We start from the raw sequence: 109096 nt of genomic DNA on the forward strand, positions 1-109096 counted from the left end.
AACCAGACCGAGCGCGAAGAACGCGACGCGCTGGAAGATGCACAGCGGGCACGGTTCGAGCCCGTCGTGCAACTGCGCGTAGAACGCATAGGCCAGCAGGCCGGCACAGGCGAGGAAACCGATCAGGAACTGGGTACGGAACGAACCGCGCAGGAGAGACGTCGTCATGGTGCGCAAGCTTAACGGGCTCGCGGCCAGCCTGCACGGCGTTGCGTCCACCGTTCTTCGCGATACGGCCACGCTTCGGCGCATCCGCATTCGGGTCGCCCGGTCCCGATAAAGCAAAACCCCGGCCGGAGCCGGGGTTTGACGTGTCGTTCGTCGACGCTGAAACGTCGTCGCGCGAGCGGATTACTCCGCAGCGGCTTCCGGACGGTCGACCAGTTCGACGTAGGCCATCGGCGCATTGTCGCCAGCGCGGAAACCGCACTTGAGGATGCGCACGTAGCCGCCCGGACGGGCCTGGTAACGCGGGCCGAGGGTGGTGAACAGCGTGCCCACGGCTTCCTTGTCGCGCAGACGCGAGAAGGCAAGGCGGCGGTTGGCAACGCCATCGACCTTGGCGAGGGTGATGAGCGGCTCGGCGACGCGACGCAGCTCCTTGGCCTTCGGCAGGGTGGTACGGATGAGACCGTGCTTGATCAGCGAAGCGGCCATGTTGGTGAACATGGCATCGCGATGGGCACTGGTACGGCTGAACTTGCGGCCGGCTTTCTGGTGGCGCATGGCGGTGATTCCTGTTGAATGTTGGGACGTTGGATTTCGCTGTCGCCATCCAGGCGCTGCAACTTGGACTGCGGATGGTCCGAACCGACCGCTCCCTGGCCGGATAACCGCGGGACTCGGGCCCCGTCGGCAGATGCGGCGCCCGTATGAGGAGCGCCGCATTTGAAACACTGCTGCTGCCATCCCTGGCGGTGTGTGGTGGGCTCCGGAGAGCCCGGCCCGATCATCCTGACCGGTCGTTCGCATCGGCGCGCGGCAGTGCCGCGCAATCTCCGATGCTTACCCCATCATGCCGTGGGAAGCGATTCCCGCCGGCGGCCAGTTCTCGAGCTTCATGCCAAGGGAAAGACCGCGCTGGGCGAGGACTTCCTTGATCTCGGTGAGCGACTTCTTGCCGAGGTTCGGGGTCTTGAGCAGCTCGACTTCGGTCTTCTGGATCAGATCGCCGACGTAGTAGATGCTCTCGGCCTTGAGGCAGTTGGCCGAACGAACGGTCAGTTCGAGGTCGTCGATCGGACGCAGCAGGATCGGATCGATGCCGCTGGTGGCCGGCTTCGACGCACCGCGGTCGCGGTGGGTGAAGTCGCCGAACACCGACAGCTGGTCGGTGAGGATGTCGGCCGCGGTGCGGACGGCTTCCTCGGCGTCGATCGTGCCGTTGGTCTCGATGTCGAGGACCAGCTTGTCGAGGTCGGTACGCTGCTCGACGCGGGCGGCTTCCACCGCATACGCGACGCGGCGGACCGGCGAGAAGCTGGCATCCAGCATCAGGCGACCGATGGCGCGGGTTTCCTCGTCCGGACGACGACGCGCGGCGGCCGGCTGGTAGCCGAAGCCACGCTCGATCTTCAGACGCATGTTGAGCGCGGTGTCCTTGGTCAGGTGCGCGATCACATGCTCGGTGTTGAGGATCTCGACGTTGTGGTCGGTCTTGATGTCGCCGGCGGTGACGATGCCGGGACCCTGCTTGGCCAGCGACAGCGTCGCCGACTCGCCGGTGTGCATGCGGATCGCGACGTCCTTGAGGTTCAGCAGAACCTCAAGCACGTCTTCCTGCAGGCCTTCGACCGTGGTGTACTCGTGCAGCACGCCATCGATCTCGACTTCCGTGATTGCGAAGCCCGGGATCGACGACAGCAGCACGCGGCGCAGCGCATTGCCGAGCGTATGGCCGTAGCCACGCTCCAGCGGCTCGATGACGACCTTGGCACGGTTGCCCGTAAGGCGCTCGATCTGGGGGCCGCGCGGGCGCAGCACCTGGTTTGCGGTAACCGTCATGTGTTGGCGTCTCCTGGATTACTTCGAGTACAGCTCGACGATCAGCGCTTCGTTGATGTCTGCCGGCAAGTCGGCACGATCCGGAACAGCCTTGAACACGCCAGCGAACTTCTTGCTGTCGACTTCAACCCACGACGGCGAGAGGTCCATCTGCTGCGCCACGGTCAGGGATTCCTGCACGCGGAGCTGCTTCTGGGCACGCTCGGCCAGCGCGATCGCGTCGCCAGCCTTGACCTGGTACGACGGCAGGTTCACGGACTTGCCGTTGACCGTGACGCCACGGTGCGACACCAGCTGGCGCGCGGCCGGACGGGTCACCGCAAAGCCCATGCGGTAGACGACGTTGTCCAGACGGGTCTCGAGGAGCTGCAGCAGGTTTTCACCCGTGTTGCCCTTCTTGTTCGAGGCCTTCTTGTAGTAGTTGCGGAACTGACGCTCCAGCAGACCGTAGATACGCTTGACCTTCTGCTTCTCGCGCAGCTGGGTGGCGTAGTCGGACAGCTTGCCCTTGCGGGCGGTCGGGCCGTGCTGGCCGGGCTTCTGCTCCAGCTTGCACTTGGAGTCGAGAGCACGGGCCGACGACTTCAGGCCGAGGTCGGCGCCTTCGCGACGGGCGAGCTTACAGGTGGGACCAATATAACGAGCCATGTTCTTTCAGCTCCTCAGACGCGACGCTTTTTCGGCGGACGGCACCCGTTGTGCGGGATCGGCGTCACGTCGATGATGTTGATGATCTTGTAGCCGACGTTGTTGAGCGAACGAACGGCAGACTCACGACCCGGACCCGGGCCCTTGATGCGGACTTCCAGCGACTTCACGCCGTAGTCCAGCGCAGCGCGGCCGGCCTTTTCGGCGGCGACCTGTGCGGCGAACGGGGTCGACTTGCGGGAACCGCGGAAACCCGCGCCGCCCGAGGTCGCCCACGACAGCGCATTGCCCTGGCGGTCGGTGATCGTGACGATGGTGTTGTTGAAAGAAGCGTGGACGTGGGCGATGCCGTCGGTGACGACACGCTTGATCTTCTTCTTGGTCTTGGCAGCAGCCGGCTTAGCCATGGTCTAAGTCCTTACTTCTTGATGGCCTTGCGCGGACCCTTCCGGGTACGTGCATTGGTACGGGTGCGCTGGCCACGCAGCGGCAGGCCGCGACGGTGACGCAGGCCACGATAGGAGCCCAGGTCCATCAGGCGCTTGATGGCGATGCCGACCTCACGACGCAGGTCGCCCTCGACCACGTACTTGCCGACTTCGGCGCGCAGGCGCTCGACTTCGGGCTCGGACAGGTCGCGGATCTTGGTGGTCGAGGTGACGCCAGCGGCATCACAGACCTTTTTCGAACGAGTACGGCCGATGCCGTAGATGCTTTGCAGCCCGACCCAGACATGCTTCTGGGCAGGCAGATTGACGCCCGCAATACGCGCCATAACGCGATCTCCAACTGGTTTGGCGGCCGGGACGGATTAATCCCGGCGGAGTGAACTGGAAATTGTAACTCGGTCTCGGGTTAATAGGAAGCCCTGCCGCATCCCGGGGGACGCGGCAGTGCCCGGCATGGGGAGTGTGCCCATGCTCCGGCGACGAAACCGGACTGGCCGAACAACGCGGAAACCCGCCCTGCCCGGCCCCGCGCGCTACTCTGGCGCGCGGAACGGTCCGGAATCACCCGCGCGCGAGACCGCCGCGCGAGCCGCCCTTCAAGTTCGCCTTCTTCAGCAGGCTCTCGTACTGATGCGACATCAGATGAGCCTGGATCTGGGCGATGAAATCCATGACAACCACGACCACGATCAGCAGCGAGGTGCCGCCGAAGTAGAACGAGGTGCCCATTTTAGTGCGCATGACCTCCGGAAGGAGGCACACCACCACCAGATAGACCGCGCCGGCCGCCGTCAGGCGGGTCAGCACGCCGTCGATATAGTCGGCCGTCGCCTTGCCCGGACGGATGCCCGGAATCAGCGCGCCCGACTTCTTGAGATTATCGGCGGTTTCCTGCGAGTTGAACACCAGCGCGGTGTAGAAGAACGCAAAACCGACGATCAATCCCGCGTACAGGATCATGTGGAGCGGCTCGCCCGGATTCAGCCACTGGCTGGCCCGATGCAGGAACGACCCGGTGTTGCCCTGGCTGAACCAGTTGGCCGCCGTCGCCGGGAACATCACGATGCTCGAGGCGAAGATGGCCGGGATCACACCCGCCATGTTGAGCTTGAGCGGCAGGAACGACGACTGGTTCATGTAGGCGCTACGACCACCCTGACGGCGGGCGTAGTTGACCGTAATTCGCCGTTGTCCGCGCTCGACGAACACCACCAGGTACGTGAAGATCAGGACGATCGCCACCACGCCGATGGCCGTCAGGGCGCCCATGTCGCCGTTGCGGATCTGCTCGAACATGCCGATGACGGCCGCCGGCAGACCGGCCACGATGCCGGCGAAGATGATCAGCGACACACCGTTGCCGATGCCGCGCTCGGTCACCTGCTCACCGAGCCACATCAGGAACATGGTGCCCGCCGTCAGGGCGATCACCGCGGTCAGGATGAAGCCCGGACCCGGGTTGTAGACCACCTGGATGCCCTGGCTCGCGCCACCGGCCTGCAGCGCCGTGGCGATGCCCCAAGCCTGGAACACGGCCAAGGGAATCGCACCCATGCGCGACCACTGGTTGATCTTGCGACGGCCCGACTCGCCTTCCTTCTGGATGGCCTTCAGGCTCGGCACGATCTGCACCAGCAACTGCACGATGATCGACGCCGAGATGTACGGCATCACGTTCAGCGCGAACAGACTGAAGCGATGGAGGGCGCCACCGGAGAACATGTTGAACATGTCCACGATGGTGCCCTTCTGGGTCTCCATCAGCTGGAGCATCGCCTGCGGATTGACGCCCGGCACCGGGATATAGCAACCGATGCGGTAGACGATCAGGGCACCGACGACGAACAGCAGGCGCTGGCGGAGCTCGGTGAACTTACCGAGTCCGCCGCCGATACCGGCAACCGCGTTGCTACCGCTGCGCGCCATTCGCCGATTACTCCTCGACCTTGCCGCCGGCCGCCTCAATGGCGGCCTTGGCACCGGCCGTAGCGGCCACGCCCTTCAGCACGAACTTCTTGGTCAGCTCGCCCTTCTTCACGATCTTGGCCTGCTTGGCGGTGCTCGGCACCAGCTTGGCGGCCTTCAGCGCTGCGAAGTCGACGTCGCCAGCTTCCAGCTTGTCCAGCTGGTACAGCAGCACTTCGGCGGTGTCCTTCGACAGCTTCGAACGGAAGCCGATCTTCGGCAGGCGGCGCTGCATGGGCATCTGGCCGCCTTCGAAGCCAGCCTTGATCTTGCCCTTGCCCGAGCGCGCGAACGAACCCTTGTGGCCGCGGCCGGCAGTCTTGCCCAGGCCCGAACCGATACCGCGACCGACGCGGGTGCGCTCCTTGCGGGCGCCGTCAGCGGGTTGCAGAGTGTTGAGACGCATCTTGATTACTCCTCGACTCGGACGAGGTAATGGAGCTGATTGATCAGGCCACGCACCTGCGGGCTGTCCTTCAGTTCACGCACGTCGTTGAGCTTGTTCAGGCCCAGCGCACGCACCGACAGGCGGTGACGCGACTGGGTGCCACGCAGACCCTTGACCAGGCGCACCTTCACGGTGCCGCCGTTGTTGGCTTGATTCTTAGCCATTGACCAGGTCCTCCACCTTCTTGCCGCGCTTGGCCGCGATCTTGGCCGGCGAGTGCATGTCGGACAGGCCCTTCAGGGTGGCGCGGACCAGGTTGATCGGGTTACGCGAACCGACGGCCTTGGCCAGCACGTTCTTCACGCCGACGGCTTCGAGGACAGCGCGCATCGCGCCACCGGCGATCACGCCGGTACCTTCGGAAGCGGGCTGCATGAACACGCGGGCGGCGCCGTGGCCGGCCTTGACCGAGTGCCACAGGGTGCCGTTGTTCAGGTCGACGTTGGCCATCGACTTGCGGGCGTACTCCATCGACTTCTGGATGGCGACCGGCACTTCGCGCGCCTTGCCGTAGCCGAAGCCGACCTTGCCGTTGCCGTCGCCCACCACCGTCAGCGCGGTGAAGGTGAACTGGCGACCGCCCTTGACGGTCTTGCTGACGCGGTTGACCGCGATCAGCTTCTCGATCATGCCGTCGTCGATCTCTTCGCGGTTACGGTCGCGATCACGACCCCGCGGTGCACGTTGTTCTTCTGCCATTTCGATTGCTCTGTAGTTGAGGGATTTGCGGCTTGGCCGCTTATCGTTGTGATGTGCAGCGGATGCATCGCGTTCACGGGAATCCGTGGACGCGCCCGGCGCACCCCGCGCCGGCAGGACGAAATCAAGGCGTGGGGCCGCAGCCCCACACCTTCAAGGCATCAGAACTGCAGACCACCCTCACGGGCAGCATCGGCGAGTGCCTTGATGCGGCCGTGGTAACGGTAGCCCGAGCGGTCGAACGCGACCTTCTCGACGCCGGCAGCCTTGGCCTTCTCGGCGATGATGCGACCGACCTTGGCGGCGGCTTCGGCGTTCTTGCCGCTCTTCAGGCCGTCCTTGACGTCGGACTGCACGGTCGAGGCGGCAGCCAGGACCTTGGAGCCGTCGGCAGTGAAGACCTGGGCGTACAGGTGCTGGCCGGTGCGCAGCACCGACAGGCGCGGCACGCCGAGTTCGCGGATGTGTGCACGGGTCGACTTGGCGCGACGCAGGCGAGCGATGTTCTTGTTCATGTTCTTGTCTCCGAAAGCTGAAAGCCCGGTTAGGCCTTCTTGGCTTCCTTGCGGATGATGACTTCGCCGGCGTACTTCACACCCTTGCCCTTGTAGGGCTCCGGCGGACGGACACCGCGGATCTTGGCGGCGAACTCACCGACCTGCTGCTTGTCGGCGCCGCTGACCACGATTTCGGTCTGCGTCGGCGTGGCGATGGTGATGCCAGCCGGGGCCTGCAGCAGCACGGGGTGCGAGAAACCCAGGGCCAGGTTCAGGTCCTTGCCGGCCATCGAGGCGCGGTAGCCGACGCCGACCAGCTCGAGCTTGCGCTCGAAGCCTTCGGAGACGCCCTTGACCATGTTGGCCAGGATCGCGCGCAGCGTGCCCGCCAGCGGGATCAGCTCGGGGTTGTCGGTCGAGAACGTGGCCTGGCCGTTATCGACGGCGACGTTGACGCCCGCCGGCTTGGCGATCGACAGCGTGCCCTTCGGGCCCTTGGCGCTGATCGACTCGGCCTGGATGTTGAGTTCGATGCCCTTCGGGAGGGCGATCGGCTTCTTGGCAACTCGGGACATGGTCTATTCCTCCCTTAGGCCACGAAGCACAGAACCTCACCGCCGACGCCCTGCTGGCGCGCCTGCGCATCGGTCATGATGCCCTTCGAGGTGGAGATGATGGCGATGCCCAGGCCGTTGAGGACCTTCGGCAGTGCGGCCTTGCCGCGGTACTGGCGCAGGCCCGAACGGGAATAGCGCTCGAGGCGCTCGATCACCGGCTTGCCTTCGTAGTACTTCAGCGAGATTTCGAGTTCGGACTTGCCCGCACCGACGTCGGTCACGCGGGAATCCAGGATGTAGCCCTCGTCCTTAAGGACCTTGGCGATGGCCACCTTGATCTTCGAAGACGGCATCTTCACCGTCTGCTTCCGGACAGCCGCCGCATTCTTGATGCGGACCAGCATGTCGGCAATGGGATCAGTCATGCTCATGTATATGCACCTATGAGTAGCACCGATATCCGCGGGATTGCGAATTCAGTTGTAGTGCCTGCCAGGAGGAAGAAAGTTCCTGGAGGCGGCCCCGCCCTGCCGGCCGGGGCCTGACGCGAGCGAGCCGGCAAGTCTAGCAGACTTGCCGGCGCACTGTTACCAGCTGGCCTTGCGCAGACCCGGGACGTCGCCGTTCATGGTCGCCTTGCGCAGCATGTTGCGGCCGAGGCCGAACTTGCGGTAGACGCCACGCGGACGGCCCGACAGCTCGCAGCGGTTGCGCTGGCGGCTCGGCGAGGAGTCGCGCGGCAGCTTCTGCAGCTTGGTCGCGGCCTCCAGCTTCTCCTCATACGAGGCGGTCACGCTGGAGATGATCTTCTTCAGCGCTTCGCGCTTGGCGCCGTGCTGCTTGGCCAGCTTCGCCCGCTTGATCTCGCGGTTGACCATGGAGGTCTTAGCCATTGTTCAATCCTCGAGTTAGTTGCGGAACGGGAAGCGGAAGGCTTCCAGCAGGGCCTTGGCTTCGGCGTCGGTCTTCGCGGTCGTGGTGATCGCGATGTCCATGCCGCGCAGGGCGTCGACCTGGTCGAAGTCGATTTCCGGGAAGATGATCTGTTCCTTCACGCCCATGTTGTAGTTGCCACGGCCGTCGAACGAACGACCCGACACGCCGCGGAAGTCACGCACGCGCGGCAGCGAGATGTTGATCAGGCGGTCCAGGAACTCGAACATGTGCGCGCGGCGCAGCGTGACCTTGCAACCGATCGGCCAGCCGTCGCGGATCTTGAACGAAGCCACCGACACGCGGGACTTGGTCACGATCGGCTTCTGGCCGGCGATCTTGGTCAGATCGGCAACGGCATTTTCCAGGATCTTCTTGTTCGTCGCGGCTTCACCCACGCCCATGTTGAGCGTGATCTTCACCAGACGCGGCACTTCCATCGGGTTCTTGTAACCGAACTTCTGGGTCAGGGCCGGGACGACTTCGTCCTTGTAGAACTTTTCAAGACGCGTGGTCATTTGAGCATTCCTCAGGCGTCAACCGCCTCACCGCTGGAGCGGAACACACGCAGTTTGCGTCCATCCTCCAGCACCTTGAAAGCAACGCGCTCACCCTTGCCACTGGCCGGGTTGAACAGCATCACGTTGGAAATGTGGATCGGCGCTTCGCGCTCGACCACGCCACCAGGCTGTCCAGCCTGCGGGTTCGGCTTGGTATGGCGCTTCACGACGTTGATGTTCGACACGACGACTTTCTCGCCGAGCACGCGCACCACTTCGCCCTTCTTGCCCTTGTCCTTGCCGGTGGTGACGATCACCTGATCGCCCTTGCGGATACGGTTCATATCAATTCCTCCGCTCAGAGCACTTCAGGAGCGAGCGAGACGATCTTCATGAACTTCTCGGTACGCAGCTCGCGGGTCACAGGCCCGAAGATGCGGGTACCGATCGGTTCCTGCTTGTTGTTCAGGAGCACGGCCGCGTTGCCGTCGAAGCGGATCAGCGAACCGTCCGGACGACGCACGCCCTTGCGGGTACGCACGACGACGGCGTCGTAGACGTCGCCCTTCTTGACCTTGCCACGCGGGATCGCGTCCTTGACGGTGACCTTGATGATGTCGCCGATGCCGGCGTAACGGCGCTTCGAGCCGCCCAGCACCTTAATGCACATCACTTCCTTGGCACCGGAGTTGTCGGCCACATCGAGGTAGCTCTGCATCTGGATCATGACTCAGCCTCCTCTTATTCGGCCGCGCGGCTGACGATCTCAACCACGCTCCAGTTCTTGGTCTTGGACATCGGAGCAATCTCCTTCACACGCACGATGTCGCCTTCCTTGCAGGCGTTCTCGGCGTCGTGGGCATGGAGCTTGGTCGAGCGACGGATGTACTTGCCGTACAGCGCGTGCTTGACCTGGCGCTCGATGAGCACGGTGACGGTCTTGTCCATCTTGTTGCTGACGACCCGGCCTTCAACCGTGCGGACAGCCTTCTCTGTATTGTTGTCGGTCATGGCTTGGTCCTTACTTCTTTTCGCCGAGCAGCATGTTCACGCGAGCAATCTCGCGGCGCACGCGGCGGGACTCATGGGTCTTGGCGAGCTGGCCGGTGGCCTTCTGCATGCGGAGAGCGAAGCTCTCCTTGTGCAGCTCGGCCAGGTGGGCCTGGAGCTCGGCAGCCGACTTCTCGCGCAGTTGCTTGAGTTCCATTAGCGCACCGTCCGGGTAACGAAAGTGGTGGTCACCGAGAGCTTCGCGGCGGCCAGGCGGAACGCTTCACGCGCCACGTCTTCAGCCACGCCTTCGATCTCGTAAATCATGCGACCGGGCTGGATCTGGGCGACCCAGTACTCAACGTTGCCCTTACCGGAGCCCATTCGGACTTCGATCGGCTTCTTGGTGATCGGCTTGTCGGGGAACACGCGGATCCACATCTTGCCGCCGCGCTTGACGTAGCGGCTGATGGAACGACGCGCTGCCTCGATCTGGCGCGCGGTCAGCTGACCGTGCGCCGTCGCCTTCAGGCCGTACTCGCCGAAGCTGACGGCATTGCCGTTCCAGCTCAGGCCCTCATTGCGGCCCTTGTGTACCTTGCGGTACTTGGTTCGCTTGGGTTGCAACATGGTCGATTACCTCTGTTCGCGGGCGCCACGGCCCGGACGGTCGCTGCGATCACCGCGGTCACCACGGTCACCGCGATCGCTACGCGGCGTGTCGTCCTGCTTTTCCTGGCCGACCTGGGAGAAGTCGAAGACCTCGCCCTTGTAGACCCACACCTTGATGCCGATGATGCCGTACGTCGTCTTGGCTTCAGCGAAGCCGTAGTCGATGTCGGCACGCAGCGTATGCAGCGGCACGCGACCTTCGCGGTACCACTCCGAACGTGCGATCTCGGCGCCGTTCAGTCGGCCGGCGACGTTGACCTTGATGCCCAGGGCACCCAGGCGCATCGCGTTGCCGACCGCACGCTTCATGGCGCGGCGGAACATGATGCGGCGCTCCAGCTGCTGCGCGATCGACTCGGCGACCAGCTGCGCGTCGAGTTCCGGCTTGCGGACCTCGGTGACGTTGATGTGCGCCGGAACGCCCATCACCGCACTGACTTCCTTGCGCAGCTTCTCGATGTCCTCGCCGCGCTTGCCGATCACCACGCCCGGACGGGCGGTGTGGATCGTCACGCGGGCGTTGTTCGCCGGACGCTCGATGAAGATCTTGGAGATGCCGGCCTGAGCCAGCTTCTTGCGCAGCAGGTCACGGACCTTGAGATCCGCCGCCAGGAAATTGGCGTACTGCTTCTTGTTGGCAAACCACTTGGAATTCCAGTCCTTGGCAATGCCCAGGCGGATGCCGGTGGGATGAACTTTATGACCCATTAGTCTGACTCCGCCTTACTTGCCCGCGCCCACAACCACAGTGATGTGGCTGGTGCGCTTGAGGATGCGGGTGCCGCGGCCCTTCGCACGCGCCATGAAGCGCTTCAGTGCGGGACCCTCGTCCACCATGATGGTCTTGACCTTGAGCTCGTCGATGTCGGCGCCCTGGTTGTTCTCGGCGTTGGCGATGGCGGACTCGACGACCTTGCGGATCATCTGGGCAGCCTTCTTGTCCGAGAACTTCAGCAGGTTGACGGCGCGCTCGGCCGACAGACCACGCACCTGGTCTGCGACCAGGCGGGCCTTCTGCGGGGAGATGCGCGCGGTGCGCAGGATGGCTTTCGCTTCCATGGTCATCTCCTTACTTGCCCGACTTCTTGTCGCCGCCGTGACCCTTGAACGTACGGGTCAGGGCGAACTCGCCAAGCTTGTGGCCAACCATGTTCTCGTTGACCAGCACCGGGATGTGGTTCTTGCCGTTGTGCACGGCGATGGTGAAACCCACCATCTCCGGCAGGATCATCGAGCGACGCGACCAGGTCTTGATCGGCTTCTTGTTGTTGCCCGCGCCTTCCACCTTCTTGATCAGGTGGTGGTCGACGAACGGGCCCTTCTTCAGTGAACGTGCCATGGCCGATTAGCTCCTGCGATCGCGCACGATGAACTTCTGGGTGCGCTTGTTCTTGCGGGTCTTGTAACCCTTGGTCGGCACACCCCACGGGGTGACCGGATGCGGGTTACCCTGGCCGGCCTTGGCCTCACCACCGCCGTGCGGGTGGTCGACCGGGTTCATGGCCGCACCGCGGACGGTCGGGCGAACACCGCGCCAACGCTTGGCGCCGGCCTTGCCGAGCTTCTCAAGGTTGTGCTCGTCGTTGCCGACTTCGCCGATGGTGGCGCGGCACTCGGCCGGCACCTTGCGCATTTCGCCGGAGCGAAGACGCAGCGTGGCGTAGCCCTGCTCGCGTGCGATCAGCTGCACGCCAGCGCCTGCGGCGCGGGCCAGCTGGGCGCCCTTGCCCGGCTTCATCTCGATGCAGTGCACCGTCGAACCGACCGGAATGTTGGTCAGCGGCAGCGTGTTGCCGACCTTGATCGGGGCGTCACGGCCCGCGATCACCTGGTCGCCGTCCTTCAGGCCCTTCGGGGCGATGATGTAACGGCGCTCACCGTCGACGTAGCACAGCAGCGCGATGTGCGCGGTGCGGTTCGGGTCGTACTCGATGCGCTCGACGCGCGCCGGAATGCCTTCCTTGTCGCGCTTGAAGTCGATGATGCGGTAGTGCTGCTTGTGACCACCGCCGACGTGGCGGGTGGTGATCCGGCCGTGGTGGTTACGACCGCCGGTCTTGCCCTGCTTCTCGACGAGCGCCGCGTGCGGCGCGCCCTTGTGCAGGCCCGGGGTCACCACGCGAACCGCGCTGCGGCGGCCGGCGGAGGTGGGCTTGAAAGTCATCAATGCCATGGGTCTATCCTCAGGCCTTGGCCATCACGTCGATCGACTGACCGGCGGCCAGCGTCACGTACGCCTTGCGCCAGTCGCCGCGGCTGCCAGAGCGGAACTTGAAGGACTTGTTCTTGCCCTTCACGTTGACCACGTTGACTGCCTCGACCTTGACTTCGAACAGCTTTTCCACGGCGACCTTGATGTCGGCCTTGGTAGCGTCCGTCGCGACTTCGAAGACGTATTGGTTGGAAACTTCCTGCAGACGTGCGGTCTTTTCGGACACGCGCGGCGCACGGATGATGTTGTAGAGCTTGGCCTCGTTCATGCCAGCCACTCCTCGATCTTCTTGACCGCGTCGGCGGTGACCACGACCGAATCGGCGCCGACGAGGGCAACCGGATCCAGACCCTGGACGTCACGCACTTCGACGTACGGCAGGTTGCGAGCCGAGAGGTACAGGTTCTCGGTGGCGTCTTCGGTGACGATCAGCGGACGACGACCGACTTCCAGGCCCTTCAGCTTGGCGATCAGGCCCGAGGTCTTCGGCGCGTCGACGTCGAACGACTCGACGACCATGATGCGGCCCTGGCGGTTCAGCTCGGACAGGATCGCGGCCATCGCGGCGCGGTACATCTTGCGGTTGACCTTCTGCGCGAAGCTGCGCGGCTTGGCCGCGAAGGTCACGCCGCCGCCGACGAAGATCGGAGCCGTCAGCGCGCCGTGACGCGCACCGCCGCCCTTCTGCTTCTTCGACTTCTTGGTCGTGCCGTTGACTTCCGAACGGGTCTTCTGTGCCTTGGTGCCGGCGCGACCGGCGTTGCGATACGCAACGACCACCTGGTGAACCAGGTCTTCGCTGAATTCGCGGCCGAAGATCGCGTCGGAAACCGACAGCGTCTTGCTGCTATTGGTGATGGCGAGTTCCATCGTCATCTCTCCTTATGCCTTGCTCGAGGGACGCACGATGACGTCGCCACCCGGCGCACCCGGAACGGCGCCCTTGATCGCGATCAGGCCGCGCTCGGCGTCGACCTTGACCACTTCCAGGCGCTGCGTCGTCTGGGTATCCGCGCCCATGTGGCCGGACATCTTCTTGCCCGGGAACACGCGGCCCGGCGTCTGGCGCTGACCGATGGAGCCCGGCGAACGGTGCGACAGCGAGTTACCGTGCGTCGCGTCGCCCATCGTGAAGTTCCAGCGCTTGATCGTGCCCTGGAAGCCCTTGCCCTTCGTGACGCCCTGGACGTCGACCAGCTGGCCGGCGCTGAAGATGTCGGCCTTGATCTCGCCGCCCACTTCGAAGCCGCCGATCTGGTCGTCTTCCACGCGCAGCTCCCACAGGCCACGACCGGCTTCTACCTTCGCCTTGGCGAGGTGGCCGGCGATCGGCTTGTTGATGAGCGCCGCGCGGCGCACGCCCACGGTCACCTGCACGGCGCTGTAGCCGTCGGATTCCTGGGTCTTGATCTGGGTGATGCGGTTCGGAGTCGCCTCGATCAGGGTCACCGGAACCGACTTGCCGTCTTCAGTGAAGAAACGGCTCATGCCGGCCTTGCGACCGACGATGCCCAACGAATACTTCTTCGCGGTCATGGTGGCAGCCTCAGGTCAGCTTGATCTGGACGTCAACGCCAGCCGCGAGCTCGAGCTTCATCAGCGCGTCCACGGTCTTGTCGTTGGGGTCGACGATGTCGAGCACGCGCTTGTGCGTGCGGGTCTCGTACTGGTCGCGCGCATCCTTGTCGGCGTGCGGCGAAACGAGAATGGTGTAACGCTCGATCTTGGTCGGCAGCGGGATCGGGCCCTTGACCTGGGCACCGGTACGCTTCGCCGTCTCGACGATCTCGCTGGCCGAGCGGTCGATCAGGCGATGATCGTACGCTTTCAGCCGGATTCGGATCTTTTGGTCCGCCATGACGGAATTCCTTGGTTAAAAGAGCGACGGGCCGGCCTCTGGGTGTGCCGAACCCCTGGAAAACGCGAATACCCCGGGGCTGCACCCTCGCTCCGGAGCTTCCTTGCCTGAAAAACTAAGGCGGGCCGGTTACCCGGTCCGCCCAGACGGAGTAGAACGCACGAAGAGCTCCGTTTAGCGTTCCTTGGAAGCCCGAAGGCCCGGAACGTACGGAGCGCGCCGTGCGACATGTCCCTGTCTGGCGAATACGAGGCGCATCCTGCACCTCATTTCGCTGGTTGCGGCCAACTCCACGAGGAAGTTGATCGCAGTGGTCGTGCATTCTAACCGGATATCCACAGCCTATGCAAGCGCGCGGGTAGCAGACGGCCAGTTGAGGCGACCTTGTTCAGCTTGCCATCGCCCCACCCTGTCGGATAAGGCTTTGGCCGACCCCGGATGCCGAAGCACCCGGGGCTGGCATCACTTACTTGACGATCTTCGCCACGACGCCGGCGCCGACGGTGCGACCGCCTTCGCGGATCGCGAAGCGCAGGCCTTCGTCCATCGCCACCGGGTTGATCAGCTGCACGACCATCTTGATGTTGTCGCCCGGCATGACCATCTCGACGCCTTCCGGCAGCTGCACCGCACCGGTGATGTCCGTGGTGCGGAAGTAGAACTGCGGACGGTAGCCCTTGAAGAACGGGGTGTGACGGCCGCCCTCGTCCTTCGACAGCACGTACACCTCGGCCTCGAACTCGGTGTGCGGGGTGATCGAACCCGGCTTCGCCAGCACCTGGCCGCGCTCCACGTCGTCACGCTTGGTGCCGCGCAGCAGCAGGCCCGCGTTGTCGCCCGCCTGGCCCTGGTCCAGCAGCTTGCGGAACATTTCGACGCCGGTCACCGTCGTCTTCTGGGTCGGACGGATACCGACGATTTCGATTTCGTCGCCGACCTTGATGATGCCGCGCTCGATACGGCCGGTCACCACGGTGCCGCGGCCCGAGATCGAGAACACGTCTTCCACCGGCATCAGGAACGGCTTGTCGATGTCACGCTCCGGCTCCGGAATGAACGTGTCCAGCGCTTCCACCAGCTTCAGGATCGCCGGCACGCCGATTTCCGACTGGTCGCCTTCCAGCGCCAGACGCGCCGAACCCTTGATGATCGGGGTGTCGTCGCCCGGGAACTCGTACTTCGTCAGCAGCTCGCGAACTTCCATCTCGACCAGCTCGAGCAGCTCGGCGTCGTCCACCATGTCGGCCTTGTTCAGGAACACGACGATGTACGGCACGCCCACCTGGCGCGACAGCAGGATGTGCTCGCGCGTCTGCGGCATCGGGCCGTCAGCGGCCGAGCACACCAGAATCGCGCCGTCCATCTGCGCCGCACCCGTGATCATGTTCTTCACGTAGTCGGCGTGGCCCGGGCAGTCCACGTGCGCGTAGTGACGGTTCGGGCTTTCGTACTCCACGTGCGCCGTCGAGATCGTGATGCCGCGAGCCTTCTCTTCCGGCGCCGCGTCGATCGCGTCGTACGCCTTGAACTCGCCGCCGAAACGCTCCGCGCCCACCTTCGTCAGTGCCGCCGTCAGCGTCGTCTTGCCGTGGTCGACGTGACCGATCGTGCCCACGTTCACGTGCGGCTTGGTGCGCTCAAACTTACCCTTGGCCATGGTTATCTCTCTTTAAAAATGAATTACTTGTTGATCTTGCTTGTCGCGAGGCCGGCAAGCCGGCCTCGCCAGAGGTGTCACTCTCAGCCGCCCTTCTTCATCACCGCGTCGGCGATGTTGGTGGGGGCTTCGGCGTAGTGATCGAACTCCATCGTGAACGTTGCGCGACCCTGCGACATCGAACGCAGCGAGGTCGCGTAGCCGAACATTTCGCCCAGCGGCACCATCGCGTTGATGACCTTGCCCGACGGGCTGTCGTCCTGGCCGGACAGCAGGCCACGACGGCGGCTCACGTCACCCATGACGTCGCCGACATAGTCTTCCGGCGTCACGATCTCGACCTTCATCATCGGCTCGAGCAGGACCGGATCCGCCTTGCGGAAGCCTTCCTTGAACGCCATCGACGAAGCGAGCTTGAACGCCATTTCGGACGAGTCGACGTCGTGGTACGAACCGAACACGAGCTTGACCTTGACGTTCACGACCGGGAAGCCAGCCAGCGGACCGCTGGTGATGGTTTCGCGCAGGCCCTTCTCGACCGCCGGGATGAATTCCTTCGGGATCACGCCGCCGGTGATGTCGTTGACGAACAGGAAATCGTTCTCGACGTCCGGGTTGGCGCGATCGGCTTCGTTCATCGGCGACAGCTCGATCACGACGTGACCGTACTGACCCTTACCGCCCGACTGCTTGGCGTGCTTGTAATCCGACTTCACGTCCGACTTGCGGATCGTTTCGCGGTAGGCCACCTGCGGCTTGCCGACGTTCGCTTCCACATTGAACTCGCGACGCATGCGGTCGACGATGATGTCCAGGTGCAGCTCGCCCATGCCGGCGATGATGGTCTGGCCCGATTCCTCGTCGGTACGCACGCGGAAGCTGGGATCTTCCTGAGCCAGACGGCTCAGGGCCATACCCATCTTTTCCTGGTCCGACTTGGTCTTCGGCTCGACCGCCATCGAGATGACGGGCTCCGGGAAGGTCATGCGCTCGAGCGTGATCACGTGGTCGGCCGCGCACAGCGTGTCGCCCGTGGTCACATCCTTCAGGCCCACGGCAGCAGCGATGTCGCCCGCGCGCACTTCCTTGATCTCGTCGCGCTGGTTGGCGTGCATCTGCAGGATGCGGCCGATGCGCTCCTTCTTCGACTTGACCGGGTTGAACACCTGGTCGCCGGAGTTGAGCACGCCCGAGTAGACGCGGAAGAACGTCAGTGCACCGACGAACGGGTCGGTCATGATCTTGAACGCCAGCGCCGAGAACGGCTCGGAGTCGGACGCCTTGCGGCTGTCTTCCTTCTCGTTCTCGTCGATGCCCTGCACCGGCGGACGGTCGGCCGGCGACGGCAGCAGGTTGATGACGCCGTCGAGCATGGCCTGCACGCCCTTGTTCTTGAACGCGGAGCCGCAGAACACCGGGACGATCTCGACCTTCAGCGTGCGCGTGCGCAGGCCTTCGACGATTTCCGCCTCGCTGAGCTCGCCTTCGTTCAGGTACTTCTCCATCAGCTCTTCCGAGGCCTCGGCGGCAGCTTCGATCATGAAGCTGCGCGCGGCTTCGGCCTTCGCCTGAAGGTCGGCCGGGATGTCGCGGTACTCGAACTTGGTGCCCTGCGATGCGACGTCCCAATGGATCGCCTTCATCTTGAGCAGGTCGACCACGCCCTCGAAGCCGTCTTCGGCGCCGATCGGCACCTGCATCGGAACAGCGTACGCGCCCAGGCGCGACTTCAGCTGCTCGACGACCTTGTCGAAGTTGGCACCGGTGCGGTCCATCTTGTTGACGAACGCCATGCGCGGCACGGAGTACTTGTTGGCCTGGCGCCACACGGTCTCCGACTGCGGCTGCACGCCGCCCACGGCGCACAGCACGAACACCGCGCCGTCGAGCACGCGCAGCGAACGCTCGACTTCGATGGTGAAGTCGACGTGCCCGGGGGTGTCGATGATGTTGAAGCGGTGCTCAGGCAGGGACTTGTCCATGCCCTTCCAGAACGCCGTCGTCGCCGCGGACGTGATGGTGATGCCGCGCTCCTGCTCCTGCTCCATCCAGTCCATCGTCGCAGCACCTTCGTGCACTTCGCCGATCTTGTGGCTGACGCCGGTGTAGAACAGGATGCGTTCCGACGTGGTGGTCTTGCCGGCATCGATGTGGGCCATGATGCCGAAGTTGCGGTAACGCTCGATGGGAGTGGTGCGAGCCACGGGACCCTCTCGTAAGTTTTCAAATTCCAGATGGCCAGATGCCGCCTCGGGGGCGGCGTCCGGTTCGCATGGCGGCTTTCTCGCCGCCACGGCAGCTCAGCGGGCTGCCGGGGCCAACGACCCCGATATGGGGTCGTCTCGCTCAGATCACCAGCGGTAGTGGGCGAACGCCTTGTTCGCTTCCGCCATGCGGTGGGTTTCTTCGCGCTTCTTGATGGCGCCGCCACGGTTTTCCGAGGCGTCCATCAGCTCGGCCGCGAGCTTGCGCGGCATCGTGTTCTCGCCGCGCTTGCGGGCGGACTCGATCAGCCAGCGCATCGCCAGCGCCATGCGACGCGAAGCGCGCACTTCGACCGGCACCTGGTAGGTGGCGCCGCCGACGCGACGCGACTTCACTTCGACCGCCGGGGAGACGTTGCCCAGTGCCTTCTCGACCAGCTCGAGGGCATTGGGGTTCTTCTCGCCGATGACATCCATCGCGCCGTAGACGATCTTCTCGGCGACCGACTTCTTGCCGCTCTGCATGACCATGTTGATGAAGCGGGCGATGGTCTCGCTGCCGTGCTTGGGGTCCGGCAGGACCGAACGCTGGGGGGTGGAACCTTTACGCGACATGGGGCGTACCTATTCTCGTGATTCTTGTACGGAGACCGGGTGAACGGCCGACCGGATTAGGACTTCGGACGCTTGGCGCCGTACTTGGAACGACCCTGGCGACGCTTGGCGACGCCAGCGGCGTCGAGCGAACCGCGCACGGTGTGGTAACGCACACCCGGAAGGTCCTTGACGCGGCCGCCGCGGATCAGCACCACGGAGTGCTCCTGCAGGTTGTGGCCTTCGCCGCCGATGTACGAGATGACCTCGTAGCCATTGGTCAGGCGCACCTTGGCAACCTTGCGAAGCGCCGAGTTCGGCTTCTTCGGGGTGGTGGTGTACACGCGGGTGCAAACGCCACGACGCTGCGGGCAGTTCGCGAGCGCCGGCGAGGCGCTCTTGTAGGTTTCAGGGCTGCGCGGCTTGCGCACCAGCTGATTGATCGTCGCCATCTGGAACTCTTCGAAGAAAGGCCGGATGGCCTTTGCGTGGAAAAAACGAACGGCACGCCGGGGGAACCCGGCATACCGAGACGAAAAAGTATAGCCCGCGTCAGACGTCACCGTCAACGCGGACTAAACCGGATGCCCCACCGCAAGCGCTCTTGGCGCCCCGGCGTGGGACTTCACTGCGATCCCGCCCATCCTGGGCCGAACACGAGGCGCTTCCTGCATCCTCATTTCGTGATCTGGGCGGCCCCACGAGGGGGCCGCCAAAGTGCCGGAATTGTACCGGCAAACCGCCTTGGATGAAACCGGCGATTACGAAGCGCTGGACTCTTCGCCCTCGACGTCCGCGGTGGCGGCTGTTTCCGGGGTCGCAACCGGGCCCGCGAGGGTCTCCAGCTCCGACTCGGTCAGGCCGGTCGCGCCGCGACGGCGCTGGGCGTGGTACGCCATGCCGGTACCGGCCGGAATCAGGCGACCCACGATCACGTTCTCCTTCAGGCCACGCAGGCTGTCGCGGGTACCGCGCACGGCGGCCTCGGTCAGCACGCGGGTGGTTTCCTGGAAGGAAGCCGCCGAGATGAACGACTCGGTCGCCAGCGAGGCCTTGGTGATGCCCAGCAGGACCGGATCGAACTTGGCGATGATCTCGTTGCGCGAACCCAGCTTGGCGTTCTCCTCGATCAGACGCTGACGCTCGACCTGCTCGCCGTTGAGGAACTTGCTGTCGCCCTGGTCGGTGATCTCGACCTTGCGCAGCATCTGGCGAACGATCACCTCGATGTGCTTGTCGTTGATCTTCACGCCCTGCAGGCGATAGACGTCCTGGATTTCCTTGGTCAGGTACACGGCCAGCGGCTCGACACCCAGCAGGCGCAGGATGTCCTGCGGGCTCGGCTCGCCGTCCACCACGGTCTCGCCCTTCTCCACGTGCTCGCCTTCGAACACGATGATCTGGCGGTACTTCGGGATGAGCTCTTCGTGCTCGTTTCCGTCGGTGTCCTTGATGATCAGGCGCTGCTTGCCCTTGGTGTCCTTACCGAACGAGACGATGCCCGAACGCTCCGCCAGGACCGCCGGGTCCTTCGGCTTGCGCGCTTCGAACAGGTCGGCCACGCGCGGCAGACCACCGGTGATGTCGCGGGTCTTCGACGCTTCCTGCGGGATCTTGGCGACCACGTCGCCCACGCCGACCGGCGCGCCGTCCTGCAGGTTCACGATCGAGCGCGGCGGCAGCAGGTACTGCGCCGGCAGGTCGGTACCCGGGATGGCCAGGTCCTTGCCGTTCTTGTCGACGATGCGGACGATCGGACGCAGGTCCTTGCCCTGCGAGCCGCGGCGCTTCGGATCGGTGATCTCGCGCGACGCCAGGCCGGTGAGCTCGTCGGTCTTCTCGATGACGGTGACGCCGTCGACGAAGTCGATGAAGCGCACGAAGCCGGCCACTTCCGAGACGATCGGGTGGTTATGCGGATCCCAGTTGGCGACGGTCTGGCCGGCCTTGATCTCCGCGCCGTCCTTGACCGTGACGGTCGCACCGTACGGCAGCTTGTAGCGCTCGCGCTCGCGGCCGTGGCCGTCGAGCACCGACAGTTCGCCCGAACGCGACACCGCGACCAGGTTGCCGCTGGCGTGTTCGACGTGCTTGAGGTTGTTGAACTTGATCGTACCGGTGGTCTTGACCGTCACGTTGTCGATGGCCGCCGCACGCGACGCCGCACCACCGATGTGGAACGTACGCATCGTCAGCTGCGTACCCGGCTCGCCAATCGACTGCGCGGCGACGACGCCGACCGCTTCGCCGAGGTTGACCAGGTGGCCGCGGCCGAGGTCGCGACCGTAGCAGTGCGAGCACACGCCGAACGAGCTTTGGCAGGTGATGGTCGAACGCACCTGGATCGATTGCACGCTGGCGTCGTCGAGCTTCTGCACCCAGCCTTCGTCCAGCAGCGTGTTGCGCGTGACGATCGGCTCCTCGTCGTTGCCCGGGAGGAAGACGTCCTCGGCCACGACGCGGCCCAGCACGCGGTCGCGCAGCGGCTCGACCACGTCGCCGCCTTCGACGATCGGGGTCATGGTGAGGCCTTCGTGCGTGCCGCAGTCGTACTCGGTGATCACCACGTCCTGGGCGACGTCCACCAGACGACGGGTCAGGTAACCCGAGTTCGCCGTCTTCAGCGCGGTGTCGGCCAGACCCTTACGTGCACCGTGGGTCGAGATGAAGTACTGGAGGACGTTCAGGCCTTCGCGGAAGTTCGCGGTGATCGGCGTCTCGATGATCGAGCCGTCCGGCTTGGCCATCAGGCCGCGCATACCGGCGAGCTGACGGATCTGCGCCTGCGAACCACGCGCGCCGGAGTCGGCCATGATGTAGATCGAGTTCATCGACTTCTGGTCGACCATCTCGCCCTTGGCGTTCTCCACCTTGTCGGTGCCGATCGCGTCCATCATCGCCTTGGCCACGCGCTCGTTGGTGCGCGACCAGATGTCGACGACCTTGTTGTAGCGCTCGCCCGCGGTCACCAGGCCCGACTGGTACTGCTCCTGGATTTCCAGAACCTCGGCTTCGGCCTCGGCCAGGATGCCCTTCTTCTCGACCGGGATCAGCATGTCGTCGATGCCGATGGAGACGCCGGCGCGCGTGGCGTACGCGAAGCCGGTGTACATCAGCTTGTCGGCGAACACGACCGTGTCCTTCAGGCCGAGCATGCGGTAGCACGAGTTGATCAGGCGGCTGATGTTCTTCTTGGTCAGCTCGACGTTGGCCAGCGCGAACGGCAGGCCTTCCGGCAGGATCTCGCGCAGCAGGGCGCGGCCGACCGTGGTCTCCACGATCGACGTCTTCTGCTCGGAGGTGCCATCCTCGTTCTTCACCGTCTCGGTGATGCGCACCTTGCACTTGGCGTGCAGCTGCACGACGCGGTTGTCGTAGGCGCGCTTCACTTCGGCGACGTTGGCGAACACCATGCCCTCGCCCGCCTTGTTCACCAGGCCGCGGGTCATGTAGTACAGGCCGAGCACGACGTCCTGCGACGGCACGATGATCGGCTCGCCGTTCGCCGGCGACAGGATGTTGTTCGACGCCATCATCAGCGCGCGCGCTTCCAGCTGGGCTTCCAGCGAGAGCGGCACGTGCACGGCCATCTGGTCACCGTCGAAGTCGGCGTTGAACGCGGTGCAGACCAGCGGATGCAGCTGGATCGCCTTGCCTTCGATCAGCACCGGCTCGAACGCCTGGATGCCGAGGCGGTGCAGCGTCGGTGCGCGGTTCAGCAGCACCGGATGCTCGCGGATCACCTCTTCCAGGATGTCCCACACCTCGGCCTCTTCGCGCTCGACGAGCTTCTTGGCGGCCTTGATGGTGGTGGCCAGGCCACGACGCTGCAGCTTGGCGAAGATGAAGGGCTTGAACAGCTCCAGCGCCATCTTCTTCGGCAGGCCGCACTCGTGCAGGCGCAGGGTCGGACCGACCACGATGACCGAACGGCCCGAGTAGTCCACGCGCTTGCCGAGCAGGTTCTGGCGGAAGCGACCCTGCTTACCCTTGATCATGTCGGCCAGCGACTTGAGCGGGCGCTTGTTGGTGCCGGTGATGGCACGGCCGCGACGGCCGTTATCCATCAGCGCGTCGACCGATTCCTGCAGCATGCGCTTCTCGTTGCGCACGATGATGTCGGGCGCGTTGAGTTCGAGCAGGCGACGCAGGCGGTTGTTGCGGTTGATGACGCGGCGGTACAGGTCGTTGAGGTCGGAGGTCGCGAAGCGGCCGCCGTCCAGCGGGACCAGCGGACGCAGGTCCGGCGGGAGCACCGGCAGCACGGTCATGACCATCCACTCCGGACGGTTGCCGGACTCGAGGAAGGCTTCGACCAGCTTGATGCGCTTGGTGAGGCGCTTGAGCTTGGTCTCGCTGCCGGTGGCGGCGATTTCCTCACGCAGCGTGACCATTTCCGACTGCAGGTCGATCGTGCGCAGCAGCTCGTAGACGGCCTCGGCGCCCATCGCGGCTTCGAAGTCGTCGCCGTGCTCCTGGCGGGCCTGCAGGAACTGCTCTTCAGTGAGCAGCGTGCCGCGCTCGAGCGCGGTCAGGCCCGGCTCCGTCACCACGTAGGCTTCGAAGTACAGGATGCGTTCGATGTCGCGCAGGGTCATGTCCAGCATCAGGCCGATGCGCGACGGCAGCGACTTGAGGAACCAGATGTGCGCGACCGGCGACGCCAGGTCGATGTGGCCCATGCGCTCGCGGCGCACCTTGGCCAGCGTCACTTCCGTGCCGCACTTCTCGCAGACCACGCCGCGGTGCTTCATGCGCTTGTACTTGCCGCACAGGCACTCGTAGTCCTTGATCGGACCGAAGATCGCGGCGCAGAACAGGCCGTCGCGTTCCGGCTTGAAGGTACGGTAGTTGATGGTTTCCGGCTTCTTCACTTCGCCGAACGACCACGAACGGATCAGGTCGGGCGAGGCCAGCGCGATCTTGATCGCATCGAAGTCGATCGTGGTGCGCTGCTGGTTGAAGAGGTTGAGCAGGTCTTTCATGGTGTTCTCCAATCGGAGTAATTCGTCGAGGGCTGTGGATCTCTGATTCGGTCAGCGGGAAGCGCGCGTTTCGCGGCGCTTCCCGCGTGCGGATCAGTTCTCTTCCAGCTCCATGTTGATCGCGAGCGAGCGGATTTCCTTCACCAGCACGTTGAAGGACTCCGGCATGCCGGCGACCATCTCGTACTCGCCGTCGACGATGTTCTTGTACATCTGGTTGCGGCCCTGCACGTCGTCGGACTTCACCGTCAGCATTTCCTGCAGGGTGTAGGCCGCGCCGTAGGCTTCCAGCGCCCAGACTTCCATCTCACCGAAGCGCTGGCCGCCGAACTGCGCCTTGCCGCCCAGCGGCTGCTGGGTGACGAGCGAGTACGGACCGGTCGAACGCGCGTGCATCTTGTCGTCGACCAGGTGGTTCAGCTTCAGCATGTGCATGTAGCCGACCGTCACCGGACGCTCGAAGCTCTCGCCCGTGCGGCCGTCGAACAACATGGTCTGGCCGCTGCTCGGCAGTTCGGCGAGTTCGAGCATGCGCTTGATCTCGGACTCGGCCGCGCCGTCGAACACCGGGGTCGCCATCGGCACGCCGTCGGTCAGGTTCTTCGCCAGACGGAGCAGCTCGGCATCGCTGAACTGCGTCAGGTCGACGCGCTCACCGACCACCTTGCTGTCGTGGTTGTAGATCTGGTCGAGGAACTTGCGCAGTTCGGACACGGCCTGCTGCGCCTCGAGCATGCGCTGGATCTTCTGGCCCAGGCCCTTCGCGGCCCAGCCCAGGTGCACTTCGAGGATCTGGCCGATGTTCATACGCGACGGCACGCCCAGCGGGTTCAGGACGATGTCGACGGTCTGGCCGTCGGCCGCGTACGGCATGTCCTGCACCGGCACGATGGTCGACACGACGCCCTTGTTGCCGTGGCGGCCGGCCATCTTGTCGCCCGGCTGGATGCGGCGCTTAACGGCGAGGAAGACCTTGACCATCTTCAGCACGCCCGGAGCGAGGTCGTCGCCCTGGGTGATCTTGCCGCGCTTGTCGGCGAAGCGCTTCTCGAACTCGGCCTTGTGGACCTCGATCTGCTTCTGCGCGCGCTCGATGGCCTCGACGGCCTCGTCGTCCTTCATGCGCAGGGTGAACCAGTCCTTCTTCGACAGGCCGTCGAGCACCAGCGAAGTAACCGTGTCGCCCTTCTTCAGCGTGGCGCCGCCGTTGGCGACGCGACCGACCAGCTGCGTGCGCAGGCGGTCGTAGATGGCCGCTTCGAGGATGCGGTACTGGTCGTCGAAGTCCTTCTTGACGCGACGGATCTCGTACTCCTCGATCTGGCGCGCGCGCTTGTCCTTCTCGATGCCGTCGCGGGTGAAGACCTGCACGTCGATGACGGTGCCGTCCATGCCCGGCGGAACGCGCAGCGAGCTGTCCTTAACGTCGGACGCCTTCTCGCCGAAGATCGCGCGCAGCAGCTTCTCTTCCGGCGTCAGCTGGCTCTCGCCCTTCGGCGTGACCTTGCCGACGAGGATGTCGCCCGCACGCACTTCCGCACCGATGTACACCACGCCCGACTCGTCGAGGCGGTTCAGCGCCTGCTCGGAGACGTTCGGGATGTCGGCGGAGATTTCCTCCGGACCCAGCTTGGTGTCACGCGCGACGCAGGTCAGCTCTTCGATGTGGATCGTGGTGTAACGATCCTGCTCGACCACGCGCTCGGAGAGCAGGATCGAGTCTTCGAAGTTGTAGCCGTTCCACGGCATGAACGCGACCAGCATGTTCTGGCCCAGCGCCAGCTCACCGATGTCGGTCGAGGGACCGTCGGCCAGCACGTCGCCGCGCGCGACCACGTCGCCCACGTTCACCAGCGGACGCTGGTTGATGCAGGTGTTCTGGTTCGAGCGCGTGTACTTGATCAGCGTGTAGATGTCGACGCCGGCATCGGTCTCGCCGACGATCTCGCTCTCGTTGACCTTGACCACGATGCGGCCCGCGTCGATCTGCTCGATCACGCCGCCGCGACGTGCGTTGACGGTCACGCCCGAGTCGCGCGCCACGGCGCGCTCGATGCCGGTACCGACCAGCGGCTTCTGCGCACGCAGCGTCGGCACGGCCTGGCGCTGCATGTTCGCGCCCATCAGCGCGCGGTTGGCGTCGTCGTGCTCGAGGAACGGAACCAGCGCGGCCGCGACCGACACGGTCTGCATCGGCGAGACGTCCATGAAGTGGATCTCGTTCGGCGGACGCAGCATCGACTCGCCCTGGTAACGGCAGGCGACGAACTGGGCGGTGATGTGGCCCTTGTCGTCCGCCGGCGCGTTGGCCTGGGCGATGACGTACTCGTTTTCCTCGATCGCCGACAGGTACTCGACCGCGTCGGTGATGCGGCCGTCCACGACCTTGCGGTACGGCGTCTCGAGGAAGCCGTACTTGTTGGTGCGTGCGAACACGGCCAGCGAGTTGATCAGGCCGATGTTCGGGCCTTCCGGCGTCTCGATGGTGCAGACGCGGCCGTAATGGGTCGGGTGCACGTCGCGCACTTCGAAGCCGGCGCGCTCACGGGTCAGGCCGCCCGGGCCGAGGGCCGACACGCGACGCTTGTGCGTGACTTCCGACAGCGGGTTGTTCTGGTCCATGAACTGCGACAGCTGCGAGGAGCCGAAGAACTCCTTGATCGCAGCGGCCACCGGCTTGGCGTTGATGAGTTCCTGCGGGGTCAGGCCTTCGGACTCGGCCATCGACAGGCGCTCCTTGACCGCGCGCTCGACGCGGACCAGGCCGACGCGGAACACGTTCTCGGCCATTTCGCCGACCGAACGCACGCGACGGTTGCCCAGGTGGTCGATGTCGTCCACGGTGCCGCGACCGTTGCGGATCTCGGTCAGCACCCGGATCACGTCGAGGATGTCGGACATGCCGCCGCACTCGCCGCGCAGGCGCACGGACTCTTCGTCCTTGCGCTCGGCGAAGTACTTGGCGTCGTACAGCACCGACGCGCCCTCGGTTTCCTTGCGGCCGAGGCGACGGTTGAACTTCATGCGACCCACGGCCGACAGGTCGTAGCGCTCGAAGGTGAAGAACAGGTTGTGGAACAGGTTCTGCGCGGCGTCCTTGGTCGGCGGCTCGCCCGGACGCATCATGCGGTAGATCTCGACCAGCGCTTCCAGCTGCGTCTTGGTCGCGTCGATGCGTAGGGTGTGCGACAGGTACGCGCCACGGTCGAGGTCGTTCACCCACAGCGTGCCGACCGAGTCGATACCGGCCTTGCGGAACGCAGCCAGATGGTCTTCGGTGACTTCGTCGTTGGCGGTCGCCAGCAGTTCGCCCGACTTCGTGTCGACGATGTCGTTCGCGAGGATGCGGCCCACGAGGTACTCGTCCGGCACGGCCAGGGCCGAAACGCCGGCCTGCTCGAGCTGCTTGACGTGGCGCGCGGTGATGCGGCGGCCGGCTTCGACGATGACCTTCTCGCCATCGGACAGATCGAAGTTCAGCGTTTCGCCACGCAGGCGCTCCGGCACGAGCTCAAGCTGCACGCCTTCGTTGGGATCGATGTGGAACGTGTTGATCTCGAAGAACTCGCGCAGCATTTCTTCGTTGTTGTAACCGAGCGCACGCAGCAGCACGGTCACCGGCAACTTGCGGCGACGGTCGATACGGGTGAACAGCGCGTCCTTCGGGTCGAACTCGAAGTCCAGCCACGAACCGCGGTAAGGAATGATGCGGGCGCTGTACAGCAGCTTGCCCGAGCTGTGCGTCTTGCCGCGGTCGTGGTCGAAGAACACGCCCGGGCTGCGGTGCAGCTGGGAAACGATGACGCGCTCGGTGCCGTTGACGATGAAGGTGCCGTTGTCGGTCATGAGCGGGATCTCGCCCATGTAGACCTCCTGCTCCTTCACGTACTTGATGGCCTTGGTCGACGACTCACGGTCGTAGATCACCAGGCGCACGGTCACGCGCAGCGGGGCGCCGTAGGACAGGCCACGGTTGCGGCACTCGCGCTCGTCGAACGGCGGCTCGCCCAGCTTGTAGCCGACGTACTCCAGCGCGGCGTTGCCGCTGTAGCTCACGATCGGGAAGACCGACTTGAGGGCAGCATGCAGACCGCGATCGGCGCGCTTGGCCGGATCGGTGTGTTCCTGCAGGAACTCACGGTAGGAATCGACCTGGATGGCCAGCAGGAACGGCACTTCGAGAATCGACTTGCGCTTGCCGAAGTCCTTGCGGATGCGCTTCTTTTCGGTGAACGAATAGTTCGTGGAAGCTGTGGTCATGGTGAGCTACCGCCTCATTGGAACGGGATCTGCGATTGACGTTGCGTGACTCGATACATCGCCGGGAACAGCCGGAGGAACCGTTTCCGATCGATCGCCAGTACGGGCCTCTGGTGCCGCCGTGGCGTTTTCGAACCTCGAATCTCCAATCACCAATCCCCAGGGGAAAAGTGAACTGTCAGTTGGAAGCCGCGGGTATTGCCGGCACCCGCACGCCCTCTAGTGCTGCTTCCAACTACCAACTCGGTTGGGTTTTGCGTTGAACGGTGGAGTCTTGCCGGTGCCCGAAGCGGGCTGACGGTTCGACTTCACGGCCGCGAGGCGGAAAAAAAACTCCGCCCTTCAACAACGGCCAAAGGCCGGGGCCTTCCGGCCCCAGCCTCGGGTGGTCGCCACTGCTGCGCTCTCGGTCAAGAGCCGGCGACGCGAGTACTGCTTACTTCAGCTCGACGGTCGCGCCAGCGGCCTCGAGTTCCTTCTTGAACTTCTCGGAGTCTTCCTTCGAGACGGCTTCCTTCACCGTCTGCGGGGCGCCTTCGACGAGGTCCTTCGCTTCCTTCAGGCCCAGGCCGGTGATGGCACGGACGGCCTTGATGACCTCGACCTTCTTCTCGCCGGCGGCCTTCAGGATGACGTTGAACTCGGTCTGCTCTTCGACCGGGGCGGCAGCGGCGGCCGGACCGGCGGCCATCATGACCGGGGCAGCGGCGGTGACGCCGAACTTGTCTTCGATCGCCTTGACCAGGTCCATCACCTGGCTGATGGTCATGCCGGCAACGGCGTCGACGATCTGTTCGTTGGAAAGGGACATGTTGTTAACCTCTGGAAATTTTTGAACGTACGAATGTGTTCAGTCGCGTAGACGAAGCGGCGGTTAAGCCGTCTCGGTCTCGGCTGCAGCTTCTGCGGTCGCTTCGCCGCCACCCTGCTTGTCGGCCACGGCCTTGACGGCGCGGGCAAACATGGTGACCGGCTCGGTCAGGACACGGGCCAGCATGGCCAGGGCCTGTTCGCGGGTCGGCAGCGAGGCCAACACTTCGACGTGCGAGCCCGGGAAGAGCTTGCCGTCGATCGAGACGACCTTCGCCTGCAGCTTGTCGTTGCTCTTGGCGAATTCCTTGATCAGACGCCCGGCGGCACCGGGGTCTTCCGACGAGAACGCGTACAGCAGCGGACCGACCAGTGCATCCTTCGTGCACTCGAAGTCCGTGCCTTCGACGGCGCGCGCGGCCAGGGTGTTCTTGACAACCTTCAAGAACACGCCGGTCTCGCGAGCCTTCTTGCGCATCGCGGTCATCTGACTGACCGTGGTGCCTGCGTACTCGGCAGCGACCAAGGAGTGCGCCTTCGAAGCGACTTCCGCCAGTTCGGCGACTACTTCTTGCTTCTGGGACAGATTGAGAGCCATTGCACTCCTCCAAATGAACTCCGCTCACGGCTCCTGCCGCTTGCGGTCCTGGGCAGCACCGATCCCTGGTGCCGGGGACGCCGAAGCATCCCGGTGGTGGCCACTCCAGAAAAAATTTCCAGAAGGCACCATCTACGCAGGCCGACCCGGACGGGTCCGGATTAAGCAGCCCCGCTTCCACCGACGGCGATTCCCTGCCATGTCGAGCAATCCCTGCCCGTCGCCGGTAGGCGCTGACCGCACCTGCGGTCTTTGACGGCTGCCGCCACGCATGCGCGGCGACGCCCTCAAAACTTGCGGCCGGCGGCGATGGACGCCGCCGGCCTGAAACGAATTACTTCAGCGTCAGCGAAGCCTGGTCCACGGTCACGCCGGGGCCCATCGTCGAGCTGATCGAAATCTTCTGCAGGTACTGACCCTTCGCGGTCGCCGGCTTGGCCTTGATCAGGTCGAGCAGCAGGGCGTGCAGGTTGTCCTTCAGCGAGGCGTCTTCGAACGAAGCCTTGCCGATGGTGCAGTGGATGATGCCGGCCTTGTCGGTGCGGTAACGCACCTGGCCGCCCTTGGCGTTCTTGACCGCCTCGGCCGGGTTCGGCGACACGGTGCCGACCTTCGGGTTCGGCATCAGGCCACGCGGGCCGAGGACCTGGCCCAGCTTACCGACAACGCGCATGGCGTCCGGCGTGGCGATGACGACGTCGTAGTTCAGGTCGCCGGCCATCATCTTCTCGGCCAGGTCGTCCATGCCGACGGCCTCGGCACCCGCGGCCACGGCCTCGTCGGCCTTGGCGCCGGCCGGGGCGAACACCGCCACGCGCACGGACTTGCCGGTACCGGCGGGCAGCACGGTCGAACCGCGCACCTGCTGGTCGGACTTCTTCGCATCCACGCCCAGACGGACGGCGACGTCGACGGACTCGACGAACTTCGCCTTGGTCGCGGTCTTGATGATCTTGATGGCTTCGTCGATGGCGTACGCCTTACCCGGGACGACAGCAGCCTTGATGGACTTCTCGCGCTTGCTCATTGCCATGACTTAACCCTCCACCACCAGACCCATGCTGCGGGCCGAACCCGCAATCGTCTTCACCGCCGCATCCAGGTCGGCCGCCGTCAGGTCGGCTTCCTTCTGCTTGGCGATGGCTTCCAGCTGGGCGCGGGTGACCTTGCCCACCTTCTCGGTGTTCGGGCGCTTGGAACCGGAGCTGATGCCCGCGGCCTTCTTCAGCAGCACCGAAGCCGGGGTCGACTTGGTGACGAAGGTGAACGTACGGTCGGAGTACGCGGTGATGATGACCGGGGTCGGCAGACCCGGCTCGAGCTTGGAGGTCGCGGCATTGAACGCCTTGCAGAACTCCATGATGTTGAGGCCGCGCTGACCGAGGGCCGGACCCACCGGCGGCGACGGATTGGCCTGACCGGCCTTGACCTGCAACTTGATGTAACCGACTACTTTCTTGGCCATTTCTTCTCTCCGGGTGCTAGCGCCTGGACCTCAGGCTCCCCATCGGATCGGGAAAAACACGTGTCCCGACATCACGTTGTGCGACAGCTGTGGCGTTGACACGCCAACGGCCGCCCTAGGGCGGCCGGAGCTTCCGGTCCGCGCCTGAGGCAGCGAGCCGGTAAGTATATCAGAGATTTAGGCCTTTTCGACCTGGCCGAACTCGAGCTCGACCGGGGTCGAGCGGCCGAAGATCAGCACCGCCACGCGCAGGCGGCTCTTCTCGTAGTTGATCTCTTCGACCACGCCGTTGAAGTCGTTGAACGGCCCGTCGATGACCCGGACCATCTCGCCCGGCTCGAACAGGACCTTCGGCTTCGGCTTCTCCACGCCTTCCTGAACACGCTGCAGGATAGCGTCGGCCTCGCGGTCGGCGATCGGCAACGGGCGGTCGGCGGTGCCGCCGATGAAGCCCATGACCTTGGGGGTCTCCTTGACCAGATGCCAGCTCTCGTTATCCATGCGCGGGATGCCCGCTTCGTCATGGGTGGCGATCTGGACCAGCACGTAGCCCGGGAAGAACTTGCGCTCGGAGCGGCGCTTCTGGCCGGAGCGCATTTCCACGACCTCTTCGGTCGGGACCAGCACTTCGCCGAACTTGTCCTGCATGCCGTCGCGAGCGATCCGGTCGCGCAGCGCCTGCGCCACGGACTTCTCGAAGCCCGAGTAGGCGTGGACGACGTACCAGCGTTTGTGCACTTCGGTCATGACTTACTGCCCCAGGATGAGCTTGACGAAGAACTGGATGATCAGGTCGAAGCCCGCCAGGATCAGGCTCAGCACGGCCACGGCGATCATCACCACCCAGGTGGTACGCATGGCTTCCTGGCGCGTCGGCCAGACCACCTTGCGCAGTTCAAAGCGCGACTCGGACAGGAACTCGCGGGTCTGCAGACCCTTGCCACTGGTCAGGAACACGCCTGCGCCCAGCACCAGACCCGCGACGACGGCCAGGACGCGGAGCGCGCCAGCCCACTGGTCGAAGTAGATGTAGGCGGCCACGCCTGCGGCCACCAGCAGCAGCGCCAGTGCGTACTTGACGATGTCGCCGGCGGCGCCGGATCCGGGTTGTTCGACCTTGCTGTTCATCCGATCCATCGCGCGACATTTCGGTCGCGTCTGTTGTGGGAAAGACCGACCACGGATGACCGGGCTTTTGCGGAGGACCCGCATGGTATATGGCACGCCAGGAGGGACTCGAACCCCCAACCTGCGGTTTTGGAGACCGCTGCTCTGCCAATTGAGCTACTGGCGTACGTTCTGTTGTCGGCGGCCCTTAGACGGCAACGGCGAGTCGTCACCGACTCGCCTGCCTGGATCGCCATCCCGGTATCGCGCAGACCTTCGACCGCTGCAATCCCGGAAAGTTGCCACGGCGGCGAGAACCGCCGTGGCGACAGGCTTACTTGACGATCTTCGCCACGACGCCGGCGCCGACGGTGCGACCGCCTTCGCGGATCGCGAAGCGCAGGCCTTCGTCCATCGCCACCGGGTTGATCAGCTGCACGACCATCTTGATGTTGTCGCCCGGCATGACCATCTCGACGCCTTCCGGCAGCTGCACCGCACCGGTGATGTCCGTGGTGCGGAAGTAGAACTGCGGACGGTAGCCCTTGAAGAACGGGGTGTGACGGCCGCCCTCGTCCTTCGACAGCACGTACACCTCGGCCTCGAACTCGGTGTGCGGGGTGATCGAACCCGGCTTCGCCAGCACCTGGCCGCGCTCCACGTCGTCACGCTTGGTGCCGCGCAGCAGCAGGCCCGCGTTGTCGCCCGCCTGGCCCTGGTCCAGCAGCTTGCGGAACATTTCGACGCCGGTCACCGTCGTCTTCTGGGTCGGACGGATACCGACGATTTCGATTTCGTCGCCGACCTTGATGATGCCGCGCTCGATACGGCCGGTCACCACGGTGCCGCGGCCCGAGATCGAGAACACGTCTTCCACCGGCATCAGGAACGGCTTGTCGATGTCACGCTCCGGCTCCGGAATGAACGTGTCCAGCGCTTCCACCAGCTTCAGGATCGCCGGCACGCCGATTTCCGACTGGTCGCCTTCCAGCGCCAGACGCGCCGAACCCTTGATGATCGGGGTGTCGTCGCCCGGGAACTCGTACTTCGTCAGCAGCTCGCGAACTTCCATCTCGACCAGCTCGAGCAGCTCGGCGTCGTCCACCATGTCGGCCTTGTTCAGGAACACGACGATGTACGGCACGCCCACCTGGCGCGACAGCAGGATGTGCTCGCGCGTCTGCGGCATCGGGCCGTCAGCGGCCGAGCACACCAGAATCGCGCCGTCCATCTGCGCCGCACCCGTGATCATGTTCTTCACGTAGTCGGCGTGGCCCGGGCAGTCCACGTGCGCGTAGTGACGGTTCGGGCTTTCGTACTCCACGTGCGCCGTCGAGATCGTGATGCCGCGAGCCTTCTCTTCCGGCGCCGCGTCGATCGCGTCGTACGCCTTGAACTCGCCGCCGAAACGCTCCGCGCCCACCTTCGTCAGTGCCGCCGTCAGCGTCGTCTTGCCGTGGTCGACGTGACCGATCGTGCCCACGTTCACGTGCGGCTTGGTGCGCTCAAACTTACCCTTGGCCATGTCGACTCTCGCTTTAGGACGGAATTACTTTGGGTGGATCGCTGTAGATGGTGCTCACGAAAGGAATCGAACCTTCGACCTCCTCCTTACCAAGGAGGTGCTCTACCGACTGAGCTACGTGAGCGGATTGTTCAAGCAAGTTGTCTGTCGCGGCATCAATGGAGCGGGAGACGGGAATCGAACCCGCACCATCAGCTTGGAAGGCTGAGGTTCTACCATTGAACTACTCCCGCGCCGGACTGACCTGCTTGGGTACTGCGCCAACGACTGGTAAGGCCGCTGGTTTTTCGCCACCAATCTTACGACCGTGTCGAAGCTGGTGGAGGGAGGTGGATTCGAACCACCGAAGGCGTAAGCCAGCAGATTTACAGTCTGCCCCCGTTGGCCGCTTGGGTATCCCTCCAAAAGAGCCCGCAATTTTGAGACTGGGCGCGAAACTTGTCAACGCGTTCTTCGCATCTATTTTCACGCGGGCGCCCGGCGGGGGCCGGACAGCCGTTTCCCGGGACTCAGACGTTGAAGCGGAAATGCAGGACGTCGCCTTCCTGGACGCGGTATTCCTTGCCTTCCAGGCGCAGGCGACCGGCGTCGCGGGCGCCGGACTCGCCCTTGTACTTGATGTAATCGTCGTAGGCGATGGTTTCGGCGCGGATGAAGCCCTTCTCGAAGTCGGTGTGGATCACCGCGGCCGCCTGCGGCGCGGTCGAGCCGGCCTTCACGGTCCAGGCGCGGACTTCCTTCACGCCGGCGGTGAAGTAGGTCTGCAGGCCCAGCAGCTTGTAGGCCGCGCGGATGACCCGGTTCAGGCCCGGCTCGTCCAGGCCCAGGTCGTTCAGGAACGTGTCGCGGTCGGCGTCGTCGAGCTGGCTCAGCTCCTCCTCGATGGCGGCGCACACCGGCACCACCTCGGCGCCCTCGCCCACCGCGCGGGCGCGCACGGCGTCCAGGTGCGGATTGTTCTCGAAGCCGTCCTCGAGCACGTTGGCGACGTACATCACCGGCTTCAGCGTGAGCAGGAACAGATCGCGCAGGATCAGCTTGTCGTCGTCGGACAGGCCCAGCGCGCGCGCCGGCTTGCCGGCGTCGAGACCGGTGCGGACACGACCCAGCACCTCCACGCGCACCTTGGCCTCCTTGTCGCCGGTCTTGGCCGAACGCTCGGCGCGCTGCAGCGCCTTCTCGACCGATTCCAGGTCGGCCAGGGCCAGCTCGGTGTCGATGGTCTCGATGTCGGCGATCGGATCGATGCGGTTGTTGACGTGGATGACGTCGGGATTCTCGAAGCAGCGCACGACGTGCGTGATCGCGTCGACCTCGCGGATGTGCGCGAGGAACTTGTTGCCCAGCCCTTCACCGCTCGCCGCGCCGGCGACGAGGCCGGCGATGTCGACGAATTCCACCGCGGTCGGAATGACCTTCTGCGGTTTGATGATGTCAGAGAGCGCGTTCAGGCGCGGATCCGGCACCGGCACGACGCCCACGTTGGGTTCGATCGTGCAGAACGGAAAGTTGGCCGCGGCGATGCCGGCCTTGGTCAGGGCGTTGAAAAGGGTCGACTTGCCGACGTTCGGCAGGCCGACGATGCCGCATTTGATGCCCATGATGGCTGGAACCGTGATTGGGGATTCGTGATTGGCGATTCGCCACGGGCTCGCCGCGCGAATCGCCAATCACCAATCACCATCAGGTCCGTTCCGTGTGCAGCCGCTTCATGGCCTCGCTGAAATCGCCGGAAACGGCGAGCGGGAGCACGTCGTCGGCGTTGGCGATGGAACGCAGGATCGACGCTTCGTCGTCCGTGCCCGGACGACCGAGCACCCACGAGGTGACGCGGTCCTTGTGGCCCGGATGGCCGATGCCGATGCGCAAGCGATGGTACTTGCCGTGGCCCAGCAGCCGGGTGATGTCGCGCAGGCCGTTCTGGCCGCCGTGGCCGCCGTCGAACTTCAGGCGCGCAGTGCCCACGGGCAGGTCCAGCTCGTCGTGGGCGACCAGCATTTCTTCCGGCTCGATCTTCCAGTAACGCAGCGCGGCCGCGACGGACTTGCCGGAGAGGTTCATGAACGTGGACGGCTTCAGCAGCCAGACCGGGCGGCCGGCGATGTCGACCTTGCAGGTCTCGCCGAACAGCTTGGATTCCAGACCGAAGCGCGCGCCTTCGCGCTGCGCGAGGGCGTCCACAAACCAGAACCCGGCGTTGTGCCGGGTCCTGAGGTGTTCGGAGCCGGGATTGCCCAGCCCCACGATGAGGCGCAGACCGGCCATCGTGGATTCACGCGGAGATCCGCCCGCAAGCGCGGGCGGATCGTCCTGGCGCGATTACTTCTCGTCCTTCTTGGCGGCCTTGGTGGCCGGCACTTCGGCCGGCGGGGCCTCGGTGGTTTCCTCGGACTCGACGCGACCGTGCTTGGCGATCACGACGGCGACGTCGTGTTCCTTGCCCAGCTTCAGCTCCGGCAGCTCGACGCCCTTCGGCAGCTTGATGTCCGACAGGTGGACGATGTCGCCGACGGCGAGCTTCGACAGGTCGATCTCGATGAACTCCGGCAGATCCTTCGGCAGGCAGCTGACGGTGACTTCGTTGAGCTCGTGGGTGATGACCACGTCGGCGGCCTTGCCGGCCGGCGAGCCTTCCTGGCCGATGAAGTGCAGCGGCACCGACGCCTTCAGCGTGGCGTTCAGATCAACGCGCTGGAAGTCCAGGTGCATGATGATCTGCTTGAACGGATGGCGCTGGATGTCGCGCAGGAGCACCGGCTCCGACTTGCCGTCGATGTCGAGCGTCAGGATCGAGGAGTAGAACCACTCGTTCTGCTGGGCGAGCCAGGTCTTCTCGTGCTCGAGCTGGATGGCCTGCGGCGCGGTCTTGCCGCCGTAGACGATGGCCGGGATGCTGGCGGCGTGGCGAAGGCGGCGGCTCGCACCCTTCCCTTCGACCTTGCGGCCAGTGGCCTTGAGGATGTGTTCGGACATTTTCGTAACTCACTTTGCTTGCAATGGACCCACCTCGCGGCGGGATGGACGCTCACCCGCGACCAGGTGAGCGCTGTTGCGATGTCGGCCGAAGCCGCCATCGCGGGTTCTTTCGTCAGTCCACGTAGAGCGAACTGACCGACTCGCCGAATGCGACGCGACGGATCGTCTCGGCCAGCAGCTCGGCGACGCTGAGCTGGCGGATCTTGCCGTTGGCCTTCGCTGCGTCGGACAGCTTGATGGTGTCGGTCACCACCAGCTCGTCCAGCTGCGACTTGCCCACGTTGTCCAGCGCCGCACCCGACAGCACCGGATGCGTGCAGTACGCGACCACCTTGGTCGCGCCCTGCGCCTTGAGCGCGTTCGCCGCGGCGCACAGCGTGCCCGCGGTGTCGACGATGTCGTCGACCAGCACGCACGTCTTGCCTTCCACGTCGCCGATGATGTTCATCACCGTGGCGACGTTGGCACGCGGGCGGCGCTTGTCGATGATCGCCAGGTCCGCGTCGTCCAGGCGCTTGGCGATCGCTCGCGCGCGCACCACGCCACCGACGTCGGGCGAGACCACCACCATGTTGTCCGTGCCGTGCGCGCGCCAGATGTCGGCGAGCAGCAGCGGCGAGGCGTACACGTTGTCGACCGGGATGTCGAAGAAGCCCTGGATCTGGTCGGCGTGAAGGTCGACCGTCAACACGCGGTCGGTACCGACCGCACCGAACATCTTCGCTGCCACCTTCGCCGTGATCGGCACGCGCGAGGAACGCGGGCGGCGATCCTGGCGGGCGTAGCCGAAGTACGGCACCACCGCGGTCACGCTGGCGGCCGAGGCGCGCTTGAGCGCGTCCACCAGCACCAGCAGTTCCATGAAATTCTCCGCCGTCGGTGCGTTCGTGGGCTGGATCACGAACACTTCCTGACGACGCACGTTCTCCTCGATCTCGACCTGCACCTCGCCGTCCGAGAATCGACCCACCAGTGCCTTGCCGAGGCGGATGCCGAGCTCCTTGCAGACGGATTCGGCCAGCGGGCGGTTGGCGTTGCCGCTGAAGATCAGCAGGTTGCGGTCGTTCTGCATGGGTATTCGCGCCGGGTTCGGGAGTGAGGACTCGGGATTGGAAACTCATGCGCGCCGCGCGAATTTCCAATCCCGAATTCCCAATCCGGATTGAATTGGCAGGGGCGGTAGGATTCGAACCTACGAATGCCGGGATCAAAACCCGGTGCCTTGGGCCACTTGGCGACGCCCCTGCGGGTGACTCCGATCAGGGAGCCGATACAGCCTGTCTCGTCCAGTCGGCCAGAGCACGGTGCAGCGGAGAGGTTTGCGCCCCTTCCGCCACCCAGGCCCGAAGGCCTGGCGCCAATCCCGCCAGCGCCGCCTCGGCGGTTTCGCGCGTGGCGAACTCGACGAAGCAACCGCTGCCGGAGCCGGTCAGGCGCGGCGAACCGATCCGCGACAGCGCAGCGAACACCGCCTCGACGGCAGATTCGCGCGCGCGCAGCACCGGCTCGAACGCATTCCCGAGCGGCACACCCGAAACGAAGTCCGATATTGTCGCGGGAGGGGCATCACGCGTCAATTCAGGGGATCGGAACAAAGCCGCGGTGGGCGCGTGGACGCCAGGATCGGCCAGCACGTACCACGCGGGCGGCAGATCGACCGGGTTGAGGCGCTCGCCGATGCCTTCCGCCCAGGCATTCGCGCCACGGACGAAGACCGGCACGTCGGCGCCCAGTCGCAAGCCCAGTTCAGCCAGCGCCTCGGCATCGAGACCCGCGCCCCAGAGCGCATTCAGCGCGACCAGCACGGTAGCCGCGTCGGATGATCCGCCCCCGAAGCCGCCGCCCGCGGGAATTCGTTTTTCGACGACGATGTCCGCACCATGCTGCATTTTGGTAGCCGATTGCAGCAGTTTGGCAGCCCGCACGGTGAGGTCGTCCACCTCCTCCACACCCGGCACCGAAGGTCCGTGGCGATGGATCTGGCCGTCCTCGCGCACCCGCAGGCGCACGGTATCGCCCCAGTCGAGGATGCGGAACACGGTCTGCAGCAGGTGATAGCCATCCTCGCGCCGCCCGGTGATGCGCAGGAACAAGTTCAGCTTGGCCGGGGCCGGCCAGCTCGACCAGGCCCGGCCGCGTTCGCCCTGATTCACCGCGTCCCGTCCAGCGACCACTGGTCGACGATCAGCCGGACCTTGGCGGTGCCGCGGGTGGCGATGAGCCGGGTCGGCATGGCGGGCTCTGCGGCCCCGTCCTGCCACTGCTCGTAATCGATCGCCCAGCCGGCCTGTTCCAGACGTACTGGACGGTTGCCTTCGCCGTAGACGATGTGGGCCGGGCCGTAGCCATCGCCCGCGCCGACACCGCGGACCCAGTCGGACAGGGCCTGCACCGGGATGTTCCAGCCGGTGGTTTCCAGCAGGAGACCTTCGGCATCGCTGCCCTCGCGTGGCCCGCCGGAGACGCCTTCGAGCCGAGCGCTGGAGGCATCACCGATCAGGCGCCAGCTCTGACGGGTGACCGGCGCGCTCAGCGCGACCGTGTAGCGCTCGCCGGTCTGCTGCCAGTCGATGCGGCCACTGCCGCCCTGGCTGCCGTTGGACACGGCGATGCGTCCGGTGACGTTCCAGTCGGTGATCGCGTCGCGCGCACGATCCTGCCGCTCGGCTTCGGCGCGATCGACCGGCACCGCCGGCGCGCGCGTGGGCTGCGAAACGCAACCCGACAACACCACCGCCGCCATCGCGGACGCAAGCAGGAATCGTAGCGAATTCATGCGCCGGTCTTCTCCAGCGCGCGCTGCAGCGAGCGGTTGTCGGGATCGATCTTGCGCGCCTGCTCGAAGTACTTGCGCGCCTCGTCCTTGCGGCCGAGTTCCCACAGCACTTCGGCCAGGTGCGAGGCGATCTCCGCGTCCTTCTGCAGCGTCAGTGCGCGACGCAGTTCGACCAGCGCTTCCTCCTTGCGCCCGAGGCGATACAGCACCCAGCCGTAGCTGTCGACGATCGCGGCGTTGTCGGGTTCAGCGGTGCGCGCGCGCTCGATCAGCTGCAGCGCTTCCTGGTAACGCGTGGTGCGGTCGGCCAGCGTGTAACCCAGCGCGTTGAGCGCGGCCACGTTGTCGGGCTCGGCGACGAGGATCTTGCGCAGGTCGGCTTCGGCGCGCGGGATGTCGTCGCGACGCTCCCAGCTCAGCGCACGTGCGTAGAGGACTTCCGGATCGTCCGGGAACGCCGCCAGTCCGCGCGCGTACGCGTCCATTTCGCCGGCCGCGTTCTTGTCCTTCTCGCGCAGCGAAGCTTCGAGCAGATAGGCATCGCGACGCGCTTCCTCGTCGGCGGACGCATCGGCCTGGATCTCGCGCAGCGACTTGAACGCTTCCTCGCCGCGATCGAGTTCGTGCAGCACGTTCGCCGCACGCAGTCGCGCCGACCAGCGCTGCTCGCCGCCGGGCACGCCGCGATACCACTCCAGCGCTTCGTCGAAACGATCGAGGAATTCCGCCATCTGCCCGAGCAGCAGGCGGCGCTGCGGGTCGGGTTGCGATGCGTTGCGACGCAGCTCTTCGTACAACCGGGCCAGCGCCTCCTTGTCGTCGCCCTGGGCGAGCAACGCGGCGCGCAGCGCATACGTCTGGTCGTCCTGCGGACCGCCGGCGAGGACCGCCTCGGCCGAGTTGTAGTCGCCCATGCGGTGGTATTCGTCAGCGATGGCGCGGCGCAGGTCGCCGTCGCTGCCGGCCTGTGCGGCGAGCGAGGCGAGCAGCTCGCGCGCCTCGTCGGTCTTGCCGGCTTCGCGCAACTGGCTGGCGCGGAGCAGGCCGACACGGGCTTCGCCCGGGAAGCGCTTCACGACTTCGGCGACGATCCGCTCGACCAGCTTCGGCTGCTCCAGTCCCTGCGCGAGCCCGCCGAAGGCCAGCCATGCGGGCAAGCGGTTCGGGATCTTGCCGTCGGCGACCAGCCGTTCCAGCAGGCGGGCCGACTGCTGGGGATCGCGCGCGCCGCCGCTCAGGACACCCAGCGCCTGGCGCCAGCCGGAATCGCCGGGCGCCTGCAGCAGCTGGGTGAGGTACTTGCGCGCGCCGCGCTCGTCCCCGCGACGGATCGCCAGGACGGCCTGAGCCGCAGCGACATTGAGACCTTCCCCGCCCTGCTTGCGCCACAGGTCCAGGGCCTGCGCGGCGCGCTTGTCGTCCTTGGCGAGCAGGGCGATGCGGGTCGCGCGCTCGGCCAGGGCGACGTCGTTAGCGGCGCGGGCGGCATCGAGGTAGGCCTGGGCGGCCTCGTCCAGCCGGCCGGACTGGAGGGCGAACTCGCCGATCAACAGCGGTTCCAGCGATGCTCCGATCGGGTCCGTCGCCGCGGCGGGCTCCTTTTCCGCGGCCAGCACGGGCGCGGCGGCAAGGGTGGCGACAAGGACGAAACAGAGCGTGCGCAAGGCTACGGGCATCGATCAGGCCTGCAGGACAACCGGGAGGGAACGGGGCCGGTAGAATGTCGGCCTCCGGGTAGCCAGCAGCTTATCGCAAGCACCTGAACGGAAGAGTCCGGCGTCAATGAGTTTGTTCGTACTAGGCATCAATCACCAGACCGCACCGGTCAGCCTGCGCGAGCGGGTCGCGTTCTCGGCCGACACAGTGCCGGCCGCGCTCGATGCCCTGCGCACGTTGCCCGAGGTGCAGGAGGTCGCATTGCTGTCCACCTGCAACCGCACCGAGCTGTATGCCGTGTCGAACGACGACGGCCAGGCGCTGGCCGACTGGCTGGCCACGCATCCCGACGAAGTCGGCGACCTGCACGCCTACCTCTACCGGCATCGCGACGCCGATGCCGTGCGCCACCTGTTCCGTGTCGCCACCGGGCTCGACTCGCTGGTGCTCGGCGAACCGCAGATTCTCGGCCAGGTGAAGGACGCCTGGTCGACCGCGCGCAACGCGGGCACGCTCGGCAGCCAGCTCGACCGTCTTTTCCAGCACGCCTTCACCACCGCCAAGCGCGCGCGCACCGACACGCGCATCGGTGCCAACCCGGTATCGGTGGCCTCGGCGGCGGTACGCCTGGCGCAGGAATCCTTCGCGCGGCTGGAAGATTCCACCGTGCTGATGATCGGCGCGGGCGAGACCATCGAACTGGCCGCGCGCCATCTGGTGCAGGCCAAGGCCAAGCGCCTGCTGATCGCCAACCGCACGCTTGCCCACGCGCAGGAACTCGCCACGCGCCACGGCGGCGTCGCGTTGCCGCTGACCGAACTCGACAAGCACCTGGGCGAAGCCGACGTGGTGATCTCCGCCACCGCCAGCCGCGACCCTGTCCTGCGCAAGCCGCAGGTCGCCGCCGCGCTGGCCACGCGCAGGCACCGGCCGATGCTGCTGCTCGACCTCGCCGTACCTCGCGACATCGCGCCCGACGTAGCCGACCTGAAGGACGTGTTCCTCTACACGGTCGACGATCTGGAACGCGCGATCGAGGATAACCGCCGCAGCCGCCGCGAAGCCGCGACCGAAGCCGAGGCCATCGTCGAACTGCAGGTCGCGCGTTTCACCGAAACGCTCGCCGCGAGCACGCGCACCGAACCGCTCAAGCGCCTGCGCGCGCACGGCGAAGCGGCCAAGGCCGACGTGCTGGCGAAAGCGCAGCAACAACTCGCGGCCGGGCAGGATCCGAACGAAGTCCTGAACTTCCTCGCGCACACGCTCACCAATCGCCTGCTGCATGCGCCGACCGTGGCGCTGCGCGAGGCCGCGCTGACCGGCAACGCCGAACTCGCACGCGCCGCCGACAAGCTCTTCGCCGCGGGCGAGGACGACGCGAAGAACGAGGACCGGGAAGCCTAGCGACCGCACCTGCGGTGGCACGGCCCTTCCCCCTCCTCCATTCTTCCCGTCCATGACCCCGACGCTGCGCCGCAAACTCGAAGCCCTCGCCGAACGCCGCGAAGAACTCGAACGCCTCCTTTCCGACCCCGGCGTGATCGGCGACGCCGATCGCTTCCGCCGCTTCTCGCGCGAGTTCGCGCAGCTGGAGCCGGTGGCGACGGCGTTGAAGGCCGAAGCGCAGGCGCGCAGCGATCTCGCCGCGGCCGAAGTGATGCGCGACGATCCCGAGCTCGCCGCGCTGGCCGAGGAAGAAATCGCGGCCACGCACGAACGGCTGGAACGACTCGATGCCGAACTGCTCGCGCACCTGATCCCGAAGGATGCGCGCGACGAAGGCGACATCTACCTGGAAGTGCGCGCCGGCACCGGCGGCGACGAAGCCGCGATCTTCGCCGGCGACCTGTTCCGCATGTACGCGCGCTATGCCGAACGCCAGGGCTGGCGCGTGGAGATCGAGTCGAGCAGTCCCGGCGAACACGGCGGCTTCAAGGAAGTGATCGCACGCGTCGAAGGACGCGGCGCGTATTCGCGACTGAAGTTCGAATCCGGCACGCATCGCGTGCAGCGCGTGCCGGAAACCGAATCGCAGGGCCGCATCCACACTTCCGCGGCGACGGTGGCGATCATCCCGGTGGAATCGGCAGGCGAGCCGATCGTCATCAATCCCGCCGACCTGAAGGTCGATACGTTCCGCTCCAGCGGCGCCGGCGGCCAGCACGTCAACAAGACCGAATCGGCGATCCGCATCACCCACGTCCCCAGCGGACTGGTGGTGGAAAGCCAGACCGAACGCAGCCAGCACGCCAACCGCGACAACGCGATGAAGCGCCTGTCGGCCATGCTGGCTGAAGCGCAGGCGGCGAAGGCCGCGGCCGCGCAGGCCGAAACGCGCAAGCTGCAGGTCGGCAGCGGCGATCGCAGCCAGCGCATCCGCACCTACAACTTCCCGCAGGGCCGCATCACCGACCACCGCGTCGAAGGCCTCACGCTCTACGACCTGCCCAATGTCCTGCAGGGCAGCCTCGACGAACTCGTCGGACGCCTGCAGCACGAACACCAGGCCGACGAACTCGCGCGGCTGACGCAGGAAGGCTGAGGCGGACGCGCCGGGCGGCTGACTACTGCGGTTGACTACAATCTGCCACCAGCCCCGAGGACGAACGCCCCATGCCCCTCGCGATCCAGCGCGCCACCCCCGCCGATCTCGATGCCGTCGTTCCACTGTTCGATGCATATCGCCAGTTCTACGAACAACCGTCCGACCTCGCGCGTGCGCGCCGCTTCCTCGAAGAACGCCTGCACAACAGCGAATCGGTGATCCTGCTGGCCACCGACCAGGGGCGCGCGGCAGGTTTCACCCAGCTCTATCCGACGTTCTCGTCGGTGCGCACGGGACGGCTGTGGATCCTCAACGACCTCTACGTCGCCAGCGACGCGCGACGCAGCGGCGTCGGCCGTGCGTTGCTCGACGCGGCGGCCGCATTCGCGCGCGAGGACGGTGCGGTCGGCATCGCCCTGGAAACCACGCGCGATAACGCCACCGCGCGAGCGCTCTATTCCGCCGCGGGCTGGGAGGAAGCGCAGACGCAGTGGTATTCGCTGTCGTTCGCGCGGCCGTCGGCCGCCATCCACGGCGAAGCGCTGTTCTCCTATGGCACGCTGCAGGATGCGAACGTGCAGCAACGCCTGTTCGGTCGCACCTTCACCGGCGCCGCCGATGCGCTCGCCGGCTACCGGATGGACTGGCTCGAGGAACGCGATCCCTCGGCGGTGAGTGCCAGCGGCATCGTGCGTCATCCGATCGTGCGCGCCAGCGGCGATCCGGCCGATCGCGTACCGGGCACCGTGCTGTACCTCAGCGCGGAGGAAATCGCGAAGGCCGACGAGTACGAGGCCGGCGATTATCGCCGCGTGCGCGTTCGCCTCGCCTCCGGTCTCGACGCCTGGCTGTACGAAGAAGCCTGACGTGCACAACGATCCGCGCATCGAACTGCGCCGCGCGCTGGAGCTCAACCCGGGCGACGGTTACGCCTGGATCCTGCTCGCCGAGCACGAACTCGATGCCGGCGACGCGCAGGCCGGCGCAATGGCGGCGCAACGCGCGCTCGCGCTGCGTCCCGGCCATCCGGAAGCACTGGCACGTCTGGGTCGCGCGCAATGGATGCAGGGCCGTCGCGACGAGGCCGTCGACAGCCTGCGCGCCGCCGCGGACAACGCGCCGCAGCACCCCGGCATCGCCGTGTGGCTGGGCCATGCACTGGAAGATGTCGGCGAGGCCGAAGCTGCGGCCGACGCATACTCGCGCGCGCATGCGCTGGCGCCGCAGGAACCGCAGATCGCCGCGTACCTGCTCGCGTGGCGACGCAAGCTGTGCGACTGGCGCGATCTCGACGCGCTGTCGGCACAGGTGCGTGCTGCGGTAAACGAAGGTTCCGCGTCGGTGGAGCCGCTCGCCTTCCTCAGTGAGGACGCCGCCGCGACCGAGCAACTGCGCTGCGCGCAGCTGCGCGCGCACGCCATCGCGCGCATGGTGCGTCCGTTGCCGCCCGCGCCGGCGACGACGAACGAACGACTGCGCGTGGGTTTTCTGTCGAACGGATTCGGTGCGCATCCGACAGGATTGCTGACGGTCGCCCTGTTCGAGGAACTACGCACGCTCGACGCATTCGACCTGCACCTGTTCGCGCTCAACCGCGATGACGCCAGCGCGATCCGCGCCCGCCTGCAGGCTGCCGCGCACGCGTTGCATGACGTTTCGATGCAACCGCACCAGCGCGTGGCGGAGCGCATCCGCGAAGCCGGCATCGACGTGCTGTTCGACCTGCGCGGCTGGGGTGGTGGCGGCGCACCGGAAGCGTTGGCCATGCGGTCCGCGCGCGTGCAGGTCAACTGGCTCGCCTATCCCGGCACCTCGGGCGCGCCGTGGATCGACCATGTGCTGGCCGATGCATTCGTGCTGCCGACCGCGATGGAGGCTGCCTTCAGCGAATCGGTCGTGCGCCTGCCGCGTTGCTTCCAGCCGTCCGATACAAGACGCGCGTTGCCGGAGCCGCCCACTCGCGCGCAGTGCGGGCTGCCCGAACACGGCGTGGTGTTCTGCTGCTTCAACAACAGCTACAAGCTCAATCCGCGCAGCATGTCGCGCGCGTTCGCGGTCCTGCGCGACGTGCCCGATAGCATCCTCTGGCTGCTATCCGGCCCCGGCCGCGCCGACGATCGCCTGCGCGCGGCCGCGCAGGCGCAGGGCGTGGCGTCGCAGCGGCTGGTGTTCATGGCAAAGCAACCGCACGCCGACTACCTCGCACGCCTGCGTCATGCCGACCTGTTCCTCGACACCGAACCGTACAACGCGCACACCACCGCCTCCGACGCGCTGTGGGCTGGCTGCCCTGTACTGACACGCCCGGGCGGCACGTTCGCCGCGCGCGTCGCAGGCAGCCTCAACCACCATCTCGGCATGCCGTCGATGAACGTGGACAGCGACGAAGCCTTCATCGCGCGCGCCGTCGCGCTTGGACGCGATCCGCAGGCGCTGGCCGCGTTGCGCGAAGAACTCGCCCTGCGCCGCCACGACAGCGGGCTGTTCGACATGACCGGATTCGCGCGCGATTTCGCCGACGCGGTGCGCTCGATGGCGCACCCTCGCCCCTTCTCAGGAGTAGGCTCACTGCCATGACCGCCACCGCCGATTTCATTCCGTTGCAACTGTGCGTGCTGACCGTCTCGGACACGCGCACGCTCGAGCAGGACAGCTCGGGCGATTACCTCGTGCAGGCGCTGACCGATGCCGGCCATCGGCTCGCCGAGCGCGCGCTGTTGCCCGACGACCGTTACCGGCTGCGTGCGATCGTGTCGAAGTGGATCGCCGATGAGGCCGTCGACGGCATCCTCGTCACCGGAGGTACCGGCTTCACCGGTCGCGACTCCACGCCCGAAGCGCTGCTGCCGCTGCTCGACAAGCAGATGCCGGGGTTCGGCGAACTGTTTCGCTCGGTCAGCTTCGACGAGATCGGCACCTCGACGCTGCAATCGCGCGCGTTCGCGGGCCTGGCCAACGCGACGTTCGTGTTCGCCCTGCCCGGCTCGACCTCGGCCTGCCGCACGGCATGGGAAAAGATCATCCAGGCGCAGCTCGATTCGCGCACGCGGCCGTGCAATCTCGCCACGCTGCGCCCGCGCCTGAAGGAACACTGACACGCGGTCGTCACCTGCGCGCCCGCATCGTCTGCGCAATCCTGGAGTCACGCCATGCCGCTGGACACCACGCTGCAACTCCTCGCCCGGGCCCGTGGCCTGAGCGCCGCCGATCTCGCCACCGCGATCCCGCGTGCAGGCGTCGCCACCGTCACCGCGTGGCTGCGTGGCGAGAAGATGCCCGGGCGCGAACAGCTCGATGCGCTCGCGCGTGCGTTCGGCGTTCCCGCTGGCGCGCTGCTGGCGGAACTGGCGAGCACGCTCGATCCCGCACGCACACAGGGTGAGCACGACCTGCTCGCCGCGTACCGCGAACTCGACACGCGACAGCAGGGCGCGCTGCTGGAAGTCGCGCGCAGCATGGCCGGCACGCGCGCGCGCCGGCGACGGAGATCGTAATGGGCGAGATCAAGGGCAAGGAATACAAGGCTGCGCTCGAGTCGATGCAGGTCGAGCTGGCGCAGATGGCGCGCTGGCTCAGCGACACGGGTCGCCGCCTCGTGGTGTTGTTCGAAGGCCGCGACACCGCCGGCAAGGGCGGCGCGATCGAGGCCATCGCCGAGCACCTCAACCCGCGCCAGTGCCGCGTCGTTGCGTTGCCCAAGCCAAGCGAGCGCGAACAGGGACAGTGGTACTTCCAGCGTTACGTGCCACACCTGCCGGCCGCGGGCGAGATCGCCCTGTTCGACCGCAGCTGGTACAACCGTGCCGGCGTCGAGAAGGTGATGGACTTCACCGACAAGAAGCAGGTCGAGGCATTCCTGCGCCAGGCACCGGTGTTCGAGCAGTTGCTGGTCGACGACGGCATCGTGCTGTTCAAGTACTGGCTGTGCTGCGACCAGGACGAGCAGGAACAGCGTTTCGCCGAACGCCGCGAGGATCCACTCAAGCGCTGGAAGCTGTCGCCTATCGACGCGGCTTCGCGCGAGCGCTACGACGACTACACGCGTGCACGCGAGGCGATGCTCAAGGCCACGCACACGAAGCATGCGCCGTGGACGCTGGTCGATTTCAACGACCAGAAGCTCGGCCGCCTCACCCTGGTCCGCGACCTGCTCGACCGCATGCCGGACAAGAAGGTGCCCGAACACTGCGTGGAGTTCCCGCCGCTGCAGGGCAAGCCGAAGAAAGAGCATTACGGCGTGCTGGAACCCATCTCGCCGTTCGAACCGTGACACGCCTCAGGCGGTGACGAAGCCCTCGCCCGCCTCGTCGTCGCGCGCGGGCAGGCGCTCCAGGTCGTCCACGCGTGCCCTCGGCGGGCCCTCGCGCAGCCAGGCGGTAAGCGCGTCGAGTGCCGCGTCGTCGCCGGCGGCGAGCACTTCGACGCGACCGTCCGGCAGGTTCTTCGCATAGCCGCGCAGGCCGAGCTTCAGCGCCTGCTCGCGGGCGGAGGCGCGGAAGAACACGCCCTGCACCTTGCCGCTGACGACGAAGCGCGCGGCGCTCACGACTGCGAGGCCTTCGGGCCGCCGGCCTTGGCGATGGCCGATTCGATGTCCTTCGCCGTCACCGGACCGAGGAACTTGTCGGCGACCTTGCCGTCCGGCGCGATCAGGTAGGTCATCGGCAGGCCGCGCGGCGTGGCGAAATCGGCGGGCGGATTGAACGTGTCCACCACCGCGATCGGATACACCACCGGATGCAGCTTGAGGAACACCTTCATGTCGTCCGCGCTGATGTCCTCGTAGGCCAGGCCGACGACTTCGACGTGCTCGCGCATCGCATCCAGCGCCGAGAGTTCGGGCATCTCCTTCAGGCACGGCTTGCACCAGGTCGCCCAGAAGTTGACCACGACCCACTTGCCGCGACGTGCGGCGAGGTCGTACTCAGTGCCGTCGACCCCGGCGATCTTCAGCGTCGGCCTCTCGACGTCGCTCTCGGTGCGTGGCTGTTCGGCCGGCTGCGGCAGGGTCAGCGCGCCGGTGTCGGCGGGCGTCTGCGGCGCGGCCAGGTCGGTGTCGGGCGCCTTCTTGCTGCAGCCGGCGGCGAGCGCGAGGGCCAGGAGTGAAACGGAAATCGCACGGCGGTACATAGTCAGCCCTCGTCGGCATTGATGGTGGATGCGCGCCGCTTGAGCAGCTCGCGCAGAGGCAATCGGAGTTCGTCCAGCGCGGCGATCGCCGAACGGCCCAGCGCATCGTCGCGACACGGCAGCACCGCTTCGGCGACCGGGATGCGCAGCTGGCAGGCTTCGTAGAGTTCGGCCAGCGACAGCTCATCGAGATCGCGCGACAGCAGCCACTCGCCGGTCTCGGCGCGGCGCACGGCGTTGATCTGGTTCAGCTGCGCGAGCATCTGCTGGACCAGCGCGTCGGTGAGCATCGGTTCCAGGCTCTCGATGTCGTCGCTGTGCAGCCCGCGTCCGGCCTTGCGCGCTTCGTTGAAGCGCGCCAGCAGGCGCAGCAGGCCGTAGATCTCGAAGCCCAGCGGCAGGCGCATGCCGATCGGCTGGTAGCGGAACTCCGACATCGACGATGCAAGCGACGCGCCGAGCAGCACGGCGACCCAGCTGAGGTAGATCCACAGCAGGAAGATTGGCACGAACGCGAGCGGCCCGTAGATCTTCGAGTACGAGCCGAAATTGCCCAGGTACAGGCCGATGCCCCACTTGACCGCTTCGAACAGCAGCGCCGCAAGCAGTGCACCAGCGAAGGCATGGCGCCAGTGGATCGTGCGATGCGGCACGACGCGGTAGATCGCGGCGATGGCAAGCAGCTCGATCGTCAGCGGCGCCAGGCGCAGCATCATCGACTGCAGCACGTGGCCGGCCTCGGTCTCGAACACCGCCATCGCAAAGAAGCGCGCCGACAGCGCCAGGCTCGCCGCGGCCATCAGCGCGCCCAGGGTCAGCACCGTCCAGTACACCAGGAAGCGGCCGATGCGCGGCCGACCCGACTTCACCCGCCAGATGCGGTTGAACGTGGATTCCACGCCGTTGAGCGTGATCAGCAGCGAGATCACCAGGGCCAGCACGCCGGCGGTGGTCAGCTGGCCGATGTTGGCCGAGAACTGCTTGAGGTAGGCCTCGACCGAACGCGCCGCCGAGGGCACGAAGTTGGAGAAGATGTAATCGCTGAGCCGGTCGCTCCATTCGTTGAACACCGGGAACGCCGACAGCACGCCGAAGACCACCATCGACAGCGGAACGAGCGCAAAGACGGTGGTGTAGGCCAGCGCGCCCGCGGCCTGGAACAGGTTGTCCTCGAGGAAGCGGCGGGCGAGGAAGCGGAAGAACGTGCCCACGCGGGCGCGGTCGCGCGCTCGGTCGCTCCAGCGATACAAGGTGTCCAGTGGCTCCATGCGGCGGAGCGTAACCGATGCGCCCTCGCCGCGGGATCACGGCACGTGGCCGCGTGCGGGGCGGTTGTGCATGCCGTGCATGCCGGAGATCGGGCCATCCACTATCCTGTGCGGCCTACGGGAGGACGCGATGGCCGAGATTCTGGTGCTCTATTACAGCCGCGGCGGTTCGGTGGCGCGGCTGGCGCGGCAGATCGCACGCGGCATTGGCGAAGTCGAGGGCGTCAGCGCGCGCCTGCGCACGGTGCCTCCAGTGGCCGCGGTGACGCAATCCGCCGCACCGCCGGTCCCCGAGGACGGCGCGCCCTACGTCGAGGCACGCGATCTCGTCGAATGTGCGGGCCTCGCGCTCGGCAGTCCCACGCGCTTCGGCAACATGGCCGCGCCAGTCAAGCACTGGCTCGACGGTCTTGTCGGCGAATGGGCCAGCGGCACGCTGGTCGGCAAGCCGGCCGCGGTGTTCACCTCGACCGCGACCATGCACGGCGGCCAGGAATCCACCCTGCTCACGATGATGGTGCCGCTGCTGCACCACGGCTGCGTGCTGATGGGCATTCCCTACACCGAGCCCGCGCTGAGCACCACGCGCAGCGGCGGCACGCCGTACGGCGCCAGCCATGTCGCCGGCAACGATGACGATCCGCAACCGACCGACGAGGAAGCGCAGCTCGCGCGCGCGCTCGGCCGTCGCCTCGCCGCGCTGGTCGCGAAGGTGTCCGCATGAACGCGCGCCACGTGCTGGTGCTGGCGCTGCTGGCGCTGATGGGCCTGTTCCTGGCCTGGTTCGGGCATGGCTCGACCGCGGAACTGCTGGTGTTCGCGCTGCCGCCGCTGCTGCTGGCCGCCGGCACGCTGCGGCGCATGCGCTCGGCGCCGTTCTGGGCCGGTGTGCTGGCGCTGGCGTGGTTCAGCCACGGCATCATGGTGGCCTGGTCGCGACCGGCCGAACGCGGCTTCGCGCTGACCGAGGTCGCGCTGGCGCTGGTGATCGTGTTCGCCTCCAGCCTGCCGGGCCTGCGCGCCCGCTTCGCGCGCAAGCCGCGCGCCTGACGATGCCGGCCGCGACCGTATAATCGCGGCCTCACACCTCGCGCGACGCACCCTCCGATGGACCAGCTCTGCATCGTCACCACCGGTGGCACGATCGACAAGATCTACTTCGACGACAAGTCGGACTACCAGATCGGCGAGCCGCAGATCGGCAGCATCCTGCGCGAGCTGGGCGTCGCGTTCCAGTTCAACGTGATCCCGATCCTGCGCAAGGACTCGCTGCACATCACCGGCGAGGATCGCGAGCTGATCCGCGCCACCATCGCCGCGCAGCCGGCGAAGCACGTGCTGCTCACCCACGGCACGGACACGATGGTCGAGACCGCGCAGGTGCTGTCGAGCCTGAAGGACAAGACCATCGTCCTCACCGGCGCGCTGAGCCCCGCGCGTTTCCGCGGCTCCGACGCCGAGTTCAACGTCGGCTGCGCCGTCGGCGCGGTGCAATCGCTGCCGCCGGGCGTGTACATCGCCATGAACGGTCGCATCTGGGATCCGACGAAGGTGCGCAAGAACGTCGCCGCGAACCGCTTCGAGCCGACCTGAAAAAAATGCCCCGGCATGTGGCCGGGGCGCAGGGCCGCGATGGGGATCGCGGCTTCAGGGAGTCGTTGCGTTCTCTTGGAGTGGGCCTTCCTCAGAACGTGATCGACCAGCTGTTGATATAGCCGGTGTCGAGGCTGGCGTTGTCGTTCACGCGCAGGCGCCAGGTGCCGTTGAGCGCTTCGGTCGACAGGTTGCGCGAGTACGTCTGCACGAGATTGTCGGCGCTGCCGCCGGTGCGGTTGTGCAGGTTGTAGACGCTGCCGTCGGGCGCCACCAGGTCCACGCGCAGATCGCCACGATACGTGTGCACGATGTTCACGCTCACCGAGGCGTTGGTCGGCGCGTTGCCGGTGCGACCGGACACCGAGATCGGACTTTCCACCGTGGCGTTGTCGTTGATCGGGAAGTCGGTGCCGTTGGTGTAGGTCTGCGGGCCGCCGGTTCCGCCCACCGTGACGGACTGCGTGCGAGTGTTGGTCGCGCCGTCGTCGTCGGTGACCGTCAACGTGACGGTGTACGTTCCCGCCGATGCATACGTCCTGCTCGGATTGGTCGCGGTGGACGTGGTGCCATCGCCGAAGTTCCAGCTGCGCGAGACGATGCTGCCGTCGCTGTCGCTGGAGCTGTCGGTGAAGGTCGCGGTCAGGCCGCTGGTGGTGAAGCTGTAGTTCGCCGTCGGCGCGACGTTGCCGCCACCGCCGCCGGCCGCATCGACCACGCGCTTGGCGTCGAGGATGCCCGGGCCGATGGTCTGCGACGGTGTCACCGGGAACGGACGGAAGTTGGCCTTGATGATCGACTCGACTTCCGCCGGCGTCTTCGGCGTCGCCGACACCGACTGCAGCAGCGCGACCACGCCGGCCACGTGCGGCGTCGCCATCGAGGTGCCGTTGTAGGACGCGTAGGTTTCCGCGCCCGGCGTGGTGGTACCGGCGTTGAGCGTGGAGAGGATGCTCGAACCGGGCGCGGCGATGTCGATCAGCGCGCCGTAGTTGGAGAAGCTCGAACGCTGGCCGGTGCTTGTGATCGAGGCCACAGCGATCACGTTGTTGCAGTTGGCCGGAGTGAAGCCGGAGGTGTTGGCGTTGCTGTTGCCGGAAGCGATGACCAGCGTGGTGCCGCGACCGACCGCACCGTTGATCGCGTTCTGCATCGTCGCGCTGCACGAGCCACCGCCGCCGAGGCTGAGGTTGATGACTTCGGCCGGCGTCGCGTTGGCCGGCACACCGCTGACGGTGCCACCGGACGCCCACGTGATCGCGTCGGCGATGTCGGAGATGCTGCCGCCGCACTTGGCGAGCACGCGCACCGGTTGCACCTTCGCGTTGAACGCGGTGCCGGCGACGCCGACGCCGTTGTTGGTCAGCGCGGCGACCGTGCCGGCGACGTGCGTTCCGTGCCAGCTCGAGTTGGAGCCGACGATCTGTCCGCATTCGCCCGCGCTGTACCAGTCGCCCTGGTCGGCCGGATTCGAATCGCGTCCGTTGCCGTCGCGCGCGGAGGTCGCGTCGCTGACGAAGTCGTAACCGGCGATCACATTCGCGTTGAGGTCGCTGTGGCTGGTGATGCCGGTATCGAGCACCGCGACCACCACGCCCGCGCCCGACGCGCTGTCCCAGGCTTCGTTCGCGCGGATGCCGGCGTCGCTGTCCTGGTAACCCCACTGCTCGGGATAGCGCGGATCGTTCGGCGTCAGCGCGATCTGCAGCAGGCGGTCGACCTCGACGTATTCGACGTTGGGATCGACGGCGAGCTGGCGCATCAGCTGTTCGGCTTCGGCGCGGTCGAGCTTGCGGTCGGCACGCACGACTTCGCCGCCCACGGCCAGGCTGCGCAGCGATTGCAGGCCGACGGCGCGACCGCCCACGCCGGCCTGCGCGGCGACGTCGAGCGAGCGCTTCATCGCGGCGGCATTGGCGCGCGGTGCGCTGCCGTCGCGGTACTTCACGATGAAGCGGTCGTGCGTCGGCGACGACGCCAGTCCGCTCAGGTCCACGCGATCGGCCGCGAAGACCGAAGCGCAGGAGCACGACAGGACCACCGCGGTGGCGGCGGCAAGGGCGTGCAGGCGCACGCGGCGGGACGCATTCGTTTGGATTGAGGACATCTCGATACCCCGAAAATTGCCAAGTGCCGCGCAGTGCGGCGGGGATGGTCGAGGCGGCGTGGCGGGGGAACCGCGCGCGCTGCGACAACCGACGATGGCCACGCGCACCACCGCAACAGGCGGCCGCGAAAGACGGTGTCGTGGCGACCCTCGATCGACCGCGGACGACGTAGCGCCCGCATCGATAACGACGCCCCGGGTCGCACCGGGGCGTCGGCGTCGCTTGCTGGAGTCAGGTCAGAACGTGACGCTCCAGCTGTTGATGTAGCCGGTATCGCCGGCCGCGTTGTCGTTGACGCGCAGCTTCCACGTGCCGTTGAGCGGCTCGCTCGACAGGTTCAGCGTGACCGTCTTGTTGACGTTGTCGGTGCTGCCGCCGGTGCGGTTGTGGATGTTGTAGAGGCTGCCGTCCGGTGCGACGAGGTCCACCTTCAGGTCGCCCTGGTAGGTGTGCACGATCGCGACCGTCACCGACGCGTTGGTCGGTGCGTTGCCGCTGCGACCCGACACCGTGACCGGACTTTCCACCGTGGTGTTGTCGCCGATCGCGACGTCGGTGCCGTTGCTGTACGTCTGCGTGCCGCCGCCTCCACCGCCGCCACGGAACGCGGCAATGGTGGCCTTGGTGTTCACCAGCACGCGCTGATTGTGGCTGCGGTCGGTGGTGCCCATCGCTACGCCGTTGTAGGTGACGTCGGGATTCGACCAGTAGTTCAGGCGCGGGCAGCTCGGGCTGCAGGTGTAGGCCATGATCGTGCGCCACGCGTTGTTCGGCGCGCGGTAGCCGTGGCCGTAGACATAGGGCGAGTTGGTCGGATCGGTGGCGGGATCGTGGCGCGCCGACTGCAGATGGCCGATCTCGTGGGCGAAGCTGTAATAGCCGGTGATGCAATCCCAGTACGCCGTCGCGAACGCGGTGGTCGCGGTGGAGCCGATCCCCGACGCCAGGCCGCACGCGGAGCTGTCGTTGCCGACCAGCACCGCGACGTCGGCCGCGTTGCTGTCGCGCAGCGCATGGATGGTGTCCATGTAGCCGTCGCTGGTGCCGCGGAATCGCGACAGGTCCGTGCTCATGCCGACGTCGCTGTAGGCGACGGTCGTGTAGCCGGCCAGCTCCATGTTGATGCCGACGTTGGAGTTGACGTAGCCCTGGTTCGATTCGGCCACCGCAAGCTGCACCAGCGCCTGCATGTCGCCGCCGTACGCGCTGACGGCGTTGTTGGTGGCGACCACCAGCACGCGGATCGTCGCGGTCGGGCCGGGGTCGATCGCGAGCGCGCCGACGCGACCGGCACTCGCCTGCGCCATCTGGATCTGCGGCAGGTCGCCGAACGCGGTCGGATGATCGGGCGGCATCGCCGCTTCGTTGACTTCGATCACCGCGTGGCTGCCGTCGGGCAGCGGACGGATGCGGTAAAGCTGTCCGTTCACGCGCACATTGCCGGTGACGCCCTGCCCACGACGGACCAGGATCACCGAGTTGTTCTCGTCGTGGCGCACTTCGCGCACCGTCGCCGGTCGCGCCTTCGCGGTCTCGCGCACGTGGCCTGTCCAGACCACGCTGCCGTCGGTTTCGGTACGCGCCTGTTCGAGCACGGCGTTGACGCGTTGCAGGCCGAGGTCGAGTTCGATCTCCGCGTTGCGTGCGTCGACCACGGCGGCGTCCGCACGCAGCGCGCGCAGCGACGTGGTGGCGGGCCGTGCGGCGAGCCGGCTGGCGGCAACGCCTGCGTCGGGCTGCACCTGCGCGGGCCCGAGGAACAGCGGCGGTGCGGCGAGCGCCGCGCCGGAAAGCATCAGAGCGCCGGTCAGTCCGACCAGGCGCAGGGTCATCGAGGTCTTGCGGTTCATGACGCGTCCTCCTGCGTGGATGGGTGTCCTTGCCCCGCAGCGCGCGTGGATGATGTGGAAGGCGTCACGCGCGTCGCGGCAGGTCGCCGCGCTCCCGGCCGTGGCCGGGAGCGGGCGTGTCGTGCTGGATCAGAACGTGACGCTCCAGCTGTTGATGTAGCCGGTGTCGCCGGCCGCGTTGTCGTTGACGCGCAGCTTCCACGTGCCGTTGAGCGGTTCGCTCGACAGGTTCAGCGTGACCGTCTTGTTGACGTTGTCCGCGCTGCCGCCGGTGCGGTTGTGGATGTTGTAGAGGCTGCCGTCCGGCGCGACGAGATCCACCTTCAGGTCGCCCTGGTAGGTGTGCACGATCGCGACCGTCACCGATGCGTTGGTCGGTGCGTTGCCGCTGCGGCCGGACACCGTGATCGGGCTCTCGACCGTGGTGTTGTCGCCGATCGTGACGTCGGTGCCGTTGCTGTACGTCTGCGTGCCGCCACCACCGGTGCTGTAGCTGCCGGTCAGCGACAGGCCCGAGTACGCCGAGTAGCCGCGCACCAGCACGAAGTACTTTCCGGTCTGGGCGGTGGCGATGTTGCAGGTCTCGGCGTTGGTGCTGGTCTCGGACTTGCAGTCGTAGCTGGTCGTGGTCGGCGCGCTGCCGAACTTCACGTACAGGTCCGCGTCGCCGCTGCCGCCGCTGGTGATGAACTTCAGGTTGGTCGCACCGGCCGGCACGTCGAGCGAATACAGCTTGTCGCTGCCCGCCGCGCCACTGACGCCGGTCACCGCCACGCCGTTGGTGAGCGGGGTCGCGGTCGGCGGCGGCGTGGTGCCGTTGGCGGCGTCGACCACGGCCTTGGCGTTGAGGATGCCCGGGCCGATCGGCTGCGACGGCGTGGACGGGAACGCGGTGACGTTGGCCTTGATGATCGACTCCACTTCGGCCGGCGTCTTCGGCGTCGTCGCCACCGCCTGCAGCAGCGCGACCACGCCGGCCACGTGCGGCGTCGCCATCGAGGTGCCGTTGTAGGACGCGTAGGTTTCCGCACCCGGTGTGGTGGCGCCGGAGTTCAGCGTGGACAGGATGTTCGAGCCCGGCGCGGCGATGTCGATCAGCGTGCCGTAGTTGGAGAAGCTCGAACGTGCGCCGGTGCTGGTGATCGAAGCCACCGCGATCACGTTGTTGCAGTTCGCCGGCGAGGCGTTGGAGACGTTGGTGTTGTCGTTGCCGGCGGCGATGACCAGCGTGGTGCCGCGGCCGACCGCACCGTTGATCGCACTCTGCGTGGTCGTACCGCACGCGCCGCTGCCGCCGAGGCTGAGGTTGATGACTTCGGCCGGGTTGGCATTGGCCGGCACGCCGCTGACGGTGCCGCCGGACGCCCAGATGATCGCGTCGGCGATGTCGGAGTCGTAACCGCCGCAGGTGCCGAGCACGCGCACGGGCACGATCTTCGCGCCGTACGCCACGCCCGCCACGCCCTTGGCGTTGTTGGTCACGGCCGCGATCGTGCCGGCCACGTGCGTGCCGTGCCAGCTCGAGTTCTGCGCCGCATGCGTGCCGCCGCACTGGTTGGCGGTGACCCAGTCGCCCGGATCGCTCGGGTCGCTGTCGCGGCCGTTGCCGTCGTTGGACACGGTGGTGTCGATGATGAAGTCGTAACCCGGCAGCACGTTCGCGCTGAGGTCGCTGTGGCTGGTGATGCCGGTGTCGAGCACGGCGACGACGGCGCCGGCGCCGTTGGTCACGTCCCAGGCCTGGTTGGCCTTGATGCCGTAGGTACCCGAATAGCCCCACTGCTCGCTGTAGCGCGTGTCGTTGGGGGTGAGCAACGGCTTGTTGAGCTTGTCGACCTCGACGTATTCGACGTTCGGGTCGGCGGCGATCTGGCGCATCAGCGTCTCGGCTTCGACGCGGTCGAGCTTTCGGTCCGCGCGAACCACGTCGGCACCGGTGGCGACACGACGCACGTGCTTCAGGCCCAGCGCCTTGCCGCGACCCATGCTGGCCGACGCGGCGCTGCTCAATGCGCTCTGCAGCGTGGCGGCGTTGGCGCGTTCGGCGCTGCCGTCCTTGTACTTGACGATGAAACGGTCGTTGCGGGCTTCGGCATCGAGGCCGGAAAGATTGATGCGGGCCTGCTGTGCGACGGCCGGTGCGGCGAAGGCGGACGACAGGGCGATTGCGGTGGCAACGGAAAGCGCATGCGCGCGGATGCGGCGCTGACGACGATCGGACATCTGTGGAACCCCCGAAGGATGGTGCGTGATGGGATGACCCCACCTACCGGTACACGCGGCACCGTGCGGCGGGGTCCTGTGTCGGTCGCCGCGTCGAGGCGGTCGACCGTGTCGCAAGTGGACAACTCCGGCGCCGCAGCAGCTGCGACAACCCGGCCATCACGCACGGGACGGTCTTCGGAGGGACGAAAGCCCCTGGGTCCGGGACCGGCGGGTACGCGGTGCCGGGCCTTGCGCCCCCGACCGGCCCGGCACCGGTACGGGGCGGGCGCACCGATCCCTGGCGCACCCAAGCAGCTCAACGCGGGGACCGCGCTCCCCCCTACCGCTCGGCGAACCGCCAGATGACGCAAAGTGTCACAGCGCGATGCTGATCACTGTTCAGGTTCTTCGACGCCCTGTTCAGGCGTGGCGCGTCCGTTCTGCCCCCCAAAACGCAGAACGCCCCGCGTGGGCGGGGCGTTCCGGAATTCGATGCGGGTGCGGCTCAGAACATGCCGGTCTCGAGGCGGGCCGCCTCGGACATCATGGTGCGGTTCCACGGCGGGTCGAACACCAGTTCGACGTCGGCCTCGACCACGGTCGGGATCATCTCCAGCTTGTCGCGCACGTCCGCGACCAGGATGTCGCCCATGCCGCAGGCCGGCGCGGTCAGGGTCATGCGCACTTCGACGCGACGCTGCCCCGCCTGTTCCGGATGCGGTTCGATCCTCGCCTCATAGACCAGGCCCAGGTCGACCACGTTGATCGGGATTTCCGGGTCGAAACAGGTGCGCAGCTGGCGCCACACCAGTTGTTCGACCGCTTCGTCGTCGGCGCCGGCCGCCAGTTCCAGCGGTTCCGGCGCTTCCTTGCCGATGGCGTCGGCGTCGCGGCCGGCGACACGGAACAGGTTGCCTTCGACGAACACGGTGTAGCTGCCGCCGAGGCCCTGGGTGATATAGCCCACGCTGCCAGCAGGCAGGGTCACCTGCTCGCCCTGGGGCACCATGACGACGGCGCAATCGCGCTCGAAACGGACGGGTTCGCTGCTACGGGAATACATGCCGGGAAGATTGGGGTGCCAACGGCTGGCACAAGGCTTGCCATTCTACCGGCTGCGCCCGGGCACAGCGGCTATGCTGTGCGGCCTGACGACCTCCGAGCGTTCGATGAGTCCACCCGCCCCGGCCCGCACGACCTGGTTCTCGTGGCTGCTGTTGCTGCTCGGAGCCGCCGGCTTCACCGCGGTGTGGGTGCTGGCCAGCCTCTACACCGGTCGCCAGCTGGGCTGGATGGCGCTGCTGGGCGCGCTCGACATCGCCCTGATGCTGCGCCTGGGCGGCTGGCGTCCCGGCAACGGACGCATGCTGGCGGCGATGATCGCCACCGCCGCCGTGGTCGTCGTCGCGAACTGGGGCATCACCGCGACGCAGCTGGGCGTGATGCTCGGCCTGGGTCCGGTGGATTCCGCGCTGCGCCTGGGCTGGCACCACGCGTGGATCCTGATCCAGCTCGCCAACAGCGCGATGGACGCGGCATGGATCGCGCTCGGCCTGCTGCTGTCGGCCTGGCTGTCGCGCTGAGGTTCAGCGCGCGGTTTCGTCGTCGAACTCGTCCAGGCAGGTCGCGAACAGTGCGACCGCCTCGTTGATCTCCGCCACCGACAGGGCGCAGTAGCCCAGCAGCAAACCCGCGCGATCCGGCGGCGCGAGGTAGTACGGGTGGATCGGATACAGCCCGAGCCCGAGGCTGCGAGCACGCGCGATGAACGCCTCACCCTGCGCGGCGGTGCGATCCTTCAGCCACACCACCAGGTGCATGCCGGCGCGCGAATCGTTGATCTGCAAACGCCCGCGACTGCAACGCTGCAGGCCGCCGAGCAGCGCGGCGCGGCGTTCCTTCAACGTCTTCCACGTGCGGCGCAGATGGCGCTCGAAACCGCCGTCGGCGATGAAGCGCGCCAGCGCAGCCTGCTCGATGCCGTTGGAACCGAAATCGTCCTGCCACTTGGCGTTGACGAAATCGCCGCGCAGTCCCGCCGGCACCACCAGATAGCCCAGCCGCAGCGACGGGAACATCGCCTTGGAGAAGGTGCCGACGTAGATCACGCGATCGCCTTCGTCGAGCGAGCGCAGCGCCGCGAGCGGGCGCGCGTCGTAGCGGAATTCGCCGTCGTAGTCGTCTTCGAGGATCCAGCTGCCGTTGCGTCGTGCGTAGTCGAGCAGCTGCAGTCGACGCGGCAACGACAGCACGGCACCACTGGGGAACTGGTGCGACGGTGTCACGCACACCAGCTTCGGCGCGGGCTGCGGCAACGCGTCGCAACGCAGTCCGTGCGCGTCGACCGGCAGCGTGCGCACGTTCGCACCGTGGATCTGCAGGGTTTCGCGCATCGCGGAGTAGTGGGGCTCTTCGAGCACCACGTCGTCGCCGACATCGAGCAGCACGCGCGCGGTCAGCGCCACCGCCTGCTGCGTGCCGTGGACGATAACCACATCCTGCGGCTGCGCCTGCACGCCGCGCCGGCGCGAGAGGTAATCGCATACCGCTTCGCGCAGCGCGGGCAGGCCCTGCGAGGCCGGATAGTTCGGCGAGGTGTACGCGGCGGCGTGGGCGAGTTCGCGCGCCCACGCACTGGTCAGCGCGGGATTGGTCAAAGGCACGCCGTACTGGAAGCCGTAGCGCACGCCGGGAATGTCGCGACCGGGAATGCGCAGGTGATCGTGGATGCGGCGCGCGCGCTGGGCGAACTGCGATTGCGGCGGCAGCGGCGCATCGACCGGATGCAGCGGCCGCGGCGACTGCAGCGGCGGCGTGACGTAGCTACCCGAGCCGACGCGGCCATCGACGAATCCCTCCGCCCTCAGCTGTTCGTACGCGGCCAGCACGGTGTTGCGCGACACGCCGAGATCGCGCGCGAGCTGACGCGTGGCCGGCAAGCGCGCGCCCTGGCTGACTCGGCCGGCGAAGACCGCGCCCTTCAGCGCCCGGGTCAGCTGTGCGTGCAGGGGGCCGCGACCGTCGAGCTGCAGATGCATGGCGATCTCCCGGGTGGACGATTGGCCCCATTCAAGCGCCCCGAATTGGCCCTTGCCAGTGCCAATTGTTCACGGCTCCATAGGGCCAATCCCTCGCAGGAGCGCGCCCCCCATGAAAGCGACCGTCCGCACGGCCCTCTCCCTGCCCCGCGAGCGCCCCGCGACCTGGGTCTGGCTGCTCCTCGGCGGCCTCGCGGTGGGCAGCCTCGACCTGGTCTTCGCCATCGCCTGGTGGGCACCGTCGGGCACTGCGCCGATCCGCATCCCGCAGTCGATCGCATCGTGGGTGATCGGCCGCGACGCGGCCTTCGCCGGTGGCATGACCACCGCACTGTTCGGCGCCCTGCTCCACTACTACGTGATGACCGCGATCGTCGCGATCTACCACGTCGCCGCGCGCGACAACCCGGTGCTGCGCCGGCGTCCGCTGTTGATGGGCGCGCTGTACGGCGCGCTGTGGTTCACCGTCATCCACGTGATCGCGGTGCCGATGTTCTCCGCCGCGCCGCCGCGCCGCTTCCTGCTCGACTGGAACCTCGCCTGCCTGCTCGTGCACATGGTCGCGGTCGGCATTCCCGCCGCGCTGATGGCGCGCCGCTGGTACGGACGCTGACACCCGCGCCTCGTCGCGCACGACATCGAACGAACGGTTCTTCGCCTGCGTCGCCATCGCGCGGCGCAGGCGGCGTGCGTCCGCGTGCATGACTGCATCGCGATTGGCTCTGCCCATGCGGCTCGAATTGGTTCTCCAAGTGACACCACCACGCGACTAGCGTGAGTACCAATCGATCCGAATCGCCGGAATGCCATGTCCCTGCATTTCCTCGTCATGAACGATGCGAGCGCGCCACCGGAGATCCCGTGGCCGGCCGCGCATTGGCACCTGGTCCGCGGCAGCGGCGCGCACGTGTTGCCACTGCCGGCCGACTGGCCGTCGCTGTGGCTGGTGCTCGACGGTAACGTCACGCTGCATGCGCAGGACGCGCAGTGGTCGCTGCGCGCGGGTGAGGCGCAGCTGTGGCGTGCCGGTGCGCTGCGTGCGCGCACGTCCGCCGATGCACAGTGGTGGTGCCTGGCTGGACCGCTGCCGGAATGGAATCGTCGTTTCGCATCGACGCCGGACGAAGAACCGTTGCCGTGGCATCGCGATGCCGACGATGCGTTGCCGCGCGCACTCGAATGCCTCGCCGCCGACGAAACCGGCGCGGAAGATGCGCTCGTCGCGCTTCTCGCGAACGCGCAGCGCGATGTCGCCGCGCACCTGCCGCGCTGCCGCGGGCGCACGCTGCGCCATCGCCGGCAGACGCTGCTGCGCCTGCTGTACCTGCACCACCTGATGCGCTGTCACGTCGAGGCCGACGACGACACGACCATCGACGTCGCCTGGCTCGCCGAGCGCGCCCATTACTCGCCGGGCCACCTGATCCGCCTGCATCGCGACGTGTTCGGCGAAACGCCGGGCGAGCACGTCTCGCGACTGCGCGACGAACGTGCGTGGCAACTCGTGCGCGGCACCGATCTTCCGGTGGTCGCGATCACCCACAAGCTCGGCTTCGAAAGCCAGAGCGCCTTCTGCCGTGCCTTCAAGCACGCTTTCGGCATGACCGCGACGCAGGCGCGTCGCCTGGAGGATTCACCATGCGCGGCCTGACTTCGAGCGCTTTCCGCTGGGCAGTGGCGGGCGGCGTGCTCGCCGGCGCGCTCGACATGCTCTACGCCACGGGCTTCTGGGCGCTGCGCGACGTGCCGGCGCAACGCATTTTCCAGAGTGTGGCCGCCGGTCTGCTCGGACGCGCCGCATTTGCGGGTGGCGCGACGAGCGCGGTGCTCGGACTCGCGTTGCATTTCCTGATCGCCATCGCGATGGCGCTGGCCTATGCCTGGGTCGCGCGCGAGCTGCCAGCGCTGCGCAAACATCCGTGGCGCTACGGCGCGCTGTACGGCCTGGTGCTGTACGTCGTGATGAGTTTCATCGTCGTGCCGCTCTCGGCATCGCCGCGCGGCGGATCGATGCCGACCTCGTGGATCGTGTGCAGCGTGATCGCGCACGTCGTGCTGGTCGGCTGGCCATGCGCCTGGTTCGCACGACGCGGCTGGAACGGCGGCTGGAACGGCACGCCGCCGATAGCGCCGCTCGCACGCGCGACGTCGTAGCGACGTCGCTCTCTCTCGCACGACTGCGGAGGCCTTTCGCGGGGCCGGTGCGCGCACGCGTCCCGCATGCATGGAGCGCGCAACCACATGGAGAACGCCATGAACGCTGTGAAGTCCCTGATGTTCCCGCTGGCGATCCTGTCCGTCCTTGCCGCCGCCCCGGCGGTGGCCGGCCAGTGCAAGAAGATCCACGCCGACCTGGACGAGGTTTCGTCCACGACCGGCTGCAATGCGGGCCTGTCCTCGTGTTTCCTCGGCGTGGTCGACGGAAACCACGGCCTGCGCGGCACCTCGCACTTCGCCGCCGACAGCGCGGTGTCGACCAGCCCGGCGACGTCGCCGAACTTCATCATCTACAGCGGCCCGTTCGAGTACCGCACCGCACGCGGCACGATCACCGCGCGCGAGACCGGCGTGACCACGCGCGGCCCGGAAGGCGTGGTCACGGCCTATCAGGAAATCGTGTCCGCCACCGGCGTGTTCGCCGGATCGACCGGACACTTCTTCGTCAGTGGACACAAGACGGGCGGCACCGTGGAGACGTTCGTCAACGGCGAGATCTGCCGGCCCTGAGCCGGACGCGATCGCCATTCCCCACCCCTCTCCCGTTCGCGGGAGAGGGCTATTTTTTCAGTGGCCGCCGCCGTCGAGCGCCTTGAGTTCGCTGACCAGCGCGCTCGCCATCTCAGCACCGTCGCCGTAGAGCATGCGCGTGTTGTCCTGATAGAACAGCGCGTTCTCGATGCCGGCGAAACCGGTGCCCTTGCCGCGCTTGATGACGATGGTGTTCCTCGAGTTGGACACATCGAGGATCGGCATACCGTAGATCGGCGACGCCGGATCGGTCTTCGCCACGGGATTCACCACGTCGTTGGCGCCGATCACCAGCGACACGTCGGTGTTGGGGAATTCCGGGTTGATGTCGTCCATGTCGGCGATCAAGTCGTACGGCACGCCGGCTTCGGCGAGCAGCACGTTCATGTGTCCCGGCATGCGGCCGGCGACCGGATGGATCGCGAACTTCACCTTCACGCCGCGCTCGATCAGCTTCTGCGTGAGCTCCCAGATCTTGTGCTGCGCCTGCGCCACGGCCATGCCGTAACCGGGCACGATCACCACGCGCTCGGCGTAGGCCATCATCGCGGCGACGTCGCCCGCTTCGATCGGCTTCTGCGAACCGCTGATTTCCTGCGCCTGTCCACCGCCGCCGAAGTTGGAGAACAGCACGTTGCGGATCGGCCGGTTCATCGCCTTGGCCATCAGCTGGGTCAGCAGCGTACCGGCCGCACCGACCATCGTGCCGGCGATGATCAGCGCCTCGTTGCCCAGCACGTAGCCTTCGAAGGCCACCGCCAGACCGGTGAGCGCGTTGTACAGCGAGATCACCACCGGCATGTCGGCGCCGCCGATGGGCAGCGTCATCAGCACGCCCAGCGCGAGCGCCAGCACGAAGAAGGCGATGATCGCCGGCACCGAGAGCGTGTGCACGACGATGCCGCCGAGCACCACCATCGCCACGAACACGGCGAGGTTGAACAGCTGCTGGCCCGGGAACACCACGCGCTTGTCGAGGCGTCCGTCGAGCTTGGCCCAGGCGATGATCGAACCCGACAGCGACACCGCGCCGATGGCCGCGCCGACGACGGCGAGCACGAGCGAAGTGATGGAAGGCGCCGTACCTTCGCCGGAGAAACGCAGCAGTTCCACCGCGCCGATGGCCGCGGCCGAGCCGCCGCCCATGCCGTTGTACAGCGCGACCATCTGCGGCATGTCGGTGATGGCGACCTTCTTGCCGGAGATCCACGCCGCCGCGGTGCCGATGACCAGCGCGGTCACGATCAGCGGCAGGTTGTGCAGTCCGGGCAGCAGGAACGTCGCCGCGGTGGCGATCACCATGCCCAGTCCGGCCCAGCGGATACCGCTGCGCGCGGTCACCGGCGAGGCCATGCGCTGCAGGCCGAGCAGGAACAACGTGGCGGCGACGAAGTAGCTGGCCGAGGCGATCCAGACCAGCGCACTCATGCGCCGCCCCCCGGCTTGCGGCTGCTCTTGAACATCTCGAGCATGCGTTCGGTGACCACGTAGCCGCCGGCGGCGTTGCCCGCGCCCAGCAGCACGGCGACGAAGCCGATGATCTTTTCCAGAGTCGTGTCGGCGTGGCCGAGGACGACCATCGCGCCGATCAGGACGATGCCGTGGATGAAGTTGGAGCCCGACATCAGCGGCGTGTGCAGGATCACCGGCACGCGCGAGATGATCACGTGGCCGGCGATCGCCGCCAGCATGAAGATGTACAGCGCCACGATCCCGTCGCCCATCATCCATCCCCATCGAATTGTCTTCCGCATCATAACCGCCGATGAACGCGGCGCCAGCGCTGTCAACCGCTCCGGCGCGCGGGCGTTGTCCCTCCTGACGCGGCCCACTCCGGGCCGGCCCCTGAGGAGAGACCTGGATGAAGCTCGCAACGCGCCGGCTGCTGACGGTTGCACTCGCACTGGGATTGACCGGCATGGCCGCGGCGGCCACGGCCGGGGACTTCGGCGACCGGGTCGACCGCCGGATGGACCACAAGGGCGAACGCGTCGACGCGCGCCTGGACCACAAGGGCAACCGCATCGACCATCGCCTGGACCTGCGCGCGAATCGCCAGGCCGCGCTGGGCCATGTTCGCAACGCCGTGCGCCTGGACCGCAAGGGCGACCGCATCGACCACCGGCTGGACCGTCGCGGCGACCTCGCGCAGGCGCGCTGGGACCGTCGCGGTGATCGCTTCGACCGCCGCTGGGATCGCTGGTACTGAGCCTTGAGGCCCAACGCCGTATGCTCCGACGCGTGAACCGCGCGACCGACGACGACCTGCCGACCGCATCGGCGGCCGAGGCCCATGCGAGCGTCGCCTCCGAGGAGGCGGCGCCCGTGCGGCTGCCGGCGTCGCTGGAGGAATTCCTCGCCGGCATCGGCACGCGCGCGTTCCGCTTCGCCGAACTCGGCCTGCGCCATCGCGACGATGCGCTCGATGCGGTGCAGGACGCGATGATGAAGATGCTGGCGTACCGCGACCGGCCCGCGCAGGAATGGACGCCGCTGTTCTGGAGCATCCTGCGCAGCCGCGTCGTCGACGTGCAGCGGCGGCGCTCGTTCCGCCTGCGCTGGCTGATGCCGGCGTCGGAGCGCGACGACACCGCGCTGGACTGGGCCGACGATGCGCCCGATCCCGCCCGCGCCCACGACGGGCGCGAGGCCTACGGCAAGCTGGCCGATGCGCTGGCGACACTGCCGCGCCGGCAACGCGAGGCCTTCAGCCTGCGCGTGCTGGAAGAACTCGACGTCGCCACGACCGCGCGGGCGATGGGTTGCAGCGAAGGCGCGGTGAAGACCCATCTGTCGCGTGCGCGCGAAGCGCTGCAGCGGCAACTGGAGGATTGGCGATGAACCCCGGCAACGACCCCATGAACGACTCCCGCTCCAACGATGCCCGCTTCGACCAGGCGATGCGCGACCTGCACGCGCAGTCGCTGTCGCAGGTGTCCTCCGCCACCCGCGCCCGCCTGCGCGTGGCGCGCCATGCCGCGGCCACGCCGGTCGGCGCGCGCGACGCGCGTCCCGGTCCGCGCTGGATGCTGGCCAGCGGTATCGCCGCGGTCTGCGCGCTGGTGATCGGCCTGCAGCTGCGACCGGACGTCGCATCGCCGACCACGCCGTCCGCGCCCACGATCGCCGCAGCGCCGACGATCGCCTACGACACCGACACCGCACTCGCGGTGCTCGACGAGAACCCCGACCTGTACCTGTGGCTGGCCTCGAACGACGACGCCGTGCCGAGCCTGGAGCACTGACATGCGCCGCACCGCCTCTGCCTTCCTCTTCGTCGCGATGCTGGCCGCCGCGCCGGCCTTCGCGGCCGATCCGGCCCTGCCGGCCTGGGACCAGCTGACGCCGGCGCAGCGCGAATCGCTGATCGCACCGGTCCGCGACCGCTGGAACACACAGCCCGACGAGCGCCAGCGCATGCTCGACCGCGCCCAGCGCTGGCAGCAGATGACGCCCGAGCAGCGCCAGCGCGCGCGCCACGGCATGCAGCGCTGGGAGCACATGAACCCCGAGCAGCGCGAGCAGATGCGCGCGCTCTACGGAAAGATGCGCACGCTCGACGAGAACCAGCGTCGCGAGCTCAAGGCGCAGTGGCGCGCGATGACGCCCGAGCAACGTCGCGCCTGGGTGCAGGCCAATCCGGCACCGCCGGAGCCGCGCCCGGCCCCGCCCCCGCCGCCGCGCGACTGATCCGCGATCCTCCGTCGCACCGGTCGCACGGCATCCGCTAGGATGCGGGACAACCGGTTCGGGGAGCGGAGCATGGCAGGCATCACGATTGGCGTGGCTGGCGAAACCGCAGACGGCGAGCGCCGTGTCGCGCTGACACCGGAAACCTGCAAGAAACTCGTCGCCCGTGGCGCACGCGTGCGCGTGCAGCGCGGCGCGGGTCGCAAGGCGGCCTTCACCGACGAAGCCTATGCCGACGCCGGCGCGGAACTCGTCGCCGATGCCGCTGCCGCATTGAACGATGCCGACCTGGTGCTGTGCGTGCAGCCGCCGACGGCGCAGGCGCTGCAGCAACTGCGCGAAGGCACGGCCGTGGTCGGCCTGCTCGCTCCGCAGGCCGATGCCGCGCGCGGCGATGCGATCAACGCACGCAAGCTGCTGGCGTTCCCGCTCGAGCGCCTGCCACGCACTACGCGCGCGCAGGCGATGGACGTGCTCAGTTCGCAGGCCGGCATGGCCGGCTACAAGGCGGTGCTGATCGCCGCGCAGCTCGCACCGCGCTTCTTCCCGATGCTGACCACCGCCGCCGGCACGATCCGTCCGTCGAAGGTGTTGATCGTCGGCGCCGGCGTCGCCGGTCTGCAGGCCATCGCCACCGCCAAGCGCCTGGGCGCGCAGGTCGAAGGCTTCGACGTGCGTCCGGAAACCCGCGAGCAGATCGAATCGCTCGGCGGTCGTTTCCTTGATCTGGGCGTCAGCGCAGCGGGCGAAGGCGGCTATGCGCGCGCGCTCACCGATGAGGAACGCGCCGAACAGCAGCGCCGCCTCGCCGACCACCTCAAGGGCGTCGACGTGATCGTCTGCACCGCCGCCGTGCCGGGCCGTCCCGCACCGAAGATCATCACCACGACGATGGTCGAAGGCATGAAGCCGGGCAGCGTGATCGTCGACCTCGCCGCCGAGACCGGCGGCAACTGCGAACTCACCCGCCGCGGCGAATCCGTCGACCACAACGGCGTCGTCGTCGACGGCCCGCTCAACCTCGCCAGTGCCGGCGCGGTGCACGCCAGCGAGATGTACGCGCGCAACCTCTTCAACTTCGCCAGCCTGTTCGTCACCGACGAAGCCGCGAAGGAAGGCCGCCTCGCGTTCGACTGGAACGACGAGCTGCTGGCCAAGACGGTGTGGCCGGAGCGCGCGACCGCGCCGGCGGCGTGACGGGCGCCGCGCGGGAGTCCCCACGGGATTCGATCGGCGCCTGAAGCGCCGGCCGTGACGCTTTTTCCGCCACCCCTCGACGCGAAAAGCGCCGCCTCTGGCGCTTTTTTCGCCAACGACGGCACGCGAAGCGGCAGCGCCGGCGCGCAAAGCGTCGGCATCGGCGCTTTTTGCTGACGAGAGCAATCAGGAAAGCGGCGACGGTGACGCTTTTTTCGCCAGCGTCGGCGCATCAAGGGCCGTGCATGTCGCACGAAGTGTCGCCAGAAACGCAAAAAGCCGCTCGGGAGCGGCTTTTACGGGCACGCGCGGCACCGAAAGTGCCGCGCGGGATCAGGCGGACGCCGGCGTCAGCGCGTGCCGGTCGCGCGGTCCAGATGGCGACGCACCTGGCGCATGGCTTCGTCGAACGCGGTGCGCTCGGCGCCGATCGACAGGCGGTTGCTGCCGGCCAGTGCGGCCAGTTCTTCGACCGACGCCACCAGCACGCGCAGGCCGCGACGGTTCACCAGCAGGTAGCGCGAGGTGAGCGGGCTGACCCACGCGACCTTGGCCGCGGTGGTCTCGCCTTCGGCGTTGGTCAGGCGGACCCAGTCGCCGACGTCCAGTTCGCGCATGCGTTCGGCCAGCAGCGCGTCGTGGCGGATGGTGTCGGTCCCACCGGCCAGCCACAGGCGACGCTCGCCTTCGCCCGCGTCGTCTTCCGGCACGGCGATCGGCGGGACCGGACGCACGCGGCGCGAGGTATCGGGATCGATCAGCGCGCGCACCAGACCGGCCATGCCGTGCTGCGCGGCGCTGTCGTCCAGGCCGGAGCTGGCAAGGCATTCGATGATCGCCGGCTGCAGCGCGAGCAACTGGTCGGCGAGTTCGCGACCGCGATTCTGCTGGGCCAGTCGATCCGCCATCAGCAGCGCGTCGCCGAGTGCGATGGCTTCGGCATGGCGACGCGGATCGGCGTTGTCGCGCAACAGCGTCTGCACCACGTGGTGGCGCCACGGCATGGCGAGGAACTCGGCCACGGCCTGGGTCAGCGAGGAATCGCCGAGGCGTTCGTGCAGCGCGGTTTCCGCCTGCGAACGCGCGGCGCCGAGACGCTCGCGACCATAGGTGGCCTTGGCGGCGCGCTGCTCCTGCAGTTCGAAGCGGCGGCGCTGCTGCGCCAGCAGGGCGTCGAGCTCGGCGTGGGCCAGCTCGAACACCGCGAGGTCTTCGTTGTAATCGGCGACGATGCGCTGCGAGATCTCGGTGGCGCGGTCGAGCAGCTCGCGATCCTGCGGGGTCTCGCCGTCGTTGCCTTCGCAGGCTTCGGTGATGGCGTCGAGCAGGCGGCGCGCCGGGTGTTCGCGCTTGACGAACACTGCGTTGTCGGTGAGCGCGACCTTCACGTACGGCAGCACCAGGCGCGCGTACAGGCGGCGCGCGCGATCCTGCAGCGCGTTGTGGCGGAACAGCGAGTCGAACAGCAGCGCGACCAGGTCGATCGCGTCTTCTTCTTCCGGACTGAAGCAGGCCTGGTCGGGGTTGAGGCCGAGGCGGCGCGCGCCGTCCTGCAGGTGGTCGCGGATGGTCTCGCCGAGGCGGCCGGATACGGCCAGCGCACGCGCGAACGCGTCCGGCGGCTCGGCCTGCAGCAGCGAGGCCACGCTGAGGATTTCGTCGACGCGCAGTTCGCGACGCTGCATCACCGCGCGGTCGGCGCCGGACATGCCGCCGGACGCCGGCGAGGCATCCGAACGCGGCACGGTCTCGCGCCAGGCGTGCAACTGGGTGCGCAGCTGGGCCAGCTCGCTGGCCATCGCCGCGATTTCCTGCTGCGACATCGGCGTGGACAGGGTGCGGCCGAAGTTGCCGGCACCGGCGGCGGACGCCGGGCCCGGCGACGGTGCGCCGAAGCCCTCGAAGCCGCCGAAGCCCTGCGGAGACGGCATCCCGTCGCCGAAGCCGCGGCGGATGTCTTCCTGCGGCGGGCGCGGCTGCGGCGGAGCGACCGCGCCACCGTAACCGGACGTCGCCAGCAGGGTGTTGATGCGGGCGTACAGCTCGCCCAGCACGCGGATCAGCTCCGTTTCGTAGTGACGGAACAGGCGTCCGCGCAGGGAGTCGCTGACCTGCGCGTCGAGCAGCGTCTGCGCGAACGCAGCAACCAGACGCTCCGGGCCGATCGGGTTGGCCCCCATTGGCACGCGCATGGCCTCGCACAGGTTCTGCAGACGGCCCTGCAACGTATCGAGCGGCCGCGCGAAGCGCGCGACCAGCGATTCGTTCAGCCGGCCGCTGGCCAGCTCGTATTCCAGCTGCTGTTCATCGACCAGGCGCAGCGTGACTTCGCCGCCGCTGCGGATGCGCAGGGCGCGGAAGTCGTCGAACGCCTGCGCGACCTGCTGGCGGAAGCGCATGACGTGCGCGGCCTGGTGCTGGCGCAGCACCCACAGCGCGGCCTGCTCTTCGTAATGGTTGGTCTTGCCGTCCCCTTTGAGGACAGCGAGCTTGAGGGCATCTTCGACAGGCCCGTAGAGCGTGCCCGGCAGGCCGCCGAGCGCCTCCAGAGACTGGCGCTTGATTTCCTCGAGCACGCGCAACGGATCGGTACGCGTGGCTTGAGCGACGCCGTGCGGATAGCCGGACACTGCGAATTCCCCAGGTTACGTGGACCGAAACTGCCGTGCCCCGGCAGTTCCCCTGCGCATAGTGGCAAGATACGACACCGTCTTGCAGGCCCACTTTGAACAATTGTGACTGATGTCGCTAAACACTTCTGACCCCCGGCAAATCGACCAGGCCTTGGCCCCCCTGGACGCCCGCCGTTCGGTCCCGCCCAAGCAGCTGGGCGAGCCCGGCCCCGACCACCCCACCCTCCTGCGTCTGCTGGAATCGGCGGTGCGCGTGCCCGACCACGGCAAGCGCGTTCCGTTCCGCTTCCTCAGTTTCCGCGGCGACGCCCGCCATGCCTTCGGCGAACGCCTGGCCGCCCGCAGCCGCGAGCGCGACCCGGAGGCCAGCGAGGCGGTGATCGAAAAGGACCGGACGCGATTCTCGCATGCCCCGCTGGTCGTTGCGGTCATCGGCCGGTTCGGGCCGGACGAGAAGATCCCCGAGTCCGAGCGCTTCTCGACCGCCTCCTGCGTCTGCTTCGCCCTGCTCCAGGCCGCCCAGGCGCTGGGTTACGGGGCGATCTGGCTGACCGGCTGGCTGGCCTACGACCCGGAAGTGGCGCGCTGGCTCGGCCTGGCCGACGACGAGCGCGTGGTCGGGTACATCCATATCGGCACGCCGAAGCTGGACGCCCCGGAGCGCGAGCGCCCGGACCCGCGCGAGCTGCTGACGCAGTGGCCGCCCGCATGAACCTGCCGATCACGCCGGCCGGCCACACCGGCGGCACCCTGTTCCTGGTCGACGCCAGCCTGTACGTGTTCCGGGCCTGGCACTCCATGCCCAACGAGTTCCACGACCACGAGGGCTGGCCGACCAACGCCGTGCACGGCTTCGCGCGCTTCCTCCTGGAGCTGCTCGACCGCGCCCGCCCGCAGCACATCGCCATCGCCTTCGACGAGGCGCTGGACTCGTGCTTCCGCAACACGCTCTACCCCGCCTACAAGGCCAACCGTGAACCGGCGCCGGAAGAGCTCAAGCGCCAGTTCGAACACTGCCGCACGCTGTGCTCGGCACTCGGCCTGGCGGTGCTCGCGCACGGCGAGTACGAGGCCGACGACCTGATCGGCAGCGCCGCGAGCGTCCAACGCGCCCACGGCTACCGCTCGGTGATCGTCTCCGCCGACAAGGACCTGTCGCAGCTGCTGGGCGAATTCGACGAACAGTGGGACTTCGCCAAGGGCCAGCGCTGGGGCGCGGCCGGCGTGCCGGAACGCCACGGCGTGCACGCGCACCAGATCGCCGATTACCTCGCGCTGACCGGCGATGCGGTGGACAACATCCCGGGCGTGCCGGGCATCGGCGCGAAGACCGCGGCGGCGCTGCTGACCCACTTCGGCACGCTCGACGCGCTGCTCGAACGCGTCGAGGAAGTGCCTTTCCTGCGCCTGCGCGGCGCGGCGTCGGCCGCGGCGAAGCTGCGCCAGCATCGCGAACAGGCATTGCTGTGCCGCCAGCTCACCACCATCGCGCTGGATGCGCCGCTCGGCGAGACCTCACCGCACTTCGTACGCGGACGCGCCGATGCGGCGCTCCTCGGCGCGTTGTGCGAGCGCCTGCGCTTCGGCCCGATGACGCGTCGCCGGCTGTACGAATCGGCGGGGCTGGACTTCGCCTCGTCATCGCATCCGTCGTAGCATCGAACACCATTCCCGTCATGCAGGCACCGATGAACGAACACGCCCAGGAACCGCTGGAAACGCTCTACGAAGGCCCCTGGCTGCGCATGCTTCGGCGCGGGCGCTGGGAGTACGTCGAGCGCACCCACGGCGACGGCATGGCGGTGATCGTCATCGCGGTGACGCCTGACGACAACGTATTGTTCGTCGAGCAGTACCGCATTCCGCTGGGCGCGCCGACCATCGAGATGCCGGCCGGCCTGGTCGGCGACGACCACGCCACCGACACGCTGGAAGCCGCTGCCGGACGTGAGCTGATCGAGGAAACCGGCTGGGAAGCCAAGCGCCTGGAAGTGCTGCTGGTCGGACCGACGTCCGCCGGCATGAGCAACGAGCGCATCGCATTCGTGCGCGCACGCGACCTGACCCGCGTCGGTGCCGGCGGCGGCGTGGACAACGAGAACATCACCGTCCACGAAGTCCCGCGCGCACAGGCGCCGGCGTGGCTGATGCAGAAGCAGCGCGAAGGCTACGAGCTCGACCTCAAGCTCTGGGCCGGCCTGTGGATGATCGAACACAACCCGGACGGATCGCCGGCCGCATGAGTCACGTCCTCGTCTGCGGAGGCGCCGGCTACGTCGGTTCGCACGCGGCCAGCGTGCTGGCCGGACACGGCCATCGCGTCACGGTGCTCGACAACCTCTCCACCGGACATCGCGATGCGGTGCGCTGGGGCCGCCTGGTCGAAGCCGACCTGCTCGTGCCCGAACAGCTGGACCGCGCGTTCGAGGAGCCGGTCGATGCGGTGATGCATTTCTGCGCGCTGTCGCTGGTCGGCGAATCCGTCGCCAATCCGTACGCGTACTACCGCAACAACGTCGCCGGCACGCTCAACCTGCTCGAGGCGATGAAGCGCCACGGCGTGGACCGGCTGGTGTTCTCGTCCACCGCGGCGGTGTTCGGCCAGCCGCAGTCGGCGCGCATCGACGAAGACCACCCGCAGGCACCGATCAATCCTTATGGCGCGAGCAAGGCGATGGTGGAGGAAATCCTTCGCCACGCCGCGCAGGCCTACGGTCTGCGTTCGGTCGCGCTGCGCTATTTCAATGCGGCCGGCGCGGCGGCGGATCGCGGCATCGGCGAATCGCATTCGCCGGAAACGCACCTCATCCCCAACGTGCTGCGCGCGGCACTCGGCACCGGGCCCGCGCTGAAGGTGTTCGGCACCGACTACTCCACCGTCGACGGCACATGCGTGCGCGATTACGTGCACGTACTCGACCTCGCCGACGCACACGTCCTCGCGCTCGGGCTGATGGACCGCGAAGCCGGCGCGCATGCGTTCAACCTCGGCAACGGCAACGGCTTCAGCGTGCTGGAAGTGATCGAGACCGCGCGACGCGTGACCGGTCGCGACATCGCGTTCGACGCCGCACCGCGACGCGCCGGCGATCCTGCAGTGCTGGTCGCGTCCAGCGATCGCGCGCGCGACGTGCTCGGCTGGTCGCCGCGCCACGCCGCACTCGACGAGATCATCGACAGCGCCTGGCGCTGGCACAGCGCGCCCGCCTACTGAGGCGCGCGATGCGCGTGCCGGCGCGAAGCCGGCGCGCGGATCAGGCGAAACGGTCGGTCGCGCGCACCAGTGCGTCGACGTTCTCGGCCTCGAATGCGGAATGTCCCGACGCCGGCGTAATCGCCAGGTCGGCCTTCGGCCACGCCTGCTTCAACTCCCACGCATTGGCGACCGGGCACACCACGTCGTAACGGCCATGCACGATCACGCCCGGGATGTCGGCGATGCGGTGCGCGTCGCGCAGCAGCTGGTCGTCGACTTCGAAGAAGCCGCTGTTGACGAAGTAGTGGTTCTCGATGCGTGCGAACGCGAGCGCGAACTGCGGATCCTCGTGGCTGGCGGCGAAGTCCGGATCGACGTGCAGGAAGCTGGTCGCGCCTTCCCACACGCTCCACGCCTTGGCCGCTGCCAGGCGCGTGGCTTCGTCCGACGACGTCAGGCGACGGTGGTACGCGCTGATGAGGTCGTGGCGTTCGACCACCGGGATCGCGGACAGATAGTGCTCCCACGCGTCCGGGAACAGGCGCGAGGCGCCTTCCTGGTAGAACCATTCCAGCTCCCAGCGGCGCAGCATGAAGATGCCGCGCAGCACCAGCTCGGTCACGCGCTGCGGATGGCGCTGCGCGTAGGCGAGCGCGAGGGTCGAACCCCACGAGCCGCCGAACACCTGCCAGCGTTCGATGCGCAGCGTCTCGCGCAGCTTCTCGATGTCGGCGACCAGATCCCACGTCGTGTTGCCCACCAGATCCGCGTGCGGCGTCGAGCGGCCGCTGCCGCGCTGGTCGAACAGGACGATGCGGTACTTCGACGGATCGTGGAAGCGACGCATCTTCGGGCTGCAACCCGCGCCCGGACCACCGTGCAGCAGCACCACCGGCTTGCCGTTCGGATTGCCGCACTGCTCGTAGTACAGCGTGTGGCGATCGTCGACCTTGAGCGTGCCGCTGTCGAAGGGTTCGATCTCGGGATAGAGGGTGCGCATCGTGGGGACTCGCGGGGGCGGTCCGGAATTCTAGCGCGCAGCGATCAGCGCACGTACTCGGAGGCTGGAAGGAAAGGGGAAAGCGTCCGTGCATCGTGCGCCGGGATAACGAAATCTTTAGGATGCTTCCGATGTCGCGCGCCGACTGACGCGATGTTTACTGCGCTGCCTCTGGCGGATGTGCCGAGGATGACTTGTGATCACTAAGGACCTGTGAATGAAGAAGACCTGTATCGCACTGGCGCTGGCCGCCGCCCCCTTCTGTTCGATGGCCAGCGAGGCCAATGGGATCGGATACGACTACGTGCAACTGGATGGCCTCTATGAAGACGCCGACGGCTATGCCCGTTTCCTCTACGACGAGCACGATTTTTCCGGCAAGGGCGCCCGCCTGAGCGGTTCCTATGCGTTCACCGATCACCTCTTCGTCACCGCCAGCGCCGGCCGGACGAAGGGCAGCAACGACACCTTCTACGCCTGGTACAACTATTCCAACGCCGATGAAACCCGCGAGGGCTGGTCGCTGGGCCTGGGCTACAACCAGTCCATCGGCACGAAGGCCGATTGGGTGTCGCACGTCGCCTACGTCAACAGCACCGTCGAGTACGACGAGGTGCACTGTGCCTCCACCCGGAGCATCGGTCACATCAACGAGGGGCCGTTCATCATCGAGTGCAACGCCTTCAACGACGAGGTCAAGCTTGACGGCTTCAACCTCAGCACCGGCGTACGGACCCGCATGAGCGGGAAGCTGACCGGTGACGCGTACCTCGGCTACGAGGACTACGACAAGGATCACGAGGGCGATTTCTACGCGGCCCTCGGCGTCGGCTTCGAGTTCAATCCGACCTGGAGTCTTCAGTCGGGCGTTCGCCTGAACGGAGATGCGCAGATCTGGAATCTGGGCGTTCGCGCCAGCTTCTGATTTCGACCATCGTGGATGCACAAGGGCCCGGCATCGCCGGGCCCTTTGCGTTTCCTGATGGGCAAACCTGCCGGGCGTGAGGTCGTTCGAGCGCCGTAGACCAGATCGCGTGCGGCGTCGAACGGTCGCAGCCGCGCTGCTCGAACAGCACGATGCGAGCGGCAGCCGCCGGGGCACGTCAAGGCGAATCAGTCGCGGTGAGGTTCATCCCGCGAAATGAAACTTTTAGGAACGCTCCTATGCCCGCGATCTTGCAGGCCTTGTTTACTTCCGGGCCCCGATCCATCCGGGTCGGCAACGCCACCAAGGAAAGCTTCGTGAAAATGACCCTGTTCGCACTGGCCCTCGCTGCGGCCGCGCCGTTCGCCGCATCGGCCAGCGAAGCCAACGGCATCGGATACACCTACGTCCAGCTCGACGCCGTGTACGAGGACTACTCCAATCCGTACATGTTCGGCGGCGCGCTGAGCGGCTCCTACGCGTTCACCGATCATTTCTTCATGACCGGCAGCTACGGGCGCACGACGGACGACGGCCACAACTGGGATCTGCGCCACTCGTGGTGGTCGCTGGGTGCGGGCTACAACACGGCGATCGGCGATCGCGTCGACTGGGTCACGCAGGCGTCCTACGTCCGCGACCGCTACCGTGCCAGCTACAACGATGACCTCGTTTCGGCCAGCGAGAGCGAGAGCTACAACGGTTACACCATCAGCACGGGCGCGCAGATCCGCGTCACCGACCACCTCATCACCAACGCCCACCTGGGCTGGGAAGACCATTCGGAAGATCTGTACGTCGGCAACGACGACGGCAACTTCTATGGCGAGTTCGGCATGCTCTACCGCTTCAACGACACCTGGGGCCTGCACGGCAGCCTCAAGCTGAGCGAAGGCACCGAGACCTACATGGGCGGCATTCGCGCCAGCTTCTGATCGCACCATCCGGCGTAACGGAGAAGCCCGGTCATTGCCGGGCTTCTTCGTCTTTGGCGATGCTCAAGGCATGCGCCCCAGCGTGACGCGATCGCGCTGCTCCCAGTCCTGCGCGGTATGCACCTCTTCGAATCCGTGTGCGCGGAACAGCGCACGCACCGCTTCGCCCTGCTCCCAGCCATGCTCGATGAGCAGCCAGCCGTCCGGGTTCAGATGACCGGGCGCATCGGCGGCGATGCGACGGATGTCATCGAGTCCATCGCTCCCCGACGCCAGCGCGCTGCGTGGCTCGAACCGCAAGTCGCCTTGTCGCAGGTGCTTGTCGTCGTCGGCGATGTACGGCGGATTGCTGGCGATCAGGTCGAAGCGTTCGCCCGCGAGCGGCGACAGCCAGTCGCCGCGACGGAATTCAACCCGCGACAGCCCCAGCACGCGCGCGTTCTCGCGTGCGACATCGAGCGCGGCCTCGCTCGCGTCGGTGGCGACCACGTGCGCGCGCGGACGTTCGTGCGCGATCGCCAGCGCGATGGCACCGGTTCCGGTGCCCAGGTCGGCGACGCGCACTGCGGCATCCACTGGCAGCCGGTCGAGGGCGAGTTCGACCAGGCGTTCGGTTTCCGGGCGCGGGATCAGCGTGGCCGGCGTCACCTGCAGGTCGAAGCGCCAGAAACCGCGATGGCCGAGCAGGTACGCCACCGGTTCGCCCGCGATGCGCCGCTGCAACAGGCGCTCGAACTCGGCCGCCCGCTCCGCCGGCGGCGTGTCGTCGCGGTGGAGGTACAGCCAGGTCGTGTTGACCCCAAGGGCATGGGCCAGCAGCCGTTCGGCCTCGGCGCGGGCCTCGTCGCCGGCGAGGCGGCGGGTTGCGCCCGCGACGAGCGTGCCGACCGATGCCGGGGTGGCGGGAACAGGGGATTCGGACATCCCGCATTGTCGCCTGCGCCGGCAAAGCGCGGCGGCCTTGATGCCCGCCCCGAGGGCCGCATGTCCTACCAAGGGCCGCTCAATCGAGACAGGATTGCGATAGTTAAAACCTATTGGATCAATTCCATCAATCAACTTGATGGATTGGATCAGCCTCCTTACCCTGATCGCACTGGTTTTCCACCCTCCCTCCACCAAGGAATCAATCGATGTCGCTGATCAATACCCAAGTGCTTCCGTTCAAGGCCACCGCCTACAAGAACGGCGAGTTCATCGAAGTCACCGACGCCAACCTGAAGGGCCAGTGGTCCGTGGTGTTCTTCTACCCGGCCGACTTCACCTTCGTCTGCCCGACCGAGCTGGGCGACCTGGCCGACAACTACGCCGAGTTCCAGAAGCTGGGCGTGGAGATCTACGGCGTGTCGACCGACACCCACTTCACCCACAAGGCGTGGCACGACACCTCCGACACGATCAAGAAGATCCAGTACCCGCTGATCGGCGATCCGACCGGCACGATCACCCGCAACTTCGGCGTGATGATCGAGGAAGCCGGCCTGGCCGACCGCGGCACCTTCGTGATCGACCCGGACGGCAAGGTCCAGATCGTCGAGATCAACGCCGGCGGCATCGGCCGCGACGCGTCCGAGCTGCTGCGCAAGGTCAAGGCCGCCCAGTACGTCGCCGCCCATCCGGGCGAGGTCTGCCCGGCCAAGTGGAACGAGGGTGAGAAGACCCTGAAGCCGTCGCTGGACCTGGTCGGCAAGATCTGACGTTGCACCCTCGCCCTGCACGCAGGGCGAGGCCGGAGGGGGCGAGGCGACCCGTGGGCCCGCCCCTTTCCACCGCCTCCCGCATGGAGGCCGCTTCGGTCAGTTCTTGACCACCTCTTCTTTGGATGTCGCGACGTTCGGGCTGCTCCCTCCCCCTCCCAGCCCGGGCGCTCGCGGCGTTCATCCCGAACAAATGGAGCCGTCGCATGTTGGATGCCGATCTCAAGACCCAGTTGAAGGCCTATCTCGAAAAGGTCACGCAGCCGATCGAGCTCGTCGCCTCGCTCGATGACGGCGAGAAGTCGCGCGAGCTGGAAGGCCTGCTGCAGGACATCGCCTCGCTCTCCGACAAGATCGCCTACTCGCGCCGCGACGACGATGCGCGCCGCCCGTCCTTCGCGATCAACCGCGTCGGCACGGACGTCGGCGTGCGCTTCGCCGGCATCCCGATGGGCCACGAGTTCACTTCGCTGGTGCTGGCCCTGCTGCAGGTCGGCGGCCATCCCTCCAAGACCGCGCAGGACGTGATCGAACAGGTGCGCGACCTGGAAGGCGAGTACCACTTCGAAACCTATTTCTCGCTCTCGTGCCAGAACTGCCCGGACACCGTGCAGGCACTGAACCTGATGAGCGTGATCAACCCGAACATCCACCACGTCGCCATCGACGGCGCGCTGTTCCAGGACGAGGTCAACGAGCGCCAGATCATGTCGGTGCCGACCGTGCTGCTCAACGGCGTGCCGTTCGACCAGGGCCGCATGACGGTCGAGCAGATCGTGGCCAGGCTCGACACCGGCGCGTCGCTGCGCGATGCGGAGAAGATCCGTGCGAAGGACGCCTTCGACGTGCTCGTGGTCGGCGGCGGTCCCGCCGGCGCGGCGGCGGCTGTCTACGCCGCGCGCAAGGGAATCCGCACCGGCATCGCGGCCGAGCGTTTCGGCGGCCAGGTGCTGGACACGATGGCCATCGAGAACTTCATCTCGGCGACCTACACCGAGGGTCCCAAGCTCGCCAGCGCGCTGGAACAGCACGTGCGCGAGTACGACGTCGACATCATGAACCTGCAGCGCGCGAGCAAGCTGATTCCGGCGAGCGAGCCGGGCGGCCTGATCGAAGTGCAGCTGGAGAACGGCGCGTCGTTGAAGTCGCGCAGCATCGTGCTGTCGACCGGCGCGCGCTGGCGCCAGATGAACGTGCCCGGCGAGGACCAGTACCGCAACAAGGGCGTTGCCTATTGCCCGCATTGCGACGGCCCGCTGTTCAAGGGCAAGCGCGTTGCGGTGATCGGCGGCGGCAATTCCGGCGTCGAAGCCGCGATCGACCTGGCCGGCATCGTCGCCCACGTCACCCTGATCGAGTTCGACGGCCAGCTGCGCGCCGACGAAGTGCTGCAGCGCAAGCTGCGCTCGCTCAAGAACGTCGAAGTGATCGTCAGCGGCCAGACCACCGAAGTGCTCGGCGACGGCCAGAAGGTCACCGGCCTGGTCTATAAGGACCGCATCGAAGGCGATTCGCATCGCGTCGAGCTGGAAGGCATCTTCGTCCAGATCGGCCTGCTGCCGAACACCGAATGGCTCAAGGGCGCGATCGCGCTGTCGCCGCGTGGCGAGATCGAAGTCGACTCGCACGGCCGCACATCGGTGCCGGGCGTGTTCGCCGCCGGCGATGTCACCACGGTGCCGTACAAGCAGATCGTCATCGCAATGGGAGAAGGCTCGAAGGCGGCGCTGAGCGCGTTCGACCACCTGATCCGCACCAGCGCACCGGCACAGACCACGGCTGCGGCCGCGGCGTAAACGAAGTCCAATCCCTTCCCCCGCCCTTGCGGGGGAACGCCGGTAGGGGGTAAAGCTTCACCACCCCTTTCATGAGAGACGTCGAGGCGAGGGCACCCCTTGAACCTGCGCGACCTCAAATACCTGGTGGCCCTGGCCGACCACAAGCACTTCGGCCGCGCGGCCGCGGCCAGCTTCGTCAGCCAGCCGACCCTGTCCACCCAGATCAAGAAGCTCGAGGACGAGCTGGGCGTCGCGCTGGTCGAGCGCGCGCCGCGCCGCGTGATGCTCACGCCCGTCGGCCGCGAAGTCGCCGAACGCGCGCGCAAGGTGATCGCCGACGTCGAACAGATGGCGGAGATCGCGCGACGCAGCCAGGACCCGGAGGCCGGTACGGTGCGATTGGGCCTCTTCCCCACGCTCGGCCCGTACCTGCTGCCGCACGTGGTGCCGCGCCTGCGCCAGCGGTTTCCACGGCTGGAGCTGCTGCTGATCGAAGAGAAGACCGACCAGATCCTCACGCGCCTGCGCGATGGCCGGCTCGACGCGGGCCTGCTCGCGCTGCCGATCCACGACGATCAGCTGCACGTGGAAGTGCTGTTCGACGAGCCCTTCCTCCTCGCCGTGCCGCAGCAGCATCCGATGGCCGAACACGATTCGCTCGACCTGCACGACCTCGACCACCAGCACCTGTTGCTGCTGGAGGAAGGCCACTGCCTGCGCGACCAGGCGCTGGATGTCTGCCACATGGCCGGCGCCGACGAACGCGACGGCTTCCGCGCGACCAGCCTGGAAACGCTGCGACAGATGGTCGCGGCCGGCGTCGGCATCACCCTGTTGCCGGTGCTCGCCGTGCAACCGCCGGTGCCCGCTTCGCCCGACATCCACCTGCTGCGATTCCGTGGCGACGCGCCGCATCGGCAGATCGCGATGGTGTGGCGACGCAGTTCGGCGATGGGCGATTTCCTGATGCAGCTCGCCGGGGAATTCCGCAAGCTGCCGGCGCAACTGCTGCGTCCGCCGATGTCCGCCCCCTCGCAGGACAGCCGGCTCTGAAGGTCATTCCACCAGGCCAGCCTGTCCAAGCCGGTAGCGCGTCAGCAAGGTGGTGCTGATCAGCATCGCGATGACCAGCAGCGTGCACACGGCATGCACGCGCCGGTTCGGCGACCACGCGCACAACAGCATCAAGCCGATGCCGGCCAGCTGCACCGCGCGCACCGGCACGAGCAGCGAACGCAGGCCCATCACCGCTTCCAGCACCAGCGCCCATGCACCGGCCGCGGCGAGCAGGCAGAAGAAGACGCCGCGCGTGTCGTAGTAGTGCCTTTCCGTGTCGATCGTGCCGTCGATCATTTCCGGCAGCAGCACGTGGCTGGCGATCACCAGCAATGCGGGCCCGAGCAGCACGAACGCGAAGCCGGTGTAGGTCCAATCCTGCACCACGCGCATCATCCAGAACGACCACCACATCTGCAGGTGCAGGCCGATCGCCAGCACCACCCACACGTAGTGCAGCCAATAGGGCTTTACCCGTCGCCGGATCTGCACCATGTTGCCGATGCCCGCGAACAGCTGGGTCAGCCCCAGGCCGAGCACCATCGACACCATCACCGCCAGGTAGTTGAACGCGTCCATCCGGCCGACCGCGCTAGTTGGCTGGCCGTGCGCCAGCGGCGCGAATGTAGCGCGCCCGGGGCGACGCGCGTGTCGCCGTGGCGGCGCTCGTCAGTAGTGCAGCAGCGACTGCAGCGGCACGCCGGCCGGCCAGCGGTCGCGCCCGCGCAGGGCGTCGAGTTCGATCAGCACGCTCGCGCCGACCAGGGTCGCGTCGAGTTTCCCGACCAGTTCGCGGGCCGCCGCCAGGGTGCCGCCGGTGGCGAGCACGTCGTCGACGATCAGGGTGCGCTCGCCCGGGCGCAGCGCATCGGCGCGCGCGGTGAGGCGATCGGTGCCGTACTCCAGCGCGTAATCGACCTCGACCAGCGGCGGCGGCAGCTTGCCCGGCTTGCGCAGCGGCACGAAGCCGGCGTGCAGCTTCTGCGCGAGCGCCGCGCCGAAGATGAACCCGCGCGATTCGATGCCGCATACCGCCTGCACCTCGCTCCCCTGCCACGGCTCGGCGAGCGCGTCGATGCAGCGGGCGAAGCCGCCGGCGTCGGCCAGCAGCGGCGTGATGTCGCGGAAGGTGACGCCCGGCTTGGGGAAGTCGGCGACGGCGCGGATCAGGGAATCGAAGTCGAACGAAGACATGGCGCGGTCCAGCACGGGGCCGGACACGATACCGGAAGGTCCGTTCAGGCCGGCAGCCAGCCCGGAGAAGCGTCGGCGTCGCCGAGCGGCTCGGCGCCTTCGTCCGGGGGCTGGTTCAGCGGCAGGGCGGCCACGATCGCCGAGGCCTCGGGCCAGACCACGTCCGGCACGCAGACGAGGATGGTCCCGAACAGCGGCAATTCGCCCATTCCGCCCATCAGCGCCTCGCCCTGCAGGAATACGGGGATCTCCTGCGCTTCCAGTGCGTGGCGCACGAGGTGGGCATCGATCAGGTTGGCGGCTTCGTAGACGACTTTCATCGGGCAGGCTCCGTGGAGGGGCTCGCGACCAGCATACGCCCGTGCGGGAAGGCGAAAAACGGCGGCAACCGCCCGCAGCGGCTAAACTTGACGGTCTTACCCGCCCACGCCGCCACGCATGTCCGCTACGCCACGCCCCGCCGCACCCGCTCCTGCCCCGACCGCCGCCGATGCCGCCACCGGCAAGCAGGACTTCATCCGGCAGATCGTTCGCGAGGACCTGGCCAGCGGCAAGCACCACGCGATCCGCACGCGCTTCCCGCCCGAGCCCAACGGCTACCTGCACATCGGCCACGCCAAGGCGATCTGCCTGGACTTCGGCATCGCGGCCGAGTTCGGCGGCGACTGCAACCTGCGCCTGGACGACACCAATCCGGTGAAGGAAGACCCCGAGTACGTGCGCGCCATCCAGGACGACGTGCACTGGCTCGGTTTCGAATGGCACGACCTGCGCCACGCGTCGGACTACTTCGAGGTGATCTACCTCGCCGCGGAGAAGCTGGTCCGCCAGGGCGACGCGTTCGTGTGCGACCTCACGCCGGAACAGGTGCGCGAATACCGCGGCACGCTGACCGAGCCGGGCCGTCCTTCGCCGTGGCGCGATCGGAGCGTCGAGGAAAACCTCGACCTGCTGCGCCGCATGCGCGCGGGCGAGTTCCCCGATGCGACGCGCACACTGCGCGCGAAGATCGACATGGCCAGCGGCAACATGAACATGCGCGATCCCGCGCTGTACCGCATCAAGCACGTCGAACACCAGAACACCGGCCGCGAGTGGCCGATCTATCCGATGTACGACTTCGCGCATTCGCTCAGCGACGCGATAGAGGGCATCACCCACTCGCTGTGCACGCTGGAATTCGAAGACCACCGCCCGCTGTACGACTGGTGCGTGGACAAGGTGGACCTGGTGAACTCGCCGGAGCTGCTCGCGCCGCTGCTCGCCAAGGGTTTCCCGAGCGAGGCCAGCAAGCCGCGCCAGATCGAGTTCTCGCGCCTGAACTTCAACTACCTGGTGATGAGCAAGCGCAAGCTGCTGGCGATGGTCAACGAAGGCCTCGTCGACGGCTGGGACGACCCGCGCATGCCGACCCTGCAGGGCATCCGTCGCCGCGGCTATACGCCGTCCGCGCTGCGCCTGATGGTCGACCGCGTCGGCATCAGCAAGCAGAACTCGCTGCTCGACATCTCCATCCTGGAAGGCGCGCTACGCGACGACCTCGACGCCGCCGCACAGCGCCGCATGGCCGTGATCGATCCGCTGAAGCTGGTCATCACCAACCTGCCGGCCGATCACCAGGAAGCGCTGACGTTCCCGAACCACCCGAAGGACGAAACCGCGGGCTCGCGCACCGTGCCGTTCTCGCGTGAGCTGTGGATCGAGCGCGAGGACTTCGAGGAAGTCCCGCCGAAGGGCTTCAAGCGCCTCATTCCCGGCGGCGAAGTGCGCCTGCGCGGCGCCGGCATCTTCCGCTGCGATGAAGTGATCAAGGACGGCGAGCGCGTGGTCGAGATCCGCGGCGAGCTGGATCCCGAATCGCGCCCCGGCATGGCCGGTGCGGACCGCAAGATCAAGGGCACGATCCACTGGGTCAGCGCGATGCACGCGGTGAAGGCCGAGGTGCGCCTGTACGACCGCCTGTTCCTCGTTCCCGATCCGGACAACGACGAAGGCGGCAAGACGTACAAGGACTACATGAATCCCGAGTCGCGTCGCGTCGTCACCGGCTATGTGGAGCCGGCCGCGGCCGCCGCTGCGCCGGAGCAGTCGTTCCAGTTCGAACGCATCGGCTATTTCGTCGCCGACCGCCACGATCACAGCAGCGACGCGCCGGTATTCAACCGCAGCGTCACCCTGCGCGACACCTGGGCCGCGAAGCCCTGAGGAACCCACCATGCGCCTGCTGACCGCCCTGCTTGCCCTGTCGCTGTCGACGCTCGCCGCGTGCGCGGCGCCTCCGACAGACACCGCACAGGCGCAGCCGCCGGCGGCGAGCGTACCGGTGGCGAAGCCCGCACCCGCAACGGCGTCCGCGCCCGTGGCGAAGCTTGATCGCAGCTGCGCGACCGACGCCGACTGCACGGTCAAGAACGTCGGCAACTGCTGCGGCGCGCTGCCGTCGTGCGTCAACGTCAACAGCCCGACCGATCCGGAAGGCGTGCAGCGCGAATGCGCGCGCAGCGGCCGCATGTCGGTGTGCGGGTTCAAGCCGGTCGAAGGCTGCCAGTGCGTGAAGGGCCAGTGCACGGACAAGATCGCGGAAGTGGAGCAGGTGCACTGATGCTGTACGCGCAGGTCCACCTCACCCTGCCGGCGTGGGTGCACGAGGCGGTCGATCCCGATCGCGCGTATCCCGGCGACGACGCCAAGGTCGCACTGGCGATCATGCTGTCGAAGCTCAATATCGAAGCCGGCAGCGGCGGCCCGTTCGGTGCGGCGGTGTTCGGTCCGGACGATCGATTGATCGCCGTCGGCGTGAACCGCGTGCTCCCGCACAGCTGTTCGCTGGCGCACGCGGAAACGATGGCGTACATGCTCGCGCAGCAGCGCACGCAGCGCCCTCGCCTCAACGCGGATGCGGTCGGCGAACATATCGGCCCGATCACCCTGGCGACCTCGTCGCAACCGTGCTGCCAGTGCTACGGCGCGACCATGTGGGCCGGTATCGACCACCTGCTGATCGGCGCGCGCAGCGAGGATGTGGAATCGCTGACCGAGTTCGACGAAGGCCCGCTGCCGGCGGACTGGGTCGGCGAACTCGAACGCCGCGGCATCGCCGTGACACGCGACGTGCTGCGCGAGGACGCGCGCGACGTGCTGCGTGCCTACGGCGAATCCGGCGGCGAGCGCTACTGATGTCGATTCCGGGCGATGCCCTGCTCTGCTATTGCCGCCCCGGCTTCGAGCCCGAGCTCGCCGGCGAGTTGAGCGAACGCGCCGCGCTCGCGGGCCATCCCGGTTACGCACGCACCGAGCGCAACAGCGGCTACGTCGAATTCCTCGGCGCCGACGCGGGCGCACTGACGCGCGCACTGCCGTTCCAGTCGCTGATCTTCGCCCGGCAGAAACTGGTCCGTATCGCCGAGCTTCGCGGACTCGATCCCAAGGATCGCATCACGCCGATCCTGCGCACGCTCGTAATCACGCTGTCGAACGCATACACGTTCGGCGAGCTGTGGGTGGAGCATCCCGATTCCGATGAGGCCAAGCCGCTGGCCGGACTCGCGCGCAGCTTCGGCAACGCGCTGCGTCCCGTGCTGCGCAAGGGCGGCTGGTTGACGGGCGTCGATGATCCGCGCCGCTCGCGGCTGCACGTGGTGTTCCTTGCAGGCGACCACGTGCTGCTGGCAATCGGCGAAGCCGGCGACAGCGCGCCGTGGCCGCTCGGCATTCCGCGCCTGCGCATGCACGCGGATGCGCCGAGCCGCTCCGCGCTCAAGCTCGAAGAAGCGCTGATGGTCCTGCTGAGCGAGAAGGAGCGCGAGCGCCTGTTCCGCGAAGGCATGCGCGGCGCCGACCTCGGCGCGTCGCCGGGCGGATGGAGCTGGGTGCTGATGCGCCAGGGACTGCGCGTCATCTCGATCGACAACGGCCCGCTGCAGGAGAAACTGCTGGAGAGCGGACGCGTCGAACACCTGCGCGAGGACGGCTTCCACTGGCAGCCGCGCACGCCGCTGGACTGGATGGTCTGCGACATGGTCGAACAACCGCGCCGCGTCGCCGAGCGCATGGCCACATGGCTGCGCGAAGGCTGGTGTCGTCACACGATCTTCAACCTCAAGCTGCCGATGAAGAAGCGCTGGGACGAGACGCGCCTGTGCCTGGACCTGTTCGAGAAGCAGGCGGAGAAGACGGTGCAGCTGCGCGCGCGCCAGCTCTACCACGACCGCGAGGAGATCACGGTCTTCGCGACCACCACGTCGCTGTCACGACCGTGAACGTTGCACATCGCTTCGACCCTGCATTTACCCGGGATTGACCCGCACGGGTCTAGCGTCGGCTCGCCCCACATCGGAGAGCGAGGCGATGACGTCACTTTCGACCGAACGAATTTCCCGAACCACACCGCGCGTCCTCGCGATCGCGCTGATCGCCGCGCTTGGCGCGACCGGGACCGCGTCCGCGCAACGCACGCAGGCCAATCCGGCGCGCGCGCAGGCGCAGGCTGAAGCCGCGGCGCAGGTCGCGTCCGACGAAGCAGACATCGCGCGCCAGAGTGCGCAGCGCGCACGCGATGCGACACGCAGCACCGACGGCACCTACAGCACGGTGCACCAGCAGGCCGATGAGGCGCAGCGCGCGTCGAACCAGGCCGTGAACGCCGCGTACGAGGCGCGCGGCGCGCAGGCCGCCGCACAGTACGGCGCGAATCCCGCCTTCGGTGCCGCCGATGCGAGCGCCGCCGCCGCGACCGCGACCGAAGCCAGTGCTCAGGCACAGCAGGCGGCAGACACCGCCGCGCAGCTGGCCAATCCCGCGCCGCAGCCTCCGCCGCCGTCGGCGGTTCCGCCCATGATGGGCCAGAGCACGCAGGTGGTGACGTTCACCTCCAGCCCGCCGAATTCGACGCTGGCCGCGAAGGTGGATTTCGATGCGCTCGATGGCAATCGCGACGGCCACCTCAGCCGCGCCGAGGCCAGCGCGAACGCGATGATCGCTCCCGACTTCAAGGCGATCGACGCCAACCACGACGGCCAGCTCAGTCGACGCGAGCTTGCCGGCGGCAAATGACCGGAAGCCGCCTGCACACGGACCCCTTCCGTCGGGAAGGGATCCGTTTCATTGCGTGATCATTGCCCCGCGGCGTGACGCCAGAAGGCGTGCGTGAGCGGTGGCAGGCGTCCCGCCAGTCCGAGCAGCGGACCGCGCAACAGCGTCGCGGCGAAGGAGTCGTTCGAGAACAGCCGGTTGATGCCATCGAACGCGTAGGCCGACACCGCATTGGCGCTGCGCTGCTGTCGCGACCACCGTGACAGGCGCGCACCCGCACCAGGATCGGCGCCGCTGCGCGCGGCCTGCGCTATCAGCGGACGCAGCGTGGCGACATCGCGCAGTCCGAGGTTCACGCCCTGCCCCGCGAGCGGGTGCACCGTGTGCGCCGCATCGCCGATCACCACGACGCGTCCGGCAACGAGCTGCTGCACCAGCTGTCGGCGCAGCGGGAATGCCGCACGCTTCGACACCCGCGTGAGCGCGCCGAGCGTGCCGGCGAACGCGGATTCGAGCTCGCGCAGGAACGCTGCCGGTTCGACCTGCAACAGACGCTCGGCTTCGATCTCGGGCAGCGTCCACACGATCGAACTGGTCCGACCCTGCGCGTCGTTCGCGCCATCGGCGAACGGCAGGAACGCGAGCGGGCCGGTCGGAAGGAAACGCTGCCAGCACGTCGCGCGGTGCGGTTGTTCGCTTTCCACGAACGCGACCAGTCCGCGCTGGCCGTAATCGTGGCGCGCGGTCTCGATGCCGGCGAGCGAGCGCAGTTTCGATTCCGCGCCGTCGGCCGCGACGACCAGCTTCGCGCGCAGCGAACGACCGCTTTCCAGGCGCACGGTCGCGCCGCTGTCGTCCTGTTCCAGTCCGACGATGCTGTCGGGGCAATGCAGTTGCACGCCCGCGGCCGGCAACGCCGCCCACAGGCGGTCCACCAGCAAAGCATGCTCGACGATCCAGCCCAGCTCGCGACGACCGAAGGCATCGGCCTCGAACGCGAGTTCACCACCGCCGGCCGCATCCCACACGCGCATCGCACGATACGGCTGCACGCGCGCGCTGGCGATGCCGCGCCACGCGCCGAGGTCGTCGAGCAGCGCCGCGTTGTCCGGCGCGAACGCGTACACACGCAGGTCGAGGCGATCGGAATCGGTCGTCAGGCGCTGCCATGCGGGCGGCTCACGCGCCTCGACCAGCGCGACATCGAGACCATCGCGCGCGAATGCCAGCGCCGCGGTCGCGCCGACCACACCGGCGCCGACCACGATCACGTCCAGTCCGCCGCGCCGGCTCATGCGCGCGGCTCCCGGCACAGCGCGGGCACGTCGCCGCGATAACCCATCGCGCCGCCGACCAGCCACGCCTGCGCGGATGGCAGGCGATCCAGCACGAACAGTCCGAGGCTGCGCAACGGACGCAGCAGCGGCGCATCGTTCGCGGTGAGCCGCGCCAGTCCGTCGGAGAAACGCACCGTGCGTTCGCGATCGTCGTGGCGTCGAGAGAGCCAGGCATCGAGCAGCGAAGCGCTGCCGACGTCGGCCTGTGTGTCGAGCGCGCGCGCGTCGCCGATGAGCTCGGCCAGCGTCAGCGCATCGCGCAGGCCGAGGTTGAATCCCTGCGCGCCGATCGGATGGATGGTCTGCGCGGCGTTGCCGATCAGCACCGCGCGCGGCGTGCTGGTGCGCTGCGCGATCACGCGGATCGCCGGATGCGCGCTGCGCGGACCGCACGAGAGGAACCGACCGGCGCGCCAGCCAAACACCGACTGCGCACGCTCGAGGAATGCCGCTTCGTCCATCGCCGCGACCGCGTCGGCTTGTTCGCGCGCGACGGCATGGATCAGTCCGTAATGACGGTCGCCACGCGGCAACACGGCGGTAGGGCCTTCGTCGCCCAACCGTTCGTAGGCGGTACCGTCCGGTGCCTGCGAGGTGCGCAGGCGCGCGACGAACAGCGTCTGCGCGTAGTCGTGCTCATCGGCGGCGATACCCAGCGCGTCGCGCACAGGACTGCGCGTGCCGTCAGCGGCAACCAGCAGGCGCATGCGCAACAGGCGCTCGCCGTTGTCGTCAGCCACGCGCACGAGGCGATGCCCCTCCTCCTCGCCGGCCAGGCCGATGAAGCGCACGGGTCGATAACGCGTCAGACCGGTGGCCTCGGCGAGGCGCGCTTCCAGCGCTTCGCCGAAATCGCGTGCGACCACCACCCGACCGAATTCCTCGCGCCCGTAGCGGGCGGCATCGAGCACGCCGCGACCGAAATCGCCACGACGGCTGATGTGGATGCGTCGGATCGCGCCGGTCGGCGCGCGCAGCTTCTGCATCACGCCCAGCGCGGTGAGCGCATTGATGGTGGCTTCGGCGAAGCTCAGGTTGCGCTGATCGAACACCGCCGGCAGTTCGCCGGCGGGCGTGGCCTCGACCAGCCCCACGTCCACGCCGATGCGTTCCAGCGCGATGGCGAGGCTGGCGCCGACCAGGCCGCCGCCGACGATGAGGACATCATGGCGCCCGGGCTCGCGTGCAAGGGAGGACGGGGCCGGCTCGAGAGGTCGTGATGAAGGGGCCGCAGCAGGCATTGCGCTATGCTAGCGGTTCCTGAAGGCCGTTACCTTCATCCAGACCTGCCACGATGAACCGCCCCGCTTCCGACTCGTCCGTTTCCTCGTTGTTCGCCCCCGGCCCGCTCGTGCTCGTCGGCATGATCGTCATCGCCGCCCTGTCCCGCCTGCTGCCGCACCCGCCGAATTTCTCGCCGGTCGAAGCCGTGGCGCTGTTCGGCGGCGCTTACTTCGCGTCGAAGCGCTGGGCGTTCGCGGTGCCGCTGCTGGGCATGTTCCTGTCCGACCTCGCACTGGCGGCGATCAACGGCGGCCTGTACGCCACTTGGTTCGGCAACGGCGGCATCTGGCTGGTGTACCTGTGCGTGGCGCTGACCACCGCGATGGGCCTGGGCCTGCGTGGCCGCGTCAGTGGCGCGCGCGTGCTGGGCTACTCGCTGATGGGTTCGGTGCTGTTCTTCATGGTCACCAACTTCGGCTCGTGGCTGTTCCAGCCGATCCCGACCTATCCGATGACCGCGGCCGGCCTCGCCGCCGCGTACGTCGCCGGCATTCCGTTCTTCCAGTGGACGGTGCTGGGCACGCTGTTCTACGCCGCGCTGTTGTTTGGCAGCTTCGCTGCGCTGCGCCAGCGCGTGCCGTCGCTGCGCGCGCAGACGGTGTAACCGGACGGGCGCGGCGACGCGCCCGTTCCGCAAGGATTTCCGCGCATGGGCAACCGCCTCTCGAAGATCTACACCCGCACCGGTGACGACGGCACGACCGGTCTGGGCGACGGCAGCCGCGTCGCCAAGGACTCGGCTCGCGTCGCCGCGTACGGCACGGTCGACGAAGCGAATTCGTGCATCGGCCTGATCCTGGCCGGCGACGTTCCCGACGATATCCGCACGCTGCTCACCACCGTGCAGCACCAGCTGTTCGACCTCGGCGGCGAGCTGTGCATCCCGGGCCACGCCGCCATTTTCGACGTCGACGTGGAACGCCTCGAGCAGCAGCTCGACAGCTTCAACGAAGCCCTGCCGCCGCTGAAGGATTTCATCCTCCCCGGTGGCGGCGAAGCGGCGGCGCGCTGCCATGTCGCGCGCACCGTGGTGCGTCGCGCCGAACGCGAAGCGGTGTCGCTGTCGCGCGTCGAGGACGTGCGCCCGGAAGCTGTGCGCTACCTCAACCGGCTCTCGGACCTGTTGTTCGTGCTGGCGCGCGTGCTTGCGCGGGCCAGCGGCCACGGCGAAGTGCTGTGGAATCACGAGCGGCGCAAGGCCTGAGCCTGCCGGTCTCGCGCATCCAGTCGCCACCATGCGCATCTACAGCCATCCGGCCTGCACCCGCCATGATCCCGGTCCCGGCCACGCCGAGCGTCCGCTGCGCCTGGTCGCGGTGACAGAAGGCCTACGCGAGAGCTTTTCCAACCTCGATTGGGAAGAAGCCCCGCGTGCCAGTCGTGGCCAGTTGTTGCGCGTGCATGACGACGCCCTACTCGCGCTGGTCCTCGACACGCCGGTCGATGGGCCGATGGCACTGGACCCGGACACCGTGCTCGCACCGGGTTCGGCCGAAGCCGCGTTGCGCGCGGCGGGCGCCGGCATCGCCGCGGTGGATGCGGTCATGCATGGCGAGATCAGCCGCGCGTTCTGCGCCGTGCGTCCGCCCGGACACCACGCGACCTCGTCGGCGGCGATGGGTTTCTGCCTGTTCAACAACATCGCCGTCGCGGCCGCGCATGCCTGCGACAAGCACGGGCTGACGCGCGTGGCGGTGGTCGACTTCGACGTCCACCACGGCAACGGCACGCAGGCGATCTTCGACACCGACCCGCGGGTGATGTACCTCAGCTCGCACCAGATGCCGCTGTATCCCGACACCGGTTACGCCAACGAGCGCGGGGTCGGCAACATCGTCAACGTGCCGCTGCCGCCGGACAGCGGCAGCGAGGCGTTCCGTCGCGCATGGCAGGAACAACTGCTGCCCACGCTGGACTCGTTCCGCCCGCAGCTGCTCTTCATTTCCGCCGGGTTCGACGCGCACAAACGCGATCCGCTCGCGCAGATCGAGCTGGAGACGCAGGACTTCGACTGGCTGACGCGACAGCTCGTCGCGATCGCCCGTCGCCATGCCAACGGCCGTGTCGTGTCGATGCTCGAAGGCGGATACGACCTGGCCGCGCTGCGCGAATGCAGCGTCGCCCACGTCGGCGCATTGCGCGACGGACTGGACTGACGTCACGCCCTCTCGACGCGGCGTTCCCGCGCGAACATGGCGCCCGGGCACCGTCGTTGCCGTCTTGACGCGGAAATGAACAGCGGTGGGAGCAAGATGGTGCTCGCGTTGCCCGCTTGCCGGGTATGCGGCAAGCTAGCGACCCGTTTCCCCCAACGCCGATCACGGTCTCCGAGTGCACAGACCCCTACGACTGCTCCCGTTGTCGCTGTGCATCGCGCTGGCCCTGCCAGCGCACGCGGCCGATGGCGACGAGGAGAACTGGGGTCTATGCCCGATCGTCGATGCGGTCCCCGCGTTCGACGACGCACCGCCGCCGATGGGCGACATGGGCCAGCGTGCGCTGGAACCGACCGATATCGCCGGCGGTCAGCTCGAACGCGCCGGCGCCGACCAGGACCTGGTGATCCAGGACAACGTGCGCCTCAACCGCGGCGACCAGTTCCTCGGCACCGACAAGCTGACCTACAACGAGATCAGCGGCAACTACAGCGCGATCGGCAACGTCCGTTACCAGGACAGCGGCATGCGCATCGTCGCCGAGCGCGCCGAGGGCAACCAGAACGCCGACCAGCACCGCATCGAGGACGTGCAGTACCAGCTCACCGAGCGGCGCGGCAACGGCGGCGCCGACCGCATCGAACTGGACGGCGCGAAGGGACACCTCATCGGTTCGACCTATTCCACCTGCGCGCCCAACCAGCGCGCGTGGGAACTGCGCGCCAGCCGTATCGACATCGATACCGAGGAAGGCCAGGGCGTCGCGCGCAACGCAACCGTGCGCATCGGCAAGGTGCCGGTGCTGTACGTGCCGTGGTTCATGTTCCCGGTCGACGACCGCCGACGCACGGGCCTGCTTTATCCGCAGATCTCGCTGTCGGACCGTAATGGCTTCGACTGGCGGCAACCGATCTACCTCAATCTCGCGCCCAACTACGACGCCACGCTCTATCCGCGCTACATGGTCAAGCGCGGTGGCGTGCTCGGCGCGGAGTTCCGCTGGCTGTATCCGAACGGCAGGGGCGAGGTGTTCGGCAACTGGATGCCGGACGACAAACTGCCGGGCGACGAACCCGAGCGGTATCTCGCACCGGAAGTCGGCACGCCGATGGCGAGCCTGCCGGACAAGAACCGTGGCCAGTTCGCGCTGACCGCCACGCACAACATCAACAGCTCGTGGTACGCCAACACCAACCTGGGCTGGGTCAGCGACACGCATTACTTCGAGGATTTCAGCAGCAGCCTGTACGGCATCTCGAACTACTCGATCCGCAGCGACGCCGGCGTGTACGGTCGCGGCCGCTGGTGGGAAGCCAGCCTGATGGCGGACCACTACCAGCTCGCCGACTACACGCTGACCGATGCCAACCTGGCCTTCGACCGGCTGCCGCGTGCGTTCGCGCGCTGGGCGCAGCCGATGCAGCCGTGGCTGGAGACGGGCGTGGACGGCGAGGCAGTGCGCTTCGACCACACCGAATTCCTCGGCGGCACCCGACTGGACATCAAGCCCTACGTGGCGATGCCGCTGGAAGGCGCGAGCTGGTTCCTGCGCCCGAAGCTGGCATGGCGCTATACGGCGTACCAGCTCGAGGGCAACGCCACCGAGCGCGCCAACGATTTCGTCCGGCGCTATGGCGGCGCGGTCACGCCGGAGCTGATCGAGCGTTTCAGCGACAGCTCGAAAACCCGCAGCCTGCCGATCGCCTCGCTCGACGCCGGCCTGTACTTCGACCGCACCACGCATTTCCGCGGCACGCAGTACCTGCACACGCTGGAACCGCGCATCTACTACCTCAATGCGCCGTACCGGAACCAGGACGATTTCCCGGTGTTCGACACCGGCACGATGACCTTCAGCTGGGGCCAGCTGTTCCGCGACAACCGCTACACCGGCGCGGACCGTCAGATGGACGCCAACCAGCTGACCGCGGCGCTGACCACGCGCTTCATCAGCGAAGAAGACGGACGTGAGCGTCTGGCCGCGAGCATCGGCCAGATCGAGTACTTCGACGACAGCCGCGTGACCCTGCCGGGCGAGACGCCGATCGCACAGGGCAAGTCCGCGTGGGTGGCCGACGCCAGCCTGATGCCCAACGACCGCTGGACCTTCGGCGCGACCTACATCTGGAATCCCAAGTACCGCGGCGAGGACTTCACCAGCTTCCGCGCCCGCTACATGTTCCCCCGCGGCGGCATCGTCAACCTGGGCTACCGCTATCGCCGCAACGCCGCCTTCCGCGAGGGGATCGACCCGCCGGAGAACAAGGATCAGCTCGAGCAGGCCGACTTTTCCTTCCTGTATCCGGTCAACGAGACCTGGAGCGTGGTCGGTCGCTACTACTACTCGTTCAAGGACGAGAAGCCGCTGGAAACCATCGCCGGCGTGCAGTGGGAAAGCTGCTGCCTCGCCGCGCGTCTGGTGGGCCGCCGCTACCTGCGCAACCGCGACGGCGACCTCGACACCCGCATCATGTTCGAATTCGAGCTGAAGGGACTTGGCTCCGCCGGCCAGAACACGGAGCGCGTGTTGCGCCGTGGTATCCTCGGCTACGACCGCGACGACCTTTATCTCGTGCCGCCCAGCTCCGTGGAGCGTCTCAACAACACCGGCCGAGAATCCACTCCAGATCCGACCCTATGAAGAAACTTCTCGCGTCTGCCCTCGCCGCCGCGGTGCTGTCCACCGTCCTGACCGGCTCACCCGCACTGGCCCAGCAGGCCGCATCGGGCGTCCAGTCCATCGACGGGATCGCCGCGGTCGTCGACGAGGACGTGATCCTCAAGACCGAGCTGGACCGGGCCGTGAACAACATCCTGGCCCAGTACGCCGGTCGCGAAGGCCAGCTCCCGCCGCGTGACGTACTCGAACGGCAGGTGCTGGAACGCCTGATCCTGGTGAAGCTGCAGGTCGTCCGCGCCCAGGAGACGGGCGTGCGCGTGACCGACCAGGAAGTCGAGCAGGCCATCGGCGGCATCGCCGCCCAGAACCGCGTCACCCCCGAGCAGCTGCGTCAGCAGCTGGCCCAGGAAGGCACGTCCTACGCCGACTTCCGCACGTCGATCCGCGACGAGCTGCTGATCCAGCGCCTCCGCCAGCGTTTCGCGCAGAGCCGCGTCACCGTCAGCGAGGCCGAGGTCGATGCCGCCCTCGCCGCGCAGGCGACCGCCGGCACGCAGTACCACCTCGCCCACATCCTGGTGGCGCTGCCGGAAGGCGCGACGCCGGAACAGATCGCCACCGCGCAGCGCAAGATCGAAGGCGTGAAGGGCCTGCTCGACCGCGGCGAGATGGACTTCGCGGCGGCCGCCGTGCGCTATTCCGACAGTCCCAACGCCCTCGAGGGCGGCGATCTCGGCTGGCGCAGCAGCGACGAAATCCCGACCGCCTTCGCCTCGGTCATGCGCAGCATGACGGCGGGCCAGGTCACTGCACCGATCCGCGGTCCGAGCGGCTTCCAGCTGGTCAAGCTGGTCGAGACCCGCGACTCCTCGCAGGCCGCGCCGGCGATGGTCACCGAGTACCAGGCACGCCACATCCTGATCCGCGTCGCCGACCCGTCCGAGGACGCCAAGGCCAAGGCCAAGGCCGAAACCCTGCAGGCTCGCCTGATGGGCGGCGCCGATTTCGCCGTGCTGGCGCAGGAAAACTCGCAGGATCAGAGCTCCGCGTCCAAGGGCGGCGAGCTGGGCTGGTTCACCCGCGACGATTTCGGCCCCGACTTCGGCAACGCCGTCGCCGGCCTGCAGCCGGGCCAGGTGTCGGCACCGGTGCGCACGCAGGCCGGTTACCACCTGGTCAAGCTCGAAAGCACCCGCCAGTCCAACGCCGGCGACAAGAACCGCCGCGCGCAGGTCCAGGAAACCATCGGTCGGCGCAAGCTGGAAGACGAATGGAACCGCTTCCTGCGCGAGATGCGCGGCGAAGCCTTCGTGGACGTGCGCGTCGGCAAGGCCGCCGATCCCACGGCTGCACCCGCCGCCAACGGCGGCTGAGCCGGGCGCGATGACGCCGGTTCGGCTCGCGCTGGTGCCGGGCGAGCCGGCGGGTATCGGTCCCGAGCTGTGCGTGCGGCTGGCCCATCAGCCGCGCCAGCATTCCCTCACCGTATTCGCCGACCGGCGCACGCTGCAGGCAGCGTCCGACGTCGTCGGCTTGCCGCTGCGCCTGCTCGATGCCGACGCGTCCGCGACACAGCCCGGCGAGCTGGCGCTGGTCGAGATCCCCAATGAAGTCGAGCCCGTCTTCGGCAACCCTGAACCGCGCAATGCGGCCGCGGTGATCCGCGCGCTGCGCGAGGCCGCGCAAGGCTGCCTCGATGGCCGCTTCGACGGCGTCGTCACCGGTCCGGTGCACAAGGCGGTGATCAACGAAGGCGGTATCGCCTACAGCGGCACCACCGAACTGCTGGCCGAACAGGCCGGTCGCGATGTGGTGATGATGCTCGCCAACGACGTCGTGCGCGTGGCGCTGGTCACGACCCATCTACCGCTGCGTGCCGTCGCCGATGCGATCACCCCGGACGCACTCGCGCGCACGCTGCGCATCGTCCACGACGCGCTGCGCGACGACTTCGGTATCGCCGAACCGACCGTCGCCGTGCTCGGCCTCAACCCGCATGCGGGCGAGGCCGGCCATCTTGGACGCGAGGAACTCGACGTCGTCGAGCCCACGCTCGATCGCCTGCGCGCGCAGGGCCTGCGGCTGGTTGGACCGCTTCCCGCGGACACCGCGTTCCTGCCCGCGAGACTGCGCGGCTTCGACGCGGTGGTGGCGATGTACCACGACCAGGGATTGCCGGTGCTGAAGTACAGCGGCTTCGAGCGCGCGGTGAACCTGACCCTCGGCCTGCCCTACCCGCGCGTCGCGGTCGACCACGGCACCGCGCTGGAACTGGCCGGCACCGGCGTCGCCGATCCGTCCAGCCTGTTCGCGGCGGCCGACACCTGCGCCCGCATCGCCCACATCCGCCGTAACCTGCCCGCATGAGCACGCGCAGCCACCACTTCAGCGAGCCGGCCAAGAAGCATCTGGGCCAGCACTTCCTGCACGATCGCCGGATCATCGACAACATCGTGCACGCCGTCGATCCCAAGCCCGGCGATCGCCTCGTCGAGATCGGACCCGGCCAGGGCGCGATCACTTTCCCGCTGCTCGACCGTCACGGCGAACTCACCGTCATCGAGTTCGATCGCGACCTCATCTTCCCGCTCACCGAGGCCGCGCGCGCGCACGGCACGCTGGAAGTGATCCATCGCGACGTGCTGACCGTCGACTTCAGCGCGCTCGCGCGCAACAGCGGCAACGAAGGCGGACAGATCCGGCTGGTCGGCAACCTGCCCTACAACCTGTCCTCGCCGATCCTGTTCCATGCGCTGGAACACGCCACGGCGATCCGCGACATGCACTTCATGCTGCAGAAGGAAGTCGTCGATCGCATGGCCGCCGGGCCCGGCAGCAAGGTGTATGGACGCCTCGGCGTGATGCTGCAGGCGTACTGCCACGTGACCCCGCTGTTCGACGTCCCGCCAGGCGCGTTCCGTCCGCCGCCGAAGGTGGATTCGGCGGTGGTGCGGCTGGTGCCGCGCGCGCCGGAAGCCATCGGCATCGACGATCCGGCGATGTACTCCGCAGTCGTGCGCGATGCCTTCGGCCAGCGCCGCAAGACGCTGCGCAATGCGCTGTCGAACCTGTGCGATGCGGCCGCGATCGAGGCCGCCGGCGTGCGTCCGGACGCGCGCGCGGAGCAGATCGAGGTCGCCGATTTCGTGCGTCTGGCCAACGCGCTGGCCGCGCGCGCCTAGCACGCGCGGCGCGCTCGCCCCGCGAGCCCGCCCTTCATCCCACGCATACGCCGCGTTGACCACACGGGCGCCTCACGCCCTACACTGTCCGCATGGAACGCAGTATCAATTACGCCATCGACATCACCGTGGCGACCCGCTATCTCGACGAGCAGTCCGAGCCGGGTCAGGACCGGTATGTCTTCGCTTACACCATCAACATCCGCAACAGCGGCAGCGTGCCCGCGCGGCTCACGCACCGTCACTGGCTGATCACCGACGGCAACGGCAAAGTGCAGGAGGTCGAAGGCGAAGGCGTGGTCGGCGAACAGCCTTGGCTGCGGCCCGGCGACGATTTCGAGTACACCTCCGGCGCGGTGCTGGAAACCACGCACGGCATGATGGAGGGCACCTACAGCATGCTTGCCGACGATGGCACGACGTTCGATGCGCCGGTCCCGGCGTTCAGTCTCGCCGTCCCACGCACCCTGCACTGAGCGGATACCGACGCATGAGCATCTGGGCCATCGGCGATCTGCAAGGCTGCTACGACGCGACGCAGCGACTGCTGGAGCGCATCGCCTTCGATCCGGCGCGCGACCGCCTGTGGTTCTGCGGCGACCTGGTCAATCGCGGCGGACAGTCGCTGGAAACCCTGCGCCTGGTCCATTCGCTGCGCGAATACAGCGTGGTGGTTTTGGGTAACCACGATCTTTCGCTGCTCGCCATCGGTGAACGTCGCGAGGACGAGCAGCGCAAGGTCAATCCGGACCTGCAGCGCATCGTGCTGGCCGAGGATCGCGACGAACTGCTTGGCTGGCTGCGCACGCAGAAGCTCGTGCACGTGGACCGCAACCTCGGCTGGATGATGGTGCACGCCGGCCTCGCCCCGCAGTGGTCGACGCAGATGGCGGAACGTTTCGCGCGCGAAGTCGAGGAACGCCTGCACGGCGACCAGTTCCGCCGCCTGCTCAGGAACATGTACGGCGACAAGCCGGCCTGGCATCCCAAGCTCGCCGGCATCGATCGCCATCGCGCGATCATCAACATCTTCACCCGCCTGCGTTACTGCACGCCGCGCGGCCGCATCTCGTTCGAAGACAAAGGCAGTCCCGGCACGCAGCCGGCTGGCCTGTATCCCTGGTACGAAGTGCCGGGGCGCGTCGAGCGCGACCTCAAGGTCGTGTGCGGCCACTGGTCCACGCTGGGACTGTTCATCGGCCACGGCGTGCACGCGATCGACACCGGCGCGGTCTGGGGCGGCAAGCTCACCGCGCTGCAGCTCGACACCGACGAACTACGGCTGGTGCAGGTGCCCGGCCGCGACGTGCCGGCACAGCAGCCGCGTCCGCGGCCGCCGCACCATCCCGATGACCGTCGTCCGCGTCGCCCGAACCCGCAGAACGGCCAACCGCGTCGCAACCACCGTCCGCCGCAGGCACAACAGCCGCGCCAGAACGAAACGCCGCGCGACGTTCCGGTGGAAAGCGACCACGATTGAAGCAGCGCCGGCGCTCAGCCGGCGACGCGCTCGTAATCCACGAACTCGAACGCGAAGGCGTGCTTCACATCGGCTGCGTGCCATTCGCGCGCGACCACGCGCCACCGTGCGGGATCGAACGCAGGAAAGACCGCGTCCGCGTCATCGACCACGGTGTCAACGTGGGTGAGGTGCAGGTGCGTCGCGCGCGGCAGGCACAGCGTGTAGATCTCGCCGCCGCCGATCACGCACAGTTCCGGCGCGCCGTCGTCGTTCGCGATGCGCAACGCGTCGTCGATCGATGCGACCGCTTCCATGCCATCGAACGGCACCTGCCCCGAGCGCGTCAGCACCAGGTTTCGTCGACCCGGCAGTGCGCGACCGAGCGACTGCGCGGTCTTGCGCCCCATCAGCACCGGCTTGCCGAGCGTGAGCGCCTTGAAGCGCTTGAGATCGTCGGGTAGCCGCCACGGCAGGTCGTTGTCGCGGCCGATGGCGCTGTTGCGATCGAGCGCGGCGATCAGACTGAGCGCGATCATCCGGCGGGCCCGGACTTGCAGCGGCGCACCACCGGCCAGATCCGCTCCTGCGCGGCGCGCTGCATGCGCTCGCCCGATTCGCCGTCGGCGATCCGGCTCAGCGGCGAGGCCATCAGCGCGCGCTTGAGTGGATCGACGAACTCGCGCGTGCTGTAGATCTGCACCTTCACCAGATCCTCGGCGCCCTTCACGCTCAAGGTCGTCAGATAGCCGCGCATCCGATCCGGCGGAAACGTCTCGGCGAGCGCGCCGATCATCGCCTCGCGCGTCTGCGGATCGGTGTAGGCCTCTTCGAGCAGGGAGCGGATGTCGTCGCTCGCGAAACGCTGGAGCGCCTTGTCCAGGCCTTTGCAGGATGCGGCCTGCTCTTCGCCGCCGAGCGACTGCACGGCCTGCTGGCGCATGTTCTCCAGCAGACGACGCTCGACGTCGACCACGAACTCCTCGTGGATGACCTTGCCGAACCACTGGTCGTACAGCGTGCTCGCCAGTTCGTGCGCTTCGCCCGAGGGCGGTGCGTCCGTCGATGCGGCAGCGGGAAGCACGAGCGACGCGGCGATCAGGGCCGCGAGAAGTCCGCGCATCACACCGCCACCGGCGCCTTGATCGCGGGCAGCGGATCGTAGTGCTCGATGGCGATGTCGTCGTAGGCGAAGCCGAAGATGTCCTTCACCTCCGGATTCAGGCGCAGCACCGGCAGCGCGCGCGGCGTGCGTGTGAGCTGCTCGCGCGCCTGCTCGAAGTGGTTCGAGTACAGGTGCGCATCGCCCAGCGTGTGCACGAAATCGCCCACGCCCAGTCCGCACACCTGCGCGACCATGTGGGTCAGCAGTGCGTAGCTGGCGATGTTGAACGGCACACCGAGGAAGATGTCGCCGCTGCGCTGGTAGAGCTGGCAGCTGAGCTTTCCGTCGGCGACGTAGAACTGGAACATCGTGTGGCACGGCATCAACGCCATGCGTGGCAGGTCGGCGACGTTCCAGGCCGAAACGATCAGGCGGCGCGAATCGGGATTGCGCTTGATCTCATCCACCACCCAGCGGATCTGGTCGATCTCGATGCCGTCCGCACCGGCCCAGCGACGCCACTGCTTGCCGTACACCGGGCCGAGCTCGCCGTCGGCATCGGCCCATTCGTCCCAGATGCTGACCTTGTTGTCCTTCAGGTAGGCGACATTGGTGTCGCCCTGCAAGAACCACAGCAGCTCGTGCACGATCGAGCGCAGGTGCAGCTTCTTGGTCGTGACCAGCGGGAAGCCCTGCGACAGGTCGAAGCGCATCTGCCAGCCGAACACGCTGCGCGTGCCGGTGCCGGTGCGATCGGCCTTGTCGGTGCCGTGTTCGAGGACGTGGCGGAGGAGGTCGAGGTACTGCTTCATCGCATCGCTCCCGGATTACTTCGTTGCTGCCGCGAGCGGCTGCGGCTGCAGCGTCGGCTGGCGGCGCGACCACAGCAGCCAGTACAGGCCCAGCGCGATCAGCGGCAGGCTCAGCACCTGGCCCATCGTCAGCCAGCCGAAGGCGAGATAGCCCAGCTGTTCGTCCGGCACGCGCACGAATTCGACGAGGAAGCGGAAGCAGCCGTACAGCAACGCGAACAGGCCCGACACCGCATAGCGCGGACGCGGCGTGCGCGAGAACCACCACAGCACCGCGAACATCACCAGCCCTTCGAGGAGGGCCTGGTACAGCTGCGAGGGATGGCGCGCGAAACGCTCGAGCGCACCGCTGGCGAACTCGGCCTGGATGCGCTCCATCGTGTAGTCCTTGAACTCCGGCGCGCGCGGGAACACCACGCCCCAGCCGGCTTCGGTGTACTTGCCCCACAACTCGCCGCCGATGTAGTTGCCCAGGCGTCCGAAACCGAGCCCCGGCGGCACCAGCGGCGCGAGGAAATCGACCGTGTCCATCAGGTGCAGGCGGTGCTTGCGCGACCACCACCATGCGGCGGCGACGACGCCGATCAGGCCACCGTGGAAACTCATGCCGCCTTCCCAGATGCGGAACAGCATCAGCGGGTCGTGCAGCAGCTGGCCGAAGGAATAGAAGAAGACGTAGCCCAGTCGCCCGCCGAGCACGACACCGAGCATCGCGTAGAACAGCAGATCGCCGTAGGCCTGGTCGTCGACGCCGGGCAGGCGTCCGGCGCGCACGCGCATCCGGCCGAGCCACCAGGCCATGCCGAATCCGAGCAGGTACATGATTCCGTACCAGTGCACCTGCAGCGGGCCGAGGTGGAAGGCGATCGGATCGATCTGGTGCAGGACGGTCATGCGGCGATGCGGCTCCGGACGGCGTGGGGCCTATTGTGCCCGAGGGCGGCAACGGGCGGATTGCGGAAAGCGGGCCGCTACAGGATGTAGGGCAGGTCGGGCAGTTCGTTGACGTCGTGGGCGCCGTCGTCGCGCGGGAAGTGCTGGACCAGCAGGGCCGACAGCGCATCCACGCCGGCCATGACACCCGCTTCGACCTCGCCCGCGCGCAGGCGTTCCTCGATCAGCTGGCACACGCCGCGCCACTGCTCGTCGCTGACGCGCCCGGCGAAGCCGCGGTCGGCGACGATCTCGATGCGATGGTCGGCCAGCAGCAGGTACAGCAGCACGCCGTTGTTGGCGTGGGTGTCCCACACGCGCAGCTGGGCGAACACTTCGTGCGCGCGGTCGCGCGCCTGCGCGCCGGACAGCACCGCGCGCGGCGGCAATGCGGGTTCGACCGCGAAACAGATCTCGCCGGTGTGGCGCAGCTCGCTGTCGGCGATGGCGCGGGTGATCTTCTGCAGGCTCTCGCCCGGGAACAGGCGTTTGGCCGACGGGGCGAACAGGTGCTTGAACAGGCGCATGCGCGGCCTCCTTACCAGCTTCCGGAGGCGCCACCGCCTCCGCTCATGCCGCCGCCACCGCCCCAGCCGCCACCGCCGCCGAAGCCCCCGCCTCCACCAAAGCCACCACCGCCACCCCAACCGCCTCCGCCCCAACCACCGAACCCGCGGTCGCGCGCGTAGCGGCCGGTCGGCAGCGAAGCCAGGCCCATGAAGAATCCCAACGCCGCGCCGAGACCCGCGATCACCACCAGCGAGGAGATCAGCCACGCCACGCCGCCCGCCGCCGCGCCGCCGATCAGCGCGCGCACCGGCGAGGGCGCGCGACCGAAGATGCCGCGTGCGACCTGGGCGACGATGAATGCCACGAACAGGGCGACCAGCCAGCCGCTGCCGCCGCCACCGCCGCGACGTTCGGCCGTGTGGTCGGCCATCGGCGCCGGTAACGGTTCGCCGTCGATCACCTTCACCAGCGCCGCGGTCGCATCGGTGATGCCGCCGGCGAAATCGCCCGCGCGGAATTTCGGCACGAGGTATTCCTGGATCACGCGCGAGGCGATCGCGTCGGGAATCGCGCCTTCCAGGCCGTAACCGACTTCGATGCGCACGCGACGGTCGTTCTTGGCGACCACCAGCAGCACGCCATCGTCCACGCCCTTGCGCCCGATCTTCCACTGTTCGAAGGCACGCACCGCGTACTGGGCGATGTCCTCCGGCTCGGTGGTCGGCACCAGCAGCACCTGCAACTGGCTGCCCTTGCGCTTCTGCAGCGCCAGCGCCTGCGCTTCGAGCTGCTGGCGCGTGGCCGCATCGAGCGTGCCGGTGGTGTCGATGACCGGCGAGCTCAGCTCGGGGATCGGCGCCAACTGCTGCGCCTGCGCAAAAGCGCAGGCGAGCATCAGCACCAGGGCGGTCGCGCATGCGCGCAGCGTTGCGATGAAACGCGGTGCGCTCACGGTGCGGCTCCGCTGGATGTGCGCATCAACCGCGCATCAACCGTTCGACGGCGCCGGCTGTTGCGTCGGCTGCTGCTGCGGTTGCTGCTGCTGCGGCTGGGCCGGCGCGCCGAAGTCGACCTTCGGTGCTTCCTGGATCTGCGCTTCGTTCTCGACGGTGAAGTTGGGCTTGGGCTTGTAGCCGAACATCATCGCGGTCAGGTTGACCGGGAACTGGCGGATGTAGGTGTTGTAGTCCTGCACCGTCTGGATGTAGCGCTGGCGCTCGACCGTGATGCGATTCTCGGTGCCTTCCAGCTGTGCCTGCAGCTGCAGGAAGTTCTGGTCGGCCTTGAGCTGCGGATAGTTCTCGCTGACCACCAGCAGGCGGCCGATGGCGCTCTGCAGTTCGCCCTGCGCCTGCTGGAACTGCGCCAGCGACGCGGGATCTTCGGCATTGACGTTGATGCTGCCCACGCGCGAACGCGCTTCGGTCACCTGCGTCAGCACCTGCTGCTCGTGGCTGGCGTAGCCCTTCACCGTCGCGACGAGGTTGGGCACCAGGTCGGCACGGCGCTTGTAGACATTGAGCACCTGCGACCAGGCGGCCTTCACCGCTTCGTCCTTGCTCTGGATGGTGTTGTAACCGCAGCCGCTCAGCATGGCGACCAGCACGACCAGAACGAACGCTTGCACCAGACGGATCATGGGGGTTTCCTCCGTGACGTTGGCCGGCATTGCATCACCGACCGCGCCGGTGCGCAATGGAGGCTCGGGCAGCGAAGTTACGATCGCGTTAGGCCGCAACGAAAACGGCCCTCCACCAGGGAGGGCCGTCGCGTGTGCGGATGGCGTCGCTGCTTACTCCGGCTGCAGCCGGCGCTGCGCGCGCCGCTTGGCCCACAGGTTGAGGCATTCCACCAGCGCCGAGAAACCCATCGCGCCGTAGATGTAACCCTTCGGGATGTGCAGGGCGAAGCCGTCGAAGATCAGGTACACGCCGACCAGGACGATGAAGGCCAGCGCCAGCATCTTGATGGTGGGGTTGGTGTCGATGAAGTGGCCCAGCGGCTTGGACGCGACCAGCATCACCACGACCGCGAGCAGGATCGCCGCGACCATCACCGGCAGGTGGTTGGCCATGCCGACCGCCGCGATCACCGAGTCCAGCGAGAACACGATGTCGATCACCGCGATCTGGGCGATCACGCCCATGAACGACGCCTTCGGCTTGGTGTGGATGTCCTCTTCCTCGGGCTCGCCGATGATGAGGTCCTTGATCTCCATCGTGCCCTTCACCAGCAGGAACGCGCCGCCGAGGATGAGCACGAGGTCGCGGATCGAGATGCCCAGCCCGAACAGGTTGAACAGCTCGTGGGTGAGTCCGGCCAGCCACGCCAGCGTCATCAGCAGCGCGATGCGGGTCAGGCACGCGACCGCGATGCCGAACTTGCGCGCCTTCTCGCGCTGCGAGTACGGCAGCTTGCTGACCGCGATGGAAATGAAGACGAGGTTGTCGATACCGAGCACGATTTCGATCGCGCTCAAGGTCACCAGGGTGATCCACACCTGCGGATCGGTCAGCATCTCAACCATCAATCGGGTTCCTGAACTTGTAAGACTTCAACGGCACGAATTCGATCACAGCACCCGGGGCAGCAGGATCGCGCCCCAGGTCAGCACCACGTTCATCATCACCACGAACACCGCCGCCGAACCCATGTCCTTGGCGCGACCGGCCAGTTCGTGGAACTCGGGGCCGTAGCGTTCGATGACCGCCTCGACCGCGGAGTTGAGTAGCTCCACGCTGAGCACCAGCAGCATCGAGCCGATCATCAGCACGCGCTCCACCGGGGTCTGCCCGAGCCACCAGCCGACCGGGGCAAGGACCACGAACAGGTAGACCTCCAGGCGGAACGAGGATTCGTGCAGCCACGCGGCGCGAAGCCCCTGCATGGACCACTTGGTCGCCTTGAAGATGCGCGCGGGACCGCGCGGCAGATGACCGAACGCGTCAGCCATGATCGGACTCAGGCGGTCGGCCGGACGGACCGGCCGCACACGGCGATCACCGGCCGGAGGCCGGGTGCGGGCGACGGGGCGCTCGCGGGGTGGTTCGAAGCGACGATCGGCATGGCGGTCGTGGATTGGGAAAGGCGCCGGCGTGCCGCGGCAGGGGGCCGATTTTGCCACAAGGCCCCGGCCACTGCCCCGGCCCCCTGCCATCGGTTGGGCGGGCTGTCATGTCGGCGTAGCGCGTTTTTCGCGTCCCGTTAGCGGCCCCGCGCCTAGCCTGAGCGGCCCGTCCGGAGGTCGCGCCATGTCCCACTGCGCATTGCTGGCCCGCCTGGAGGCCAAGCCCGGCAAGGAAGAGCAGCTCGAACAGTTCCTGCGCAGCGCCCTGCCGCTGGCCGAGGCCGAGCCCGGCACCCGCACCTGGTTCGCCCTGCGCTTCGGACCGAGCTCGTTCGGCATCTACGACACCTTCGACACCGAGGCCGGTCGCCAGGCCCACCTCGACGGCCCCATCGCCGCCGCGCTGATGGCGCGCGCCGACGACCTGCTGTCGCAACCGCCGCAGATCGACCGCGTCGACCTGCTGGCGAGCAAGCTTCCGCACTGACCCGCCCAAGGAGGCGAACATGGCCGTACCCAGCACCCCCGAGGGCTACCACAGCGTCACGCCCTACCTGATCGTCGACGACGCGAGCCGCGCGCTGGACTTCTACCGCGACGCGCTCGGCGCGGAGGAAACCTTCCGCCTGCCGATGGGCGGCAAGATCGGCCATGCGGAAATCCGCATCGGCGATTCAATGCTGATGCTGTCGGATGAATGGCCCGACATGGACGCGTTCGGCCCGAAGCATCGCGGCGGCGCGACGAGCAGCTTCGTGATCTACGTACCCGACGTCGATGCGTCGTTCGACCGCGCGGTCAAGGCGGGCGCGAAGGTCGACCGCCCTGTCGAGAACCAGGCCTGGGGCGACCGCATGGGCACGATCGTCGACCCGTTCGGACACAAGTGGAGCTTCGCCACGCACGTCGAGGACGTGTCGCCGGAGGAACTCAAGCGGCGCATGGACGAGTGGTCGAAGCAGCAGGCGGGTTTGACGACCTGAGAGGGCTGCAGGCGCTCAGCAATCCCTTTCCCTTCGGTCGCCGCGAGGGGAGGAGGAAAACCAACGCTCACTCTTCGTGGATCGCCGTGCCCCGGCTGCCATCCGGCTTGATCCAGCCCCGGAACATGCTGCCGCTGTTGAACGGCATCGCGATGTTGCCGTCGCGATCCAGCGCGATCGCGCCGCCGTCGCCGCCCGCGGCGGGGACGATCTTGTTGATCACCTCGTCTGCGGCGGTCTGCAGTGAATCGCCTCGATAGGCCACGCGCGCGCAGATGTCGTGCGCGACCGCGTTGCGGATGTAGAACTCGCCCCACCCGGTGCCCGACACACCGCAGCGTTCGTCCGCCCAGGTGCCGGCGCCGATGATCGGCGAATCGCCGACACGGCCCCACTTCTTGTTGGTCATGCCGCCGGTACTGGTCGCCGCGGCGATGTGGCCGTGCGCGTCCAGTGCGACCGCGCCGACGGTGCCGAAATACGTCGGCGCATCGCCGTCGCTGTTGCGCGCCGCGCGCTTGCCTTTCGCGGCTTCCTCGCGCTGCGCCTTCTCCAGCTGCTGGCGACGCTTGTCGGTGTCGAAGTACGAATTGGGCACGCGCTCGATGTCGCGCTGCGTGTCGGCGAAGGCTTCCGCACCCGCACCGGCCAGCATCACGTGCGGGCTGCGCTCCATCACCGCACGCGCGAGCTTGATCGGGTTCTTGATCGTGGTGACGCCGGCGACCGCACCGGCGCGGCGCGTGTGGCCTTCCATGATCGATGCATCCAGCTCATGGCCGCCCTTGGCGTTGAACACCGCGCCCTTGCCGGCGTTGAACTGCGGCGCGTCCTCCATCACCAGCACCGCCGCGGTCACCGCGTCGAGCGCGCTGCCACCGCTGCCGAGCACGGCGTTGCCGGCATCGAGCGCGCGGTTGAGTGCGGCGTGGTACGCCTTGTACTCCTCCGGCGTGATCGCATCCTTCGGCACGAAACCCGCGCCGCCGTGGATGACGAGCGCGGTCTTCGGCGTGGCGGGCCGATCGGCGGCGTGGGCGTTCGCGGTCATGGCGGCAAGGGCGAGCAGCGGGATCAGCAGGCGCATGGCGGTTCGGGATTCCGGATGAGCGCCGAGCATAGCGCCCGCACCGCGGCGGCGGAGTGCGCGCCGCCGCGATCGCGACGGAGCCAGGGTTACCCGGCTCCTGCGACAACTTCGCATGGTGCGTACGGCGACGGTTAAGCACGATGGACGTGGCCTGTCCTGGGCCTCGCCCCGCCGCGCGATACCCCCCTTGTCGCGCGGTGGGGCGTACTCTTTTTTACTGCTGCCGCAGCGCCTCGATCGGATCCAGCTGCGATGCCTTGCGCGCCGGGTAGTAGCCGAAGAACAGGCCGGTCATGATCGAGAACGTCGCCGCCAGCGCGATCACCTGTCCGTTCAACGCCACCGGCAACTCGCTGAACTTGCCGACCAGCACCGCGCCAGCCACGCCGATCACGATGCCCAGCGCGCCGCCGATGAGCGAGATCAGCATCGCCTCGGCGAGGAACTGCCGGCGTACGTCCGACGGCCCCGCGCCCACTGCCATGCGCAGGCCGATCTCGCGGATGCGCTCGGTCACCGACACCAGCATGATGTTCATGATGCCGATGCCGCCGACGATCAACGAGATCGTCGCGACCGCGCCGAGCAACAGCGACATCAACCGCGTCGTCGCCGTACGCGTGGCGACGATCTCGGAGATGTTGCGGACGTTGAAGTCGTCCTCCTCACCCGGCTTGATGCGATGGCGCTGGCGCA

122 protein-coding genes, 5 tRNA genes and 2 pseudogenes (2 of these 129 running past the window's edge) are annotated in these 109096 nt (G+C 67.3%); 45 read left to right on the forward strand and 84 right to left on the reverse strand.

What is annotated here, in order from left to right; all coding sequences use genetic code 11:
• The 53 genes from FOF45_RS01945 to FOF45_RS02205 all read right to left on the reverse strand — a co-directional run.
• Positions 1–168, reverse strand: partial view of a disulfide bond formation protein B gene (locus FOF45_RS01945; protein ID WP_158982350.1) — the 5' portion only. It extends 339 nt beyond the left edge of the window; only the first 168 of its 507 coding nucleotides appear in the window; its start codon is at positions 166–168; the stop codon falls past the left edge of the window.
• A gap of 183 nt (positions 169–351) precedes the next feature.
• Positions 352–726, reverse strand: a complete 375-nt coding sequence (rplQ, locus tag FOF45_RS01950) for a 50S ribosomal protein L17 (RefSeq protein ID WP_158982351.1) — start codon at positions 724–726, stop codon at positions 352–354.
• Positions 727–1005: 279 nt separating this feature from the next.
• Positions 1006–2004: a DNA-directed RNA polymerase subunit alpha gene (locus tag FOF45_RS01955; protein ID WP_158982352.1), complete on the reverse strand. Its 999-nt coding sequence runs from the start codon at positions 2002–2004 to the stop codon at positions 1006–1008.
• Between the two features lie 18 nt (positions 2005–2022).
• Positions 2023–2652 carry a 30S ribosomal protein S4 gene (gene rpsD / locus FOF45_RS01960; protein WP_158982353.1) on the reverse strand — a complete coding sequence of 210 codons (630 nt, stop codon included), beginning with the start codon at positions 2650–2652 and terminating at the stop codon, positions 2023–2025.
• Positions 2653–2666: 14 nt separating this feature from the next.
• Complete coding sequence (rpsK, locus tag FOF45_RS01965; RefSeq protein ID WP_158982354.1) at positions 2667–3059, reverse strand: 30S ribosomal protein S11; 393 nt, start codon at positions 3057–3059, stop codon at positions 2667–2669.
• A gap of 11 nt (positions 3060–3070) precedes the next feature.
• Positions 3071–3427, reverse strand: coding sequence for a 30S ribosomal protein S13 (gene rpsM / locus FOF45_RS01970; protein ID WP_158982355.1), 357 nt, complete (start codon positions 3425–3427; stop codon positions 3071–3073).
• A gap of 235 nt (positions 3428–3662) precedes the next feature.
• Positions 3663–5027: a preprotein translocase subunit SecY gene (secY, locus tag FOF45_RS01975; protein WP_158982356.1), complete on the reverse strand. Its 1365-nt coding sequence runs from the start codon at positions 5025–5027 to the stop codon at positions 3663–3665.
• Positions 5028–5034: 7 nt separating this feature from the next.
• On the reverse strand, positions 5035–5478 hold the full coding sequence (rplO, locus tag FOF45_RS01980; protein WP_199244528.1) for a 50S ribosomal protein L15: 444 nt from the start codon (positions 5476–5478) through the stop codon (positions 5035–5037).
• A complete protein-coding gene (gene rpmD, locus FOF45_RS01985) occupies positions 5478–5678 on the reverse strand; it encodes a 50S ribosomal protein L30 (RefSeq protein WP_158982358.1) in 201 nt (66 codons plus the stop codon). The genes rplO and rpmD overlap by 1 nt, the downstream gene beginning before the upstream one ends.
• Entirely contained in the window at positions 5671–6213 is a 543-nt protein-coding gene (gene rpsE, locus FOF45_RS01990; protein ID WP_158982359.1) for a 30S ribosomal protein S5, read from the reverse strand. Before rpsE ends, rpmD begins: the two co-directional genes overlap by 8 nt.
• A gap of 161 nt (positions 6214–6374) precedes the next feature.
• The gene (gene rplR / locus FOF45_RS01995; protein ID WP_158982360.1) at positions 6375–6728 is read right to left on the reverse strand and encodes a 50S ribosomal protein L18; all 354 of its coding nucleotides are present in this window, start codon (positions 6726–6728) and stop codon (positions 6375–6377) included.
• A gap of 29 nt (positions 6729–6757) precedes the next feature.
• Positions 6758–7285: a 50S ribosomal protein L6 gene (rplF, locus tag FOF45_RS02000; RefSeq protein WP_158982361.1), complete on the reverse strand. Its 528-nt coding sequence runs from the start codon at positions 7283–7285 to the stop codon at positions 6758–6760.
• Between the two features lie 14 nt (positions 7286–7299).
• Positions 7300–7698, reverse strand: a complete 399-nt coding sequence (rpsH, locus tag FOF45_RS02005; protein WP_158982362.1) for a 30S ribosomal protein S8 — start codon at positions 7696–7698, stop codon at positions 7300–7302.
• A gap of 156 nt (positions 7699–7854) precedes the next feature.
• Complete coding sequence (rpsN, locus tag FOF45_RS02010) at positions 7855–8160, reverse strand: 30S ribosomal protein S14 (RefSeq protein WP_158982363.1); 306 nt, start codon at positions 8158–8160, stop codon at positions 7855–7857.
• 15 nt (positions 8161–8175) lie between these two features.
• Positions 8176–8718, reverse strand: coding sequence for a 50S ribosomal protein L5 (gene rplE, locus FOF45_RS02015; protein ID WP_158982364.1), 543 nt, complete (start codon positions 8716–8718; stop codon positions 8176–8178).
• 11 nt (positions 8719–8729) lie between these two features.
• The gene (rplX, locus tag FOF45_RS02020) at positions 8730–9044 is read right to left on the reverse strand and encodes a 50S ribosomal protein L24 (RefSeq protein WP_158982365.1); all 315 of its coding nucleotides are present in this window, start codon (positions 9042–9044) and stop codon (positions 8730–8732) included.
• 14 nt (positions 9045–9058) lie between these two features.
• A complete protein-coding gene (gene rplN / locus FOF45_RS02025) occupies positions 9059–9427 on the reverse strand; it encodes a 50S ribosomal protein L14 (protein WP_056136003.1) in 369 nt (122 codons plus the stop codon).
• Positions 9428–9441: 14 nt separating this feature from the next.
• Positions 9442–9711: a 30S ribosomal protein S17 gene (rpsQ, locus tag FOF45_RS02030; protein ID WP_158982366.1), complete on the reverse strand. Its 270-nt coding sequence runs from the start codon at positions 9709–9711 to the stop codon at positions 9442–9444.
• A gap of 10 nt (positions 9712–9721) precedes the next feature.
• A complete protein-coding gene (gene rpmC / locus FOF45_RS02035) occupies positions 9722–9907 on the reverse strand; it encodes a 50S ribosomal protein L29 (RefSeq protein WP_137835389.1) in 186 nt (61 codons plus the stop codon).
• Complete coding sequence (gene rplP / locus FOF45_RS02040; RefSeq protein ID WP_055902334.1) at positions 9907–10320, reverse strand: 50S ribosomal protein L16; 414 nt, start codon at positions 10318–10320, stop codon at positions 9907–9909. The genes rpmC and rplP overlap by 1 nt, the downstream gene beginning before the upstream one ends.
• A 6-nt stretch (positions 10321–10326) precedes the next feature.
• Positions 10327–11070, reverse strand: coding sequence for a 30S ribosomal protein S3 (gene rpsC / locus FOF45_RS02045; RefSeq protein ID WP_158982367.1), 744 nt, complete (start codon positions 11068–11070; stop codon positions 10327–10329).
• Positions 11071–11085: 15 nt separating this feature from the next.
• Positions 11086–11421 (reverse strand): 50S ribosomal protein L22, encoded by a 336-nt coding sequence (rplV, locus tag FOF45_RS02050; protein ID WP_158982368.1) that lies wholly within the window; start codon positions 11419–11421, stop codon positions 11086–11088.
• 10 nt (positions 11422–11431) lie between these two features.
• The gene (gene rpsS / locus FOF45_RS02055; RefSeq protein WP_158982369.1) at positions 11432–11701 is read right to left on the reverse strand and encodes a 30S ribosomal protein S19; all 270 of its coding nucleotides are present in this window, start codon (positions 11699–11701) and stop codon (positions 11432–11434) included.
• A gap of 6 nt (positions 11702–11707) precedes the next feature.
• Positions 11708–12535 carry a 50S ribosomal protein L2 gene (rplB, locus tag FOF45_RS02060; RefSeq protein ID WP_158982370.1) on the reverse strand — a complete coding sequence of 276 codons (828 nt, stop codon included), beginning with the start codon at positions 12533–12535 and terminating at the stop codon, positions 11708–11710.
• 10 nt (positions 12536–12545) lie between these two features.
• A complete protein-coding gene (gene rplW, locus FOF45_RS02065; protein ID WP_158982371.1) occupies positions 12546–12842 on the reverse strand; it encodes a 50S ribosomal protein L23 in 297 nt (98 codons plus the stop codon).
• Entirely contained in the window at positions 12839–13444 is a 606-nt protein-coding gene (rplD, locus tag FOF45_RS02070; protein ID WP_158982372.1) for a 50S ribosomal protein L4, read from the reverse strand. The genes rplW and rplD overlap by 4 nt, the downstream gene beginning before the upstream one ends.
• Before the next feature lie 12 nt (positions 13445–13456).
• Positions 13457–14110 (reverse strand): 50S ribosomal protein L3, encoded by a 654-nt coding sequence (rplC, locus tag FOF45_RS02075; RefSeq protein WP_158982373.1) that lies wholly within the window; start codon positions 14108–14110, stop codon positions 13457–13459.
• Positions 14111–14120: 10 nt separating this feature from the next.
• Positions 14121–14432, reverse strand: coding sequence for a 30S ribosomal protein S10 (gene rpsJ, locus FOF45_RS02080; protein ID WP_036137876.1), 312 nt, complete (start codon positions 14430–14432; stop codon positions 14121–14123).
• A 466-nt stretch (positions 14433–14898) separates the two neighbouring features.
• Positions 14899–16089 (reverse strand): elongation factor Tu, encoded by a 1191-nt coding sequence (gene tuf, locus FOF45_RS02085; protein ID WP_158982374.1) that lies wholly within the window; start codon positions 16087–16089, stop codon positions 14899–14901.
• Positions 16090–16172: 83 nt separating this feature from the next.
• The gene (fusA, locus tag FOF45_RS02090; protein ID WP_158982375.1) at positions 16173–18293 is read right to left on the reverse strand and encodes an elongation factor G; all 2121 of its coding nucleotides are present in this window, start codon (positions 18291–18293) and stop codon (positions 16173–16175) included.
• Between the two features lie 147 nt (positions 18294–18440).
• On the reverse strand, positions 18441–18908 hold the full coding sequence (rpsG, locus tag FOF45_RS02095; RefSeq protein ID WP_158982376.1) for a 30S ribosomal protein S7: 468 nt from the start codon (positions 18906–18908) through the stop codon (positions 18441–18443).
• A 56-nt stretch (positions 18909–18964) separates the two neighbouring features.
• Positions 18965–19339 carry a 30S ribosomal protein S12 gene (gene rpsL, locus FOF45_RS02100; protein WP_158982377.1) on the reverse strand — a complete coding sequence of 125 codons (375 nt, stop codon included), beginning with the start codon at positions 19337–19339 and terminating at the stop codon, positions 18965–18967.
• 309 nt (positions 19340–19648) lie between these two features.
• Positions 19649–23872 carry a DNA-directed RNA polymerase subunit beta' gene (rpoC, locus tag FOF45_RS02105; RefSeq protein ID WP_158982378.1) on the reverse strand — a complete coding sequence of 1408 codons (4224 nt, stop codon included), beginning with the start codon at positions 23870–23872 and terminating at the stop codon, positions 19649–19651.
• Between the two features lie 93 nt (positions 23873–23965).
• Complete coding sequence (gene rpoB, locus FOF45_RS02110; RefSeq protein ID WP_158982379.1) at positions 23966–28132, reverse strand: DNA-directed RNA polymerase subunit beta; 4167 nt, start codon at positions 28130–28132, stop codon at positions 23966–23968.
• A 436-nt stretch (positions 28133–28568) separates the two neighbouring features.
• The gene (gene rplL, locus FOF45_RS02115) at positions 28569–28943 is read right to left on the reverse strand and encodes a 50S ribosomal protein L7/L12 (RefSeq protein WP_158982380.1); all 375 of its coding nucleotides are present in this window, start codon (positions 28941–28943) and stop codon (positions 28569–28571) included.
• A 63-nt stretch (positions 28944–29006) separates the two neighbouring features.
• On the reverse strand, positions 29007–29540 hold the full coding sequence (gene rplJ / locus FOF45_RS02120) for a 50S ribosomal protein L10 (RefSeq protein ID WP_158982381.1): 534 nt from the start codon (positions 29538–29540) through the stop codon (positions 29007–29009).
• A gap of 334 nt (positions 29541–29874) precedes the next feature.
• On the reverse strand, positions 29875–30573 hold the full coding sequence (gene rplA / locus FOF45_RS02125) for a 50S ribosomal protein L1 (RefSeq protein WP_158982382.1): 699 nt from the start codon (positions 30571–30573) through the stop codon (positions 29875–29877).
• A 3-nt stretch (positions 30574–30576) separates the two neighbouring features.
• Complete coding sequence (gene rplK, locus FOF45_RS02130; RefSeq protein ID WP_158982383.1) at positions 30577–31005, reverse strand: 50S ribosomal protein L11; 429 nt, start codon at positions 31003–31005, stop codon at positions 30577–30579.
• A gap of 177 nt (positions 31006–31182) precedes the next feature.
• Positions 31183–31752 carry a transcription termination/antitermination protein NusG gene (gene nusG, locus FOF45_RS02135; RefSeq protein ID WP_158982384.1) on the reverse strand — a complete coding sequence of 190 codons (570 nt, stop codon included), beginning with the start codon at positions 31750–31752 and terminating at the stop codon, positions 31183–31185.
• 3 nt (positions 31753–31755) lie between these two features.
• Positions 31756–32133, reverse strand: coding sequence for a preprotein translocase subunit SecE (gene secE, locus FOF45_RS02140; RefSeq protein WP_158982385.1), 378 nt, complete (start codon positions 32131–32133; stop codon positions 31756–31758).
• 90 nt (positions 32134–32223) lie between these two features.
• A tRNA-Trp gene (locus FOF45_RS02145) sits at positions 32224–32299 on the reverse strand.
• 147 nt (positions 32300–32446) lie between these two features.
• On the reverse strand, positions 32447–33637 hold the full coding sequence (tuf, locus tag FOF45_RS02150) for an elongation factor Tu (RefSeq protein WP_158982374.1): 1191 nt from the start codon (positions 33635–33637) through the stop codon (positions 32447–32449).
• A gap of 48 nt (positions 33638–33685) precedes the next feature.
• Positions 33686–33761 (reverse strand) — tRNA-Thr (locus FOF45_RS02155).
• Positions 33762–33796: 35 nt separating this feature from the next.
• Positions 33797–33870, reverse strand: a tRNA-Gly gene (locus FOF45_RS02160).
• Between the two features lie 84 nt (positions 33871–33954).
• A tRNA-Tyr gene (locus FOF45_RS02165) sits at positions 33955–34040 on the reverse strand.
• A 106-nt stretch (positions 34041–34146) separates the two neighbouring features.
• Positions 34147–35238, reverse strand: coding sequence for a redox-regulated ATPase YchF (gene ychF, locus FOF45_RS02170; RefSeq protein WP_158982386.1), 1092 nt, complete (start codon positions 35236–35238; stop codon positions 34147–34149).
• An 82-nt stretch (positions 35239–35320) separates the two neighbouring features.
• Positions 35321–35902 (reverse strand): aminoacyl-tRNA hydrolase, encoded by a 582-nt coding sequence (gene pth / locus FOF45_RS02175; RefSeq protein WP_158982387.1) that lies wholly within the window; start codon positions 35900–35902, stop codon positions 35321–35323.
• Positions 35903–35956: 54 nt separating this feature from the next.
• Positions 35957–36610 (reverse strand): 50S ribosomal protein L25/general stress protein Ctc, encoded by a 654-nt coding sequence (locus FOF45_RS02180; protein WP_158982388.1) that lies wholly within the window; start codon positions 36608–36610, stop codon positions 35957–35959.
• A gap of 115 nt (positions 36611–36725) precedes the next feature.
• Positions 36726–37685, reverse strand: coding sequence for a ribose-phosphate diphosphokinase (locus FOF45_RS02185; protein WP_158982389.1), 960 nt, complete (start codon positions 37683–37685; stop codon positions 36726–36728).
• Positions 37686–37781: 96 nt separating this feature from the next.
• Positions 37782–37858, reverse strand: a tRNA-Gln gene (locus FOF45_RS02190).
• 14 nt (positions 37859–37872) lie between these two features.
• On the reverse strand, positions 37873–38766 hold the full coding sequence (gene ispE / locus FOF45_RS02195; RefSeq protein ID WP_158982390.1) for a 4-(cytidine 5'-diphospho)-2-C-methyl-D-erythritol kinase: 894 nt from the start codon (positions 38764–38766) through the stop codon (positions 37873–37875).
• Positions 38763–39389 (reverse strand): lipoprotein insertase outer membrane protein LolB, encoded by a 627-nt coding sequence (gene lolB, locus FOF45_RS02200; protein WP_158982391.1) that lies wholly within the window; start codon positions 39387–39389, stop codon positions 38763–38765. The genes ispE and lolB overlap by 4 nt, the downstream gene beginning before the upstream one ends.
• Positions 39386–41065, reverse strand: coding sequence for a tetratricopeptide repeat protein (locus tag FOF45_RS02205; RefSeq protein WP_158982392.1), 1680 nt, complete (start codon positions 41063–41065; stop codon positions 39386–39388). Before FOF45_RS02205 ends, lolB begins: the two co-directional genes overlap by 4 nt.
• Before the next feature lie 106 nt (positions 41066–41171).
• Between FOF45_RS02205 and hemA the strand changes: the two genes are divergently transcribed.
• The 7 genes from hemA to ppk2 all read left to right on the forward strand — a co-directional run bounded on the left by hemA (position 41172) and on the right by ppk2 (position 47860).
• Positions 41172–42449, forward strand: coding sequence for a glutamyl-tRNA reductase (hemA, locus tag FOF45_RS02210; protein ID WP_158982393.1), 1278 nt, complete (start codon positions 41172–41174; stop codon positions 42447–42449).
• Positions 42450–42501: 52 nt separating this feature from the next.
• Complete coding sequence (prfA, locus tag FOF45_RS02215) at positions 42502–43587, forward strand: peptide chain release factor 1 (RefSeq protein WP_158982394.1); 1086 nt, start codon at positions 42502–42504, stop codon at positions 43585–43587.
• Positions 43588–43658: 71 nt separating this feature from the next.
• On the forward strand, positions 43659–44456 hold the full coding sequence (locus tag FOF45_RS18455; protein WP_158982395.1) for a GNAT family N-acetyltransferase: 798 nt from the start codon (positions 43659–43661) through the stop codon (positions 44454–44456).
• A 1-nt stretch (position 44457) separates the two neighbouring features.
• Entirely contained in the window at positions 44458–46167 is a 1710-nt protein-coding gene (locus FOF45_RS02225; protein ID WP_158982396.1) for an O-linked N-acetylglucosamine transferase, SPINDLY family protein, read from the forward strand.
• On the forward strand, positions 46164–46685 hold the full coding sequence (gene moaB / locus FOF45_RS02230) for a molybdenum cofactor biosynthesis protein B (protein WP_158982397.1): 522 nt from the start codon (positions 46164–46166) through the stop codon (positions 46683–46685). The genes FOF45_RS02225 and moaB overlap by 4 nt, the downstream gene beginning before the upstream one ends.
• 54 nt (positions 46686–46739) lie before the next feature.
• A complete protein-coding gene (locus FOF45_RS02235) occupies positions 46740–47084 on the forward strand; it encodes a helix-turn-helix domain-containing protein (RefSeq protein WP_158982398.1) in 345 nt (114 codons plus the stop codon).
• Complete coding sequence (gene ppk2 / locus FOF45_RS02240) at positions 47084–47860, forward strand: polyphosphate kinase 2 (protein ID WP_158982399.1); 777 nt, start codon at positions 47084–47086, stop codon at positions 47858–47860. Before FOF45_RS02235 ends, ppk2 begins: the two co-directional genes overlap by 1 nt.
• A 6-nt stretch (positions 47861–47866) precedes the next feature.
• On the opposite strand, the gene FOF45_RS02245 is transcribed toward ppk2, so the two are convergent.
• Genes FOF45_RS02245 through FOF45_RS02255 form a run of 3 tightly spaced genes read right to left on the reverse strand, consistent with a single transcriptional unit; the run spans position 47867 to position 49988 of the window.
• Entirely contained in the window at positions 47867–48136 is a 270-nt protein-coding gene (locus tag FOF45_RS02245) for an acylphosphatase (protein ID WP_158982400.1), read from the reverse strand.
• A complete protein-coding gene (locus FOF45_RS02250) occupies positions 48133–48720 on the reverse strand; it encodes a TlpA family protein disulfide reductase (RefSeq protein ID WP_158982401.1) in 588 nt (195 codons plus the stop codon). Before FOF45_RS02250 ends, FOF45_RS02245 begins: the two co-directional genes overlap by 4 nt.
• Before the next feature lie 2 nt (positions 48721–48722).
• Positions 48723–49988 carry a YihY family inner membrane protein gene (locus FOF45_RS02255; protein WP_158982402.1) on the reverse strand — a complete coding sequence of 422 codons (1266 nt, stop codon included), beginning with the start codon at positions 49986–49988 and terminating at the stop codon, positions 48723–48725.
• Between the two features lie 130 nt (positions 49989–50118).
• Here FOF45_RS02255 and wrbA point away from each other — a divergent pair, with 130 nt between their 5' ends.
• The 3 genes from wrbA to FOF45_RS02270 are packed head-to-tail and all read left to right on the forward strand — an operon-like array spanning position 50119 to position 51581.
• On the forward strand, positions 50119–50712 hold the full coding sequence (gene wrbA / locus FOF45_RS02260) for an NAD(P)H:quinone oxidoreductase (protein ID WP_158982403.1): 594 nt from the start codon (positions 50119–50121) through the stop codon (positions 50710–50712).
• Positions 50709–51038 (forward strand): DUF2069 domain-containing protein, encoded by a 330-nt coding sequence (locus tag FOF45_RS02265; RefSeq protein WP_158982404.1) that lies wholly within the window; start codon positions 50709–50711, stop codon positions 51036–51038. Before wrbA ends, FOF45_RS02265 begins: the two co-directional genes overlap by 4 nt.
• Before the next feature lie 57 nt (positions 51039–51095).
• A complete protein-coding gene (locus FOF45_RS02270; RefSeq protein ID WP_158982405.1) occupies positions 51096–51581 on the forward strand; it encodes an asparaginase domain-containing protein in 486 nt (161 codons plus the stop codon).
• Positions 51582–51672: 91 nt separating this feature from the next.
• On the opposite strand, the gene FOF45_RS02275 is transcribed toward FOF45_RS02270, so the two are convergent.
• The 6 genes and pseudogenes from FOF45_RS02275 to sufT all read right to left on the reverse strand — a co-directional run bounded on the left by FOF45_RS02275 (position 51673) and on the right by sufT (position 58807).
• Complete coding sequence (locus FOF45_RS02275; RefSeq protein WP_158982406.1) at positions 51673–53688, reverse strand: S8 family serine peptidase; 2016 nt, start codon at positions 53686–53688, stop codon at positions 51673–51675.
• A 237-nt stretch (positions 53689–53925) separates the two neighbouring features.
• Positions 53926–54216, reverse strand: coding sequence for a proprotein convertase P-domain-containing protein (locus tag FOF45_RS18495; protein WP_325063867.1), 291 nt, complete (start codon positions 54214–54216; stop codon positions 53926–53928).
• Positions 54217–54288: 72 nt separating this feature from the next.
• Positions 54289–55521: pseudogene (locus tag FOF45_RS02280) on the reverse strand (zinc-dependent metalloprotease); the annotation flags it as partial.
• 147 nt (positions 55522–55668) lie between these two features.
• The gene (locus FOF45_RS18225; RefSeq protein ID WP_233264191.1) at positions 55669–55941 is read right to left on the reverse strand and encodes a proprotein convertase P-domain-containing protein; all 273 of its coding nucleotides are present in this window, start codon (positions 55939–55941) and stop codon (positions 55669–55671) included.
• Positions 55942–56028: 87 nt separating this feature from the next.
• Positions 56029–57762 (reverse strand): annotated as a pseudogene (locus FOF45_RS02285) (S8 family peptidase); the annotation flags it as partial.
• A gap of 487 nt (positions 57763–58249) precedes the next feature.
• Entirely contained in the window at positions 58250–58807 is a 558-nt protein-coding gene (gene sufT / locus FOF45_RS02290) for a putative Fe-S cluster assembly protein SufT (protein ID WP_158982409.1), read from the reverse strand.
• 106 nt (positions 58808–58913) lie between these two features.
• Here sufT and FOF45_RS02295 point away from each other — a divergent pair, with 106 nt between their 5' ends.
• On the forward strand, positions 58914–59327 hold the full coding sequence (locus FOF45_RS02295; RefSeq protein ID WP_158982410.1) for a hypothetical protein: 414 nt from the start codon (positions 58914–58916) through the stop codon (positions 59325–59327).
• 3 nt (positions 59328–59330) lie between these two features.
• Here the strand turns inward: FOF45_RS02295 and pdxR are convergent, their stop codons facing one another.
• Positions 59331–60782 (reverse strand): MocR-like pyridoxine biosynthesis transcription factor PdxR, encoded by a 1452-nt coding sequence (gene pdxR, locus FOF45_RS02300; RefSeq protein ID WP_158982411.1) that lies wholly within the window; start codon positions 60780–60782, stop codon positions 59331–59333.
• Positions 60783–60894: 112 nt separating this feature from the next.
• Between pdxR and FOF45_RS02305 the strand changes: the two genes are divergently transcribed.
• The 4 genes from FOF45_RS02305 (at position 60895) to FOF45_RS02320 (ending at position 63509) form a co-directional block, all read left to right on the forward strand.
• Positions 60895–61395 (forward strand): hypothetical protein, encoded by a 501-nt coding sequence (locus tag FOF45_RS02305; RefSeq protein ID WP_158982412.1) that lies wholly within the window; start codon positions 60895–60897, stop codon positions 61393–61395.
• Between the two features lie 195 nt (positions 61396–61590).
• On the forward strand, positions 61591–62433 hold the full coding sequence (locus FOF45_RS02310; protein WP_158982413.1) for a helix-turn-helix transcriptional regulator: 843 nt from the start codon (positions 61591–61593) through the stop codon (positions 62431–62433).
• Positions 62421–62936 (forward strand): hypothetical protein, encoded by a 516-nt coding sequence (locus FOF45_RS02315; RefSeq protein WP_158982414.1) that lies wholly within the window; start codon positions 62421–62423, stop codon positions 62934–62936. The genes FOF45_RS02310 and FOF45_RS02315 overlap by 13 nt, the downstream gene beginning before the upstream one ends.
• A 99-nt stretch (positions 62937–63035) precedes the next feature.
• Positions 63036–63509, forward strand: a complete 474-nt coding sequence (locus tag FOF45_RS02320; RefSeq protein WP_158982415.1) for a hypothetical protein — start codon at positions 63036–63038, stop codon at positions 63507–63509.
• Between the two features lie 57 nt (positions 63510–63566).
• On the opposite strand, the gene FOF45_RS02325 is transcribed toward FOF45_RS02320, so the two are convergent.
• Positions 63567–64958, reverse strand: a complete 1392-nt coding sequence (locus tag FOF45_RS02325) for an NAD(P)(+) transhydrogenase (Re/Si-specific) subunit beta (protein ID WP_158982416.1) — start codon at positions 64956–64958, stop codon at positions 63567–63569.
• A complete protein-coding gene (locus tag FOF45_RS02330) occupies positions 64955–65254 on the reverse strand; it encodes an NAD(P) transhydrogenase subunit alpha part 2 (RefSeq protein WP_158982417.1) in 300 nt (99 codons plus the stop codon). The genes FOF45_RS02325 and FOF45_RS02330 overlap by 4 nt, the downstream gene beginning before the upstream one ends.
• 137 nt (positions 65255–65391) lie before the next feature.
• On the opposite strand from FOF45_RS02330, the gene FOF45_RS02335 reads away from it, so the two are divergent.
• The 5 genes from FOF45_RS02335 (at position 65392) to FOF45_RS02355 (ending at position 68417) form a co-directional block, all read left to right on the forward strand.
• Complete coding sequence (locus FOF45_RS02335) at positions 65392–65739, forward strand: hypothetical protein (RefSeq protein WP_199244418.1); 348 nt, start codon at positions 65392–65394, stop codon at positions 65737–65739.
• A 116-nt stretch (positions 65740–65855) separates the two neighbouring features.
• Positions 65856–66371 carry an RNA polymerase sigma factor gene (locus tag FOF45_RS02340; protein ID WP_233264192.1) on the forward strand — a complete coding sequence of 172 codons (516 nt, stop codon included), beginning with the start codon at positions 65856–65858 and terminating at the stop codon, positions 66369–66371.
• 17 nt (positions 66372–66388) lie between these two features.
• Complete coding sequence (locus FOF45_RS02345) at positions 66389–66775, forward strand: hypothetical protein (RefSeq protein WP_233264030.1); 387 nt, start codon at positions 66389–66391, stop codon at positions 66773–66775.
• A 1-nt stretch (position 66776) separates the two neighbouring features.
• Positions 66777–67220, forward strand: a complete 444-nt coding sequence (locus FOF45_RS02350; protein ID WP_158982419.1) for a DUF3106 domain-containing protein — start codon at positions 66777–66779, stop codon at positions 67218–67220.
• A gap of 72 nt (positions 67221–67292) precedes the next feature.
• On the forward strand, positions 67293–68417 hold the full coding sequence (locus FOF45_RS02355; protein ID WP_158982420.1) for an NAD(P) transhydrogenase subunit alpha: 1125 nt from the start codon (positions 67293–67295) through the stop codon (positions 68415–68417).
• A gap of 350 nt (positions 68418–68767) precedes the next feature.
• Here FOF45_RS02355 and FOF45_RS02360 read toward each other — a convergent pair whose 3' ends face one another.
• Positions 68768–71047, reverse strand: a complete 2280-nt coding sequence (locus FOF45_RS02360) for a DUF1631 family protein (protein WP_158982421.1) — start codon at positions 71045–71047, stop codon at positions 68768–68770.
• A 112-nt stretch (positions 71048–71159) separates the two neighbouring features.
• On the opposite strand from FOF45_RS02360, the gene FOF45_RS02365 reads away from it, so the two are divergent.
• From FOF45_RS02365 to galE, 4 genes are read left to right on the forward strand one after another with little or no spacing between them, the layout of a single operon-like run.
• Positions 71160–71762, forward strand: coding sequence for a nitroreductase family protein (locus FOF45_RS02365; protein ID WP_158982422.1), 603 nt, complete (start codon positions 71160–71162; stop codon positions 71760–71762).
• Complete coding sequence (locus FOF45_RS02370; protein WP_158982423.1) at positions 71759–72706, forward strand: 5'-3' exonuclease; 948 nt, start codon at positions 71759–71761, stop codon at positions 72704–72706. The genes FOF45_RS02365 and FOF45_RS02370 overlap by 4 nt, the downstream gene beginning before the upstream one ends.
• Positions 72707–72738: 32 nt before the next feature.
• Entirely contained in the window at positions 72739–73293 is a 555-nt protein-coding gene (locus FOF45_RS02375; protein WP_158982424.1) for an NUDIX hydrolase, read from the forward strand.
• Positions 73290–74264 carry a UDP-glucose 4-epimerase GalE gene (gene galE / locus FOF45_RS02380; RefSeq protein WP_158982425.1) on the forward strand — a complete coding sequence of 325 codons (975 nt, stop codon included), beginning with the start codon at positions 73290–73292 and terminating at the stop codon, positions 74262–74264. Before FOF45_RS02375 ends, galE begins: the two co-directional genes overlap by 4 nt.
• A 40-nt stretch (positions 74265–74304) precedes the next feature.
• On the opposite strand, the gene pip is transcribed toward galE, so the two are convergent.
• Positions 74305–75246 (reverse strand): prolyl aminopeptidase, encoded by a 942-nt coding sequence (gene pip / locus FOF45_RS02385; RefSeq protein WP_158982426.1) that lies wholly within the window; start codon positions 75244–75246, stop codon positions 74305–74307.
• A 217-nt stretch (positions 75247–75463) separates the two neighbouring features.
• On the opposite strand from pip, the gene FOF45_RS02390 reads away from it, so the two are divergent.
• Together FOF45_RS02390 and FOF45_RS02395 are read left to right on the forward strand one after the other, a co-directional pair.
• Positions 75464–76171: a hypothetical protein gene (locus FOF45_RS02390; RefSeq protein WP_158982427.1), complete on the forward strand. Its 708-nt coding sequence runs from the start codon at positions 75464–75466 to the stop codon at positions 76169–76171.
• A 323-nt stretch (positions 76172–76494) separates the two neighbouring features.
• Positions 76495–77106: an outer membrane beta-barrel protein gene (locus tag FOF45_RS02395; protein WP_233264193.1), complete on the forward strand. Its 612-nt coding sequence runs from the start codon at positions 76495–76497 to the stop codon at positions 77104–77106.
• 63 nt (positions 77107–77169) lie between these two features.
• Here the strand turns inward: FOF45_RS02395 and prmC are convergent, their stop codons facing one another.
• A complete protein-coding gene (gene prmC, locus FOF45_RS02400) occupies positions 77170–78030 on the reverse strand; it encodes a peptide chain release factor N(5)-glutamine methyltransferase (protein WP_158982429.1) in 861 nt (286 codons plus the stop codon).
• A gap of 209 nt (positions 78031–78239) precedes the next feature.
• Here prmC and ahpC point away from each other — a divergent pair, with 209 nt between their 5' ends.
• The 3 genes from ahpC (at position 78240) to oxyR (ending at position 81634) form a co-directional block, all read left to right on the forward strand.
• Complete coding sequence (ahpC, locus tag FOF45_RS02405; protein WP_158982430.1) at positions 78240–78803, forward strand: alkyl hydroperoxide reductase subunit C; 564 nt, start codon at positions 78240–78242, stop codon at positions 78801–78803.
• A gap of 206 nt (positions 78804–79009) precedes the next feature.
• Entirely contained in the window at positions 79010–80599 is a 1590-nt protein-coding gene (gene ahpF / locus FOF45_RS02410; protein ID WP_158982431.1) for an alkyl hydroperoxide reductase subunit F, read from the forward strand.
• A 99-nt stretch (positions 80600–80698) separates the two neighbouring features.
• Positions 80699–81634: a DNA-binding transcriptional regulator OxyR gene (oxyR, locus tag FOF45_RS02415; protein WP_158982432.1), complete on the forward strand. Its 936-nt coding sequence runs from the start codon at positions 80699–80701 to the stop codon at positions 81632–81634.
• 3 nt (positions 81635–81637) lie between these two features.
• Here oxyR and FOF45_RS02420 read toward each other — a convergent pair whose 3' ends face one another.
• From FOF45_RS02420 to FOF45_RS02430, 3 genes are all read right to left on the reverse strand, one after another.
• Positions 81638–82216, reverse strand: a complete 579-nt coding sequence (locus tag FOF45_RS02420; protein WP_158982433.1) for a hypothetical protein — start codon at positions 82214–82216, stop codon at positions 81638–81640.
• Positions 82217–82306: 90 nt separating this feature from the next.
• Positions 82307–82831 carry an adenine phosphoribosyltransferase gene (locus FOF45_RS02425; RefSeq protein WP_158982434.1) on the reverse strand — a complete coding sequence of 175 codons (525 nt, stop codon included), beginning with the start codon at positions 82829–82831 and terminating at the stop codon, positions 82307–82309.
• Between the two features lie 44 nt (positions 82832–82875).
• Positions 82876–83151 carry a putative signal transducing protein gene (locus FOF45_RS02430; protein WP_158982435.1) on the reverse strand — a complete coding sequence of 92 codons (276 nt, stop codon included), beginning with the start codon at positions 83149–83151 and terminating at the stop codon, positions 82876–82878.
• Between the two features lie 118 nt (positions 83152–83269).
• On the opposite strand from FOF45_RS02430, the gene FOF45_RS02435 reads away from it, so the two are divergent.
• The 5 genes from FOF45_RS02435 (at position 83270) to FOF45_RS02455 (ending at position 87883) form a co-directional block, all read left to right on the forward strand.
• Complete coding sequence (locus FOF45_RS02435; protein WP_158982436.1) at positions 83270–85036, forward strand: glutamine--tRNA ligase/YqeY domain fusion protein; 1767 nt, start codon at positions 83270–83272, stop codon at positions 85034–85036.
• A 10-nt stretch (positions 85037–85046) separates the two neighbouring features.
• The gene (locus FOF45_RS02440) at positions 85047–85433 is read left to right on the forward strand and encodes a hypothetical protein (protein WP_158982437.1); all 387 of its coding nucleotides are present in this window, start codon (positions 85047–85049) and stop codon (positions 85431–85433) included.
• The gene (locus FOF45_RS02445; protein ID WP_158982438.1) at positions 85433–86008 is read left to right on the forward strand and encodes a nucleoside deaminase; all 576 of its coding nucleotides are present in this window, start codon (positions 85433–85435) and stop codon (positions 86006–86008) included. The genes FOF45_RS02440 and FOF45_RS02445 overlap by 1 nt, the downstream gene beginning before the upstream one ends.
• Positions 86008–87090, forward strand: coding sequence for a 23S rRNA (cytidine(2498)-2'-O)-methyltransferase RlmM (gene rlmM, locus FOF45_RS02450; RefSeq protein WP_158982439.1), 1083 nt, complete (start codon positions 86008–86010; stop codon positions 87088–87090). Before FOF45_RS02445 ends, rlmM begins: the two co-directional genes overlap by 1 nt.
• Before the next feature lie 88 nt (positions 87091–87178).
• A complete protein-coding gene (locus FOF45_RS02455; protein ID WP_158982440.1) occupies positions 87179–87883 on the forward strand; it encodes an EF-hand domain-containing protein in 705 nt (234 codons plus the stop codon).
• A gap of 59 nt (positions 87884–87942) precedes the next feature.
• Here the strand turns inward: FOF45_RS02455 and FOF45_RS02460 are convergent, their stop codons facing one another.
• The gene (locus tag FOF45_RS02460) at positions 87943–89157 is read right to left on the reverse strand and encodes an FAD-dependent oxidoreductase (protein ID WP_158982441.1); all 1215 of its coding nucleotides are present in this window, start codon (positions 89155–89157) and stop codon (positions 87943–87945) included.
• Positions 89154–90440: a 2-octaprenyl-6-methoxyphenyl hydroxylase gene (ubiH, locus tag FOF45_RS02465; RefSeq protein ID WP_158982442.1), complete on the reverse strand. Its 1287-nt coding sequence runs from the start codon at positions 90438–90440 to the stop codon at positions 89154–89156. The genes FOF45_RS02460 and ubiH overlap by 4 nt, the downstream gene beginning before the upstream one ends.
• Positions 90441–90493: 53 nt before the next feature.
• On the opposite strand from ubiH, the gene FOF45_RS02470 reads away from it, so the two are divergent.
• From FOF45_RS02470 to FOF45_RS02510, 9 genes are all read left to right on the forward strand, one after another.
• Positions 90494–91087 (forward strand): DUF6580 family putative transport protein, encoded by a 594-nt coding sequence (locus FOF45_RS02470; protein WP_158982443.1) that lies wholly within the window; start codon positions 90494–90496, stop codon positions 91085–91087.
• Between the two features lie 45 nt (positions 91088–91132).
• Positions 91133–91687: a cob(I)yrinic acid a,c-diamide adenosyltransferase gene (locus FOF45_RS02475; RefSeq protein WP_158982444.1), complete on the forward strand. Its 555-nt coding sequence runs from the start codon at positions 91133–91135 to the stop codon at positions 91685–91687.
• 31 nt (positions 91688–91718) lie between these two features.
• On the forward strand, positions 91719–92639 hold the full coding sequence (locus FOF45_RS02480) for a histone deacetylase family protein (RefSeq protein ID WP_158982445.1): 921 nt from the start codon (positions 91719–91721) through the stop codon (positions 92637–92639).
• 175 nt (positions 92640–92814) lie between these two features.
• Positions 92815–95280 (forward strand): LPS assembly protein LptD, encoded by a 2466-nt coding sequence (lptD, locus tag FOF45_RS02485; protein ID WP_158982446.1) that lies wholly within the window; start codon positions 92815–92817, stop codon positions 95278–95280.
• Positions 95277–96632 (forward strand): peptidylprolyl isomerase, encoded by a 1356-nt coding sequence (locus FOF45_RS02490; protein ID WP_158982447.1) that lies wholly within the window; start codon positions 95277–95279, stop codon positions 96630–96632. Before lptD ends, FOF45_RS02490 begins: the two co-directional genes overlap by 4 nt.
• 10 nt (positions 96633–96642) lie before the next feature.
• Complete coding sequence (pdxA, locus tag FOF45_RS02495) at positions 96643–97626, forward strand: 4-hydroxythreonine-4-phosphate dehydrogenase PdxA (protein ID WP_158982448.1); 984 nt, start codon at positions 96643–96645, stop codon at positions 97624–97626.
• Complete coding sequence (gene rsmA / locus FOF45_RS02500; RefSeq protein ID WP_158982449.1) at positions 97623–98441, forward strand: 16S rRNA (adenine(1518)-N(6)/adenine(1519)-N(6))-dimethyltransferase RsmA; 819 nt, start codon at positions 97623–97625, stop codon at positions 98439–98441. Before pdxA ends, rsmA begins: the two co-directional genes overlap by 4 nt.
• Positions 98442–98533: 92 nt before the next feature.
• Entirely contained in the window at positions 98534–98917 is a 384-nt protein-coding gene (gene apaG / locus FOF45_RS02505; protein ID WP_158982450.1) for a Co2+/Mg2+ efflux protein ApaG, read from the forward strand.
• Positions 98918–98931: 14 nt separating this feature from the next.
• Positions 98932–99921 (forward strand): symmetrical bis(5'-nucleosyl)-tetraphosphatase, encoded by a 990-nt coding sequence (locus FOF45_RS02510; protein WP_158982451.1) that lies wholly within the window; start codon positions 98932–98934, stop codon positions 99919–99921.
• Between the two features lie 14 nt (positions 99922–99935).
• Here the strand turns inward: FOF45_RS02510 and FOF45_RS02515 are convergent, their stop codons facing one another.
• The 9 genes from FOF45_RS02515 to FOF45_RS02555 form a co-directional block, all read right to left on the reverse strand.
• Positions 99936–100436 (reverse strand): dihydrofolate reductase, encoded by a 501-nt coding sequence (locus tag FOF45_RS02515; RefSeq protein ID WP_158987146.1) that lies wholly within the window; start codon positions 100434–100436, stop codon positions 99936–99938.
• Positions 100436–101023, reverse strand: a complete 588-nt coding sequence (locus FOF45_RS02520) for a hypothetical protein (protein WP_158982452.1) — start codon at positions 101021–101023, stop codon at positions 100436–100438. Before FOF45_RS02520 ends, FOF45_RS02515 begins: the two co-directional genes overlap by 1 nt.
• Positions 101023–101817, reverse strand: a complete 795-nt coding sequence (locus FOF45_RS02525; RefSeq protein WP_158982453.1) for a thymidylate synthase — start codon at positions 101815–101817, stop codon at positions 101023–101025. The genes FOF45_RS02520 and FOF45_RS02525 overlap by 1 nt, the downstream gene beginning before the upstream one ends.
• 15 nt (positions 101818–101832) lie before the next feature.
• Positions 101833–102711 (reverse strand): prolipoprotein diacylglyceryl transferase, encoded by an 879-nt coding sequence (lgt, locus tag FOF45_RS02530; protein WP_158982454.1) that lies wholly within the window; start codon positions 102709–102711, stop codon positions 101833–101835.
• A gap of 77 nt (positions 102712–102788) precedes the next feature.
• Entirely contained in the window at positions 102789–103277 is a 489-nt protein-coding gene (locus tag FOF45_RS02535; RefSeq protein WP_158982455.1) for a TPM domain-containing protein, read from the reverse strand.
• Positions 103278–103288: 11 nt separating this feature from the next.
• Positions 103289–104155, reverse strand: coding sequence for a TPM domain-containing protein (locus FOF45_RS02540; protein WP_158987148.1), 867 nt, complete (start codon positions 104153–104155; stop codon positions 103289–103291).
• 93 nt (positions 104156–104248) lie between these two features.
• Entirely contained in the window at positions 104249–104899 is a 651-nt protein-coding gene (locus FOF45_RS02545; RefSeq protein ID WP_158982456.1) for a LemA family protein, read from the reverse strand.
• Positions 104900–105052: 153 nt separating this feature from the next.
• Entirely contained in the window at positions 105053–105790 is a 738-nt protein-coding gene (locus FOF45_RS02550; protein ID WP_158982457.1) for a TerC family protein, read from the reverse strand.
• 42 nt (positions 105791–105832) lie between these two features.
• Positions 105833–106213, reverse strand: a complete 381-nt coding sequence (locus FOF45_RS02555) for a diacylglycerol kinase (protein ID WP_158982458.1) — start codon at positions 106211–106213, stop codon at positions 105833–105835.
• 298 nt (positions 106214–106511) lie between these two features.
• On the opposite strand from FOF45_RS02555, the gene FOF45_RS02560 reads away from it, so the two are divergent.
• Positions 106512–106814 (forward strand): putative quinol monooxygenase, encoded by a 303-nt coding sequence (locus FOF45_RS02560; protein WP_158982459.1) that lies wholly within the window; start codon positions 106512–106514, stop codon positions 106812–106814.
• Positions 106815–106833: 19 nt separating this feature from the next.
• Entirely contained in the window at positions 106834–107310 is a 477-nt protein-coding gene (locus FOF45_RS02565) for a VOC family protein (protein ID WP_158982460.1), read from the forward strand.
• Between the two features lie 67 nt (positions 107311–107377).
• On the opposite strand, the gene FOF45_RS02570 is transcribed toward FOF45_RS02565, so the two are convergent.
• Together FOF45_RS02570 and FOF45_RS02575 are read right to left on the reverse strand one after the other, a co-directional pair.
• On the reverse strand, positions 107378–108397 hold the full coding sequence (locus FOF45_RS02570; RefSeq protein WP_158982461.1) for an isoaspartyl peptidase/L-asparaginase family protein: 1020 nt from the start codon (positions 108395–108397) through the stop codon (positions 107378–107380).
• Positions 108398–108614: 217 nt separating this feature from the next.
• Positions 108615–109096, reverse strand: partial view of an ABC transporter permease gene (locus FOF45_RS02575; protein WP_158982462.1) — the final stretch only. The gene runs 760 nt beyond the window's last position; only the last 482 of its 1242 coding nucleotides appear in the window; the start codon falls outside the window, past its right edge; the stop codon is at positions 108615–108617.

Origin of the sequence: Lysobacter panacisoli (genome assembly GCF_009765165.1) — a bacterium.
GTDB lineage: Bacteria > Pseudomonadota > Gammaproteobacteria > Xanthomonadales > Xanthomonadaceae > Lysobacter_J > Lysobacter_J panacisoli.

Excerpts from the sequence above, each read along its gene's own strand:
- rpsH (WP_158982362.1), bottom strand. The coding sequence starts at position 7,698 with ATGAGCATGACTGATCCCATTGCCGACATGCTGGTCCGCATCAAGAAT.
- pdxR (WP_158982411.1), bottom strand. The coding sequence starts at position 60,782 with ATGCATCTGCAGCTCGACGGTCGCGGCCCCCTGCACGCACAGCTGACC.
- FOF45_RS02235 (WP_158982398.1), top strand. The coding sequence starts at position 46,740 with ATGCCGCTGGACACCACGCTGCAACTCCTCGCCCGGGCCCGTGGCCTG.
- FOF45_RS02275 (WP_158982406.1), bottom strand. The coding sequence starts at position 53,688 with ATGTCCTCAATCCAAACGAATGCGTCCCGCCGCGTGCGCCTGCACGCC.
- FOF45_RS02295 (WP_158982410.1), top strand. The coding sequence starts at position 58,914 with ATGAGTCCACCCGCCCCGGCCCGCACGACCTGGTTCTCGTGGCTGCTG.
- FOF45_RS02330 (WP_158982417.1), bottom strand. The coding sequence starts at position 65,254 with ATGGGCGACGGGATCGTGGCGCTGTACATCTTCATGCTGGCGGCGATC.
- FOF45_RS02270 (WP_158982405.1), top strand. The coding sequence starts at position 51,096 with ATGGACCAGCTCTGCATCGTCACCACCGGTGGCACGATCGACAAGATC.
- rplF (WP_158982361.1), bottom strand. The coding sequence starts at position 7,285 with ATGTCCCGAGTTGCCAAGAAGCCGATCGCCCTCCCGAAGGGCATCGAA.
- rpsM (WP_158982355.1), bottom strand. The coding sequence starts at position 3,427 with ATGGCGCGTATTGCGGGCGTCAATCTGCCTGCCCAGAAGCATGTCTGG.
- pip (WP_158982426.1), bottom strand. The coding sequence starts at position 75,246 with ATGCGCACCCTCTATCCCGAGATCGAACCCTTCGACAGCGGCACGCTC.
- rpsJ (WP_036137876.1), bottom strand. The coding sequence starts at position 14,432 with ATGGCGGACCAAAAGATCCGAATCCGGCTGAAAGCGTACGATCATCGC.
- rpsK (WP_158982354.1), bottom strand. The coding sequence starts at position 3,059 with ATGGCTAAGCCGGCTGCTGCCAAGACCAAGAAGAAGATCAAGCGTGTC.
- FOF45_RS02205 (WP_158982392.1), bottom strand. The coding sequence starts at position 41,065 with ATGCCCGTAGCCTTGCGCACGCTCTGTTTCGTCCTTGTCGCCACCCTT.
- FOF45_RS02310 (WP_158982413.1), top strand. The coding sequence starts at position 61,591 with ATGTCCCTGCATTTCCTCGTCATGAACGATGCGAGCGCGCCACCGGAG.
- FOF45_RS02335 (WP_199244418.1), top strand. The coding sequence starts at position 65,392 with ATGAAGCTCGCAACGCGCCGGCTGCTGACGGTTGCACTCGCACTGGGA.
- ahpC (WP_158982430.1), top strand. The coding sequence starts at position 78,240 with ATGTCGCTGATCAATACCCAAGTGCTTCCGTTCAAGGCCACCGCCTAC.
- FOF45_RS02305 (WP_158982412.1), top strand. The coding sequence starts at position 60,895 with ATGAAAGCGACCGTCCGCACGGCCCTCTCCCTGCCCCGCGAGCGCCCC.
- rpsD (WP_158982353.1), bottom strand. The coding sequence starts at position 2,652 with ATGGCTCGTTATATTGGTCCCACCTGTAAGCTCGCCCGTCGCGAAGGC.
- FOF45_RS02390 (WP_158982427.1), top strand. The coding sequence starts at position 75,464 with ATGAAGAAGACCTGTATCGCACTGGCGCTGGCCGCCGCCCCCTTCTGT.
- FOF45_RS02420 (WP_158982433.1), bottom strand. The coding sequence starts at position 82,216 with ATGGACGCGTTCAACTACCTGGCGGTGATGGTGTCGATGGTGCTCGGC.
- wrbA (WP_158982403.1), top strand. The coding sequence starts at position 50,119 with ATGGCCGAGATTCTGGTGCTCTATTACAGCCGCGGCGGTTCGGTGGCG.
- secY (WP_158982356.1), bottom strand. The coding sequence starts at position 5,027 with ATGGCGCGCAGCGGTAGCAACGCGGTTGCCGGTATCGGCGGCGGACTC.
- FOF45_RS02480 (WP_158982445.1), top strand. The coding sequence starts at position 91,719 with ATGCGCATCTACAGCCATCCGGCCTGCACCCGCCATGATCCCGGTCCC.
- FOF45_RS02460 (WP_158982441.1), bottom strand. The coding sequence starts at position 89,157 with ATGAGCCGGCGCGGCGGACTGGACGTGATCGTGGTCGGCGCCGGTGTG.
- rplN (WP_056136003.1), bottom strand. The coding sequence starts at position 9,427 with ATGATCCAGATGCAGAGCTACCTCGATGTGGCCGACAACTCCGGTGCC.
- FOF45_RS02265 (WP_158982404.1), top strand. The coding sequence starts at position 50,709 with ATGAACGCGCGCCACGTGCTGGTGCTGGCGCTGCTGGCGCTGATGGGC.
- sufT (WP_158982409.1), bottom strand. The coding sequence starts at position 58,807 with ATGTATTCCCGTAGCAGCGAACCCGTCCGTTTCGAGCGCGATTGCGCC.
- FOF45_RS02535 (WP_158982455.1), bottom strand. The coding sequence starts at position 103,277 with ATGCGCCTGTTCAAGCACCTGTTCGCCCCGTCGGCCAAACGCCTGTTC.
- rpmD (WP_158982358.1), bottom strand. The coding sequence starts at position 5,678 with ATGGCTAAGAATCAAGCCAACAACGGCGGCACCGTGAAGGTGCGCCTG.
- ychF (WP_158982386.1), bottom strand. The coding sequence starts at position 35,238 with ATGGGCATCAAATGCGGCATCGTCGGCCTGCCGAACGTCGGCAAGTCG.
- rpsL (WP_158982377.1), bottom strand. The coding sequence starts at position 19,339 with ATGGCGACGATCAATCAGCTGGTGCGCAAGCCGCGCAGCCCTGAAACC.
- FOF45_RS02570 (WP_158982461.1), bottom strand. The coding sequence starts at position 108,397 with ATGCGCCTGCTGATCCCGCTGCTCGCCCTTGCCGCCATGACCGCGAAC.
- rplE (WP_158982364.1), bottom strand. The coding sequence starts at position 8,718 with ATGACCACGCGTCTTGAAAAGTTCTACAAGGACGAAGTCGTCCCGGCC.
- rplX (WP_158982365.1), bottom strand. The coding sequence starts at position 9,044 with ATGAACCGTATCCGCAAGGGCGATCAGGTGATCGTCACCACCGGCAAG.
- FOF45_RS02565 (WP_158982460.1), top strand. The coding sequence starts at position 106,834 with ATGGCCGTACCCAGCACCCCCGAGGGCTACCACAGCGTCACGCCCTAC.
- FOF45_RS18455 (WP_158982395.1), top strand. The coding sequence starts at position 43,659 with ATGCCCCTCGCGATCCAGCGCGCCACCCCCGCCGATCTCGATGCCGTC.
- FOF45_RS02185 (WP_158982389.1), bottom strand. The coding sequence starts at position 37,685 with ATGCAGAACGACCGCAACCTGCTGATCTTCAGCGGCAACGCCAACCGC.
- FOF45_RS02320 (WP_158982415.1), top strand. The coding sequence starts at position 63,036 with ATGAACGCTGTGAAGTCCCTGATGTTCCCGCTGGCGATCCTGTCCGTC.
- lolB (WP_158982391.1), bottom strand. The coding sequence starts at position 39,389 with ATGAATTCGCTACGATTCCTGCTTGCGTCCGCGATGGCGGCGGTGGTG.
- rlmM (WP_158982439.1), top strand. The coding sequence starts at position 86,008 with ATGTCGATTCCGGGCGATGCCCTGCTCTGCTATTGCCGCCCCGGCTTC.
- FOF45_RS02350 (WP_158982419.1), top strand. The coding sequence starts at position 66,777 with ATGCGCCGCACCGCCTCTGCCTTCCTCTTCGTCGCGATGCTGGCCGCC.
- rplJ (WP_158982381.1), bottom strand. The coding sequence starts at position 29,540 with ATGGCTCTCAATCTGTCCCAGAAGCAAGAAGTAGTCGCCGAACTGGCG.
- FOF45_RS02555 (WP_158982458.1), bottom strand. The coding sequence starts at position 106,213 with ATGGCTGACGCGTTCGGTCATCTGCCGCGCGGTCCCGCGCGCATCTTC.
- FOF45_RS02545 (WP_158982456.1), bottom strand. The coding sequence starts at position 104,899 with ATGATCCGTCTGGTGCAAGCGTTCGTTCTGGTCGTGCTGGTCGCCATG.
- FOF45_RS02445 (WP_158982438.1), top strand. The coding sequence starts at position 85,433 with ATGCTGTACGCGCAGGTCCACCTCACCCTGCCGGCGTGGGTGCACGAG.
- moaB (WP_158982397.1), top strand. The coding sequence starts at position 46,164 with ATGACCGCCACCGCCGATTTCATTCCGTTGCAACTGTGCGTGCTGACC.
- FOF45_RS02520 (WP_158982452.1), bottom strand. The coding sequence starts at position 101,023 with ATGCGCGGACTTCTCGCGGCCCTGATCGCCGCGTCGCTCGTGCTTCCC.
- FOF45_RS02525 (WP_158982453.1), bottom strand. The coding sequence starts at position 101,817 with ATGAAGCAGTACCTCGACCTCCTCCGCCACGTCCTCGAACACGGCACC.
- FOF45_RS02425 (WP_158982434.1), bottom strand. The coding sequence starts at position 82,831 with ATGTCTTCGTTCGACTTCGATTCCCTGATCCGCGCCGTCGCCGACTTC.
- FOF45_RS02560 (WP_158982459.1), top strand. The coding sequence starts at position 106,512 with ATGTCCCACTGCGCATTGCTGGCCCGCCTGGAGGCCAAGCCCGGCAAG.
- FOF45_RS02475 (WP_158982444.1), top strand. The coding sequence starts at position 91,133 with ATGGGCAACCGCCTCTCGAAGATCTACACCCGCACCGGTGACGACGGC.
- secE (WP_158982385.1), bottom strand. The coding sequence starts at position 32,133 with ATGAACAGCAAGGTCGAACAACCCGGATCCGGCGCCGCCGGCGACATC.
- FOF45_RS02325 (WP_158982416.1), bottom strand. The coding sequence starts at position 64,958 with ATGAGTGCGCTGGTCTGGATCGCCTCGGCCAGCTACTTCGTCGCCGCC.
- lgt (WP_158982454.1), bottom strand. The coding sequence starts at position 102,711 with ATGACCGTCCTGCACCAGATCGATCCGATCGCCTTCCACCTCGGCCCG.
- FOF45_RS02440 (WP_158982437.1), top strand. The coding sequence starts at position 85,047 with ATGCGCCTGCTGACCGCCCTGCTTGCCCTGTCGCTGTCGACGCTCGCC.
- apaG (WP_158982450.1), top strand. The coding sequence starts at position 98,534 with ATGGAACGCAGTATCAATTACGCCATCGACATCACCGTGGCGACCCGC.
- ahpF (WP_158982431.1), top strand. The coding sequence starts at position 79,010 with ATGTTGGATGCCGATCTCAAGACCCAGTTGAAGGCCTATCTCGAAAAG.
- ubiH (WP_158982442.1), bottom strand. The coding sequence starts at position 90,440 with ATGCCTGCTGCGGCCCCTTCATCACGACCTCTCGAGCCGGCCCCGTCC.
- rplD (WP_158982372.1), bottom strand. The coding sequence starts at position 13,444 with ATGGAACTCGCCATCACCAATAGCAGCAAGACGCTGTCGGTTTCCGAC.
- rplL (WP_158982380.1), bottom strand. The coding sequence starts at position 28,943 with ATGTCCCTTTCCAACGAACAGATCGTCGACGCCGTTGCCGGCATGACC.
- rplW (WP_158982371.1), bottom strand. The coding sequence starts at position 12,842 with ATGAACGAGGCCAAGCTCTACAACATCATCCGTGCGCCGCGCGTGTCC.
- FOF45_RS02365 (WP_158982422.1), top strand. The coding sequence starts at position 71,160 with ATGTCGCTAAACACTTCTGACCCCCGGCAAATCGACCAGGCCTTGGCC.
- ppk2 (WP_158982399.1), top strand. The coding sequence starts at position 47,084 with ATGGGCGAGATCAAGGGCAAGGAATACAAGGCTGCGCTCGAGTCGATG.
- rpoC (WP_158982378.1), bottom strand. The coding sequence starts at position 23,872 with ATGAAAGACCTGCTCAACCTCTTCAACCAGCAGCGCACCACGATCGAC.
- FOF45_RS02395 (WP_233264193.1), top strand. The coding sequence starts at position 76,495 with ATGACCCTGTTCGCACTGGCCCTCGCTGCGGCCGCGCCGTTCGCCGCA.
- nusG (WP_158982384.1), bottom strand. The coding sequence starts at position 31,752 with ATGACCGAAGTGCACAAACGCTGGTACGTCGTCCACGCCTACTCGGGC.
- tuf (WP_158982374.1), bottom strand. The coding sequence starts at position 16,089 with ATGGCCAAGGGTAAGTTTGAGCGCACCAAGCCGCACGTGAACGTGGGC.
- rplP (WP_055902334.1), bottom strand. The coding sequence starts at position 10,320 with ATGTTGCAACCCAAGCGAACCAAGTACCGCAAGGTACACAAGGGCCGC.
- FOF45_RS02455 (WP_158982440.1), top strand. The coding sequence starts at position 87,179 with ATGACGTCACTTTCGACCGAACGAATTTCCCGAACCACACCGCGCGTC.
- FOF45_RS02510 (WP_158982451.1), top strand. The coding sequence starts at position 98,932 with ATGAGCATCTGGGCCATCGGCGATCTGCAAGGCTGCTACGACGCGACG.
- rplB (WP_158982370.1), bottom strand. The coding sequence starts at position 12,535 with ATGGCATTGATGACTTTCAAGCCCACCTCCGCCGGCCGCCGCAGCGCG.
- rpsQ (WP_158982366.1), bottom strand. The coding sequence starts at position 9,711 with ATGACCGACAACAATACAGAGAAGGCTGTCCGCACGGTTGAAGGCCGG.
- rpsE (WP_158982359.1), bottom strand. The coding sequence starts at position 6,213 with ATGGCAGAAGAACAACGTGCACCGCGGGGTCGTGATCGCGACCGTAAC.
- FOF45_RS02490 (WP_158982447.1), top strand. The coding sequence starts at position 95,277 with ATGAAGAAACTTCTCGCGTCTGCCCTCGCCGCCGCGGTGCTGTCCACC.
- rplC (WP_158982373.1), bottom strand. The coding sequence starts at position 14,110 with ATGACCGCGAAGAAGTATTCGTTGGGCATCGTCGGTCGCAAGGCCGGC.
- FOF45_RS02315 (WP_158982414.1), top strand. The coding sequence starts at position 62,421 with ATGCGCGGCCTGACTTCGAGCGCTTTCCGCTGGGCAGTGGCGGGCGGC.
- galE (WP_158982425.1), top strand. The coding sequence starts at position 73,290 with ATGAGTCACGTCCTCGTCTGCGGAGGCGCCGGCTACGTCGGTTCGCAC.
- pth (WP_158982387.1), bottom strand. The coding sequence starts at position 35,902 with ATGGCCGGTCTGCGCCTCATCGTGGGGCTGGGCAATCCCGGCTCCGAA.
- FOF45_RS02370 (WP_158982423.1), top strand. The coding sequence starts at position 71,759 with ATGAACCTGCCGATCACGCCGGCCGGCCACACCGGCGGCACCCTGTTC.
- rsmA (WP_158982449.1), top strand. The coding sequence starts at position 97,623 with ATGAGCACGCGCAGCCACCACTTCAGCGAGCCGGCCAAGAAGCATCTG.
- rpsG (WP_158982376.1), bottom strand. The coding sequence starts at position 18,908 with ATGTCGCGTAAAGGTTCCACCCCCCAGCGTTCGGTCCTGCCGGACCCC.
- FOF45_RS02435 (WP_158982436.1), top strand. The coding sequence starts at position 83,270 with ATGTCCGCTACGCCACGCCCCGCCGCACCCGCTCCTGCCCCGACCGCC.
- hemA (WP_158982393.1), top strand. The coding sequence starts at position 41,172 with ATGAGTTTGTTCGTACTAGGCATCAATCACCAGACCGCACCGGTCAGC.
- rpsC (WP_158982367.1), bottom strand. The coding sequence starts at position 11,070 with ATGGGTCATAAAGTTCATCCCACCGGCATCCGCCTGGGCATTGCCAAG.
- rplK (WP_158982383.1), bottom strand. The coding sequence starts at position 31,005 with ATGGCCAAGAAAGTAGTCGGTTACATCAAGTTGCAGGTCAAGGCCGGT.
- FOF45_RS02345 (WP_233264030.1), top strand. The coding sequence starts at position 66,389 with ATGAACGACTCCCGCTCCAACGATGCCCGCTTCGACCAGGCGATGCGC.
- FOF45_RS02375 (WP_158982424.1), top strand. The coding sequence starts at position 72,739 with ATGAACGAACACGCCCAGGAACCGCTGGAAACGCTCTACGAAGGCCCC.
- rplV (WP_158982368.1), bottom strand. The coding sequence starts at position 11,421 with ATGGAAGCGAAAGCCATCCTGCGCACCGCGCGCATCTCCCCGCAGAAG.
- tuf (WP_158982374.1), bottom strand. The coding sequence starts at position 33,637 with ATGGCCAAGGGTAAGTTTGAGCGCACCAAGCCGCACGTGAACGTGGGC.
- rplQ (WP_158982351.1), bottom strand. The coding sequence starts at position 726 with ATGCGCCACCAGAAAGCCGGCCGCAAGTTCAGCCGTACCAGTGCCCAT.
- FOF45_RS02430 (WP_158982435.1), bottom strand. The coding sequence starts at position 83,151 with ATGAAAGTCGTCTACGAAGCCGCCAACCTGATCGATGCCCACCTCGTG.
- prmC (WP_158982429.1), bottom strand. The coding sequence starts at position 78,030 with ATGTCCGAATCCCCTGTTCCCGCCACCCCGGCATCGGTCGGCACGCTC.
- FOF45_RS02470 (WP_158982443.1), top strand. The coding sequence starts at position 90,494 with ATGAACCGCCCCGCTTCCGACTCGTCCGTTTCCTCGTTGTTCGCCCCC.
- rplR (WP_158982360.1), bottom strand. The coding sequence starts at position 6,728 with ATGAACAAGAACATCGCTCGCCTGCGTCGCGCCAAGTCGACCCGTGCA.
- rpoB (WP_158982379.1), bottom strand. The coding sequence starts at position 28,132 with ATGACCACAGCTTCCACGAACTATTCGTTCACCGAAAAGAAGCGCATC.
- rpsS (WP_158982369.1), bottom strand. The coding sequence starts at position 11,701 with ATGGCACGTTCACTGAAGAAGGGCCCGTTCGTCGACCACCACCTGATC.
- rpmC (WP_137835389.1), bottom strand. The coding sequence starts at position 9,907 with ATGGAACTCAAGCAACTGCGCGAGAAGTCGGCTGCCGAGCTCCAGGCC.
- rpsN (WP_158982363.1), bottom strand. The coding sequence starts at position 8,160 with ATGGCTAAGACCTCCATGGTCAACCGCGAGATCAAGCGGGCGAAGCTG.
- FOF45_RS02355 (WP_158982420.1), top strand. The coding sequence starts at position 67,293 with ATGGCAGGCATCACGATTGGCGTGGCTGGCGAAACCGCAGACGGCGAG.
- FOF45_RS02255 (WP_158982402.1), bottom strand. The coding sequence starts at position 49,988 with ATGGAGCCACTGGACACCTTGTATCGCTGGAGCGACCGAGCGCGCGAC.
- prfA (WP_158982394.1), top strand. The coding sequence starts at position 42,502 with ATGACCCCGACGCTGCGCCGCAAACTCGAAGCCCTCGCCGAACGCCGC.
- FOF45_RS02250 (WP_158982401.1), bottom strand. The coding sequence starts at position 48,720 with ATGTACCGCCGTGCGATTTCCGTTTCACTCCTGGCCCTCGCGCTCGCC.
- pdxA (WP_158982448.1), top strand. The coding sequence starts at position 96,643 with ATGACGCCGGTTCGGCTCGCGCTGGTGCCGGGCGAGCCGGCGGGTATC.
- FOF45_RS02180 (WP_158982388.1), bottom strand. The coding sequence starts at position 36,610 with ATGTCCGAACACATCCTCAAGGCCACTGGCCGCAAGGTCGAAGGGAAG.
- FOF45_RS02540 (WP_158987148.1), bottom strand. The coding sequence starts at position 104,155 with ATGCTCGCCTGCGCTTTTGCGCAGGCGCAGCAGTTGGCGCCGATCCCC.
- FOF45_RS01955 (WP_158982352.1), bottom strand. The coding sequence starts at position 2,004 with ATGACGGTTACCGCAAACCAGGTGCTGCGCCCGCGCGGCCCCCAGATC.
- rplA (WP_158982382.1), bottom strand. The coding sequence starts at position 30,573 with ATGGCAATGAGCAAGCGCGAGAAGTCCATCAAGGCTGCTGTCGTCCCG.